At 70.7% G+C, this 89,399-nt stretch carries 95 protein-coding genes, 2 tRNA genes, 2 pseudogenes and 1 riboswitch; of the genes and pseudogenes, 58 read left to right on the plus strand and 41 right to left on the minus strand.

The features are described from left to right. On the plus strand, positions 1–453 hold a 453-nt coding region (locus IC605_RS19500), incomplete at its 5' end, for a hypothetical protein (RefSeq protein ID WP_216328111.1). A gap of 7 nt (positions 454–460) precedes the next feature. Here the strand turns inward: IC605_RS19500 and IC605_RS19505 are convergent. Continuing rightward, positions 461–946, minus strand: coding sequence for a DUF3809 domain-containing protein (locus tag IC605_RS19505; RefSeq protein WP_216328113.1), 486 nt, complete (start codon positions 944–946; stop codon positions 461–463). A 7-nt stretch (positions 947–953) separates the two neighbouring features. Continuing rightward, complete coding sequence (locus IC605_RS19510) at positions 954–1,223, minus strand: DUF3248 domain-containing protein (protein ID WP_216328115.1); 270 nt, start codon at positions 1,221–1,223, stop codon at positions 954–956. A 52-nt stretch (positions 1,224–1,275) separates the two neighbouring features. Between IC605_RS19510 and IC605_RS19515 the strand changes: the two genes are divergently transcribed. Beyond that, complete coding sequence (locus IC605_RS19515) at positions 1,276–1,539, plus strand: hypothetical protein (protein ID WP_216328117.1); 264 nt, start codon at positions 1,276–1,278, stop codon at positions 1,537–1,539. On the opposite strand, the gene IC605_RS19520 is transcribed toward IC605_RS19515, so the two are convergent. After that, on the minus strand, positions 1,527–2,279 hold the full coding sequence (locus tag IC605_RS19520) for an SIR2 family NAD-dependent protein deacylase (protein WP_216328119.1): 753 nt from the start codon (positions 2,277–2,279) through the stop codon (positions 1,527–1,529). The two genes, IC605_RS19515 and IC605_RS19520, sit on opposite strands and share 13 nt — an antisense overlap. Positions 2,280–2,437: 158 nt before the next feature. Between IC605_RS19520 and IC605_RS19525 the strand changes: the two genes are divergently transcribed. After that, positions 2,438–2,647, plus strand: coding sequence for a hypothetical protein (locus IC605_RS19525; RefSeq protein ID WP_246581080.1), 210 nt, complete (start codon positions 2,438–2,440; stop codon positions 2,645–2,647). Then, positions 2,644–3,195 carry a TA system VapC family ribonuclease toxin gene (locus tag IC605_RS25605; protein ID WP_216328121.1) on the plus strand — a complete coding sequence of 184 codons (552 nt, stop codon included), beginning with the start codon at positions 2,644–2,646 and terminating at the stop codon, positions 3,193–3,195. Before IC605_RS19525 ends, IC605_RS25605 begins: the two co-directional genes overlap by 4 nt. On the opposite strand, the gene IC605_RS19535 is transcribed toward IC605_RS25605, so the two are convergent. Beyond that, entirely contained in the window at positions 3,083–3,601 is a 519-nt protein-coding gene (locus tag IC605_RS19535) for an RNA 2'-phosphotransferase (RefSeq protein ID WP_216328122.1), read from the minus strand. The genes IC605_RS25605 and IC605_RS19535 overlap by 113 nt on opposite strands. A 138-nt stretch (positions 3,602–3,739) precedes the next feature. Here IC605_RS19535 and IC605_RS19540 point away from each other — a divergent pair, with 138 nt between their 5' ends. The 3 genes from IC605_RS19540 to IC605_RS19550 are packed head-to-tail and all read left to right on the plus strand — an operon-like array spanning position 3,740 to position 5,598. Next, positions 3,740–4,585 carry a MerR family transcriptional regulator gene (locus IC605_RS19540; RefSeq protein ID WP_216328123.1) on the plus strand — a complete coding sequence of 282 codons (846 nt, stop codon included), beginning with the start codon at positions 3,740–3,742 and terminating at the stop codon, positions 4,583–4,585. A gap of 25 nt (positions 4,586–4,610) precedes the next feature. Next, entirely contained in the window at positions 4,611–4,985 is a 375-nt protein-coding gene (gene paaI / locus IC605_RS19545) for a hydroxyphenylacetyl-CoA thioesterase PaaI (protein ID WP_216328124.1), read from the plus strand. 52 nt (positions 4,986–5,037) lie between these two features. Further along, on the plus strand, positions 5,038–5,598 hold the full coding sequence (locus IC605_RS19550; protein ID WP_216328125.1) for a single-stranded DNA-binding protein: 561 nt from the start codon (positions 5,038–5,040) through the stop codon (positions 5,596–5,598). Between the two features lie 4 nt (positions 5,599–5,602). Here IC605_RS19550 and IC605_RS19555 read toward each other — a convergent pair whose 3' ends face one another. The 3 genes from IC605_RS19555 to IC605_RS19565 form a co-directional block, all read right to left on the minus strand. Further along, positions 5,603–6,082 (minus strand): dUTP diphosphatase, encoded by a 480-nt coding sequence (locus IC605_RS19555; protein WP_216328127.1) that lies wholly within the window; start codon positions 6,080–6,082, stop codon positions 5,603–5,605. A gap of 66 nt (positions 6,083–6,148) precedes the next feature. Further along, positions 6,149–6,252, minus strand: a tRNA-OTHER gene (locus tag IC605_RS19560). Between the two features lie 69 nt (positions 6,253–6,321). Further along, positions 6,322–7,020 (minus strand): metallophosphoesterase family protein, encoded by a 699-nt coding sequence (locus tag IC605_RS19565; protein WP_216328129.1) that lies wholly within the window; start codon positions 7,018–7,020, stop codon positions 6,322–6,324. A gap of 111 nt (positions 7,021–7,131) precedes the next feature. Between IC605_RS19565 and IC605_RS19570 the strand changes: the two genes are divergently transcribed. The 5 genes from IC605_RS19570 to IC605_RS19590 all read left to right on the plus strand — a co-directional run bounded on the left by IC605_RS19570 (position 7,132) and on the right by IC605_RS19590 (position 11,326). After that, positions 7,132–7,683 (plus strand): GNAT family N-acetyltransferase, encoded by a 552-nt coding sequence (locus IC605_RS19570; RefSeq protein ID WP_216328131.1) that lies wholly within the window; start codon positions 7,132–7,134, stop codon positions 7,681–7,683. Positions 7,684–7,783: 100 nt separating this feature from the next. After that, positions 7,784–8,683, plus strand: a complete 900-nt coding sequence (rocF, locus tag IC605_RS19575) for an arginase (protein ID WP_216328133.1) — start codon at positions 7,784–7,786, stop codon at positions 8,681–8,683. A 133-nt stretch (positions 8,684–8,816) separates the two neighbouring features. Beyond that, positions 8,817–10,316, plus strand: coding sequence for a DUF512 domain-containing protein (locus IC605_RS19580; RefSeq protein ID WP_216328134.1), 1,500 nt, complete (start codon positions 8,817–8,819; stop codon positions 10,314–10,316). A gap of 74 nt (positions 10,317–10,390) precedes the next feature. Further along, positions 10,391–10,819 (plus strand): large conductance mechanosensitive channel protein MscL, encoded by a 429-nt coding sequence (mscL, locus tag IC605_RS19585; protein WP_216328136.1) that lies wholly within the window; start codon positions 10,391–10,393, stop codon positions 10,817–10,819. A 42-nt stretch (positions 10,820–10,861) separates the two neighbouring features. Next, complete coding sequence (locus IC605_RS19590; RefSeq protein ID WP_216328138.1) at positions 10,862–11,326, plus strand: DinB family protein; 465 nt, start codon at positions 10,862–10,864, stop codon at positions 11,324–11,326. Between the two features lie 115 nt (positions 11,327–11,441). Here IC605_RS19590 and IC605_RS19595 read toward each other — a convergent pair whose 3' ends face one another. Continuing rightward, positions 11,442–12,653: a vWA domain-containing protein gene (locus IC605_RS19595; RefSeq protein ID WP_216328140.1), complete on the minus strand. Its 1,212-nt coding sequence runs from the start codon at positions 12,651–12,653 to the stop codon at positions 11,442–11,444. A gap of 84 nt (positions 12,654–12,737) precedes the next feature. Then, positions 12,738–13,217 carry a hypothetical protein gene (locus IC605_RS19600; RefSeq protein WP_216328143.1) on the minus strand — a complete coding sequence of 160 codons (480 nt, stop codon included), beginning with the start codon at positions 13,215–13,217 and terminating at the stop codon, positions 12,738–12,740. Positions 13,218–13,289: 72 nt separating this feature from the next. On the opposite strand from IC605_RS19600, the gene IC605_RS19605 reads away from it, so the two are divergent. Continuing rightward, entirely contained in the window at positions 13,290–14,198 is a 909-nt protein-coding gene (locus IC605_RS19605) for a DMT family transporter (protein ID WP_216328144.1), read from the plus strand. Here IC605_RS19605 and IC605_RS19610 read toward each other — a convergent pair whose 3' ends face one another. Then, positions 14,199–14,969 (minus strand): META domain-containing protein, encoded by a 771-nt coding sequence (locus IC605_RS19610; protein ID WP_216328145.1) that lies wholly within the window; start codon positions 14,967–14,969, stop codon positions 14,199–14,201. Positions 14,970–15,157: 188 nt separating this feature from the next. Beyond that, positions 15,158–15,646 carry a hypothetical protein gene (locus IC605_RS19615; RefSeq protein WP_343216674.1) on the minus strand — a complete coding sequence of 163 codons (489 nt, stop codon included), beginning with the start codon at positions 15,644–15,646 and terminating at the stop codon, positions 15,158–15,160. A gap of 114 nt (positions 15,647–15,760) precedes the next feature. Here IC605_RS19615 and IC605_RS19620 point away from each other — a divergent pair, with 114 nt between their 5' ends. From IC605_RS19620 to IC605_RS19650, 7 genes are all read left to right on the plus strand, one after another. Next, entirely contained in the window at positions 15,761–16,405 is a 645-nt protein-coding gene (locus tag IC605_RS19620; RefSeq protein WP_216328146.1) for a response regulator transcription factor, read from the plus strand. A gap of 19 nt (positions 16,406–16,424) precedes the next feature. Further along, positions 16,425–16,691: a hypothetical protein gene (locus IC605_RS19625; RefSeq protein WP_216328147.1), complete on the plus strand. Its 267-nt coding sequence runs from the start codon at positions 16,425–16,427 to the stop codon at positions 16,689–16,691. Then, positions 16,688–17,515 carry a serine hydrolase gene (locus IC605_RS19630; protein WP_216328148.1) on the plus strand — a complete coding sequence of 276 codons (828 nt, stop codon included), beginning with the start codon at positions 16,688–16,690 and terminating at the stop codon, positions 17,513–17,515. Before IC605_RS19625 ends, IC605_RS19630 begins: the two co-directional genes overlap by 4 nt. Before the next feature lie 203 nt (positions 17,516–17,718). After that, on the plus strand, positions 17,719–18,573 hold the full coding sequence (locus IC605_RS19635; RefSeq protein ID WP_343216675.1) for a c-type cytochrome: 855 nt from the start codon (positions 17,719–17,721) through the stop codon (positions 18,571–18,573). 31 nt (positions 18,574–18,604) lie between these two features. Further along, positions 18,605–19,270, plus strand: coding sequence for a QcrA and Rieske domain-containing protein (locus IC605_RS19640; RefSeq protein ID WP_216328150.1), 666 nt, complete (start codon positions 18,605–18,607; stop codon positions 19,268–19,270). Further along, entirely contained in the window at positions 19,267–20,580 is a 1,314-nt protein-coding gene (locus IC605_RS19645) for a cytochrome b (protein WP_216328152.1), read from the plus strand. Before IC605_RS19640 ends, IC605_RS19645 begins: the two co-directional genes overlap by 4 nt. A gap of 85 nt (positions 20,581–20,665) precedes the next feature. After that, positions 20,666–20,863, plus strand: a complete 198-nt coding sequence (locus IC605_RS19650) for a hypothetical protein (RefSeq protein ID WP_216328153.1) — start codon at positions 20,666–20,668, stop codon at positions 20,861–20,863. 23 nt (positions 20,864–20,886) lie between these two features. Here the strand turns inward: IC605_RS19650 and IC605_RS19655 are convergent, their stop codons facing one another. Then, positions 20,887–21,279: a hypothetical protein gene (locus tag IC605_RS19655; protein ID WP_216328154.1), complete on the minus strand. Its 393-nt coding sequence runs from the start codon at positions 21,277–21,279 to the stop codon at positions 20,887–20,889. Positions 21,280–21,510: 231 nt separating this feature from the next. On the opposite strand from IC605_RS19655, the gene IC605_RS19660 reads away from it, so the two are divergent. Continuing rightward, positions 21,511–22,065: a DUF4142 domain-containing protein gene (locus IC605_RS19660; RefSeq protein WP_216328155.1), complete on the plus strand. Its 555-nt coding sequence runs from the start codon at positions 21,511–21,513 to the stop codon at positions 22,063–22,065. A 69-nt stretch (positions 22,066–22,134) separates the two neighbouring features. On the opposite strand, the gene IC605_RS19665 is transcribed toward IC605_RS19660, so the two are convergent. Together IC605_RS19665 and IC605_RS19670 are read right to left on the minus strand one after the other, a co-directional pair. Then, complete coding sequence (locus IC605_RS19665) at positions 22,135–23,352, minus strand: MFS transporter (RefSeq protein ID WP_216328156.1); 1,218 nt, start codon at positions 23,350–23,352, stop codon at positions 22,135–22,137. Positions 23,353–24,073: 721 nt separating this feature from the next. Further along, on the minus strand, positions 24,074–26,260 hold the full coding sequence (locus IC605_RS19670) for an APC family permease (RefSeq protein WP_216328157.1): 2,187 nt from the start codon (positions 26,258–26,260) through the stop codon (positions 24,074–24,076). 201 nt (positions 26,261–26,461) lie between these two features. Here IC605_RS19670 and IC605_RS19675 point away from each other — a divergent pair, with 201 nt between their 5' ends. The 3 genes from IC605_RS19675 to IC605_RS19685 all read left to right on the plus strand — a co-directional run bounded on the left by IC605_RS19675 (position 26,462) and on the right by IC605_RS19685 (position 28,636). Continuing rightward, the gene (locus IC605_RS19675; RefSeq protein ID WP_216328158.1) at positions 26,462–27,367 is read left to right on the plus strand and encodes an MBL fold metallo-hydrolase; all 906 of its coding nucleotides are present in this window, start codon (positions 26,462–26,464) and stop codon (positions 27,365–27,367) included. Positions 27,368–27,420: 53 nt separating this feature from the next. Continuing rightward, positions 27,421–28,080 carry a Dps family protein gene (locus tag IC605_RS19680; protein ID WP_216328159.1) on the plus strand — a complete coding sequence of 220 codons (660 nt, stop codon included), beginning with the start codon at positions 27,421–27,423 and terminating at the stop codon, positions 28,078–28,080. Positions 28,081–28,141: 61 nt separating this feature from the next. Beyond that, on the plus strand, positions 28,142–28,636 hold the full coding sequence (locus tag IC605_RS19685) for a DUF4385 domain-containing protein (RefSeq protein ID WP_216328160.1): 495 nt from the start codon (positions 28,142–28,144) through the stop codon (positions 28,634–28,636). A gap of 60 nt (positions 28,637–28,696) precedes the next feature. Here the strand turns inward: IC605_RS19685 and mobA are convergent, their stop codons facing one another. After that, positions 28,697–29,353, minus strand: a complete 657-nt coding sequence (gene mobA / locus IC605_RS19690; RefSeq protein WP_216328162.1) for a molybdenum cofactor guanylyltransferase — start codon at positions 29,351–29,353, stop codon at positions 28,697–28,699. Next, positions 29,350–30,777 (minus strand): aldehyde dehydrogenase family protein, encoded by a 1,428-nt coding sequence (locus IC605_RS19695; protein WP_216328164.1) that lies wholly within the window; start codon positions 30,775–30,777, stop codon positions 29,350–29,352. The genes mobA and IC605_RS19695 overlap by 4 nt, the downstream gene beginning before the upstream one ends. Positions 30,778–30,906: 129 nt before the next feature. Here IC605_RS19695 and IC605_RS19700 point away from each other — a divergent pair, with 129 nt between their 5' ends. Then, the gene (locus tag IC605_RS19700; RefSeq protein WP_216328167.1) at positions 30,907–31,380 is read left to right on the plus strand and encodes a multidrug DMT transporter; all 474 of its coding nucleotides are present in this window, start codon (positions 30,907–30,909) and stop codon (positions 31,378–31,380) included. A gap of 531 nt (positions 31,381–31,911) precedes the next feature. Here IC605_RS19700 and IC605_RS19705 read toward each other — a convergent pair. Next, complete coding sequence (locus tag IC605_RS19705; protein ID WP_216328169.1) at positions 31,912–32,658, minus strand: GNAT family N-acetyltransferase; 747 nt, start codon at positions 32,656–32,658, stop codon at positions 31,912–31,914. 97 nt (positions 32,659–32,755) lie between these two features. On the opposite strand from IC605_RS19705, the gene IC605_RS19710 reads away from it, so the two are divergent. Further along, positions 32,756–35,179, plus strand: coding sequence for a glutamine--tRNA ligase/YqeY domain fusion protein (locus IC605_RS19710; protein ID WP_216328171.1), 2,424 nt, complete (start codon positions 32,756–32,758; stop codon positions 35,177–35,179). A gap of 131 nt (positions 35,180–35,310) precedes the next feature. Then, a complete protein-coding gene (locus IC605_RS19715; protein WP_216328172.1) occupies positions 35,311–35,892 on the plus strand; it encodes a hypothetical protein in 582 nt (193 codons plus the stop codon). Positions 35,893–35,963: 71 nt separating this feature from the next. Here IC605_RS19715 and IC605_RS19720 read toward each other — a convergent pair whose 3' ends face one another. Then, complete coding sequence (locus IC605_RS19720) at positions 35,964–36,470, minus strand: hypothetical protein (protein ID WP_216328174.1); 507 nt, start codon at positions 36,468–36,470, stop codon at positions 35,964–35,966. 37 nt (positions 36,471–36,507) lie between these two features. Beyond that, positions 36,508–37,908, minus strand: coding sequence for a tetratricopeptide repeat protein (locus IC605_RS19725; protein ID WP_216328177.1), 1,401 nt, complete (start codon positions 37,906–37,908; stop codon positions 36,508–36,510). A 426-nt stretch (positions 37,909–38,334) separates the two neighbouring features. On the opposite strand from IC605_RS19725, the gene ftsH reads away from it, so the two are divergent. Next, positions 38,335–40,194 carry an ATP-dependent zinc metalloprotease FtsH gene (gene ftsH / locus IC605_RS19730; RefSeq protein WP_216328179.1) on the plus strand — a complete coding sequence of 620 codons (1,860 nt, stop codon included), beginning with the start codon at positions 38,335–38,337 and terminating at the stop codon, positions 40,192–40,194. Between the two features lie 62 nt (positions 40,195–40,256). Here ftsH and IC605_RS19735 read toward each other — a convergent pair whose 3' ends face one another. Continuing rightward, entirely contained in the window at positions 40,257–40,775 is a 519-nt protein-coding gene (locus IC605_RS19735; protein ID WP_216328181.1) for a DinB family protein, read from the minus strand. Between the two features lie 8 nt (positions 40,776–40,783). Beyond that, the gene (locus IC605_RS19740; RefSeq protein WP_216328184.1) at positions 40,784–41,305 is read right to left on the minus strand and encodes a DinB family protein; all 522 of its coding nucleotides are present in this window, start codon (positions 41,303–41,305) and stop codon (positions 40,784–40,786) included. Between the two features lie 152 nt (positions 41,306–41,457). Between IC605_RS19740 and IC605_RS19745 the strand changes: the two genes are divergently transcribed. The 8 genes and pseudogenes from IC605_RS19745 (at position 41,458) to IC605_RS19775 (ending at position 47,760) form a co-directional block, all read left to right on the plus strand. Continuing rightward, positions 41,458–41,988 carry a (4Fe-4S)-binding protein gene (locus IC605_RS19745; protein WP_216328185.1) on the plus strand — a complete coding sequence of 177 codons (531 nt, stop codon included), beginning with the start codon at positions 41,458–41,460 and terminating at the stop codon, positions 41,986–41,988. 24 nt (positions 41,989–42,012) lie between these two features. After that, entirely contained in the window at positions 42,013–43,320 is a 1,308-nt protein-coding gene (locus IC605_RS19750) for a thymidine phosphorylase (RefSeq protein ID WP_216328187.1), read from the plus strand. Positions 43,321–43,414: 94 nt separating this feature from the next. After that, a complete protein-coding gene (locus IC605_RS19755; RefSeq protein ID WP_216328190.1) occupies positions 43,415–43,879 on the plus strand; it encodes a LapA family protein in 465 nt (154 codons plus the stop codon). Positions 43,880–44,009: 130 nt separating this feature from the next. Further along, positions 44,010–44,864 carry an acetyl-CoA carboxylase, carboxyltransferase subunit beta gene (gene accD, locus IC605_RS19760; protein ID WP_216328192.1) on the plus strand — a complete coding sequence of 285 codons (855 nt, stop codon included), beginning with the start codon at positions 44,010–44,012 and terminating at the stop codon, positions 44,862–44,864. Beyond that, a complete protein-coding gene (locus tag IC605_RS19765) occupies positions 44,861–45,811 on the plus strand; it encodes an acetyl-CoA carboxylase carboxyltransferase subunit alpha (RefSeq protein WP_216328194.1) in 951 nt (316 codons plus the stop codon). Before accD ends, IC605_RS19765 begins: the two co-directional genes overlap by 4 nt. Before the next feature lie 101 nt (positions 45,812–45,912). Continuing rightward, positions 45,913–46,080: pseudogene (locus tag IC605_RS25610) on the plus strand (NUDIX hydrolase); the annotation flags it as partial. Between the two features lie 140 nt (positions 46,081–46,220). Further along, on the plus strand, positions 46,221–46,343 hold the full coding sequence (locus IC605_RS25275; RefSeq protein ID WP_281416441.1) for a hypothetical protein: 123 nt from the start codon (positions 46,221–46,223) through the stop codon (positions 46,341–46,343). Positions 46,344–46,377: 34 nt separating this feature from the next. Beyond that, positions 46,378–47,760 carry a flavin monoamine oxidase family protein gene (locus IC605_RS19775; protein ID WP_216328198.1) on the plus strand — a complete coding sequence of 461 codons (1,383 nt, stop codon included), beginning with the start codon at positions 46,378–46,380 and terminating at the stop codon, positions 47,758–47,760. A gap of 62 nt (positions 47,761–47,822) precedes the next feature. Here the strand turns inward: IC605_RS19775 and IC605_RS19780 are convergent, their stop codons facing one another. The 3 genes from IC605_RS19780 to ptsP all read right to left on the minus strand — a co-directional run bounded on the left by IC605_RS19780 (position 47,823) and on the right by ptsP (position 53,363). Then, positions 47,823–49,670 carry a PTS fructose-like transporter subunit IIB gene (locus IC605_RS19780; RefSeq protein WP_216328200.1) on the minus strand — a complete coding sequence of 616 codons (1,848 nt, stop codon included), beginning with the start codon at positions 49,668–49,670 and terminating at the stop codon, positions 47,823–47,825. 178 nt (positions 49,671–49,848) lie between these two features. Further along, on the minus strand, positions 49,849–50,832 hold the full coding sequence (pfkB, locus tag IC605_RS19785) for a 1-phosphofructokinase (protein ID WP_216328201.1): 984 nt from the start codon (positions 50,830–50,832) through the stop codon (positions 49,849–49,851). Then, positions 50,829–53,363 (minus strand): phosphoenolpyruvate--protein phosphotransferase, encoded by a 2,535-nt coding sequence (ptsP, locus tag IC605_RS19790; RefSeq protein WP_216328203.1) that lies wholly within the window; start codon positions 53,361–53,363, stop codon positions 50,829–50,831. The genes pfkB and ptsP overlap by 4 nt, the downstream gene beginning before the upstream one ends. Positions 53,364–53,633: 270 nt before the next feature. Between ptsP and IC605_RS19795 the strand changes: the two genes are divergently transcribed. Beyond that, positions 53,634–54,110, plus strand: a complete 477-nt coding sequence (locus IC605_RS19795) for an acyl-CoA thioesterase (protein WP_246581081.1) — start codon at positions 53,634–53,636, stop codon at positions 54,108–54,110. Beyond that, a complete protein-coding gene (locus IC605_RS19800) occupies positions 54,110–54,736 on the plus strand; it encodes a histidine phosphatase family protein (RefSeq protein ID WP_216328205.1) in 627 nt (208 codons plus the stop codon). Before IC605_RS19795 ends, IC605_RS19800 begins: the two co-directional genes overlap by 1 nt. Positions 54,737–54,820: 84 nt before the next feature. Here IC605_RS19800 and IC605_RS25615 read toward each other — a convergent pair. Further along, positions 54,821–54,940 (minus strand): annotated as a pseudogene (locus IC605_RS25615) (CPBP family glutamic-type intramembrane protease); the annotation flags it as partial. 225 nt (positions 54,941–55,165) lie between these two features. Then, positions 55,166–55,705, minus strand: a complete 540-nt coding sequence (locus IC605_RS19810; protein WP_216328208.1) for a DinB family protein — start codon at positions 55,703–55,705, stop codon at positions 55,166–55,168. A 67-nt stretch (positions 55,706–55,772) separates the two neighbouring features. Here IC605_RS19810 and IC605_RS19815 point away from each other — a divergent pair, with 67 nt between their 5' ends. The 5 genes from IC605_RS19815 to IC605_RS19835 all read left to right on the plus strand — a co-directional run bounded on the left by IC605_RS19815 (position 55,773) and on the right by IC605_RS19835 (position 58,492). Further along, the gene (locus IC605_RS19815) at positions 55,773–56,087 is read left to right on the plus strand and encodes a PadR family transcriptional regulator (protein WP_216328210.1); all 315 of its coding nucleotides are present in this window, start codon (positions 55,773–55,775) and stop codon (positions 56,085–56,087) included. Continuing rightward, positions 56,084–56,293, plus strand: a complete 210-nt coding sequence (locus IC605_RS19820) for a hypothetical protein (RefSeq protein ID WP_216328212.1) — start codon at positions 56,084–56,086, stop codon at positions 56,291–56,293. Before IC605_RS19815 ends, IC605_RS19820 begins: the two co-directional genes overlap by 4 nt. Before the next feature lie 129 nt (positions 56,294–56,422). After that, positions 56,423–56,695 (plus strand): hypothetical protein, encoded by a 273-nt coding sequence (locus IC605_RS19825; RefSeq protein ID WP_216328213.1) that lies wholly within the window; start codon positions 56,423–56,425, stop codon positions 56,693–56,695. A 28-nt stretch (positions 56,696–56,723) separates the two neighbouring features. Beyond that, the gene (locus IC605_RS19830; RefSeq protein ID WP_216328215.1) at positions 56,724–57,320 is read left to right on the plus strand and encodes a hypothetical protein; all 597 of its coding nucleotides are present in this window, start codon (positions 56,724–56,726) and stop codon (positions 57,318–57,320) included. Further along, positions 57,317–58,492 carry an MFS transporter gene (locus tag IC605_RS19835; protein WP_216328217.1) on the plus strand — a complete coding sequence of 392 codons (1,176 nt, stop codon included), beginning with the start codon at positions 57,317–57,319 and terminating at the stop codon, positions 58,490–58,492. Before IC605_RS19830 ends, IC605_RS19835 begins: the two co-directional genes overlap by 4 nt. A gap of 313 nt (positions 58,493–58,805) precedes the next feature. Here IC605_RS19835 and IC605_RS19840 read toward each other — a convergent pair whose 3' ends face one another. Then, complete coding sequence (locus IC605_RS19840; protein ID WP_216328219.1) at positions 58,806–59,312, minus strand: GIY-YIG nuclease family protein; 507 nt, start codon at positions 59,310–59,312, stop codon at positions 58,806–58,808. 150 nt (positions 59,313–59,462) lie between these two features. Between IC605_RS19840 and IC605_RS19845 the strand changes: the two genes are divergently transcribed. Both IC605_RS19845 and IC605_RS19850 read left to right on the plus strand, forming a co-directional pair. Next, on the plus strand, positions 59,463–60,455 hold the full coding sequence (locus IC605_RS19845) for a malate dehydrogenase (protein WP_216328277.1): 993 nt from the start codon (positions 59,463–59,465) through the stop codon (positions 60,453–60,455). A 155-nt stretch (positions 60,456–60,610) separates the two neighbouring features. Further along, positions 60,611–60,695: transfer RNA gene (locus IC605_RS19850), tRNA-Leu, on the plus strand. A gap of 65 nt (positions 60,696–60,760) precedes the next feature. Here the strand turns inward: IC605_RS19850 and IC605_RS19855 are convergent. Next, positions 60,761–60,961 (minus strand): hypothetical protein, encoded by a 201-nt coding sequence (locus IC605_RS19855; protein WP_216328221.1) that lies wholly within the window; start codon positions 60,959–60,961, stop codon positions 60,761–60,763. Between the two features lie 23 nt (positions 60,962–60,984). Then, on the minus strand, positions 60,985–62,154 hold the full coding sequence (locus IC605_RS19860) for a glycosyltransferase family 4 protein (protein ID WP_216328223.1): 1,170 nt from the start codon (positions 62,152–62,154) through the stop codon (positions 60,985–60,987). Positions 62,155–62,240: 86 nt separating this feature from the next. Here IC605_RS19860 and hisA point away from each other — a divergent pair, with 86 nt between their 5' ends. After that, entirely contained in the window at positions 62,241–62,978 is a 738-nt protein-coding gene (gene hisA, locus IC605_RS19865) for a 1-(5-phosphoribosyl)-5-[(5-phosphoribosylamino)methylideneamino]imidazole-4-carboxamide isomerase (RefSeq protein WP_216328225.1), read from the plus strand. A 360-nt stretch (positions 62,979–63,338) separates the two neighbouring features. Here hisA and IC605_RS19870 read toward each other — a convergent pair whose 3' ends face one another. Next, positions 63,339–64,523, minus strand: coding sequence for a YihY/virulence factor BrkB family protein (locus IC605_RS19870; RefSeq protein ID WP_216328227.1), 1,185 nt, complete (start codon positions 64,521–64,523; stop codon positions 63,339–63,341). Between the two features lie 89 nt (positions 64,524–64,612). Here IC605_RS19870 and IC605_RS19875 point away from each other — a divergent pair, with 89 nt between their 5' ends. From IC605_RS19875 to sugE, 8 genes are all read left to right on the plus strand, one after another. Next, positions 64,613–64,834 (plus strand): hypothetical protein, encoded by a 222-nt coding sequence (locus IC605_RS19875; RefSeq protein ID WP_216328229.1) that lies wholly within the window; start codon positions 64,613–64,615, stop codon positions 64,832–64,834. Between the two features lie 37 nt (positions 64,835–64,871). After that, positions 64,872–66,617: an NAD-dependent malic enzyme gene (locus IC605_RS19880; RefSeq protein WP_216328231.1), complete on the plus strand. Its 1,746-nt coding sequence runs from the start codon at positions 64,872–64,874 to the stop codon at positions 66,615–66,617. Between the two features lie 368 nt (positions 66,618–66,985). Beyond that, positions 66,986–68,128 carry an ABC transporter substrate-binding protein gene (locus IC605_RS19885; RefSeq protein WP_216328232.1) on the plus strand — a complete coding sequence of 381 codons (1,143 nt, stop codon included), beginning with the start codon at positions 66,986–66,988 and terminating at the stop codon, positions 68,126–68,128. A 79-nt stretch (positions 68,129–68,207) separates the two neighbouring features. Next, entirely contained in the window at positions 68,208–69,068 is an 861-nt protein-coding gene (locus IC605_RS19890) for a branched-chain amino acid ABC transporter permease (protein ID WP_216328234.1), read from the plus strand. Continuing rightward, a complete protein-coding gene (locus IC605_RS19895; RefSeq protein ID WP_216328236.1) occupies positions 69,065–70,048 on the plus strand; it encodes a branched-chain amino acid ABC transporter permease in 984 nt (327 codons plus the stop codon). The genes IC605_RS19890 and IC605_RS19895 overlap by 4 nt, the downstream gene beginning before the upstream one ends. Continuing rightward, positions 70,041–70,853: an ABC transporter ATP-binding protein gene (locus IC605_RS19900; RefSeq protein ID WP_216328238.1), complete on the plus strand. Its 813-nt coding sequence runs from the start codon at positions 70,041–70,043 to the stop codon at positions 70,851–70,853. The genes IC605_RS19895 and IC605_RS19900 overlap by 8 nt, the downstream gene beginning before the upstream one ends. Then, complete coding sequence (locus tag IC605_RS19905) at positions 70,846–71,553, plus strand: ABC transporter ATP-binding protein (RefSeq protein ID WP_216328240.1); 708 nt, start codon at positions 70,846–70,848, stop codon at positions 71,551–71,553. Before IC605_RS19900 ends, IC605_RS19905 begins: the two co-directional genes overlap by 8 nt. Positions 71,554–71,636: 83 nt before the next feature. Continuing rightward, positions 71,637–71,705, plus strand: a riboswitch (guanidine-III (ykkC-III) riboswitch). Positions 71,706–71,723: 18 nt separating this feature from the next. Beyond that, positions 71,724–72,044, plus strand: coding sequence for a quaternary ammonium compound efflux SMR transporter SugE (sugE, locus tag IC605_RS19910; RefSeq protein ID WP_216328242.1), 321 nt, complete (start codon positions 71,724–71,726; stop codon positions 72,042–72,044). 212 nt (positions 72,045–72,256) lie between these two features. Here the strand turns inward: sugE and lon are convergent, their stop codons facing one another. The 4 genes from lon to IC605_RS19930 all read right to left on the minus strand — a co-directional run bounded on the left by lon (position 72,257) and on the right by IC605_RS19930 (position 78,789). Beyond that, complete coding sequence (lon, locus tag IC605_RS19915) at positions 72,257–74,707, minus strand: endopeptidase La (RefSeq protein ID WP_216328244.1); 2,451 nt, start codon at positions 74,705–74,707, stop codon at positions 72,257–72,259. 171 nt (positions 74,708–74,878) lie between these two features. Next, a complete protein-coding gene (gene clpX, locus IC605_RS19920) occupies positions 74,879–76,093 on the minus strand; it encodes an ATP-dependent Clp protease ATP-binding subunit ClpX (RefSeq protein ID WP_216328246.1) in 1,215 nt (404 codons plus the stop codon). Then, positions 76,090–76,701, minus strand: a complete 612-nt coding sequence (gene clpP, locus IC605_RS19925) for an ATP-dependent Clp protease proteolytic subunit (RefSeq protein ID WP_216328248.1) — start codon at positions 76,699–76,701, stop codon at positions 76,090–76,092. Before clpP ends, clpX begins: the two co-directional genes overlap by 4 nt. A 393-nt stretch (positions 76,702–77,094) precedes the next feature. Continuing rightward, the gene (locus IC605_RS19930) at positions 77,095–78,789 is read right to left on the minus strand and encodes a ribonuclease J (protein ID WP_216328250.1); all 1,695 of its coding nucleotides are present in this window, start codon (positions 78,787–78,789) and stop codon (positions 77,095–77,097) included. 358 nt (positions 78,790–79,147) lie between these two features. Between IC605_RS19930 and IC605_RS19935 the strand changes: the two genes are divergently transcribed. After that, complete coding sequence (locus tag IC605_RS19935; RefSeq protein ID WP_102125289.1) at positions 79,148–79,813, plus strand: response regulator transcription factor; 666 nt, start codon at positions 79,148–79,150, stop codon at positions 79,811–79,813. Between the two features lie 186 nt (positions 79,814–79,999). Further along, on the plus strand, positions 80,000–80,470 hold the full coding sequence (locus IC605_RS19940) for a response regulator (protein WP_216328252.1): 471 nt from the start codon (positions 80,000–80,002) through the stop codon (positions 80,468–80,470). A gap of 77 nt (positions 80,471–80,547) precedes the next feature. Here IC605_RS19940 and IC605_RS19945 read toward each other — a convergent pair whose 3' ends face one another. The 7 genes from IC605_RS19945 to IC605_RS19975 form a co-directional block, all read right to left on the minus strand. Beyond that, positions 80,548–81,075: a hypothetical protein gene (locus IC605_RS19945; protein ID WP_216328254.1), complete on the minus strand. Its 528-nt coding sequence runs from the start codon at positions 81,073–81,075 to the stop codon at positions 80,548–80,550. 149 nt (positions 81,076–81,224) lie between these two features. Beyond that, positions 81,225–81,794 carry an HD domain-containing protein gene (locus IC605_RS19950; protein WP_216328257.1) on the minus strand — a complete coding sequence of 190 codons (570 nt, stop codon included), beginning with the start codon at positions 81,792–81,794 and terminating at the stop codon, positions 81,225–81,227. A 188-nt stretch (positions 81,795–81,982) separates the two neighbouring features. Continuing rightward, entirely contained in the window at positions 81,983–82,507 is a 525-nt protein-coding gene (locus IC605_RS19955) for an HNH endonuclease (RefSeq protein ID WP_216328279.1), read from the minus strand. A gap of 112 nt (positions 82,508–82,619) precedes the next feature. Continuing rightward, positions 82,620–83,303 (minus strand): MarC family protein, encoded by a 684-nt coding sequence (locus tag IC605_RS19960; RefSeq protein WP_216328259.1) that lies wholly within the window; start codon positions 83,301–83,303, stop codon positions 82,620–82,622. A 206-nt stretch (positions 83,304–83,509) separates the two neighbouring features. After that, complete coding sequence (locus IC605_RS19965) at positions 83,510–84,166, minus strand: hypothetical protein (RefSeq protein WP_216328261.1); 657 nt, start codon at positions 84,164–84,166, stop codon at positions 83,510–83,512. 9 nt (positions 84,167–84,175) lie between these two features. Continuing rightward, positions 84,176–86,896: a hypothetical protein gene (locus IC605_RS19970; RefSeq protein WP_216328263.1), complete on the minus strand. Its 2,721-nt coding sequence runs from the start codon at positions 86,894–86,896 to the stop codon at positions 84,176–84,178. A gap of 193 nt (positions 86,897–87,089) precedes the next feature. Next, positions 87,090–87,494, minus strand: a complete 405-nt coding sequence (locus IC605_RS19975; RefSeq protein WP_216328265.1) for a Fur family transcriptional regulator — start codon at positions 87,492–87,494, stop codon at positions 87,090–87,092. Positions 87,495–87,644: 150 nt separating this feature from the next. On the opposite strand from IC605_RS19975, the gene IC605_RS19980 reads away from it, so the two are divergent. Together IC605_RS19980 and IC605_RS19985 are read left to right on the plus strand one after the other, a co-directional pair. Next, entirely contained in the window at positions 87,645–88,580 is a 936-nt protein-coding gene (locus IC605_RS19980; RefSeq protein ID WP_216328266.1) for a biotin--[acetyl-CoA-carboxylase] ligase, read from the plus strand. Continuing rightward, positions 88,577–89,161 (plus strand): biotin transporter BioY, encoded by a 585-nt coding sequence (locus IC605_RS19985; protein ID WP_216328268.1) that lies wholly within the window; start codon positions 88,577–88,579, stop codon positions 89,159–89,161. Before IC605_RS19980 ends, IC605_RS19985 begins: the two co-directional genes overlap by 4 nt. Positions 89,162–89,399 lie beyond the last annotated feature (238 nt).

An 89,399-nucleotide genomic window follows, 5' to 3' on the forward strand; every position in this document is an offset into this window, starting at 1 on the left:
CGAACTCGCCAGGTGTCAGCCCCACCAGCCGCTCGAAGGAACGTGCTCGGGACTTCAGCTTCTCCAGCCGCAACACCCCTGAACCTACCCGCTCCTACCTCTACTGCGCAACAAGTCTTGAGCTTGAGCGCGAGGAAGCCGAACGAGGCGTTCACGCTGCTGCGAAGGCTGGCGCAGGGGGGAGACCCGGACGCGGCTCTGGCGGCCTTGGTGAGACGGCTGCTAGATGGTGTGGAGGAGGGCAAATTGGAAGCCGCTTTTCTCGCTGGTCATCTTAAAAGGCTTCAGTTCCTAAGCCTTCCTGAAGTTCCGGACGACGTGCGTCTGCCCGGCCTTCCCGACGAGTTTCTGTCCATCACGCGTGACCTGTGGTATCTGACGGAGCCCTGGAATCTGGACTTCACCCCAAACATGGCTGCCGAGGTTGTGGAGACACTACAACGCTTCTTCTAACCTACCCTCAGCCGCTCGCCGCGTCCGCCCCCATCGCCTCCCCGATCCCCGCCGGAAGTTCCCCCGACACCCGCTCCAGCGTCCGCGCGGCGGCGGCGCGGGCCATCTTCTCGAAGGCGGCGCCGCCCCAGCCCTCCGTTTGCGGGGTGTGGAGGTGGGCGCGGAAGTGGAACCCGAAGGCGACCACGCCCGCCCCGTCCACGCTGGCCTGACCGGTGACCTCGACCCAGGCACGCTCGCCGCTCAGGGATTGTGGGACGAGGACCGCGCCGTCCGGCGTGACGCTCAGGAGGCTACGAAAGGGCAGGTCCACCTCGCCGAGGACGGGCACGGGCACGACGAGTTCACCCGTGACGCACTCCGCGTTGCCCACCAGATCGCGCAGGAAGCGCACCCGCGAGAGGGCCACCCCGGCGTCGCGCACGAAGGCGAGGGCCGCCTCCCGCCCTCCCGGGTGGGGCAGGGTGAACCGCTGCTCGGCCTCGATCACCACCGGCGGATCAGTCCACCCACTCGATCACCACGCGGTTGTCGGCGACGGCGGCCTGCAATTCGGCGTCGGCCACGCTGCGCAGCCGGGGCAGGTGCGCGAAGCGGGGAGTGGCCGAGGCAAAGCCCAGCCGCACCACCACGTCGTCGCTGAGTTCGTCCTTGCCGACCCGCCACACGAGCTGGGCCCCCAGCGTCTCCAGTTGCCGGGCGAGTTCGGCGGGCAACTCGGGCCGGGTCTCCTCCGGGTCCGGGGAATCGGGTCGGGTCGGGTCGGTCATGGGCGCATTGTACGTGCGGGCTCCTGTCCCACGATTGAAGTACAAAGGGGGCATGACCCCCACCGCTCCCCCCTCCTGGCGCGAGATCGAAACCCGCGTCGGCCTCGACGCCCTCCCCGCCTTCCACCGCGCCTTCCTGACCTGGCGCGGGGTGGAGGGCGCCGCCGAGATGCCCCTGCGCCGGGTGGGCCAGCGCGTCGAGGCCGAACTCAACCGCCTGGTGCGAGATGGACGGGCGCAGAAGCAGGGGGACGACTGGACGCTCGCCCCTGGCGCCCTGGACGGCTTCGAGGCGGCGCGGCCCTACCTGGATTGATCCGGTTCCAGCAGCGCCGCCAGCCCGCGTGAGGCCACGTCGCGGACGCTGTAATTCAGGTACGGGGTGAGTTCGGTCTCCTCCGGGTTCACCTCGATCACCACCGCGCCCGCCTCCCGCGCCTCCAGGGCGAGGCCCGCCGCCGGGTATACCACCCCGCTCGTGCCGACGATCAGGGCGACCTCGGCCTCCCGGAAGGCGTTCGTGGCCGCCTCCAGAGCGTCCTCGGGCAGATATTCCCCGAACCACACGATGTTGGGGCGCATCCGCGAGCCGCAGACGGGGCAAGTCGGCGGCGGGGTGAAGCTTTCCGGGGCGGGCAGGGGCGCGACCGTGCCGCAGACCTCGCAGCGGGCGGAGGTGAGGTTGCCGTGGAGTTCGACGAGTCGCCCGCCGCTCGCCCCGCTTCCCGCCCGGGCGTGCAGACCGTCCACGTTCTGGGTCGCCAGGAAGAAGTCCGCGCCCTTCTGCCGCTCCAACTCGGCGAGCAGGAGGTGCGCCGGGTTGGGCTGGGCGTGTGTCACGTCGGCGTAGCGGCCCGCATACCACTGCCACACCGTTTCCGGATCACGTCTGTAGGCGCCGGGGCTGGCGAGGTCTTCGGGGCGGAAGCGCGCCCAGTGCCCCGTCTGCGCGTCGCGGAAGGTGGGGATGCCGCTCTCGGCGCTCACGCCCGCGCCGGTCAGGACGGCCACCCGGCGGGCGGATCGGAGAACGGCCTGGACGTCGGCGAGGTTCATGGGGAAAGGGTAGCGTGTGGTCTCATCGGCCAAAACCTCGTTCCTTCTGGCGGTGAGCTAGCAGAAGATTGCTGTCTCGCACTGATACGCTGCAAACGACCCTTCGGTTAGACGACGACCTGCACCGCCGCGCCAGGATGGAGGCGGCCAGACGGGGAATGACCCTCACGCAACTGGTGGAGGAGGGGCTGCGGGCACAGCTTGAGGCGGGTGCGGCAGCGTCACGCCCTCTCGTCATTCTCCCTCCTTTCGATTCCGGCCTCTCCTTCAACTTCACGCCGGAGGAGCTCAAGGCGATGATGAACGACGACAGCGAACAGCTCATCAAGCTGGGTCTGACTCCCGGGGCAGTGAGTCCCAGGAAATGAGCGATTTGCTCGACGCCAACCTGCTGCTCAACGCCTTTCGACGGGATACCCCGGCCCACCTGGCGAGCTACGGGTGGCTCACACGCACCCTTCAGGAGGGCGAGGCCGTCTGGACGACCAGCGTCAACGAGCTTGCTCTCCTGCGAATCGTCACGCTCGCCGCCCTGGGGTCCCTGGCCGCCCCACCAGAACGTGTCTTCGAGTTCCTCGCCGCCCTGCACGCCCAACCCAACTCCCGCTACCTCGAACTCGGCAAGGCAGGGTTGGGCCGCTGGCGACACCTCACCCTTGACCTGGGCCTGCGCGGCAACGGCCTCAATGACGCCTACCTCGTCGCCCTCGCCCTGGAGCACCGACTGACGCTGGTAACGGCAGATCAGGGCTCACGCGCTTTCCGGGGCTGCGGGTGTTCACCTCTGCCTGAAGGAGCGTCCCTCAACCCGGGAACTCCACAAACTCCGGCGGCACCGCGTCCACCAGCCACACCCCGTTCTCGGAGAGGGAGAAGACGTGCCCGGCCCCGTGCATCTCCCCGGCCCGCACGGTGAGGACCACCGGCCTGCCGCGCCGCGCCCCCACCCGCCGGGCCGTCTCCGGGTCGGGCGAGAGGTGGACGTGGTGGCGGGACATGCGCCGCAGCCCCTCGCGGTGGATGGCGGGCAGGGCCGCCGGGTGGGTGCCGTGGTACAGCACGGGGGGCGGAACGGCGGGGGAGAGGTCCAGATCGACCGGGACGCTGTGCCCCTGGTTGGCCCGGAGGCGCTCGCCGTCGAGGGTAAAGCGCCGTTTGTCGTTCGTCGCCACCACCCGCTCCAGTTGCTCGCGGGAGACGCGCAGGTGGCGCAGCACCGCCGGCACGGGCGCCCAGCCGCCGGGTTCGAGCGTGACGCCCAGGTCCGCGGGCGCGTGCCGCAGCAGGTAGGAGAGGCGGCGTGAAAGTTGTTCGTCGGTCATGGGGCCATTGTGGGGGGGCGTCCTCCTCCCGACATGGGCGCGGTGGCCTAGCGCTTTCGTGCGGCGGAGGTTCCCGGTGCCCTTGACCCCGCCCCTGGGGCAGCCCCCACACTGGCCGCACCTCCGGAGGAACGCAAGATGACGGACGAAAAAGCACACCTCCTCACCACTGGCGCGTTCTCGCGCGCTTCCCGCCTGAGCCTCAAGGCGCTGCGGCTGTACGACGACCTCGGGTTGCTGCCGCCCGAGCGGATCGAGGAGGCCAGCGGCTACCGCTACTACACCCCCGGACAGGTGGAGACCGCCCGCCTGATCGGCTTGCTGCGCGTGATCGAGATGCCCCTGGTCAACATCCGCGCCCTGCTGGACGTGCCGCCCGACGCGAGGGCCCGCCTGGTGGAGGCGCACTGGGCCGCCGCCCGGGGGCTCCACACCCGGCGCGCCGCCGTCGCCCGACACCTGATCCACACCCTGAGAGGAGACCCCATGCCCCGCACCTACGACGTTCAGCGCCGCGACGTGCCCGCCCAGACGGTCGTGACGACCCAGCGGCGCCTCTTCCTGCCCGACCTCAGTGCCTTTATCGGTTCCGCCATCGACCGCCTGTACGCCGAGCTGCGCGCCCAGGGGGCCGAGCCCGCGGGAGCACCCGTCGTCATCTACCACGGCGAGGTCAACGCCGACTCCGACGGCCCGGTCGAGGTGTGCCTGCCCTACACCGGCACCCTGCGCCCCTCGGGCGACCTCACCCTGCGCGAGGAACCCGCCCACGCGGAAGCCTTCGTGACCGTCCGCAAGGCCGATTTCGAGTACCACGAGCTGATGGCGGCCTACGACGCAGTGGACCGCTACGCCCGTGCCCACGGCACCCGCAATGGCCTGTCCGTCCGCGAGGTCTACCCCTACGACTGGGAGGCGGTGGGCCCGGACGACCCGGCGGGCGAGGTCGCCTGCCCATACCAGCCCGCCGAGGTGAGGGCCTGAGCCATCCGGCCTCTACCCTGGGGGCATGAGCTACGCCGACTTCCTGGGCATGACCGTGCGCGAAGCGACCCCGGGGCGCACGGTCGTCACCCTGACCGTCACCCCCCGCGGCCTGAACGTGCACGGCACCGCGCACGGCGGCCTGCTCTTCAGCCTCGCCGACGAGGCCTTTGCCGTCATCAGCAACCTGGAGGCGCAGGCGGTGGCCGCCGAGACCCACCTCAGCTTCTTCCGACCGGCCCGCGCGGGAGACGAACTCGTCGCGGTCGCCACCCCCGAGCGGGTGGGCCGCACCCTCGCCACCTACCGGGTCGAGGTCCGGCGCGGCGAGCAAGGGGAGGTTCTGGCGCTGTTCCTCGGTACGGTGGCGCGGCGGGAGGCCCCACCCCCCTTGGGGTGACCTCACCCACACGCCCCCATTCTGTGTTATGTTATTTACGTAAGGAGGCAGAATGCTGCATATCGAGTTCATCACCGACCTGGGTGCGCGGGTGACCGTGGACGTGGAGAGCGAAGGAAAGCTGCTGGACGTGCAACGCCAGTACGGACGCCTGGGCTGGACGAGCGGGGACGTGCCCACCGGGGGCTACCAGTTTCCGCTGGAGAACGAGCCGGACTTCGACTGGTCGCTGATCGGCGCCCGCAAGTGGACCAACCTCGAGGGCGAGGAGATGATCCTGCACAAGGGGCACGCCTACCGCCGCCGCGAGCTGGAGGCCGTGGACAGCCGCAAGCTGAAGCTGCCCGCCGCCGTGAAGTACTCCCGGGGCGCCAAGAACGCCGACCCCGACCACGTGCGCGAGAAGGCCGACGGCGAGTTCGAGTACGTCACCCTGGCGATCTTCCGCGGTGGCCGCCGCCAGGAGCGCTACGCCATCCCCGGCGGCGCGGGCGCGGGCCGTGCTCCAGCCCAGGCCGCGGGCGCCCCCCGCCCCGCCCCGGCCCGGCCCCAGGCCGCCGCCACCCGCACGGCGACGGTGCCGCGCGTGGAGGACGAGGAGACGCCGTTCTGAAGGGCTAGGGGTCTGTGGGAAGGGGGGAGTGGTCGGGGATTTGTCCCACGGACCACTCCCCCCTTCCCACCTCCTGCCTTTCAAGCACCCCCCGCACGTCGGCGGGCCGCCAGCCCCCCGGCTTGAGTTGCTTGCCGTCGGCGCGCTTCGGGCCGCCCGCCTTGCTCAGGTTGGCGCGGTGGACCTCGGCGAACACGGCGTCGGCACCGATCCCCAGGGCGTCGAGTGCCCCGTAGGTCACGTACAGCAGGTCGGCGAGTTCGTGCGCGAGGGGCGCGAGGTCGGCGGGGAGGACGGCCTCGCCCTCCTGAAGACGGGCCTCCAGCGCGCCGAACTCCTCCTCGACCTCCGCCACCTCCTCGCGGATGAGGGTGCGGCGCAGGGCGAGCAATCCGGCGCTCGGCACGCTGGGCCGTTCGGGGGAGACGAGGCCGAGGGCGCGGTGGAACTCGCGCAGGCGGGCGGCGTTTGACGGAGGTGTCATGGGCAGGATGCTAACCGGGAGGACAACCAGAAGGAGGGAGCCGCGTGACTGGCTCCCTCCTTCCTCTGGTGGCGGGTGATGGGATTCGAACCCATCCGTGACCGGCCGATCTGCCCGCTCGCGCGCCCGTTTGAATGGAGGTGGGCGTCTCCCTCCGGCCCCTCACCCCCGCCGGGCGGTGGGTGTTCCCGGGCCGAGCGAAGTATGCCCGCGCGAGGTCAGGGAGATGTGCGCCGAGGTTAAGGTCCGTCTTTAGACATGGGCCCGGGGCCCTCTGCGGCTTCCCGGGCACGCGGCGGGAGTTCGAGCACCCGGTAGCCATAGGCATTCACCACCCGCGCCCCGGTCTGGGCATCGGTGTATTCCTCCCGGCGGCCCTCGTACTCGTGGATGTGCCCGTGGACGACGAGGCGGGGGCGGTGGCGGGCGATGAACGCCGAAAGCTCGGGGCAGCCCCGGTGCGCGTAGTCGCTGCCCGCGTGCGGCCCGAGGGGCGGGGCGTGGGTGAGCAGCACGTCCACTCCGCTCCGCGCCCGCCAGCCCAGGCGCGTCAGCCCCCAGCGGGCCTGGAGGGGCGTGTACTGGCCCTCGCCGCCCTGGCGGTAGCGCGGCACGCCGCCCCAGCCCGCGACGCGCAGCCCCGCCGCCGTGACCACCCGCCCGTGGGCCGGGGTCACCCCGCGCGGCGCCGCGCGCGTCTCGCCCTCGGTCACGTACTCGTTGCCGTGGTTGCCGTGCACGTACACGACGGGCACCGGGAGCTTGCTCGCCAGGAATTCCAGGTAGGAGCCCGGCAGGTCCCCCGCCGCGAGCACCAGATCGACCTCGGGCGCCCCCTGCGGAAAGCCCTCGCGGTACACGAAGGGGTGGGTGTGGTCGGCGACGACCAGCAGCCGCGTGGGCCGATCGGAGGAGGGGGAGGCGGCGGGGTCGGTCATGGGAGGGTCGGCGTCCAGCGAGGGGCTGGCGTCCTCGGCGGGGCGGTGGCGGTGAGCGCCGAGTCTACCGCCTTCCGGGCCCCCGACTGTGCCTGCCGTACCCTGTCCGGTATGTCCTCCACCCCGCCCCTGCCCACGCCCCGCCTGTGGCTGCTGCCCCTCACCCGCCCGGTGGTGGAGGCGCGGCTGAGGCACGAGACCTTCCGGCTCTCCTGCGACCTCGGCGGCCAGACGGTCCCCGTCCACTTCCCGCCCGCGTGGCCCGGCGACCTGCTGCCCGTCTTCCCGCTGTTTCTCGCCGACCTCCACTTCGGGCGGACGGACGAGGTGCCCGGCTCGTGGACCCTCGTGGAGCGCGCGTCCCACACCGCCGTGGGCACGGTCGGCACCAAGGGCGACCCGGACGCGGCGGGGACCGTCGAGATCGGCTACGGCCTGACTCCGCAGGCGCGCGGACAGGGCCTCATGACCGAGGCGGGGCGGGCCTTCCTGACCTGGCTCCTCGCCCGCCCCGGCGTGCGGCGGGTCACGGCGCAGACCGCCCGGGGCAACCGCGCGAGCGAGCGGGTGCTCGAAAAACTGGGGTTTGTGCGCACGGGACAGAGCTGGAGCGTGGAGGACGGGCCGCTGACAGTCTGGACCTACGCGGGGCACCTCTCATGAATATGCAGCCGGGGACGGGGCAGGCGCCTCCCCGTCTGGGAGCGCGAAAATAATCTTGCAGCGCTGAGGCATACGTGCCGCCGGGCTCTACCCTGACCCCATGAACGTCTCGATTCTGGGCATTCCGATGGACCTCGGCGCCGGGCGGCGCGGGGTGGACATGGGCGCCTCGGCCCTTCGCAACGCGCATCTGGCGGGCAGGCTGCGCGCCCTCGGCCACAGCGTCACCGACCTCGGCGACGTGCCCGTGGCCCTGCCCGAAACCCTCGACAAGCACACGAACGCCGGGCTCGTCTTTCTGGAGCCGATCCTCGACGCCTGCCGCGCCACCGTGGAAAGGATCGCCGCCCTGCCGGAGGACGCCTTTCCGGTCACCCTGGGCGGCGACCACTCGGTCAGCATGGGTACGGTGACGGGCAATGCGCGGCGGGGCGGGAGGGGGGGCGAGCGCACCGGCGTCCTCTGGGTGGACGCCCACACCGACTACAACACGCCGCAGACGAGTCCCAGCGGCAACATCCACGGCATGCCCGTCGCGCACCTCCTGGGGCTGGGCGACCCCCGGCTCGCCGGGCTGGGCGGCGGCTGGCACGTCCGCCCGGAAGACGTCGTGATGGTCGGCATCCGCAGCGTGGACTCCCGCGAACGCGAGCTGCTGCGTGAGGCGGGCATCAAGGCCTACACGATGAAGGACGTGGACCAGCTCGGCATCACCCGCGTCACGGAGGAGGCCCTGGAGCGCCTGTCCGCCGTGCCCCGCCTCCACGTCTCCTTTGACGCCGACGCCCTCGACCCCGGCGTCGCCCCCGGCGTGGGCACCCCCGTCCCCGGCGGCCTGACCTACCGCGAGGGCCACCTCCTGATGGAGCTGCTGTCCGAGTCGGGCCGCGTCACCAGCCTCGACATCGTGGAGGTCAACCCGGTGCTCGACACCCGCAACCAGACCGCCGAGGTCATGGTCGGCATGGCCGCGAGCCTGCTGGGGCAGCGGATTCTCTGAGGGCCAGGGGTTTCGGCCCCACCCGCACGACCGCCCCCCAGAGGGACACTCGTCACAGCCGACCTCCCGGCTCCTCTGTTAAGCTCTCTTGTTTGAACGGGGCCGCTCACGTGTCCCGAAAGGGGTGAAGAGCTTGACGGCAGCCGAAGTGATCCAACCCAGACAGGAACAGGCCACACCCGGGCAGGTCTACCCGGCTCCCGTGAAGACGGTCGAGCCCGGCAGCCCCGCCGAGCAAGCGGGTGTGCGCCCTGGAGACCTCCTGCTGCGCGTGAACGGCGAGGCCGTGACGGACGTGCTCGCCTACCGTCATCACCTCTCGCAGGGGCGGGCGGTGCTGGAGATGAGCCGCCCCGTCGCGCGCCCCACGGTGCTCTCCGGCGTGCTGGGCACCGCGCAGGACCACCACACCCTCGCCTACGACCCGGCCTCCCCCACCTTCACCTTCGAGGTCGAGTGGGAGGACCCGGGCCTGGAGTTCGAGGAAGTGCTGTTCGACGGCATCAAGAAGTGCGCGAACAAGTGCGACTTCTGCTACGTCCACCAGATGCCGCGCGGTTTTCGCAAGAGCCTCTACATCATGGACGACGACTACCGCCTGTCGTTCCTGTACGGCTCCTTCGTCACGCTGACCAACCTCACCGAGGGTGACATCAACCGCATCCTCGACGAGAACCTGTCGCCGCTGTACGTCTCGGTCCACACGGCCAATCAGGACCTGCGCCAGGACCTGATGAAGTGGTGGAAGCTCAAGGTCAAGGACCCCCAGGCCGTGCAGATCAGGTCCATGATCGAGCGGCTGGAGAGCATCGACCTCTACACCCAGATCGTTCTCGTGCCGGGCCGCAACGACCGTGAGCATCTGGACGACACGGTGGAGTATCTGAGCAGCCGACCCAACGTGATCAGCGCGGCGGTCGTGCCCATCGGCCTGACCTCGCACCGCACCAACCTCCCCGACGTGCGGACCTTCAGCCGGGAGGAGGCGCAGGACACCCTTGCCCGGCTGAACCGCTGGCGCAAGCAATTTCTAGCCGAGCGCGGGACCCGTTTCGTCTTCCCGTCGGACGAGCTGTATCTCCTCGCGGGCGAGCCGCTGCCCACCGAGGAGGAGTACGAGGGCTTCCCGATGCTCGAAAACGGCGTCGGCATGATCCGCGATTTCCTGACGGAAGGGCTGCCGGACGACCTGCCGACCGCGCTGCCTGCTCCTCGTAAGATCATTCTCGGGACCGGGAGCCTCTTCGCCGAGTCGCTGGACCGGGCGGTGGAGCCTCTGCGTGCCGTCGAGGGGCTGGAGATCGAGGTCCGCGCGGTCGAGAACAAGACCTTCGGCAAGGTGACCACGGTGGCGGGCCTGCTCACGGGGCGCTGCTTCCGTCACGCGGTGAAACCCGGCGAGGCCGACCTGCTGATCGTCCCGCCCACCACCCTGCGCTACGGCACCGAACTGATGCTTGACGACACCAGCCTGAGCGAGCTGCGCGCCGAGCTGCGGATGGACGTGCGGGCGGGCGGCGCGACCCTGGGCGAACTGGCCCGCGTGATCTTCGAGAACGTGGCGTCGAGCGGCCACCAGTGGGGCATGAGCGCCCACGCGGTGAAGGACGGCGGGGCGCGCGGGCAGGCGTAACGGTCCCGCGGAATGTGTAGTCAAGCACACTGCGGCTCAATTGTCATTCGACCAACGAAGTGTCAAGCTGGGCCATGATCCAGGGCTTCCGGGACTTCGTGCTGCGTGGCAACGTCGTCGATCTCGCGGTGGGTGTGGTCATGGGGGCGGCCTTCGGGGGGGTGGTGACGGCCTTCACCCAGGCTTTCCTCGATCCCCTGGTGCGTCTGGCGGGGGGAGGCCGGATCGCGGGGACCATCGTCTTGCGTCCGCCCGACGTGGGGCTGGGCATTCCGCCCCTGGTGCTCGACTACGGGCGCTTTCTGACCGCGCTGATCACCTTCCTCCTGACGGCGCTGGTGATCTACCTGTTCGTGGTCATGCCCATGAACCGCATCAACGACCGCTTCAAGCGGGAGGAAAAGCCCCCTGTCGCCGAGCCGAGCAACGAGGAAAAGCTCCTCGCCGAGATTCGGGACGAGTTGCGCCGCCGCCCCATCGACCGCCCCGGCATCGCCGACTGAGGCCGCGGCCCCCGGTTCCGGCGCAGGCACTATCCTGCCGCCATGCCCCTGACCCCCTCCGAGGTTTACGCCCGCACCTTCCAGTCGCACCGTGAGGCCCTGATGGACCTCTATGCCCAGCTTCCCGAGGAGCACGGCCCCTTCCGCGCCTGGGAGGGCGGCATGAGCCTGATCGGCCAGGCCGACCACCTCGCGGGCAGCAGCACGATGATGCTCGCCATGATCGCCGGTGAGAGCCCCGCCCGCCCCGCGCCCGGCGCCGGAAGCGCCAGCGTCGCCGAGGTGAGGGAGCGTCTGCGGACCACGACCGACGACGTTGCCGCCGTCATCCGCGCCCTGAGCCCCGAGGACCTCGCCCGCCGCGTGCCCGCCTTCGGGGGCCGCGAGATGCCTGTGACGGCCCTCCTTGACGCCCTGATCGGCCATGAGGCCCACCACAAGGGCCAGGTCTGGGTGATGGCGCGCATGGTGGGCCTGAAGCCGCCGATGTTCGTGAAGATGGGGTAGGAAGCGGTCAGCTCTCAGCTTTCAGCGGTCAGCAAAAGGAGAAGGGGGAGGCGCCCGCGCATAGTGGGCTCTCCCTCTTCTGTTGGCTGAAAGCTGACGGCTGATCGCTGAAGGCTCAATTCACCAGCTTCGTCTTGTTCGTCATGAAATCCATCAGCACATACTGGCCGATGTTGTGCGGCGTCGTGAAGTACGCCTTGCCCTTCGTCATCTCGGTGACACGGCGCACGAAGCCCACGAGTTCGGGGTCGCGGGCGAGCATGAAGGTGTTGACCTGGATGCCGCTGCGGCGGCAGTTGGCGACCTCGCGCAGGGTGGCGCCGAGGACGTAGGGGTCGAGCCCGTAGGCGTTCTTGTAGATGCGTCCGTCGGGCAGCGTGAGGGCCGAGGGCTTGCCGTCGGTGATCATCACGATCTGCTTCATGTCCTTGTTCTCACGCTTCAGGAGCTGCTGCGCCAGCCGCAGGCCCCCCGCCGTGTTCGTGTGGTACGGCCCGATCTGTGCCTGGGCGAGCTTGGCGACCGGAACTTCCTCGGCGGAGTCGTGGAAGAGGACGAACTTCAGCGTGTCGCCCGGGTACTGGGTGCGGATCAGGTGCGCCAGCGCCAGCGCCACCTGCTTGGCGGGCGTGAAGCGGTCCTCGCCGTACAGGATCATCGAGTGCGAGCAGTCGAGGAGCACGACGGTGGCCGCCGAGGAGTTGTACTCCGCCTGCCGGATCACGAGGTCGGATTCTTCGAGGTTGTCGAACCCCTTGCCCATCACGTTCCCGAGGGTGGCGGTCGTGTCGAGGTTAAGGGTGTCGCCGAACTCGTAGTTCTTGAGTTCACCCGTCATCTCGACGCCGGAAGCGTACTCGCGCGTGTCGTGGGCGCCCGCCGAGGAGCGGCCCAGCCCGCCCATCAGGTCACGCAGGCTCTTGTAGCCCAGGAAGTCGATGCTCTTGTCGGTGAGCTGGAACTTGGACTCGCCGGTCTGGCCCTGCCCGCCCTGCCCCGGCTCGTCGTCGAACTCCTTGCGGATGAAGCCGTCCTGCTGGAGCTTGTCCATCAGGCGCTCGATCTGCTGGCCGAGACGGGTCTCTCGCACGTCCCCGGCCTGCATCGCCTCCATCAGCATGTCCTCGGGGATCATGTTGCGCTCGGCGAGGGCTTCGAGGATGGCGTCGAAGAGGTCGTCCATGCTGGGGCGGGCGTCGGGATCGGGGTCGTAGGGGTCGTTCATCCCCTGCCCGAGCAGCGCCTCCTGAATCATCTGCATCAGCTCGCTGGATTCGAGCTGATCGAGTTCGCCCTCGAACTTGCTGTACCGCGTGATGCGCGCCATGTCGGGAAACCTCCGTAGGGGACAGCATGGCGCGTTCCGGCCCGCGCGTTTGTGACGGCTACGGCTCAGAGCGGGCTCTTCCCCTCAGTTGGATGAGCCGTGACGGCTCGCGGAATCGGCCACACGTCTCAAGTAGCCCATGGGGTCCTCGACGAACTGCGCCGCCCGCGAGGCCAGAAGTTCGGTCACCACCGCGTTCCACTCGGCCTCGAACACGCGCTCGTCACTGGAGACGAAGACCGCATCCACCGCCGCCGTTGCCTCAACGATGGCCTGCAACAGGGCAACATCCGGATTTCTGAGATCGAGGCGAATTCTGAGTTCTACAACTCGTCCATCCTCGTAATCCACGTGAATGTCGTTCTGACTTTGTTCGCCGTAGACCAGCGTCGTGTCACTTCCTGTGCCGTAGGTCTCTTTCAACGGCAGGAGACTACGCAAGCGCGACAACAATGATTCGGGGACGGGCTGTTTCTCCCAGCCGAAGCTGGCCCACAGGTCTTCAGGAGAGGCACCGGGGGCAGGACGGGGGATCGGTTTGAAGGTGAATTGCCAGACGGCCATCCACGCCATCTCACCACAGGTCGCGGCCCGGCCAGCCTCCGTTTCGCTGACTCCCCCCGTACAATCCCCCCCGTGTCTCCTCACACGCGCGGCATCCTCCTCCTCGTCCTCGTCACGGCGCTGTGGGGCAGCACCTTCGCGGTCGTCAAGGAACTTGGAGAACTCCTGCCGCCCAGCGTCCTGATCGCCTGGCGTTTCCTGATCGCGTCGGTGGCGCTGCTGCCCGCCCTGGGGCTGGCGCGTCGGGTCGCCTCCCCCGCCCCTGCCCCCTCCGCCCGTCCCCTGTGGCGCGACGGCCTGATGCTGGGCGCGTGGCTGATCGCCGGGTACGGCACGCAGACGATTGCCCTGCAAACGACGGGGGCGAACCGGGCGGCCTTTTTCACCGCGCTCAGCGTCGTGCTCGTGCCCGTGTGGCTCACCTTCGCCCAGCGCCGACCGCTTCCGCTCGCCCTCTGGCTGGCGCTGCCCCTCGCGGTGGCGGGCCTCGCGCTGCTCTCGTGGGAGGGCGGGGCGCTCGTCGTGGGGGACGCCTGGGCGCTCGCCTGCGCCGTCACCTACGCGGGGTTCATCATCGCGCTGGAGCGGACGGCGGCCCGCCACGAGGCCCTGCGCTTCACGCTGGCGCAGCTCCTCGCCGTGACGGCGCTCGCGTGGGGCTGGGCGCTCCTCGCCGACCCGGGAAGGCTGTGGCCGCCCGCCGCCGCGTGGCTCCCGCTGCTCTACCTGGGGGTCGCCGCCACCGCCCTCACCACCCTGCTCCAGACGGTCGGGCAGCGACGGGTGAGTGCGGCCGAGGCCAGCCTGATCTACGCGCTCGAACCCGTGACGGCCGCCCTCTTCAGCTTCCTCCTGATCGGCGAGCGGATCGGGGTGCGCGGCGCGCTGGGCGGGCTGCTCGTCGTCGGCGCGACCGTGCTCAGCCAGCGGGCGGGCGGCGAGCCCCACCCCGAGACGCCCACGCCCCAGGCGGAGGGGTAGCTAGCCCCCGTTCACCGGGCGCTGGAACGTCTGCTCGCTGCCGTCTTCCAGGATCAGGGTGAGCCCGTTGCCGCTCACCCGGTAACGCCTCACCCGCTCCAGCCGCCGCAGGTACTCCGTCTCCTGCCGTTGCAGCTCGGGCGAGGGGCAGGCGCGGCGGGTCGTCGCCAGCGGGGAAAAGTGCAGGGTGTCGCCGCCAAGCGTGAAGGTGCCCCGGAAGAGGTTGCACCCGGTCGTGCCGCTCACCGCCCCGCCGGGCTCCAGCCGCAGGGTCGGGGGCGTGTCTCCCACCGCGCCCACCAGCCGCCACTCGGCGAAGAGGCGGGAAGCCTCGAAGGCGGTCACCCGGTTCCCGAACACCAGTCTCTCCCTTCCCGTACTCAGCACGAGGAGGTTGGGGCTGAAGGACAGGCCCCGCGCCTCCGACAGGACGTTGAGAAAGCGGGCCTCCAACGCGCTGACCTCGGGGGCGCAGGCGCGGCGGGTGCTCGCCAGCGGGCCCAGGCGCACGGTGTTCGCCGTGAACACGCCCCGCCCGGTGAAGCGGTTGCAGCCTGTGCTCCCCGACACCTGGGCTCCCCCGGCGGTGGAAAACCGCGTCCCCGCGAGCGTGAGGGTGGGGGCGCTCCCGCCCTGCGGGGTCACCGTTCCCCGCGCGTCGGTCAGCCTCAGCAGCGTCCACGTCCCGTCCGCGAAGGGCTCGGCCACCGCCGACTGCGCCAGCGCGGCGCCCTGCACGGCCAGGGCCAGCATCAACCCGTGTCTGTTCATGTGGCCTCCCGGCCTCCTCCGGCCCCGTCCGACCTCTTTCCCCCTCGGCAGAGGTCGGACGGGGCCACGGTCAGGCTTCCGCTCAGCTTAAAAGGGGAGCAGGACTCCTTCGGTACGCCGCGTGCCAATGTGCCTGCTCGGGTGGGGCACAGGGTGCGTCGGCCGCTGCCGGAGGCCTTGTGGCTCGCTCAGCGGACGCCGTGGGTCTGGTCCGGCACGAGGAGGGTCCGCAGGGCGGTGCCCGAGCGCCACACGTCCATCAGGCCCTCCTTCACGGTGGAGCCGCGCACCGCCGCGTAGAGCGAGGGGGGGAGGTGGGGTGCCGGGTACACCCCCTCGCGCCCCTGCGGCCCCACGCGCACCTCCAGGGGAAAGCCCAGCGCCAGCGTCGCCACGAGGACCCCGCCGAGTGCGGCGCCCCCCAGCGCTCCGGCGAGCGGGTGCCAGGGGCGGCTCGCGGGTTCGGGGACCAGGCGCCGGGCCGCGAGCGCCACCCCCAGCCCCAGCCCCAGCGCGAGCAGCCCGGCGGCCACGGCTCCCCGCGCCAGCATGTTGGCGAGGAAGCACGCGGCGACGCCCCCCAGGCCCCAGACCAATCCCGCCAGCCCGCGCCGCACCCCGAGCGCCGTCATGGCCGCCCAGAGGGTCACGAGCAGGGCGTCGAACCAGGTGATCACGCGGGGCAGTCTAGCGGGTAGGCCCTTACAAAACTTTTGCCCTTCGGGGCAAGGGGGGCGGCAGATGGTGGGCAAGGGTGCCGTCTTCGCCCTCCACAGGCCTAGACTGCACCCATGATCCGGGTTCTCCTCGTCGATGACCACGCGCTGTTCCGCCAGGGCCTGCGCAGCCTGCTGGAGTCCGAGGGGATGCGCGTCATCGGCGAGGCCGCCAACGGGCGCGAGGCGATCCGGTACGCCGCCGACACCCACCCCGACGTGATCCTGATGGACATCCAGATGCCCGAACTCGACGGGGTCAAGGCCACCCAGAGCATCCTGGAGATCGACCCGCACGCCCGGGTCATCATGATCACGATGTACCGCCAGGACCGCTACGTCTTCGAGGCGGTCAAGGCGGGGGCGCGCGGCTACGTCCTCAAGGACGCCGACGCCGCCACCCTGCTCGACGCGATCCGCCGGGTGGCCGCCGGAGAGGCGCTCCTCGACGCCGACATGGCCCAGAATGTTCTCGACGACTTCCGCGACAAGCGCGAGGAACTTCCCAGCGAGAAGCACGCCGACCTCAACGAGCGCGAGACGATGATCCTCAAGCTGCTCGCCCAGGGCTTTTCCAACCAGGACATCGCCCTGCGGCTCGACATCTCCGAGAAGACGGTGCGAAACCGCCTCTCCGAGATCTTCACCAAGCTGCAACTCAACAACCGCACCCAGGCCGCCCTCTACGCCATCCGCGAGGGGATCGCCAACCTGGAGTAGGACCAGAGATTCACCCTTCATGCCCAGATCGAAAGCCCCCAGAGCCCAGACCGTCGCCCGCCCCACCCCCGCCGCCTCGCCCGTCACCTTCCGGGCGGGGTGCGCGCGGGAATGGGTGGTCGCGTCCGCCGAGCCCGACCTCGCGTACACCGAGCAGGCCTTCCCCGAGTGCCCGGCGTGCCCCCACCGGGTCGAGCCGGAGGAGACCCGGCCGTTTTGCACCCTGCGCCCGGTGGGGACGGCCCACCCCTTCGCCGCCCTGGCCGGTCTGGACCTCCCCGAGTGAGCTTCGACCTGGGGACCGAGCTGCGCTCGCGCGGGTACGGGGGGGAGGTGGGGCTCGTCGTCACCGACCTTGACGGGCGGGAGCTGCACGCGCTGAACCCTGATCGCGTCTTTCCCGCCGCGAGCACGATCAAGGTGCCCCTGCTCGTGCTGGCCCTGGAGCAGGCGCAGTCGGGCCGCCTCGACCTGCGGGAGCGGGTCACGGTGGGGGCCGGGGACCGGGTGCCCGGCTCGGGCGTGCTGCACGAACTCGGCCCCGGCCTCCAGCCCACCTGGGAGGACCTGCTCACCCTGATGATCGTCGTGAGCGACAACACCGCGACGAACCTCGTGATCGGGCGGCTGGGGGTAGAGGAGGTGAACGCGTGGCTGAGGGCGCGCGGGCTGGGCGCCACCCACCTCGTCGGCAAGCTCCAGCTTCCGCCGGAACAGCGCAACGAGGCGCAGCGCCGGGGCGAACGCAACCGCACGACCGCCCGCGATCAGGTCGCGGTGCTGGGGAGGCTCGCACGCGGCGACCTGCTCGGCCCGTCCCACACCGCCCTCGCCCTCTCCATCCTGTCGCGCCAGCAGTTCCGGGACATCCTCGCCCGGCATGTCCCGCGCGGCGAGGACGGCGAGCCGCTCTACCGGGTGGCGAGCAAGAGCGGCGAACTCGCCGGGGTGCGGCACGACGTGGGGGTGCTGTTCACCCCGCGCCCGCTGGTGGTCGCCCTGCTCTCGGAAGGGGGAGGGGACCCGCGCGAGCACCCCGACAACCGGGACGCGGCTGTGCTCGCGGGCACACTCTGGCCGCTGCTGGGGGCGCTGGGGGGCGTATTCTGACCTCCTGACGGGGACATTTAACCGCTCGGTCAGGCGCATGATGACGGTGCAGGAGTCTGCCGCTTTTTGCCGTACAGCACGTCTTGGCGCAGCCTGAGCGCGTGCTATGCTGGGCGCGACTTCAGCCGCTGTCGGTCCCGGGGCAGGCCCCACAGGAGCAGGCACCTCAGAAGCTACGCACCCTACGCGCGAGGAGAAGGAACGTGGAGAGAAACGACGCTGTGATGCCCTGGGTCGCCATCGTGTGCGCGGCGATCATGTGGATTATCTTGCTGTTCTTGTTCAATCAGGAGACGGCGCCCGAGCCCGTGGTCGTGGACCCCGAGGTGGTCGCCAGCATCAACCAGGACTGGCGGACCATCGGCCAGCAGGTGTACACCTCGGCGGGCTGCGTGGGCTGCCACGGGGCGCAGGGCCAGGGCGGCGCCGGGCCGCGGCTCGCGGGCGACGAGAAGATCGTCAAGGACCCGGTGTACGTCCACACCATCGTCACCCAGGGCAAGGGGCAGATGCCCGCTTTCCCGCAGCTTTCCGAGCGCGAGGTGTACGCGGTCGCCAACTTCGTGCTGCATTCGTTCGGCAACAACATCGAGGAGCCGCTGACGCCCGCCCTGGTGGCCGAGGGGCAGACCAAGGTCGACCCGGCGGTGCTGAAAAACCGCAGCCGCTTCGTGCCGGAAGACATCAAGCTGCCGGAGATCTTCCTGGCGACGTTCGTGATGGTGCTGCTGACCTACGGGCTGATCGGGCTGTACAGCGTGTGGACCGAGGGGCAGGAGCTGCACCCCGGCATCCACAAGGTGCGCGCGACGCCCGTGGCGATGCTGGCGATGGTCGTGACGCTGGGCCTGAGCCTGCTGTTCAGCGTGCTGTTCGTGCGGCAGATGGTCGCCGACTACGCCGCGTGGGCCAACCGCGAGATGCCCAACGTGGCGATGGAAGGCTTTTACGCCGCGATGATTTTGCTCACCATCGCCGTCGCCATCGGCCTGTACAAGAAGTTCTTCATGGACGGCGAGGTGCTGGTCGAGGACGCCAGCGGCGAGTTCCCGTGGTAAGGCCCCAGGCGCATAAGGGAGAGACCAGACGATGACCCGTTACAAGAGACAAGACCCCGAACTCAGCCGCCGCCGGTTCATCAACCTGGCGATGGGCACGACCGCCGCCGTCGGCGGGGTGAGCCTGATCAGCGTGCTGGGCACCGCCAACCCCGTCTTCCGCCTCACGCGCGACAAGATGCCGCCCCTGAAGGGAGACGTCCTCGTGCACGCCTCCAACAACAAGGAGGGCCAGCCCGTGAAGCTCAGCGAGCTCAACGAGCAACTGGTGCGCGCGTGGCCGATGGGCAAGGGCGAGAACGGCGAGAACGTGATCCGCAAGGGTGATCCCAACAACCTCGTGGCGATCTACCGCTTCCCCCGGGGGCAGATCATCCAGCCCACCAACCTGGAAGCGACCATCAACGGGGAGGTGGTGGCCTACAGCGATATCTGCACGCACGCGGGCTGCACGGTGGCCGACAGCGACACCCGCGCCGGGGCGATGAAGTGCCCCTGCCACTCGGGCGAGTACGATCCCAAACGCGCCGCCGTCGTGGTGGGCGGGCCGCCCCCGCGGGGGCTCGCGCAACTGCCCATCGCCCTTCAGGGTGACAATCTGGTGGTGACGGACTTCTTCTTGCAGATGCCGTACCCGTACACCTCTGAGGGCGAGTGGGAAAGCTTCAAGCAGGAAGTGGAGGAGCAGCTCGCATGAACCAGTGGCTTGATGAGCGTTTGCATCTCTCGCGCCTGAACGACAAGTTCCTGCGCAAGGCCTTTCCCGTTCACCACTCCTTTTTCCTGGGGGAGATCACGCTGTTCAGCCTGATCATCCTGATCCTGACGGGCATCTTGCTCGCGCTCTCCTACGAGCCGAGCAACAGCCTGGTGGTGAACTCCTTTGACCCCGGCACGACCGACGCGCCCAACCTGATTCCGGCGGCCTACCACTCGGCGCTGAAGATCAACGCGATGCCCTTCGGGGACATGCTGCGGCGCATCCACCACTGGACGGCGAACATCATGATCGCCGCTTCCGTGATCCACATGATGCGGATCTACTTCACCGGGGCCTTCAAGAAGCCGCGCGAGATCAACTGGTGGATCGGGATGCTGCTCCTGATCTTCGCGGCGCTGACCGCCGTGACGGGCTACGTGCTGCCCTACGACAACTACGCCTACAACACCCTCAAGGTGATCTACGGCATCGCGGCCTCGGTCCCCTGGGTGGGCGAGTGGGTGGCGCAGGCCGCCTTCGCGGGCAAGTTCCCGGGGGACGGCGTGATTCCGCGCGTGTACGGCTACCACATCATGCTGCTGCCGGGCATCCTGCTGGCGCTCACGGGCGCGCACATGCTGATCATGATCAAGCAGAAGCACACCCAGCCGCAGTACGCCAAGCGCATCGCCTACAAGAAGATCGTCGGCGTGCCGCTGATGACCCAGCAGACGCCCATCATGCTGCTGCTCACTTTTGCGTTCGCGGGCATCATCGTGCTGTTCAGCGCCTTTATCCCGGTGCACCCGGTCGAGTACTTCGGGCCGCCCACCACCACGCCGATCAACAACATCAAGCCCGACTGGTACCTGCTGTGGGTCTTCGGCGTGCTGGCGATTATCCCGAGCTTCGAGTTGCGGATCTTCGGCGGCCTGATCGGCTCGGAGTTCGTGGGCGCGATCTTGGTGCCGACCCTGGCCCTGCTCGCCATGTTCGCGGTGCCCATGCTCGACCGCAGCAAGGAGAACCTCTACTACGCGGAAAACCCCACCAACTACCCGGTGCGGCTCGGCGCGGGGGTGGCCTTTATGATGCTGCTGGTGGTCTGGTCGGTCGCCGGGTACAAGCCCGAACTGATCAGCGCGGGCATCCTGACCACCGCCAACTCCAACACGGTGCTGTGGATCGCGTCTTTCCTGGTGCCCGCCCTGTCGTACTTCGCGGTGCAACTGATCGTGCGCGGCATCCGCAGCCTGCGCGAGTCCGACGCCCGCGACCGCGCCGCCTTCCAGGCCGCCGACGACTGAGCCCCCGCCCTTCCCTCCCACCGCCCCCGGCTCCCCGCCGGGGCGGTTTTTTCATGCTTGAGCTCTCCGGGCTTATGCTGTCCGGGTGCAAGACGACCTCGCCGCCCACCTCGCCCGCCGGGCCCGCCGCCTGGCGCTGGACGCCCGGAACGTGGAGGACGCCGACCCCGAGACGCTGCGGGCCTTCGCCCGGGAGGTGCTGGCCGACCTCGCGGCGCTCGGCCTCCTGCGGGGGGAGGAAGCGGTGGGCTGCTGGGCGGGGCCGCGCCCGGGGGGGCACTGAGCGGAGCCCGCCGCCGGGCGGGCCTACAGCCGCCGGGGCCGCCGTCCCGTCAGCCCGCCCAGCCCCAGGCCGACGAGGGCCGGCAGCGTGAAGAGCAGCAGGAAGCCGGGGAGGTCGCTGTCGCCGATCATGTTTCCGAGGGGACGGCCCAGCGCCGCGTTCACCGGGCTGCCGAGCCAGGCGAGGGCGCTCCACAGCCAGCCGTCGAGCCCGCGCGACTCCACCGCGTTTTCCAGCCACCGCGCGCCCAGCAGCCCCAGCGTTTGCAGGACCAGGGCAGGCAGCAGCACGGCCAGGGCGCGCACACCCCGCTCGGCGCGGCCCGCCAGAAAGCCCAGCATGAACGGCCCGAGCACCGGAATCCAGCCGACGAGCAGCGCCACGAGCAGCAGCATGAGGACGTTGACCCAGGCCATGCGGCGAGTGTACGGCACCCGCGGGGCGGCGGGCGACTGTCGGATCGCCCGCAGAGCAGCCTTGAGCCTCCGGTCGCGGTTTTGGCCCGTGGCGTGAGGGCAGGCTGTCTCCGCGTTCAGGGCTTTGGGATGCGGGGCGGGAGGCGGGTGTCCAGACTGACCCCCAGACGCGCATGACCGCAGGAAGACCGCCACGGGTCGTGCTCGTGTCTTGCCCCCGGAGGAACGCCCATGTTGAAACGCTCCGCTTCCGCCCTGATCCTGCCCCTCGCCCTCGCCTCGTGCGCCCCCTCGATGACGGCGCCCAACGCCAGCACCGTCGACGGGCTGTTCCTGCAAGCCGCCACGGGCGACAACCTGTTCGAGATCCAGTCCTCGCAACTGGCGCTCACGAAGACCAACACGCCGGCGGTGCGGGCCTACGCCCAGCGGATGATCGACCACCACGTTCCGGCGCAAGATCAGGTGGCCGCCCTGGCCGCCACCCGCCGCGTCCCGCTCCCCACGGCGCTGCCGCCCGAACTCCAGATCAAGCTCAACACCCTGGGCACCCTGAGCGGCGCGGCGTTCGACACGGCGTACCTCAACGAACAGGTCCTGAGCCACCAGCTCGCGCTGAGCGTCGGGCTCAACGAGCGGAGCGCCGGACGCGACGCCCAGGTCGTGGCCCTCGCGGCCGGGCTCCAGCCCATCATCGCCGGGCACCTGCAAGACGCCCTGGCCCTGGGGGGCGCGGCCCCCTCGGCACCTCCCGCCCCGGCCTCCCTGGGTTCGCACACGCACTGAGCCTCCGGGTCTCCTCCTGCCTTCCATCCGCGCCTCAGGTCCTCCCCGTGTGGAGACCTGGGGCGCCGGTCAGGCGGCCGTGCCCCGCTCGCCCTCCACCGGGCCAGGTACCTCGCGCAGCGCCCAGCGCAGGCCGAGCGCGGTCATCACCCCGACTGCCATCAGGGTGAGCCAGGGCAGCAGGGGCAGGCCGAGGCGGGCGCCCACGTCGGTCAGGGTGCCGCCGAGCACGTTGCCGAGGGCGCCGCCCGCCCCCAGGCTGATCGCGGAGAAGCCGAAGTAGCTGCCCGTGATCCCGGGCGGAGCCAGCCGCGCCGTGAGCGTCTGCTGGGTGGGATACACGATCATGGTCCCCAGGCTGTAGAGCGCCACGCAGGCGAGGAGTTGCCCGAAGGTGGAGGCCAGCCCCATCAGGCCCAGGCTCAGCCCGACCGTCAGCACGGCGGCGACGAGCGCCACCCGCGTGCGCACCCGCCGCTCGACGAACCGCAGCAGGGGGTATTGCAACACCACCGCCAGCCCCGCCGAGAGGCCGTAGAGGGGCCCCGTTGCCCCCGGCCCCGCCAGCGCGACCGCCTTGAGGGTCACCGCCACGTTGAGCTGGGTGCTGAGCAGGAAGTACCCCACCAGGACGAGCGTGAAGCGGCGAAAACGGCGGTCCAGGGCGGCGGTCCTGAGCCCGGCGAGGCCGCTCCCCGCCGTGCGCTCGGGGCGGAGATGGGGCAGGGTCACGGCCAGCACCGCGCAGGCGAGGAGATACACGCTGCCCGCCGAGATGGCCGCCGTGCGGAAGCCCAGGCCGATCAGGGCAGCGCCGATCAGCGGCCCGGTCACCATGCCGAGGTTGCCGGAGATCGAGGTCAGGCTGAACATGCGGGTGCGGTGCTCGGGGGCCGTGACCGCCGTGATCGCCGCGTTCTTGGGCGCGTCGAAGAGGCCGCCACCCACCCCCGCCAGCACCGATGCGGCGAGCAGCACGGGCAGCGTCTCCGCGAAGCCCATCCAGGTGAAGCCCAGCGTGCGGATCAGGCACCCGGCCAGAATCAGCGGCTTGGGCCCCACCCGGTCGGCCCAGGCGCCCCCGAACACCGTCAGGCCCTGCTGCACGAGCTGGCGCACCCCCAGCACCAGCCCCACGCTCGCCGCCGCCCACCCCAGCCCCTCCACGAAATGCACCGTCACCAGGGGAATCACCGCGAAAAACCCGCCCCACATCAGGAAGTTGGCCGCGATCAAGCCGAGCTGGGCTCCCGACGGGCGAAAGGGGAGGGGGGCGGGTGCGGTCACGGGGGTGAGGGTATATCAGAGATGGGGGCGGCGGACTCGGTGCGGCCATCAGGAAGGGTGGGGCCTGGGCGTCCCGAGGTCAGCCGGAGTGTGTCTGTGACCTGTCATGGCGGTTGCGCCGCTCGTGCGCCCCTTCACCCCGGCCTGCGGGGCTGTACCAGGCTGCCTCGCGGCTCTACGGGCCATCCGCAGGGAGGGAGAGAACACTCTTCCCACCGTAAAAATCAACCCCCGTGTGCTGGAAATACACGGGGGTTGGGCGCCTGCCCACGACGAGCGTATAACTCCGCCGCCCCGTATACTCCGGGTGTCCAGTCGGGCGCGCTGCATGACAAGTCGGGTAGAGCCGGAGGTCACTGCTCCAGAAAGGGGCAACCCCCATGTGCTGCTGACACGTGGGGGTCACCGAAAGGTGGTGATCACTCTGGGACACAAGAAGCATACCAGAAACCGTAATAAGCGGCAAGACAAGTTCAAACGCTGGGCGAGACTCCTGGCGGTATGGACCGCGTTCTTGACCGCCCTCGCGGCCCTGGTCACTGCCCTTGCAGAGCTGATCCACTCGCTGGGAAAGCTCCTGCCCTGATTTAAACCTCTGGGCGCCTGCCCAGCGCGTCACCGTGTTCGTCTGGACTCCCCCGCCGTGAGGTGGGGGTTCTTCTCTGTGGCATCCGGTGAAGAGAGGGTCAACGTGCCCCGCCGACCCCTCTTCCCTCCAGCCTCACCCGCCCACGTGGACGACGGGTCGCCGGTCGGCGTTCTCCTCGGCGCGGCGCAGCACCTCGTGGGTGAGGGGCGGGATGTCGCCCTCGCCCGCGAGGAGGAAGCGCAGGGCGTTTCCGGCAGGGCCCTTTTCGCTCCACTCGAAGTAGACGTGGGGGGGCACGCCCGTCAGGTCGCGCACGTGCAGCAGCACGGCGGCGATGGTGTTCGGCACCGAGTTGCCCCGGGCGCGCAGGATGGCGTGGCGGCCCACGCTCACCCCACTCACCGTCACGGCGTCGCTGAAGTTGCTGGGGTCGGTGACCTCGACCTCCAGAAAGAGGGCCGGTTCGCGCTGCGGGAGATGGGTGTCGAGCCGCACCTCCAGCTCCTTGAGGCGGTACTCGGTGGTGTCCCCGGCGTTCAGGCGGTTGGCAATGAAGCGCGCCGGGAGGCCCCGCCCCGCCGTCTCGCGCAGCAGCCGCGCAGCCTCCGGGTCGAGGCTGACCTGCTGCACCCGCAGTTCCGTCGCGCGGCTCACCCGCGAGGCCACGCTGAACACGAGGATCGCCGCGATGAAGAGGACCGCGATGTACAGGCCCTCGGGGCGGCCCGTCACCGTCACCACGCTGGTGTAGATGAACAAGACGCTGATCAGGGCGAAGGCGAGCGTGGTGCCCCGGTGCCCCCGGCGCCACTCGGTGAGGAAGACCGCGACCGCCGCCGAGGTCATCAGGGCGAGCACGCCCGTCGCGTACGCCCCCGCCTGCGCGTCCACGTTCGCCCGGAAGGCCAGGGTCACGAGAAAACTCACCGCCGTGAAGATCACGACGAGGGGCCGGGTCGCGCGCGCCCAGTCGGGGGCCATGCCGTAGCGCGGCAGGTACCGGGGCACGATGTTGAGAAGCCCCGCCATCGCCGATGCGCCCGCAAACCACAGGATCAGGATGGTGGAGAGATCGTACAGGCTCCCGAACGCCTCGCCCAGCCGCGCGTGCGCGAGGTAGGCCAGGGCCCGCCCGTTCGCCTCGCCCGCGGGCTTCTGCACCGTCACCGCGTCCGACGCCGTGGCGGGGGTGGGCGTGACCGTCACCGTGAGGGGCACCGGGCCGCCCACCGTCCGGGCCCCGACCGTGAAGGTGCCCGTGCGCCCGGCGGGCAGGTTGAGGGTGTACAGCTCGTGGGGGTCGCGCGGGTCGTCGAGGGGCACGTTGACGGCGGCGCGGCCCGCGCTGAGGTCGGCGGCGTTCACGTTGCGGGTATAGGTGACGGCGGGCCAGAACTGGGCGCGGGGAATGAGCAGCGTCGTCACGAGCGCCGAGCCGAGCAGCATCACGCTCATGAGGAGGGCGGCGGTCGTCAGGAGCTGTTGCGCGTTGCGGACGCGCCCGGCGAGCCTCGCCCGCGCGTCTCCCTGGCCGCCCCGGATCAGCGGCATGACGACCACGCCCGTCTCGAAGCCGCTCAGGCCCAGCGCCAGCCGGGGAAAGACGAGGAGGGCCGCGCCGATCAATGCCAGCGGCGAGAGGTAGGTCTGCGAGAGCCCCGTCCACCAGTCACCCACCAGGGTAGGGTGCGCGAACACGTCGAGGGCGCCCCGTCCGATCACGACCGCGCTCAGGCCGATATAGAGCACCACCAGCCCCACCGCGATCCCGATGGCCTCCCCAAAGCCCTTGAGAAACACCGCCCCCAGCAGCGCGATCAGCCCCAGGGTGATCGGAAGCTGCCCGCCCTGCACCAAGGGCCTGAGCCACGGATTCTCGATGACGTGGGCGGAGGCGTCGGCCGCCGACAGCGTGATGGTGATGACAAAGCCCGTCGCCACGAAGCCGATCAAGGCGAGCACGAGCAGCTTGCTCGGCCAGTACGCCAGGAGCCGTTCGAGCATGGAGATCGAGCCGTCGCCGTGCGGGCTCTCCTGCGCGACCCGGCGGTACATGGGCAGCGCCCCGAAGAGCGTCACGAGCACGAGGACGAGCGTGGCGACCGGCGAGAGCGCCCCCGCCGCGAGCGCCGCGATGCCCGGCTGGTAGCCCAGGGTCGAGAAGTAGTCCACGCCTGTCAGGCACATGACCTTCCACCAGGGGTGCTTGTGCCGCTGTTCCTTGGCGCTGCGCTCGTCCTCGTAAAAGCCCTCGCGCTCGGGGGGGTCGGTTTCCAGAAACCAGCGGGTGAAGGGGCCGCGGGGCCGCACGGACGACATGGCGGCAGCTTACTCCCGTGCCGGGCGGGGAGACTCTTCCCTGGGCTCCCCTCGGGGGAAGGGGGCGTGGGGTGGCCCCAGCCTGATTCCAGGTGGAATGTCCGGCCGTGGCCGACCTGCCATAGGAAGGTCGCCCGAGCCGACTTCCGACGCGAGGGGGGTGGCGGCCCGCTTGTCCCCTCTCCCCTTACCCTGTTCTCCATGCCCCCTGCGCTCGAATGCCTCGCTCCCGGCGTTCACTTTCTGCCCGGGGCGGTGAACAGCGTCGTCCTCGAAGACCGCCGGGGCGGCGCTCTGCTGGTGGACACCGGCCTCGACGAGTCGCACGCGCGCCGGCTGCTCAGGGCGCTGGGCGAAGCGGGCCTCACGCCCACCGGCATCCTGAACACCCACAGCCACGCCGACCACCACGGGGGCAACGCGGGCCTGCTGAAACGCTTCCCGGACCTCAAGGTCTTCGCCCCGCCGCTGGAAGAGGCGATCATCACGCACCCGGTCCTCGAACCCCTCTCCCTCTTCGGCGCCCGGCCCCCGCGCGACCTCCAGACGAAGTTCCTCCTCGCGCCGCCGAGTCCCGCGCGGCTCGCCCCGGAGCCGGGCCTCGCGCGCATCGGCGGGGTGGACCTGGAGCTGATCGAGGTGGCGGGTCACGCCAGCATGATGTTCGCCGTGCGGGTGGGCGAGGTGCTCTACGCCGCCGACGCGCTGTTCGGCCCGGAGTCGCTGCAAAAGCACCCCCTGACCTTCTGCGCCGATTCCCGCTTGCAGAAGGAGGCCGCCGCGCGGCTGGGCGAGCTGGAGGGCGTGCGTGCCGTGCTGCCGGGGCACGGGGGGCCGACGGCGGACCTCGCCGGACTCGTGGCGGCCAACCTCGCCGCGTACGGGCGGACCACGGCGGCGGTGCTGGAGGCCGTGCGGGGGGGAGCCGCGCCCGTGGACGAGCTGCTCGCCCGGGTGTGTGACGTGCTGGGGGTCCACATGACGAACGCGGGGGCCGTGGTGCTCAACCGCGCCACCCTGAGCGCGCACCTCACCGAGCTGCTGGAGCGCGGCGAGGTGGCGATGGGGGTGGAGGGCAACCGGCTGCTGTTTTTCCCCGTCGGCTGAGCGTGAAGGAATGGCTTAGGAGGCGTGGGGGGGAGGGAGGGTAGGTTGGGCCCATGACCAGGAAGAGCACCTCGAAGCGGAGCACCAAGGCCGGGCAGGACCAGGACGTGCAGGCCGGGATGACCCAGCCACAGGCCGACGCAGGGCAGGATGGGGGCGCGCAGGGCGTCATGCCCGAGGGCGAGGCCAAGGCCGACGCCGCGCACCTGAACACGGTGAACAACCGGCTGGTGGACCACAGCTACCTCTCGGAGGAGGAGTTCGGCACCGTCTCCGAGACGTTGCAGCGCAACCTGGCGACCACGATCAGCCTGTACCTGAAGTTCAAGAAGTACCACTGGGACATCCGGGGCCGCTTCTTCCGCGACCTGCACCTCGCCTACGACGAGTTCATCGAGGAGATCTTCGGCGGCATCGACGAGCAGGCCGAGCGTCTCGTCGCGCTGGGGGGCAGTCCGGTCGCGGCGCCCGAGGACATTGCCCGCTTCAGCCTGATCCGGGTGCCCACCGAGACCGTGCGCGACGCCCGGACCCAGGTCGAGGACCTCGTGGCCGACCTCACCCGCGTCTCGCGCGGCTACCGCGACGACTCCAAGACGGTGGACGACGCCAACGACCCCGCCACCGCCGACCTCTACAACGGCTACGCGGCCACCACCGACAAGATCCGCTGGATGCTCCAGGCGATGATGGACGACGACCGCATGAACTGAGGGCCGGGCCGGGGGAGGCCACTGGGAATGCCCGGTGGCCTCTTTCCTGAGGAGGCGGGCGGTGGGAAAGAAATTCGACTACACCCTCAACTACGCCGAACTCGACCTGCGGGCGCACCCCGAACTCTACCGGGTGGGCGTGGGCGAGCAGGGCGTCTTGCTCGTGCAGCCGTACAAGTCGGAGATCCTGCCCCACTGGCGCTTCGCCACCCCCGACGCCGCGCGGGCGAGCAGCGAGACGATCTTTGCGATGTTCCTCGGCTATCTCGCCCGGGGCGACTTCGTGGGGGCCGACATGGCGCGCAAGTTCCTCCAGATGGGCTTTACCCGCTCGCGGCGCTACGCCAACCACAAGGGCGGCAAGAAGTACGACGGCCCCGTCCCCGACGACCAGAAGGGCCGCAGCGGGGCGCATGGCCGCGCCGAGTTGCCCCGCTCGCCCGAGGACCCCGTGAAGGCCGAGTCCGCCCGCATCTTCAAGGCGAAGTGGGACGAGGCGGAGGCGAACCCCGAGTACGCGCGGCTCAAAAAGGAGCACCGGGCGCGGTACGGGTGAGGGCGTGGGCCGTTGTGCCGCCCCACGCCCACGCCCGCATCGTTGGTCGTTGGCCGCCTATCACGCCTTCTTGCCCGCCTCACCGCCCGTGAGGCGGCTGTTTTGTTGCCCCCCCGGCCGTCCCTCTCCCAGCGCGGCGAGGTCGGTGGGTGTGTTCACGTTCCGCAGGGCACCCGGCGCGGCGGCCTCAACGACCTCGAAGGGGACGAGCACGCTGCTCCGCCCGTCCGGCGCGGCCCGCAACCGCCGTTCCCCCGCGCCGAGCCGCGCCGTGACGTGGGGCTGCCGGTCGGTGTGGTACAGCGCGGCGAGGGGCTGCGGGCGTCCTTCCTCGTCCAGGGCGAGGACGGCCTGGGCCCCCGGCGTGCGCGCGGCGGCGAGCGCGGCCCAGTAGGCGGGCGTGAGGCGGGGCATGTCCACCCCCGCGAAGGCGACCCAGCCCGCGCCCCGCTCGGCCCCGGCGGCGTGCAGGGCGGCCTCCAGCGCGGCCAGCGGACCCTCGCCGGGCCGGGTGTCGGGCACTCCCCTCCAGCCCGGCAACTCGTACCGCCCGGGCGGGGCGACGAGGAGCCGCAGCGGGCACCCCTCCAGGCTGGCGGCGACGTGGTGGAGGAGGGGACGGCCCTCCAGGAGCGCACGGGCCTTGTCGCTCCCGAAGCGGCTGGACCGCCCGCCCGCCGTAATGGCCCCCGTGAACTCAAAAGGCCCGTCCGTCACCGTTCGAGTTTGCGCAGCGCCCAGGCGACGAGGCGCGGCGCGGGGCGGCCGTAGGGCGGGTACATGAAGCGCACCGGGCTGGCCGGGGGCTCGCGCAGCACCGCCCGCTCGTGGCTGAAGGTGCGGAAGCCGTACTCGCCGTGGTACCGCCCGCTCCCGCTCGCGCCCACCCCGCCGAAGGGCAGGTAGGGACTGCTCAGGTGGATGACCGTCCCGTTCACGACCAGCCCGCCGCTCGTCGTCTCGCGGGTGATGCGCTCCACCGCCGCCTTGTCCCGCGCGAAGGCATACAGCGCGAGCGGCGGGTCGAGGCGGCGCACCAGGGCCAGCGCCTGGTCGAGGGTGCGGTAGGTCAGCACGGGCAGCACCGGGCCGAAGAGTTCCTCGCGCATCAGGGGCATCCCCGGCGTCACGTCCGCGACCACGGTGGGGGAGACGAAGCGCGCCGCCGGGTCGAACTCGCCGCCCAGCACCACCCGCGCCCCCGCCGCCACGCTCTCTTGGGTCAGGCGCTCCAGCCGCTCCACGCTCCGCCCGTCCACCATCCGCCCGTAATCCGGCCCGGCGCGCAGCCACGCCCGGTCCCCGAAGCGGCGGGCGATCACCGCGTCCACCCTCAACACGAAGGCGTCGCGCAGCTCCTCCGGCACGAGCACGTAGTCGGGCGCCACGCAGGTCTGCCCGGCGTTCAGGAATTTGCCCCACGCGATCCTTTCGGCGGCAAGCCCCAGGTCCGCGCTCACGTCGAGGATCGCCGGGCTCTTGCCGCCCAGTTCCAGCGTCACGCCCGTCAGGTTCGGCGCGGCAGCGGCGAGCACCTTCCTCCCGACCTCCCCGCTCCCCGTGAAGAAGATGTGGTCGAAGGGGAGGGCGGTCAGCGCCCCGGCCACCTCCGCGTCCCCCTCCACCACGGCGACGAGGCGCGGCTCGAAGACCTCCTCCAGCAGGAGGCGCAGGGCGCGGGCGGTCGCGGGCGCCTTCTCGCTGGGCTTGAGGATCACCGTATTTCCCGCCGCGAGGCTCGCCACCAGCGGCACGAGCGCGAGGTTGACCGGGTAGTTCCACGGGCTGAGGATCAGGGTCACGCCGCGCGCCTCGAACCGCACCTCGCTGCGCGACCCCACCAGGCGGGAGGGCGTGGGCACCCGCCGGGACCGCATCCAGCTCGGCAGGTGGTGGATGGCGTGGCTCAGCTCCTCCACGACCGGGTGAAGCTCGGTGATCTCCGCCTCCGCCCGGCTCTTGCCGAGGTCGCGGGCGAGCGCGGCGGCGAGGTCGGCCCGCCTGGCCTGAAGGGCCGAACGCAACCGCCGCAGCAGGGCTTGTCGCTCGGCGGCCCCCGTCTGCGCGGCCTGCCAGCGGTGGGCACGTTGCGTCTCGAAGAGGGTCTGGAGGTCGGCGGGCGAGGGGGCGGTGGGTGTCATGAAACCTCCCGGCAGGACGAGGGGCGGCGGGTCGACTTGAACCGAGTCTAGGCCTCCGCGTCCCCGGCGTCTGCGACCATTAAGCCGAATTGGACTTGACAATTCTGCCCGAAACAGAACAATGCGGGTATGGAGAATCTGCTGAAGAAGGCTGGCGCGATGCTGGCGCACCTGGAGCTGTTCAACCACATGCTGCACCTGCGGGGGCTCCTTCAGCTCGCGGCGCATATGGAGGAGCGCGGCGACCGGGTGACCCTGATCTCGCCGGGGGCGATCACGCTCGTCGGGGGTGACATGACGACCGACCCCAGCGTCACCACGAGCAAGGGGGCGACCGTCGAGGCGGGCACGGCGTACAGCGTGCTGCGGACCCTCAAGGGGCACGACGCGCCGGAGTACGCCGTCACGCGCGAGGAACTCAAGGCGCTGAACGCGCGGGCGGTCGCGGATCTGGAGGCGGGCGACGCCATGCGGGCGTTCGGGGAGACGCTGGCGCGGATCGGGGTGCCGGGTGGGGCGGGGGCGGACACGGCGCCGGAGCGGCCCACGCGGGGTCGTCGTGCCGCCGAGGGGGAGACGGCGCCGGAGCAGCCTGCGGCGTAGGGGAGTTCGGTTTTGGCGCGCATCTCGCCTCAGCGGGCGGGGTGCGTGTTTTCTTGGGGCCGGGTGTCTTGCCACGGTTGGCCCCCACCCCCCAGCCCCCTCCCCCCAGAGGGGGCAGGGGGAGCGGCGCTGCGCTGGGCAAGGGCACACGGACGGCGTGGGTGGTCGCTTTCTTCTGAACGCAAGGTGTGATCTTGTCGCGTCCCATTCGCTCGCCCACCGTCTCGCTGCGCGAGCCGACGTGGCCGTGGGCCTGGGGCGTCCATTTGCGGCCACTCAGCGAGCGTCTAGGTTGTCGTTTTGAAAAGAGCAAAAGCCCTGGCTCTTTTCACCCCTCCCCCCTTGTGGGGGAGGCTGGGAGGGGGGTGACGAGCGAAGCTCGTCCCTGTGCCCCGCGCTGAAAACCCTCGCCTTGACCAATCTGCACTTCACATCAAGCGTCCTGAGGAGGAGTGCGCACCGCGCGAAGCCGGGCGGGGTGAACCGAACCGTCCCCCAGCGCCCCTCGACCCCCAATGCAACCTCCCCCGTTCAACCTTCCGTCCGTCCCCGCCAGTAGTGCGGCGTCTCTGTGGCGGGCAGGAGGGGGAGGGTGGCGGGGTTGCCCGCCCGCTCGGCGAGGGCGGCGGCCTCGCGGGCGGCCCTGTCCCTGCCCAGCCAGCCGTCCCAGTAGGCGCGGAGGGTCCCGGTGACCAGCTCGGTCGGCACGGTATCGCCGCCGTCCAGGGGGTCGTAGATCAGGTCGAGGTCGGTCAGCGGGCCGCCGCCCTTGCCTCCCACGGGTTGCCAGTAGGGCGCGTCCACCGTGCGGTAACCCAGGGCGTGCAGGGCGCGGCGGCGGGCGAGGGGGTCGGTGCCGACCTGCGCCTCGGCCTCTCGGTCCCCGGGGTCCTGGCGAGCGGCGTACACGCTGTCGGCGAAGAGGCCCGCCAGGCCGTGGGCGCGCACATCTTCCAGCCTCGCCCCGTGGAGGGCGTGGCTGATGCCCCGGCCCCGCGCCTCCCTCGCCACGGCCACGAAGGAGCTGAAACCCGCCTCCGGCAGCAGGTGATACACCGTGCCGCCCAGCACCCGGCCTGAGGCGTCCTCGGCGACCAGGATGCGGTTCCGGCGCCCGCCCCGGCCCGCGACGAGGTGGGGGAAGGCGCCGGGCGGGATCAGCATGTCGGGGGCGTAGTAGCTCGCCTCCTGGATGCGCCCGAAGGCGTCCAGCGCCGGGTCATGCGGGTCGGTGACGTGGCGGACGGTCACGGGGGCAGGGTTCGTGGCGTGGGTCATGCCCGGCAACGTAACTCCGGGGCGCGGGCGCAACCGTGACGGTTCATCGTGGCGCTCCCGTCATGGGGCACGGGGGCCGGGCGGTATCCTGACCCCAATGACCGGGCCTGACGACGCGACCAACGGCGAGGACACGGCGGCGAGCAGCGCTCCCCGTGTCGCTCCCAATTTCATCACCGAGATCATCGAGCGCGACCTAGAATCGGGCAAGTACCCGCAGGTCGTCACCCGCTTTCCGCCCGAGCCCAACGGCTACTTGCACCTGGGGCACACCTTCGCGTCCTTCCTCGACTTCCAGACCGCCGTGCAGTACGGGGGCCGCTACCACCTGCGCCTGGACGACACCAACCCCGAGGGCGAGAGCATGGAGTTCGCCCAGGGAATTCAGGACGACCTCGCCTGGCTGGGGTGGGACTGGGGCCCGTACCTCTACTACGCCTCCGACAACTTCGAGCGGTATTACGCCTTCGCCGAGCGCCTGATCGAGCTGGGCAAGGCGTACGTGGACTCCGTGAGCGGCGAGGAGATGGCGAGGTTGCGCGGCAGCGCGACCGAGGCGGGCACGCCGAGCCCCTACCGCGACCGCTCCGTGGAGGAGAACCTGGGGCTCTTCCGGCGGATGCGCGCGGGAGACTTTCCCGACGGCGCCCACGTCCTGCGCGCGAAGATCGACCTCGCCTCCCCCAACATGAAGTTGCGCGACCCGGTGCTCTACCGCATCCTGCGCGGGCACCACTACCGCACCGGGGACGAGTGGTGCATCTACCCGATGTACGACTTCCAGCATCCCCTCCAGGACGCGCTGGAGGGCGTGACCCACTCGATGTGCTCGCTGGAGTTCGTGGACAACCGCGCGATCTACGACTGGCTGATGGAGACGCTGGGTTTCTCGCCGCGCCCCCACCAGTACGAGTTCGGGCGCCGCAGCCTGGAGTACACCATCACCAGCAAGCGCAAGCTCCGGCGGCTGGTGCAGGAGGGGCACGTCACCGGCTGGGACGATCCCCGGATGCCTACCCTGCGCGCCCAGCGGCGGCTCGGCGTGACCCCGGAGGCGGTCCGCGCCTTCGCGGCCCAGATCGGGGTCAGCCGCACCAACCGCACCGTGGATATCGCCGTCTACGAGAACGCCGTACGCGACGACCTCAACCACCGGGCGCCGCGCGTCATGGCCGTGACCGACCCCGTGCGCGTGGTGCTGGGAAACATCCCGCCGGGGGAGACGCGCCCCCTCGCCCTCCCGTACTGGCCGCACGACGTGATCCGCGACTCCCCGGACGGCCTCGTCGCCCTGCCGGGCGGCGAACGCGTTCCCCCCGAGCGGGCCGTGCGGGACGTGCCCCTCACCCGCGAGGTCTACATCGAGCGCGAGGACTTCAACCCCGAGCCGCCAAAGGGCTACAAGCGCCTGACCGTGGGCGGCACGGTGCGGCTGCGCGGGGCCGGGATCATCCGGGCGGACTCCTTCGAGACGGACGACGCCGGGGGGGTCACGACCATCCGGGCGACCCTGCTGGGCGAGGAGGCGAAGGCGGCGGGCGTCATCCACTGGGTCAGCGCCGAGCACGCCCTCCCCGCCGAGTTCCGGCTGTACGACCGCCTCTTCCGGGTGCCCCATCCCGAGGGAGAAAATCCCGACGACATCGCCCCCGACTTCGACCCCGAGCGGATGAGCCACGAGAACGAGGCCGCGCCGCTGGACGCCGGGTTCCTGCGCTTCCTCAACCCCCACAGCCTGCGGGTGACGCGCGGCTACGTCGAGCCCAGCGTGGCGGAGGACCCGCCGGACACCCGCTACCAGTTCGAGCGGCAGGGCTACTTCTGGCGCGATCCGGTGGACAGCCGGGAAGCCGCGCTCGTCTTCGGGCGGATCATCACGCTCAAGGACACCTGGGGCCGGGAGCAGAAGGCGGAAGGCAGCAGGCAGAAGGTCGAGAAGCAGGCGCCGAAGGCCGAGGTCCCCCAGCCCACCCCCCACGCCCCGCAGCCCCTCACCCCCGAGCAGGAGGCCGAGGTCGCCCGCCTGACCGCCGGGGGCGTCGCAGAGGCCGACGCGCGGACGCTGGCACGGGACCCCGTGCTGGGGGCCTTCTACGCGGGGGCGAACGCGGGCGAACACGCCGCCCAGGTGGCCGCCTGGACCGTCAACGACCTCGCCCCCGCCCTGCGCTCGGGGGAGGCCCGCCTCCAGGCCGCCGACCTCCCCGCGCTCGCCGCGCTGCTCGCCGGGGGGCAGATCAGCACCCGCATCGCCCGGGACGTGCTCGCCCGCGCCGCCGAGTCGGACGAGGCCCCCGCCGCCCTCGTGGAGCGCGAGGGCCTGCGGGTGGTCACCGACACGGGCGCCATCGAGGCCGCGATCCGGGACGTGTTGAGCGCCAACCCCGACAAGGTGGAGGCGTACCGGGGCGGCAAGACCGGCCTGATGGGCTTTTTCACCGGTCAGGTCATGCGCGCGACGGGGGGGAAGGCCGACCCGAAGGTGGTCGCGCAGGTGCTGACGGACCGGCTGAACGGCTGAGGGTCTCCGCGGCGCCGAGTGTCGGGGGCAGGGGCGGGGGGTCAGGTCACAGGGCCAACCCCTTCCGAGCCGCAACCCGGATTGGTGCTTCTCTCATCTGGGAGCGTCGGCCCAACCTCAGACTGCGGCTCATGAAACATCTCCTTTTCCCGACGGCGGCCCAGGCCGACGCCTTCGTGCAGGAACTCCAGTCCCGGGGCGTCATCCAGCCCGAGATGGGGCAGACCTCGCTCAACCGCCGTGAGGAGATGGGTGGCGGCATGACCAACACGGGCGGCCTGTCCACGACGACCACCACGACCACGGTGAGTGACGGCAGCGCGCCTCCCTACGTGGAGGGCGGCGTGGCCGAGGAGGCCGGGGACGGCGCGATCAAGGGCACGGGGGTGGGCGCGGCGGTCGGCACGGTCGCGGGCGCCATCGCCACGGTGGCGACGGGCGGCCTCGCGGCGGTCCCGGTGATCCTGGGCATGGCCGCCCTCGGCTCGGGCGTCGGAGCGGGTGTGGGCGCCATCGGCGGCGCGGCGGGCTCGGAAGAGGCGGTGGACACGACGCGCGGCGGCTACCAGAGCAGCTACGACATCAGTGGCGAGCAGCACGACCGCCTGAGCAGCGGCATGTCCTCGGGTGGCCGGGCCATCGCCGTGGACGACTCGGTTCCCGCTGACGTCGTGTCGGAGGTGGCCGCGCGGCACGGCGGACAGTTCGTCTGAGCCGTTCAGCCACAGGGGAAGGGGAGGCCGGGCTTCACACCCGGCCTCCCCTTCCTCATCTGAGCTGGCTGCTAGGAGGCCGGGGTGGCGACGGAACTGTCTTCCAGCAGCGCCGCGTAGGTCAGGGCGGCGACCAGGGCCATCAGCAGGGATGAACCGGAGCCGCTGAGCCTCACGTCCTTGCCGAGGAGGCGGCCGCCCAGCCGTCCGGTCACGCCGCTCTCCGTCACGGTCAGCGCCACGTCGAAGCCACCCACGGAGCCACCGCAACGTCCTGCAATGCCGGGGCCGCTGGCGGTCAGGGTCAGGTCCATCCCCAGCGTCCCGCCGCCGATGCGCCCGGTCAGGGTGTGTGACCCCAGCGTGACCTTCACGTCCTTTCCAACTCGCCTGCCGCCCAGCCGCCCGGTCACCCGACCACCTTCCACCCGCAGCGTGAGGTCACGGTCGAGCGAGCGTCCCCCCAGGCGACCCGTCAGCCTCCGCCCGTCGCCCCCCAGCCTCACGTCGTACCCGTAGGTCGGACCGCCGACCCGGCCCTCGATGCTCGGGGGGCGCTCGTCCGGAGAAGGGGTCATGCTCCCGGTAAGCGCGGGGCGGGGCCGGAGTTGCGGCCTAGTTCAGCATCCGCCCGCCGTTTTGGCCCATCAGGGCGGCCGCTTTGTTGAGGTGGTCTTGCAGGGTGCCGTGCCAGTCGTCGCTTTCGGGCGTGTGCTCCAGCGCCTGCTGGGCGTGGGCGTAGGCGGCGGCGGGGTCCTTGAAGCCCTGCTGGGCCATCACGTCGGCGGCCATCTGGTGCCCGGTGATCCAGTCGCGGCTGTCGGGCGCCGCCTCGCGCACCACCCGCTCGTAGTGCTCCAGCGCGTCGTCGAGGTGGTAGTAGTCGAGCGCCACGCTGCCCAGCACCAGGCTCGCGGGCACCACCGCCCCCTGCGCCAGCGCCTGCTCGGCGGTCTGCTGCGCCTCCTGGAGTCTCCCCAGCCGGTAGTCGCACTCGGCGAGGTCGGCGAGCACCTCCGGCTGGTAGGGGTAGTCGGGGTCGGCGAGCACCGCCTCCAGCCGCTCGCGCGCCTCCACGGGCCGGTCGAGGTCGAGCAGCGCGACCCCGAGCTCGTGCAGGGCGTAGGGGCGGTCGGCCTCGGTGGCGGCCGTCAGCGCGGTCTCGAAGTGGGCCAGCGCCTTCTCGTGCTGCCCGAGGTGGGTCATCACCTGCCCCCACACCAGGGCCACCCCGTAGCTGGGGTCGCCGTGCTCGCGCTCCAGGCGGTCGGCCTCGCGGATCGCCTCCAGCGCCGCCTCGGGTTTGCCGAGGGCGAGGAGGGCCTGGGCGCTCAGGTAATGCCAGGTGGCAAGGTTCAGGCCCTCCTCGGGGTCGCGGCCGGTGTAAAGGGGGCGGGCCTGTTCGAGGGCCGCATTGGCCTCCGCCGCCTGCCCGAGTTGCAGCAGGGTCGCCGCGCCCTCCTGAAGCATGATCGCGCGGTTGAGGCCCTGGGCGTGGTGCGCCGCCTCCGCGTACAGGTGCGCGGCCTCCTGAAGGTGCCCGAGCTGTTCCTCGCAGTCGGCCTGCCAGCTCCTGAGCCGCCAGCGCAGGTGGGGTGGCAGCTCGGAGAGCGGCAGGTGAACCCCCTGCGCCTCGGCGGGCCGCTCGGCCAGGGCCAGCGCACTCAGGGCGTGGAAGCGGGTCAGGGGGTCGGCGGCCTCGCGCACGGGCGCCGTGGGCAGGGTGGCGTCCGGGCCCCGCGAGCGGGCGTCGAGTTCGGCGCTCAGGGCGAGGTAGAGGGCATCGCCGCGCAGGGCGGGGTCGAGGGTGCGCGCCTCCCGCAGCGCCGCGCCGACCTCGGCGGTGGCGGCGTCGCCGTACAGGGCGTGGACGCTGGCGAGGTACAGGGCGATGCGGGCTCGCTCGGGTTTGCGGGCCTCACTCATGGCGCTTTCGAGCACGTCGAAGGCCGTCTCGTAGTCGCCCCCCGCAAGCGCCGCGCAGGCCTGCTGCCAGGTGGTGGGCACGTCGATCATCACCCCTCAGGATAGCGCGGGGGAGGCGGAGGGTCTGCCCTCGCCGCGCGAAGAGGTCGAAAGAGCGCGCGTCTCCCCTGCGGCCGAACGATGCGCCGGGTTGACCTGCGGGCTGCCTGCCTCTCCCTCTGTTGCCCCCGCTCGTCTTCGCGCTGCCCGGACCGCGGCGGACGGCAGGCCGGGTCGAGTCGGAAGAACGACGGGGGCGAGGGTTGGCCCGGACCACGGGGAGGAGCCGCGTCGTCCCGCTCCCTTCGCCGTTCCAGTGCAGCTCGGTGCGCACCCGCCGACGCCTCCCCGACAGCGTTTGGGGACGCTAAAGCTTAGGTGTGACGGCGGCTACGCACACGCATCTTGAGTCTGGTACACTCAACTTCAGCGGGGCGGGACTCGCCCCAACGTTTTTCCTTTTCCGGAGGACTCCTCTTGAGGCGACTCAATCCCTGGCTGATCGTCCTGTTCGTGCTGGCGCTCTTTTTGATGTTTTCCCAGGCGCCGATGAGCGGACGGTCGAGCGTCAATTACAACGTGTTCAAGGACCTGCTCGAACAGGGCCGGGTCGAGCGGGTCGTCGTGCGCGACAACGTGGCTCAGGTGCAGCTTACCGAGCCGACGAGCGTGCCGGTGGCGGGCTCGGCCACCCCGCGCGAGGTCGGAAGCTTCTCGGTCCGGCTGCCCAGCAACCAGGCCACGCCCGACGCCGGGCTGATCAACCAGCTTGAGGCGCGCGGTGTGGACTACCGCTTCGATGCGCCCAGCCAGTGGTTCGGCCTGCTGATCAACTTCCTGCCGATCATCCTGATGTTCGGGCTGCTGTACTTCTTCTTCATGCGCGCCCAGGGCGGCCAGAACGGCGTGATGCAGTTCGGCCAGTCCCGCGCCAAGAAGTACGGCAAGGAAAACCGCGTCCAGACCAAGTTCACCGACGTGGCCGGGCACGAGGAGGCCAAGCGCGAACTCATCGAGGTCGTGGACTTCCTGAAGAATCCCGGCAAGTACCACCAGATCGGCGCCGAGATCCCCAAGGGCGTGCTGCTCGTGGGCCCTCCCGGCACCGGTAAGACGCTGCTCGCGCGGGCCATCGCGGGTGAGGCGGACGTGCCCTTTTTCTCGGTCTCGGCCTCCGAGTTCATGGAGATGTTCGTGGGCGTCGGCGCGAGCCGCGTGCGCACCCTCTTCGAGGACGCCCGCAAGAGTGCCCCGGCGATCATGTTCATCGACGAGATCGACTCCATCGGGCGCAAGCGCGGCGCTGGGATCGGCGGCGGCCACGACGAGCGCGAGCAGACGCTCAACCAGATCCTCTCCGAGATGGACGGCTTCGACAAGACGAGCAGCGTGATCGTGCTCGGCGCGACGAACCGCCCCGACGTGCTCGACCCGGCGCTCTTGAGGCCCGGCCGCTTCGACCGTCAGGTGACCATCGACCTCCCGAACCTCAAGGAGCGCGAGGCGATCCTCAAGGTGCACCTGCGCAACAAGCCGATGGCTCCCGGCGTCGACGTGCCGGAGGTCGCCAAGAGCACGCCGTACTTCTCGGGTGCCGACCTCAAGAACGTGACGAACGAGGCCGCGCTGGAGGCCGCCCGCCTCGGCAAGACGCAGATCGACATGAGCGACTTCTACCGGGCGCTCGACAAGATCACGCTGGGGCTGGAGAACTCTTCTCTCACGATCAGCCCCGAGGAGAAAAAGGCCATCGCCTACCACGAGGCGGGGCATGCGGTGACCGCCGCCGTGATCCCCGGCAGCGACAAGCTCCAGAAGGTCTCGATCATCCCGCGCGGCCGCGCGCTCGGCGCCGCCTTCTACCTGCCGGAAGAGCAGGTGCTGATGAGCAAGGAGCGGCTGGAAAACCAGCTCGTGGTCGCGCTGGGGGGCCGCGCTGCCGAGGAAGTGTTCATGGGCTCGGTCACGAGCGGCGCCGCCGACGACTTCCGCAAGGCGACGAACATCGCCCGCAAGATGGTGCTGGAGTGGGGCATGGGCGAGAACTTCAAGAACATGGCCCTGACGACCGACTCCGGCCCGGTGTTCCTCGGCGAGGACATGGCGAAGCCCAAGGCCTTTTCCGAGCACACCTCGCAGCTCGTGGACGAGGATGTCAAGCGCATCCTGCACCGCGCCTACGACCGCGCCCGCTCGCTGGTGACCGAGTACTCGGGAGCGATGCACGAGGTCGCCGACGCGCTGCTCTCGCAGGAACTCATCACGGGTGACGTGGTGCGCGACGCGGTGGGCCGTGTGGGCCGCAGCCCCCAGCCCATGCCGCAGACGACGGCGTAAGTAAGACCCAGAGAATGAAGCCCCCGCCGAAATGCGGGGGTTTTCGCTGTGTCCCGGTGTGGTCAGGGTTTCCAAAGATTCGGCAGGTAGAACACCAAGTCGAGCGAGGGCGGTTTGATGCCCTGCGTGCGCAGGAGTGCGGCGATCTGTGCGGTGTGCCGGACCTCGTGCAGCATGACGTGCCACAGCAGGCCGTCCAGCCTGAAGTGCTCCTCGGGTGCGTCTTCCACGATGCGCTCCAGATCGGCCTCCGCGAGCGTGGCGAGGTAGGCCAGGGTGCTCCCCTCCACCGCCCGCCAGTAGTCCAGCAGCTCTGCTAGAGGAAACCTAGCGAAGACGGGGCCCGGCCCGGCGTCTCTCAGGGCAGGAAAAGCGTCCTCCACGGGCGTGTCTCGCAGGATGGTGAAATGAATCCAGCCGTCCTCCACGCCCGCCGTGTGGGCCACCAGATCCTTGATGCAGTGGAAGCGTTCACCGTCCAGCAGCGGGCGCGACAGCACCTCGTCCGGCAAGCCCTCCAGCGTGGCCCACAGGTCCCGGCGGGCACGAACGAGGTAAGCGTAGGTCTCGGGGATATTCATTCGCCCTCCTATTCCCGCCAGATGGCCCAGTGCTCGTCGAGCGCCTCCATCTGCTCGGCGGTGCGCCCGCCCACGCGCAGCAGGGCCATGATCTGCCCCCGGTGGTGCGAGTCGTGGACGATGGTGTGCTGGAGGAAGTGGGCGGGGTTCGACCGATACGCGCCCTCGTTCCAGGGGTCGGCGAAGGGCTCACCCGACGCCAGGTGTGCCCGCACTGCCTCCAGGGCGGCCTCATCCCCCGCATCGAAGGCCGCCGCCAGCTCGGCCGGGGGACTGTTCTGCCAGCGCCACAGCGGGTCACCGTCGGCATCCTTCTGCGTGTGGTCGAGCAGCGGGTCCGCGTGTTCACGGGACAGGTTCCACAGCCAGCCGACGCGAAAGGCCGCCATGTGCCGCAGGTGCCGCTCGACCGTCCAGCCGCCCCGGCCGTCGCTCAGGTCGAACTCGGCGGGCGTCAGGGCGCTCAGCAGCATCCCATTGACACGCCCATTGCGGCGGAAGGATTCGAGCAGCAGAGTCAGTTCGTTCATGGCGACCTCTGGGGGTGGGGGGACGTACTGAAGTCGGCGGGCGTGAGGATGCCGGGCGGAGGGGTGACCGGAGGGTGGGTCATCGGGGTCTCTGGGCCCAGCGTAAACGCGATAGCCGTCAGGACCTGGCGTGTTGGGGCGTAGACTGCACCATGACGCAGCCTACCCCCAGCGGCGAGGAGCTCCTGCGCGGCAAGGCCTACACCGGAGACGGGGTGACCGTCTATTACGACGCGCCCCGCTGCGTCCACGTCGCCAACTGCGTGCGGGGGCTGCCCGGGGTGTTCCGCCCCCGTGAGCGCCCCTGGATTCAGCTCTGGAACGAGGGCGACGCGGAGCGGGTGGCCGCGGTCGTCCGCACCTGCCCGACGGGGGCACTGCACTACGCGCTTGAGAATGGCCCGCCCGAGGCTCCCGACCGACCCACGACGATCACACCCGTGCGCGACGGCCCCCTCGCCATTCGCGGCGCCCTCGTGATCCAGACTCCGGCAGGCGAGGTGCGCGAGGTCCGGGCCGCCCTGTGTCGCTGCGGCGCGAGCGAGAACAAGCCCTTTTGTAACGGCGCCCACGTGAAGATCGGCTGGAAGAGTGGGGGCGCGACCACCCCCGAGCAGCGCGGCGACGACCGGCACGGGGAGGGGCAGCGGGCGGACGGGGCCCGGGAGTCACAGGAACAATAGGGGCGGCACGGCCTAGACTGCCCCATGACCTCCTCCTTCAACGTCCCCGACCTGATCCGCAAGAAGCGCGACGGTGAGGCGCACACCCGCGCCGAACTCGAACACCTCGTGCTGGGCTACACGCGCGGCGAGGTGCCCGACTATCAGGTTAGCGCGTGGCTGATGGCCGTGTACCTGCGCGGCATGACCCCGCAGGAGACCGCCGACCTGACGCTGGTGATGGCCGCCTCGGGCGACGAGCTGGACCTTGCCGGGCTGCCCCGCACCGTGGACAAGCACTCGACGGGCGGCGTGGGCGACAAGACCAGCCTGATCCTGACGCCGATGCTCGCCGCGCTCGGCCTGACCGTCGCCAAGATGAGCGGGCGGGGACTCGCGCACACGGGCGGCACCATCGACAAGCTCGAAAGCTTCCCCGGCTGGACGCCCGAACTCCCCGAGGACCGCTTCATCGAGCAGGCCCGCGAGATCGGCCTCGCCCTCGTCGGGCAGTCCAGGGACCTCGCGCCCGCCGACGGCAAGCTCTACGCCCTGCGCGACGTGACGGCCACCGTGGACTGCCTGCCGCTGATCGCCAGTTCCATCATGAGCAAGAAACTCGCCTCGGGGGCGCACACGGTCGTCCTTGACGTGAAGGTGGGCGCCGGGGCCTTCATGCGGACGCTGGACGACGGGCGGGCCCTGGCGCAGGCGATGGTGGACATCGGCACGCGGGCCGGACGGCAGGTGCGGGCGGTGCTCACCGACATGGACGCGCCCCTGGGCCGCATGGCCGGGAACAGCCTGGAGGTGCAGGAAGCCCTCGCCACCCTGCGCGGCGAGGGACCGGGGGACCTGACCGAACTGTGCGTCGCCCTCGCGGTGGAGGCGCTGGCCGCCTACGGGGAGGACGAGGGGCAGGCGGAGGCCCGCGCCAGAGCAACCCTGCAAGACGGCTCGGCCCTGGAGAAGTTCCGCGCCTTCATCGCCGCCCAGGGCGGGGACGCGGCGCTGGTGGACGACCCGGACCGGCTCGACGTGGCCCCCGGACGGGCCGAGGTGACGGCGCCCTCCTCCGGCTTCGTGGCGGGGATCGACGCCCTCGCGGTGGGCCGGGCGGTCCTCGCCCTCGGCGGCGGGCGCGAGCGCAAGGGCGAGGCCATCGACCACGGGGTCGGGGTGGAGCTGCTGAAAAAGCCCGGCGAGGCGGTGGGGGCAGGGGAAGCCGTGCTGCGGCTCTACCACAGAGGGGGGCGGGGGCTGGAGACGGCGCGGGCTCTGCTGACGGCGGGCCTGAGCGTGTCGGAAACGGCGCCCGAGGCCCAGCCGCTGATCCTCGACCGGGTGAACTGAGCCGGGCGTCCCCTGCCGCCGTCAGGCTGCTCCGTAAACGTTCCCCGAATTCCTGCCCGCGTCTGCTGTCCCGGGGGGGTGTTACCCTCGCATCATGCGGACCATCGTGCTCGTCGTGATCGTCGTGCTGGCGGTGATCTTCGCGATTCTCAACCGCAACGCGCTGCTCTTTCCCCACACCCTCAGCCTGGGCTTCGTGACCTACCGCGAGGTGCCGCTGGGGCTGATCCTGCTGCTGACCGGGCTGGTGCTGGCCCTGATCTTCTACTTCTGGGCGGGCGTCTCGCGGCTGCGGGCGCAGGCGGACAGCGCGCGGCTGCTCCGCGACATGGAGGCCCTGCGCAACAGCCTCGATCATCAGGAGGGGAGCCGCTTCGCCCAGCTCCAGGGCTACCTCGACCAGCGCTTTCAGGCCCTGGGATCGGGGGGTGCGGCGGACCAGGGCGAGACGGTGGGGCAGCAGCTCGCGGCGACGAACGCGCGCCTCGACGCCCTGGAACGCAACCTGAACGTGCAGCTCGCGCAGATCGACGACTACCTCAAACGCAGGCTGCGCTGAGGCCCGGCGGCCCAAGGTCTTGGCCCCGCCCTCGTCGGCGAGTGTCGGCGCCCTTACACCCGGTTCATTGCGAAGGAGGCGGTCCCTCTAGAATGGCCCGCAGGAGCAGTGCGACCCGAAGGAGTTGAGAATGGCGCTCGACCGTTTTTTCCGCAGACGCCGCCCGCAGCCGCAGGCGGGCAGCGACGTGCCGGACCTGTGGACCCAGTGCCCTGCTTGCAAGGAGGGCGTGTACAACCGTGACCTGGAGGCGGGCCGCTTCGTCTGCCCCCGGTGCGGGCATCACCTGCGAATCGACGCGGGCAAGCGGGTGGAGGTCTTGCTCGACCCCGGCACGTTCCATCAGCTCTCGGGCCGCGTGCGTCCGACCGATCCCCTCCAGTTCGAGGACACCGAGCCCTACGCGCTGCGCCTCGCCCGCGCCCAGGCGAAGACGGGCCGCCCCGACGCGATCCTGACGGGCACGGGCACGGTGGAGGGCGTCCCCGTCACCCTCGCCGTGATGGACTTCGCCTTCAGCGGGGGCAGCATGGGCAGCGTGGTGGGCGAGGAGATCTCGCGCGCCGCCGAACACGCCGCCTCGCACGGCACGCCGTTCGTCCTCGTCGCGGCGAGCGGCGGGGCCCGGATGCAGGAGAGTGCCCTGTCGCTGATGCAGATGGCGAAGACGACCGTGGCGCTCGAAGGCCTCTCGGCGCGCGGCCTGCCGTACGTCAGCCTGCTCACCGACCCGACGACGGGCGGCGTGACGGCGAGCTTCGCCACCGTGGCCGACGTGATCCTGGCCGAGCCGGGGGCCCTCATCGGCTTCGCGGGGCCGCGCGTGATCCAGCAGACGATCCGCCAGAACCTCCCCGAGGGCTTCCAGCGCGCCGAGTTCCTGATGGAGCACGGCATGATCGACGACGTGGTGGACCGCCGCGAACACCGCGCGTACCTCGCCCGGCTGCTCGGCGTGCTGCTGCGCCGCGAGGTGGGCGCGTGAGCCCCGCCTCCCCCGACGCCGTGCGCGAGCTTGAGGCCCGCGTCCATGACCTGGAGGACACCGCCCGCCGCACCGGGCAGAACCTCGACGCGGCGATCACGCCCCTGCGCGCCGAGGTCGAGCGCCTGCGGGCCGCCCACCGGGAGCCGGTCACCCGCTGGGAGCGGGTGGGGCTCGCCCGCGCCCCGGGCCGCCCGACCGCCCTCGACTACGCCGAGCGGCTGTGCAGCGACTTCACCGAGCTGCACGGCGACCGCGCCTTCGGGGACGACCTCGCCCTGATCGGCGGCCCCGCGCGCTGGCAGGGCACGCCCGTCATGCTGCTGATGCAGCAAAAGGGGCGCGACACCAAGGGCAAGATCAAGCGCCGCTTCGGCATGAGCAACCCGGAGGGCTACCGCAAGGCGATGCGGCTGATGGACCTCGCCGACCGCTTCGGGCTGCCCGTCGTCTCCCTGATCGACACGCCCGGCGCCTACCCCGGCATCGAGGCCGAGGAGCGCGGGCAGGCCTGGGCCATCGCCGAGAGCATCCAACGTATGGTGCGCCTCTCGGTGCCCGCCGTCTGCGCCGTGATCGGCGAGGGGGGCAGCGGCGGCGCGCTCGCGGTGGGGGTGGGCAACCGGGTCCTGATTCAGGAGAACGCCTGGTACAGCGTGATCAGCCCCGAGTCGTGCGCGGCGATCCTCTGGCGCGACGCGGCCCAGGCCCCCAAGGCCGCGGAGGCGCTCAAGCTCACCGCCCCCGACCTGCTGGAACTGGGCATCGTCGAGGAGATCGTCCCCGAGCCCCCCGGCGGCGCCCACCTCGACCCGGACGCCGCCGCGCGGGCGCTGGGCGAGGCCGTGGGCCGTCACCTCGCCGAGCTGGGCGGCCTCAGCGAGGCGGAGTTGAAGGCGCAGCGGGCCGAGCGTTTCCGGTCGCTGGGAGCGTTCACGGAGGGCTGAGCGGGGCGGAGGCGGGGACGGGTCACCTGGGGAGGACGGGTGGCCCGTTCTCTTCCACCCGAACAGCGCGACGGTAAGAACCCTCCGGGTAGAGTCGTGGGATGCGCCGGGCCATCCATAACGCCGCCCCTTGTCATCTGCCCTCGGGCCGAATCCTCGTGCAGGACCGTCGGGGGCACCGTCCCCCTCCGTGGGGGTTCTTCGGAGGTGGGATCGAGGCGGGTGAGACGCCCATGCAGGCGCTTTTGCGAGAGGCACGCGAGGAACTCGGAATTCATCTGTCTGAGGACGCTGTATACAACGAGGGGGTGATTATAGGTGAGCCGCGCGACCTCGCCTTCACCTCCATATCTACAGGTGGCCTTTTGGCGGCGATCTCTCGGTGTTCACCCTGGGGGAGGGTGCGGGGATGGACCTCGTGGCCTCCGAGGAGGTGGGGCGGCGGGTGGAGGCGGGCGGCCCGGATGACCAGATAACACGCCTGGCCCGGGCCTTCCTGCCGCGCCTCACGGCGTCCTCCGGGCAGATTTAGGACGGGTTGGCGCCCCCACGCGGTACCCTCGTGCATGACGACAACTCAGAGAACGGACGTGATCGTCGTCGGCGCGGGCCTCGCCGGGCTCACCGCCGCGCGCAGGTTGACGCAAGCGGGATGGCGGGTCCGGGTGCTGGAGGCGCGGGACCGGGTGGGTGGGCGCACCCACACCATCCGCCTCCCCCTCACGGGCGTGAGCGTGGACGTGGGCGGGCAGTGGGTCGGCCCCAACCAGCCGCACGTCATGGCCCTGATCCGCGAGCTGGGGCTGGAGGTGTACCCCACCCACGACGAGGGGCAGAACCTCGCGCACCTGCTGGGCAAGACGCTGCGTTACCGGGGGCTGATCCCGCCGCTGCCGCCGCACGTGCTCGCCGACTACGCCCTGCTCTCGGGCCGGTTCGAGGCCCTCGCCCGCCGCATTCCGAAGGAGGCGCCCTGGACGGCGCCGAAGGCTGAGGCCCTGGATTCCGAGACCTTCGACACCTGGATCACCCGCCATGCCCGCACGCCCCAGACCCGCGCCCTGATGCGGCTGTATGCCGGGGCGGTCTTCAGCGCCGACGCCCGGGAGATCAGCCTGCTCCACGCCCTGACCTACACCGCGCACGGCGGCGGGATCAACGGCCACACCCTCATCCGCGGCCACGCCCTGCAAGACCGGGTGCTGGGCGGCGCGCAGGCCATCGCGCAGCGGCTGGCGGATGATCTGGACGACGTTCGGTTGAGCAGCCCGGTGATGAAGGTGGAGCAGGACGGGGAGGGCGTCACCCTCCATACCCCGAATGGCCCGCACCGCGCCGTCCTCGCCGTCCTCGCCGTGCCCCCGGCCCTGCTCTCCGGCGTGGGGTTCGACCCGCCGCTCCCGCCCCGCCGCGCGCAGCTCCAGCAGCGGCTGCCGATGGGAGCGGTCGTCAAGTTCATGGCCGTCTACGAGCGCCCCTTCTGGCGGGACGCGGGCCTCAGCGGCATGGCGATCAGCGACGAGGGGCCCGTGACCGTCACCTTCGACAACAGCCCGCCGCAGGGCCTCCCCGGCGTGCTGCTCGGCTTCATCGAGGGTGGGGAGGCACGGGCGCTGATGGGGGCGAGCGAGACGGCGCGCCGGAACGCGGCCCTCGCCCGCCTCGCCCGCCTGTTCGGCCCGGAGGCCCTGCACCCCCTCGAAACCGTCGAGCGCGACTGGTCCGCCGAGCCTCACAGCGGCGGCTGTTACGGCGCCCTCTTCGGTCCCGGCGTGTGGACCGGGTACGGCGAGGCGCTGCGTGATCCCGTGGGCCGCCTGCACTGGGCGGGGGCGGAGACGGCCCGGGTGTGGATGAACTACATGGACGGCGCGGTCGAGAGCGGCGAGCGAGCGGCGGCGGAGGTGCTGGCGGTGGGGCAGCCCGCGGAGGCCGTCTTGCCCGCCTGAGCTTCCCAGGCGAAGGGGCGACCCCTCCGCGGAGCCGCCCCCTTTCGTTGCGGGACGCCCTCTCAGTCGTCCGCTGCCCCCGCCACCGTCTGCGTGTTCGTCACGCCGGGCAGGGCCGCCTCCGCGATGGGCTTTTTCAGGAGGCCCAGCAGCGCGGTGCTGATGACCGTGCCCGTCACGATGGCGACGATGTACATGAGCAGGTTGGTCACGGCGTTGGGGATGAACAGCACGAAGATGCCGCCGTGTGGGGCGCGGAGCTGTACCCCCGCCGCCATGCTGATCGCCCCGGCGACCGCCGAGCCCACCATCAGCGAGGGGATCACGCGCAGCGGATCGCGGGCGGCGAAGGGAATCGCGCCCTCGGTGATAAAGGAGAGGCCCAGCACCCCGGCGGCCTTCCCGGCCTCGCGCTCGTCGGCGGTGAAGCGGTTCTTGAAGACGAGGGTGGCGAGGAACAGCGCCAGCGGGGGCGTCATCCCGGCGGCCATCGCGGCGGCGATGGGGCCGTAGACCTCCGAGCCCAGCAGGCCGGTCGAGAAGGTGTAGGCGGCCTTGTTGATCGGCCCGCCCATGTCGAAGGCCATCATCGCCCCGATCACGGCCCCCAGCACGCCCGCCGAGGTGTCCCCCAGGCCGCGCAGCCAGTTCGTCGCGGCGGTCAGCGCGGCGGCGACCGGGCGCCCCACCACGTAGATCATCAGCAGGCCCGTGATCGCCGTGCCCAGCAGCGGCAGCAGCAGCGTGGGCTTGAGGCCCTCCAGCGTGCGGGGCAGCCTGATCCCGCGGTTGAGCGTGCGGGTCACGTACCCGGCCAGGAATCCGGCGATGATGCCCCCCAGGAAGCCGCTGCCACCCCCCAGCGCGAGCAACCCGCCGATCATCCCCGGCGCGAGCCCCGGACGGTCGGCGATGGAGTAGGCGATGTACCCGGCGAGCACGGGGATGAACAGGCCGAACGCCCCCGTGCCGCCCCCGATCTGGCTCAGCGCCGCCCCGAAGGTGCCCGGCGCCGGGTTGATGCCCCCGAAGGCGAAGGCCAGCGCGATCAGCAGCCCGCCCGCCACCACGAAGGGCAGCATGTGCGACACGCCGGTCATCAGGTGCTTGTAGGCGCTCGGCACGCCCGCATTCTTGGCGGCCTTGGCGGCACTCGCCTGCGACACGAAGTCGGTGCCGCCCTGGGCGCCCGCGACCGCCAGGCCCGCCGCCGTGCCGTACACGGGCGCCTCGGCCAGGGCGCGCTGCACCAGGGCCTGCCCGTTCTGGATGGCGGGCTTGGTGCCGGTCTGGAAGACGCGCTTACCCTGGAAACGCGCGAGGTCCACGTTCGTGTCGGCGGCGATGATCACGAGGTCGGCCCCCGCGATGTCCTGCGCGGTGAGCTGATTGCCCGCGCCGACGCTGCCCTGCGTCTCCACCTTGGCGGTGTAGCCCAGCGCCTTCGCCCCGTTCTCCAGCCCCTCGGCGGCCATGAAGGTGTGCGCGATGCCGGTGGGGCAGGCGGTGATGCCCACGATGCTGAGGGGACGCCCTGTGTCGGTGGGGGCGGGAGAAGAGGGCGCCGCCGTCGGCGCGGCGCGGGCGGGCTGGGTCGCCGTGGCCGCGCCCGCGTCTACCGCCTGCGAGATCAGGCCCGCCGCGTTCCGGATCGCGTCCCCGGTGCTCGCGCGGACGATACGTTTCCCGGCGAAGCGCGACTCGTCGATGTTCACGTCGGCGGCGAGGATCACCGCGTCGGCGTCCGCGATCTCCTGGGGCGTCAGGGCGTCTTGCGCGCCCACGCTGCCCTGGGTCTCCGCCCGCAGGGTGTGTCCGGCGGCCTGTGCGGCCCGGCGCAGGGCCTCGGCGGCCATGAAGGTATGGGCGATGCCGGTCGGGCACGCCGTAACTGCCACGAGTCTTGCCATCTGTGCGCCTCCTGGGGCTGAGAATTACCAGTTTGCCGTTACGGGAGTGTGGCTGAGTTTTGACTCGCGGGAAGTGTAGAACATCGGTCAACTTCTCAGGAGGCCCGATCTATGTGTTTCTGGGGCCGAGCCGCTGCCGCTCTTTCTCCCCTCTTCTCTTCCCAGCGCCAGCTCTTGTTCAGGGTTCCCGCCCCATAGCCTCTCTCTGCCCCACCGTTTCGACCGTGACCTGCGCGGCAAAGGCGTCCAATTCCGCGCGCGGGGGCAGGTGCGCCCCCAGCCGCGTGATCGCCCCCAGGCTGAACGAGGTCGCCCGCCGGGCCGCGTCCGCCAGCCCCAGCCCCTCGGCGCGGGCGGCGATCAGGCCGGAGACCATCGCGTCCCCCGCGCCCACGGTGCTCACGACCTCCACGCGGGGCGGGCGCGCCCGGACGACCTCCCCCGCCGTGACGAGCAGGGCCCCCTCCTCCCCCTGCGACACGGCCACGAGTGCGGCCCCGCGCCCCAGCAATTCGCGCGCCGCGTCCAGCACGTCGTCCTCCCCGCCGAGGGAACGGCCCAGCGCCGCCTCCAACTCGTGGATATTGGGCTTGAGCAGGTTGGGCAACGGGTCCGCCGCCAGCGCCATCTGGAGGGCCGCGCCGCTCGTGTCCAGCGCCACGTACCTCCCCGCCGCGCGCAGCCGGGCCGTCAGCCGCGCGTAGAAGTCCCTTCCCACCCCCGGCGGCACGCTCCCCGCCAGCACGAAGGCGTCGTGATCGGCGGCGAGCGCGTCCAGGCGGGCGTCCAGATCCGCCAGCAGCTCCGGCGTCGCGGTCAGGCCCGGCAGGTTGATGTCGGTCGTCTCCTGCGCCGCCGCGTCCACCAGCTTCACGCCGACGCGGGTGGGGCCGGGCACGCGGAGAAACTCGTCCCGCACCCCCTTCTCCCGGAACAGCGCCTCGAACTGCTCCGGGTTCTCGTCGCCGAGGAGGCCCGTGGCCGTCACGCCCAGCCCCCAGTCGGCGAGGAAGGAGGCCACGTTCACGCCCTTGCCGCCCGCGTCGAACTGGAGCGACTGGCCGAGGTTCACCTCACCCCGCCGCCAGCCGTCCGCCCGCACGGTGAGGTCGAGCGCCGGGTTGAGGGTCAGCGTGGCGACGCGGAAGGCCGGGACGGTCACGCCGTCGCCCCCTCCGGCGCGGGGGGGCGCACGAGGGCGCGCACGGCCTCCGCGTTGGGCTGCGTCAGGGCCTCCCGGGCGAGGGACTGCAACTCGGCGAGGGTCCGCTGACGCAGGGCCGCCTTCACGGTGGCGATCTGGGGCGTACTCACCGAGAGTTCCTTGACGCCCAGGCCGGTCAGCATCAGCGCGCCCACCTCGTCGCCCGCCGCGCCGCCGCACACGCCGACCCACTTGCCGTGGCGCCCCGCCGCCTGGACGGTCAGGCCGATAAGTTGCAGCACGGCGGGGTGCATCGCGTCCGTCTGCCGGGCGAGCTGCGGGTGCAGCCGGTCCATCGCCAGCGTGTACTGCGTGAGGTCGTTCGTGCCCACGCTGAAGAAATCGACCTCCTGCGCCAGCGCGTCGGCGATCAATGCGGCGGAAGGAACCTCGATCATCACGCCGAGGGGCACGCGGGGGGCGCCCAGTTCCTCCCGCACCTGGTCGAAAATTGCGCGGGCGCGGCGGAAGTCCTCCAGCGTGGAAATCATCGGGAACATCAGGTGGACGTTGGGGTGATCCTTCGCCACCCGCGCGACCGCCCGCAGTTGCGGCAGGAAGAGGTCGGGCCGCTCGAAGCACAGCCGGATGCCGCGGATGCCCAGGAACGAGTTGTCCTCGTGCGCCAGCCCCAGGTACGGCACCTCCTTGTCCCCGCCGATGTCGAGGGTGCGGATGATCAGCGTCCGGTCCCCGAGGGCCTGCGCCATCGCCCGGTACTCGCGCTCCTGCTCGTCCTCGCCAGGCGCCGAGTCGCGCTCCAGGAACAGGAACTCGGTGCGCATCAGCCCCACCCCCTCCGCCCCGGCGTCGAGGGCGGCGGCGGCGTCCGCGGCGCGGTTGATGTTCGCGGCGACCTCCACCCGCACCCCGTCGCGCGTCGCTCCCGGCTGGTGACGGGCGGCGCGGGCGAGTTCGCGCTCGCGGGCGAGGACGCCCTGCCGCTCGCGGGCAGACTGCACGTCGGCCTCGGAAGGGTTGAGGTACAGCCGCCCCGCCCCGCCGTCGAGGATCGCGGGCGTGCCGTCGGGCACCTCCAGCACCCCGTTCCCGGCGGCGACCACGGCGGGCAGCCCCAGCCCCCGCGCGATGATCGCGGTGTGGCTCGTCGGCCCGCCCTGCGCGGTCACGAAGCCCAGCAACGTGTCCGGCCCCAGCCGCGCCGTGTCGCTCGGCGTGAGGTCAGGCGCGAGAAGGATCACCGGCCCGCTCGCCGCCACGTCCGTCTCGCGGATGCCGAGGAGGTGACGCAGCACCCGCCGCTGCACGTCGCTGAGGTCCACCGCGCGGGCGGCCAGGGTGGGGTCGTCGAGCTTCTGAAGCTGGGCGATGCGCCCCTCCGTCACCTCCCGGTACGCCCACGCGACCCCGTGCCCGTCGAGAATACGGGCCACGGTGTCCTGCACCACGCTCTCGTCGCCCAGGAGTTCCTGATGGGCCTGGAAGATGGCGGCCTTGTCCGCCCCGAACCGCGCGCCCACGTCAGCGATTACCGTGTCGAGTTCGGCGCGGGCGGCGGCGAGGGCCGTGTCGAGGCGGTCACTCTCCGCCACCGGGTCGCCGGGCTCGTCGCGCACGTCGAGCGGTTTCGGGGCGTGCTGGCGGGTCACGCCGACCACCAGGCCGTCGGCGGCGGCCACGCCCTCCACGGTCGCCCCGGCCCCGCCCGGCACCCAGTCGGGCTCGCGGCGGGCGGGGGCCGCACTCGCGGGCGCGGCGCTCAGGTCGTCGCCCAGTCCCGCACGGATCGCGTCGGTCACGGCATTCAGGGTCGCCTCGCTGTCCGCGCTGACGGTCACGGGCGTGCCGCGCGTGAGGCCCAGGCTCAGCACCTCCATCAGGCGGGTCGCGTCGGCGCTCTCGCCGCCCTCGCGGCTCAGCCTGACCCGCCCACTCCGTGAGCGCACGAGGTTGGCGAGCATGGTCGCGGGCCGGGCGTGCATCCCGAGCGGGTTGGGCAGTGTGATCTGCGCGGAGTGGGGGAGGTCGGGGGGGGGAGTCGGCGAGGCGGCGGGCGCGGCGGTGACCGTGACCGTCTGGCCCTGCGCCGGGGTGGACCGTTCTCCGGTGAGCGCCTCCTGCACGTCGCCGGGATCGGTGGTCGTGGAGAGTTGTTCCACCAGCGCGTCGTCGGAGAGCACCCGGGTCAGGCGGCGCAGGATGTTGAGGTGCTCGTCGCTCGCGGCGGCGATGCCGACGACCAGCCGCACCGTCTCGCCGCCCGCGCCCCAGGGCACCCCGCCCGGGAGTTGCAGCACCGCGATGCCCGTCTTGCGGATCAGGTGCCGGGTCTCGGGCGTGCCGTGCGGGATGGCGATGCCGCTGCCCAGGTAGGTGTTCGCCTGGCCCTCGCGGGCGCGCATTCCCTCGACGTACCCGGGGTCCACGTTGCCCGCCGCCGTGAGCAGCGCGGCGACCTGCGCGATGGCGTCGTCTTTCGTGCTCGCCTGCGCGCCCAACCGAATGAGTTCCTGCGGAAGATCGATCATGCCTCTCCTGCCCTCCTCCGCGCGAGCCCTGCGGCCCGGCGCCCGAACCCCTGAAACCCTCAGGTTGGGTCCTGAGCCGCGTTCATCCCTGCTCGGGCCCAGGGTCTGGATTGCCCGGCCAGGAATTTACTGTACGCCGCCCACCGCCCCGTGCCTGAGCCGGAGGCGAGCGTTTCCTGTGGTCTTCTTAAGGCGCCCGCCCCGGGTCATCTGACCGGCGAGGCGCCGCGGGGCGGGCACGGCCGCGGCGGCCCGCTACACTCGGGCGCGATGAACGATCAGGACATGGCCGTCCCCAGCCTCCCGCCCGGGGAGACGACCCCCGCCCCCCGCAGCCGCGCCCGGATGCTCGAACTGGTGTTTCCGAAAGACACCAACTACCTCGGCACGGCCTTCGGGGGCTTCGTGCTGTCGCTGATGGACAAGGCGGCCTCGGTGGCGGCGGTGCGGCACGCGGGCGGCGCGGTGGTGACGGCGCGGATGGACGGGGTGGACTTCCACGTCCCCATCCGGGTCGGCGACGCGGTGGCCCTCGACGCGCGGGTGGTGCGGGTGGGCCGCAGCTCCATGCGGGTGCGGGTGGACGTGTACCGCGAGCACATGGCTTCCGGCGAGCAGCAACTCGCCACCACCGGCTTCTTCGTCTTCGTGGCCGTGGGTGAGGACGGCAAACCCCGGTCCGTCCGGCCCCTCGCCGAGAACGGTGACGCCGCCCGCGAGGAGCCCGACCCCGAGGCCCGCCCCTGATGGCGCGGGGGGCAACGCTGCACCTCACCCTCGTCCGCCACGGGGCGACCGACTGGAACGGCGCGGGCCGCTGGCAGGGCTGGACCGACACGCCGCTGGGGGAGACGGGCCGCATCCAGGCGGGGCACCTCGCCCGGCGTTGGTCCCGCACGAGTCCTGATGCGGTGTACGCGAGCGACCTCCAGCGTGCCCTGGACACCGCCGCCCTGGCCCTGCCCGATCACCGGGTCATCCCCGACGCCCGGCTGCGCGAGCTGCACTTCGGCCGCTACGAGGGCGCCACCACCGAAGACGTGCTCCACGACCCCGAATATGCCCAGTGGCAGCGCGACCCCTGGACCCGGCCCGCCCCCGGCGGCGAGAGCCTGCGGGGAGTCGCGGCCCGGATGCGGGACTGGGCCGCAGAGCTTCCCGCCGGAGACGTGATCGCCTTCACCCACGGGGCCGCCCTGCGCGCCCTGCTGTGCGACCTCTTCGGCTGGCCCGCCGCGCCGCAGCCGGGGTACGTCCTCCCCTTCCCGTATCGGCACGCCCACACCGGCCTGACCCGCCTGATGAGGACCGAGGGGCGCTGGCTCCTGCTGACGTACAACGACCACGCGCACCTGGAGGCGGGGGCCGACTAGCGGGCGAGCGAGGCGACCCGCAGCCTCCGCGTGCGAAGCCGGGCGAGGGGGCGAGCTCCGCGCCACCCGCAGGACGTGCTGCGGCTGCCACAGGTGGCACAGGGCGAACAGGAGGGCGTTGACCGGGGCGGCCCGGCCCGGCGGCGAGAGGCGGGGGAGCCGCCAGCCCCGGAAATGCGCCTCCTCGACAACCGGGCCGACCAGCGCCTCGGGGGACGCGGGCGCCGTGCTGCCCGGCCCCGACGCCCAAGCCGTCGCCCTGAACTGGCCTGCCGCTGGCCCTCACCCCGGGCGAGGCCAAGGCCTTCCAGGCGGAACTGCACGCCCTCCTCGGGCCGGGTCGGCGCGCCCCCCACCCACCTCCCCGGCCCGCTCTACGCGCCCGTGCCGGAGGGCGGGGAGGGGTCGGGGTGACGGGGGCCACCGGGTTCAGGCAAGGCCCGCTTCCCTCAACGCCAGCCGCGCGTGCCCGAGGTGGTGGCGCAGGTGCCAGTCGTGCTTGGCGACGAGCCGCCACAGGTCCTGCCGCCCCTCGTGCGGGTGGGTGACGTGGCGGAAGAACCGGGCCGGGTCCACCCCGCGCAGCAGGGCCGCCCAGCGCAGATTCAGCGCGTCCAGCATCGCCAGCGCCGCCTCCACGGGCAACCCCGCGTCGGGGAGGGCCAGCCACGCCTCCTGGTCGAAGGGCTGGATCACGTAGTCCTCGGTCGTCAGGCCGGAGCGCAGGCGGTTCAGGCCGTGCAGGTGCCCGTCCGCCGTGTGGTGCGCCAGTTGCCGGACCGTCCATCCGCCGGGCCGGTACGTGAGCGACAGGGCCTCGTCGTCAAGCCCCGACACCCGTTCGCGCCACTCCCTTGCCGCCGCCTCCATCCGCGCCGCCGTCGCCTCCAACGCCGCCCGGTCCCGCCCCGGAAGGTCCTGAATCGGGCCGATGGGAAAACGCCGGGCATCCTGGGAGGGGGAGGTCATGGGGCAGTATCGCGCGCCGCCCATACCTCTGGGTTCTATGTATCGAATTTCGAGGTATGTTCCTGCCATGAATCCGCGTGAGCAACTCCGGCTGCTGATCCTCGCCGTGCTGGAACGGCAGCCCGAACACGGGTACGCCATCGCGCAGGCGATCAAGGCCCGGTCGGAGGGGCTGCTGCACGCGAAGGAGGGCACCCTCTACCCGGCCCTGCACGCGCTGGAGGCCGAGGGCCACATCGAGAGCCGCGAGACCGAGGTCGCCGGACGGGTGCGCCGCGAGTACCGCCTGACGGAGAAGGGCAAGAAGGCGCTGGAGGGGGCGCGCGGCGAGTGGGAACGGCAGGTGCGGGCGGTCGGGGCCGTGATCGGGGGCCGGGCGTGAACGCGCGGGAGTGGTTGGCCGAGGCCACGAAGGGGATGCCCGAGGCCGTGCAAAAGCGGGTCGCCGCCGAAACGCTCGCCCACCTCGAAGACGCGGGAGTGGGGGAGGGGGCGGATGTGCGGGACGTGCTGGGGATGCCCAAGACTATGCGGCAGGAGTTGGGTCGGCTATATGTGCCAGAGAAAAGGTTACGCGACCTACTCTAAGATAACTTTTTGCGCTTATGTACATTGTTCCCGGCCTCGGCGTGGTATTTTCTGTATTTGGCATCGGAATATTTATAATGCAGCACATGACGACTTACTCACGATAATAAACCTTTTCCCGCTGATTTTATGGTCTCTGGTTTTGTTCTCAACGCGCAATCTGTCGCCTTTGCACATGCGCTTGTGGCGGAGGGCGTCGGTTTTCAAAATGACATTTCAGCCCTTTGGTTAAATCACGTATCTTCTTGTTTGAAGCGGCCCTTGGTTGATTACATCGACTACTTGTATTTTGTTCCCTTGATTGTCTATCCCCTCGCCATCTTCCAGATGTTGTGGAATACGTGGCATGAAGACCGACGCCTGCGCCGTACCCTCGCGCTGGTGGGTGGCGCTCAGCTCTGATTCGCTGACCCGCGCTAAGCTCTGCCCCATGCTGACCTTCGCGGAGGCCGCGCGCTTCCCCGACACGCTGGTGGGCGCGGAGACCCGGCGCCTCGCCTTACATGCCGCCCGTCTGCCCGCCGGGATGGTGGTGCCGCCCGCCTTCGAGGAGGGTTTTTACCGCGCCGCCAACCTGCCCGAGCAACTGCGCAACCTCCTCGCGCCCATCCAGCCCAGCCGCATCGACGAGGACCTCCTCGAAGTCCTCGCCGAACGCGCCGAGGCCCTCGTCCGCACGAGCTACCTCTCGGACGACGCGGTGCAACTCTTCTACCGGGCACTGAGGAACGCAGGGCTGACGAGCGGCGAACTGCACGCCCGGCGACCGGGTGGGCGGCCGGTGGAGACGGCGCGGGTGACCCCCCCCGGCACCGCCGCCCTGCACGCCCTCAAGCGGTTGTGGGCGCGGGACTGGACCTTCGACGCTCTCCTCACCCGGCTCGACGACACGGGCCGCGTGGGCCTGGAGGCGCAGGCCACCCTCCTCTTCGCCGGGCCGCCGGGCGTGCCGGACCCGGGGCAGGCGGCGGAGCTGGATGTGCCGCTCGCCCTGGTCAACTCCCTGGGGCTGGTCGGGCTGCCTTGAGGCCCGGCCCCCACCCCCTCCTCTTCGCGGCGCTGGGGACGCTCGTCTTTCTCAACGTGTACGCGCCGCAAAGCCTCCTGCCCCTGCTGGGGCGCGAGTTCGGAGTCGGTGCGGCGGAGGTCGGCCTCGTCGTGGGCGCGACGACGCTGGCGATGGCGCTCGCCTCCCCGGTCGTGGGTGTCTTTGCCGACGCGTGGGGACGGCGGCGGACGGTGGTGGGGGCCTTCGCACTCCTCGCCCTGCCCGCCGTCCTCGCCACGTTCGCGCCCAGCCTGCCCCTGCTCAACGCCGCCCGCTTCGCCCAGGGTCTCCTGATCCCCGGGGTGATGGTGGCGCTCAACGCCTACATCGCCGAGGAGGTCGCTCCTCAAGGACGTGCCCGCGCCCTGACCGCCTACGTGACGGGCACGGTGCTGGGCGGCTTCCTGGGCCGCTTCCTGGCGGGACTCGTCGCCGCCCCCTTCGGCTGGCACGCGACGTTCTGGCTGCTCGCGGTCGCGTCCGTGGTGGGGTTCGTCCTGGCCGGGGCCGGACTGCCGCGTGAGACGAGATTTACCCCGCGCCGCGATCCGCGGGCCGTCCTCTCCGGGTTCGCCGCCCATCTCCGTAACCCGGCCCTGCTCGCCACCTGCGGGGTTGGCTTCCTGATCCTCTTCACCCTGGTGGGCACCTTCAATACCCTCACCCTGCGGCTGGACCACGCGCCCTATAACCTGAGCACGGGGGAGACGGGGGCCGTTTTCGCGGTCTATCTCCTCGGCGTGGTCGTCACGCCCGTCGCCGCACCGTTTCTCGCATCGCGTGGTCCCCGCACCGGCTTACTGGCCGCCGTCCTCCTCAGCGTGGCGGGTCTGCTCGTCACCCTCGCCGCGCCCCTGCCCCTGGTGATCGCGGGGGTGGCGGCGGGGGCGTGCGGCGTCTTTCTCGCCCAGTCCGCCGCGCTCGCCGCCGTGCAGCGCAGCGTGACGGGGGCGCGCAGCCTCGCCACCGGGCTCTACCACCTCGCCTACTACGGTGGGGGAGCCGCCGCGAGCGTGGTCGCCGGTCACACCTTCGAGGCGGGAGGCTGGCCCGGGGTCGTCCCCCTCGTCGCGGGCAGCATGGGGCTGGCGGCGGTCGTGGGCGCGGTGGGGTGGCGGCGGGCGGGGCGGGGTGGGGCTCAGCAGAGTTGACGACGTGTGGAGATACGAGGGGGAGCACTGGGGCTCAAAGACAGGATGCGCTTGCCCGAAATAGCTCAGTTCTCGAACTTGAAGCCCGAGCCAATCGCCGTTTTCAGCACTCTGTGAGCTGCGAGGTGAAGTTCTCCGGGAGCTTTGCCCGTCGGTCCACCTTGAGCTATAAACGCAGCGATAATCAACGCCATATCACTTTGGTCCGGCCTGTCTTCGAGCCACTTTGTCAGGGCATTCCAACCGGGATTTGACTTCTTGCCTGTCTTGGTTCTCCGCTCGCGTCGGTTTGTGTCTCCCGTTTTTTGAGTGGCTACCCGCGTTTGGTCGCGTTCTCCTTCCGACGCTCGAAAAGATTCAAGTTGACACTAAAGCACACGAGTCTCAAATCTGAGAGGAGCTCTTCCAAGGCATCCGCGATATGGTCTGCGACCCTAGGTGCTGTCGGTTTGGCGATGTTAGATGTTAAACCCTGCTGACTTAAAGCCGCGATCACGCGGTATTCCAGATACCTCGCCCCAAGTTTGTCGAGAAGTGTACCGTCGTCGTACACGATGACCGCAGCACGAAAATTTATTTTCTGAGGGTCCCTGAAGTGCTGCGTCAGGCGGTTGGAGAGATTTTCCGTTTCGCCAACATAAGCTCGTGAAATCTCGAAGGGATCATCTATCAGCACGTACAAGCCAGCTCTTGCGAACTCGGCTGCGTACCTGCCGAGCAAGTCCTTCTCGACGATGCATACCTGAAGACTCCGGTTCGGCAGCCGCATCCGCTTCAAGCCGGGGGCAACCTGAACGGTCACATGAGATGAGCGGGTCACTTCCTCCAGAATAGCTGTGACTTCGGTCGTCCACTTTCCAAACTCAGGAGCCTTCTCCTGTCCCCCCCCGGGGAACGCCCCCCGCCTTCACCCCTCCTCCCGCGTTATTGTTGGCCCGAACTCACCTTCAGGAGGAAAAAGCCCATGACGATGACCACCAAGCAACCCGTCCGCGTGGCCGTGACCGGCGCCGCCGGGCAGATCGGCTACAGCCTGCTCTTCCGCATCGCCGCCGGGGACATGCTCGGCAAGGACCAGCCCGTGATCCTGCAACTGCTGGAGATCACGCCCGCCCTCAAGGCCCTCAACGGCGTCGTGATGGAGCTGCGCGACTGCGCCTTCCCGCTGCTGCAAGGCATCGTGACCAGCGACGACCCGATGGTCGCCTTCAAGGACGCCGACTATGCGCTGCTCGTCGGCGCGATGCCCCGCAAGGCCGGGATGGAGCGCGGCGACCTCCTCGGCGCCAACGGCGGCATCTTCAAGCCCCAGGGTCAGGCCCTGAACGCCGTGGCGAGCCGCGACGTGAAGGTCCTCGTGGTGGGCAATCCCGCCAACACGAACGCCCTGATCGCCCAGCAGAACGCGCCCGACCTCGACCCCAAACAGTTCACCGCGATGGTGCGCCTCGACCACAACCGCGCGATCTCCCAGCTCGCCGAGAAGACCGGCCAGCCCGTGAGCGCGATTCAGAACATCACGATCTGGGGCAACCACTCCTCCACCCAGTACCCCGACCTCTCGCAGGCGACCGTGAACGGCCAGCCCGCCCTCGACCTCGTGGACCGCGAGTGGTACGAGACCACCTACATCCCCACCGTCGCCAAGCGCGGCGCGGCAATCATCGAGGCGCGCGGGGCGAGCAGCGCGGCCTCGGCGGCGTCGGCGGCCATCGACCATATGCGCGACTGGGCGCTGGGTACCCCGGAGGGGCAGTGGGTCAGCATGGGCATCCCGTCGGACGGCTCCTACGGCGTGCCCCAGGGGCTGATCTACGGCTTCCCGGTGCGGTGCAGCGGCGGTCAGTACGAGATCGTGCAGGGCCTGGAGGTCTCCGACTTCAGCCGAGGCAAGATGGACGCCACCGCCCAGGAACTCACCGAGGAGCGGGGCGAGGTGCGGGGGCTCGGGCTGGTGCAGTAGGGGGCGCTTCCGGGCGGGCCGTCTCTCGAACAGGGGTCGGCCCGCATTTTTCTCTTCGGGGAGCACGCCAAATGGCCGACCCGTTGACAGCCCCCGAAGTCGCCGCTAAAGTAAGCGAGCCTGAAACGCGCCCCGCGCGGGCGCAACCAAGACATGCCGAGGTGGCGGAATTGGTAGACGCACTAGTTTCAGGGACTAGCGCCGCGAGGCGTGTGGGTTCAAATCCCATCCTCGGCACCACGACGGAAGCCCCCGCCCGCGAGCGGGGGTTTCGCCTGTGTGGCTGGGCGAGCGGTAGAAGTCGGTCACGGCCCGTTCTTGGATCGCCCGATCAGGACCGCGAGCCCGAGCGAGGCGAGCAGACACACGGAGAGCCCCACCACGGAGGAAACGTCCTCCGCGTCCCTCAGGGCCAGGGCAAGCAGGCCGAGGAGCCAGACGCCCTGGAGGATCAGCAGGGCGAAGAGACGAAACCTGACCGAGGCCGGGCGTGTCCAGGTTTTCACTCTCGGTGGCCGTTCCGGACGTGTCATCTCAGCCTGTTGAGGCGACCCTGGGCCTGTTCCCGCGCCACCGTTTGCAGGTACACCGCCTCCAGCGCCGCCGCGCGCTCCGTCAGGTCGTACTCGCGCGCACTCGCCCGTGCTCCCGCTTGCAGGGCGGGGAGGCGACCAGGGGCGAGGACTTCCAGCAGCCCGGCGGCCAGGGCGTCCGGCGTGGCGTCGCGCACGGTGCCGTTCACGCCCTCCCGCACGAGGTCGAGGGCGGCGGGGCTGCGCGCGGCGACGAGGGGCGTGCCCGACGCGAGCGCCTCGATCATGCTCATGGGCAGCACCTCGGACGTGCTCGCGGTGAGAAAGGCGTCGGCGGCGGCGAGGGCTTCGGGCACCCGGGCGTAGGGGATGGGCCCGGTGAAGGTGACGCCCTCCTGGGCCCCCGCCTGCGCCTCCAGCCGCGCCGGGCCGTCGCCCACCACGAGCAGCCGCAGCTCCGGGCGCGAGGCCTGCGCCTGCGCGAAGGCGTGGAGCATCACCCCCAGATTCTTCTCGGCGGCGAGGCGGCCCAGGTACATCACCAGGGGCGCGTCCTGCGGGACGTGGTGCTCGGCCCGGAAGGCCTCGCCCCGCGTCCGCGCGAAGGCGGCGAGGTCCACCGGGTTGGGGAAGAGGTGGACCTCGCCGCCGTAGCCGTACTCGCGCAGCATCTCCACCATCGCCCGGCCCGGCGCGAGCACCGCGTCCACCCGCCGCGCGAAGGCCGAGATGTGGGGGCGCAGCATCGCGCGGCCCACCCGCCTCGGCATGGGCGCGTAGTGGAGGTACTGGTCGTACTGGGTGTGCGCCGTGAACACCACCGGGGCCCCCGAGAGCCGCGCCCACCTGAGGGCCAGCCGCCCCGCCAGGAAGGGGTGCATGGTGTGGAGGATGTCGAGGTCCCGCAGCGGCAGCCGGGCGGTCAGGAGCGGCCCCGGGGCGAGCATCACCGGGTAGTCGGCGGGGGCCCCCAGCGCCCGCGCCCCCGCGAAGGAGGAGTTGAGGCGGTAGACGCCCTCCTCCCGCGCGGGTTCCTGCGGGTGGCGCGGGGCGAAGACGCGCACGTCGTGGCCGCGCGCCCGCAAACCGCGCACGTAGAGGGCGGTACTCGTGGCAACGCCGTTGCGGGACGGCAGATAGGTGGCGGTGACGATTCCGATGCGCACGTTCCCCCGAAGTGTACCGGCCCCGACGTGTCTTGGGTGGGGCGGCGGGGGAGGTGCGCGGCGAGGCGCGCGTTATCCTGCCCGCCATGACCGGAGCCGCTTCTCCCGTGCCCCTCGTGATCCCCTGCGTGGATATCCAGTCGGGCCGCGCCGTGCGTCTGTATGAGGGCGATCCCGACCGGGAGACGGTGTACTTCGACTCGCCCCTGGACGCCGCCCGCCACTGGGCCGGACTGGGGGCGGGCCTCGTGCATCTGGTGGACCTCGACGCGGCGACCGGACGCGGCGAGAACCGGGGCGTGATCCGCCGGGTCGCCGCCGACTTGGGTGAGTCCGGCGTGGAGGTCGAGGTGGGGGGCGGCATCCGCGACCGCGAGACGGCGGAGGAGTTGCTGGGCGCGGGTGTTCACCGCGTCGTGATCGGCACCGCCGCCGTCCGCGACCCGGGGCTCGTGCGCGATCTGATCGACGCCCACGGCCCCGAGCGGGTGGTCGTCAGCCTCGACGCGCGGGGTTTGGAGGTCGCCACCCACGGCTGGGCGCAGGGAAGCGGGCTGACCGTGGCCGACCTGACCCCCACCCTTGCCGGGGCGGGTCTGGAAACCCTGATCTTCACCGACGTGACCCGCGACGGCACCCTGAAGGGCCTCGACCGCGAGCTGATGCGGACGGTGCGCCGCCTCTGGACGAACACCCTGATCGTGGGCGGCGGCGTCGCCACATTGGACGACGTGCGCCTGCTCGCCGAGGAGGGCATCCAGGGCGCCATCGTGGGCCGCGCGATCTACGAGGGGACGCTGAGCTACCCGGTGACGGGGCTGTGAGTCGGGTTCACTGTGGGCATTTAGACTAATCCCCGTCCAACCCAAGGTCCTTGATCTGCTGCCTGCCGAACGAGGTCGAGGAGTACAGATTCTCTCGGCCTTCCCTGCCCACGGTCTCAACCTCGTGGGAGGCATGTGGGTGGTTCTTGCCGTCATTCATAGATGAACGACTAGGCTTATTCAACGTGCTTGGATTGATGTGTGGAACTTGTTCTCTAACTCACTGTCTTTGAATGCCCTCCGTCCTGTCTCGCGTTCCGGAACCAGAAAAGCTCGCAGGATGTTCCGGCGGTTTTGTCTTACCGGGCGCTTGCCAGGTGTCATGGGACCATCGTCCCCGCACGAGCGTCCCTCCCACCCCTACCTCTTTTTTCCCCCCCGCAACCCCAGCATCCGCAGCACGAGCACGGCCGGGATGGCGAGCACGGCGGTCACGGCATTCCAGAGGGCGGCTCCCAGTCCGGGCACAGTGGGCTCCGGGCGGGTGGCGGCGGGTGGTCGGGGGCGACTCCTGCGGGGGAGACGGGGTACGGGCATGCCCAGCACGCGGCCCCGCGCGTCCCGAATCGGGTTTTCCGGGGTGGCCTGCGCGGCGGCCTCCTGCTCCTGCGCACTGGGCTGCGTGTCGATGTCGGCCCCCTGCGCGGCCACCGCCTGCTTCTTGCCGACGTTGGAGGCGCCGCCCGCCCGGGTGCCGTACTTCTGCGAGTAGACCCAGGTGACCTCCGCGCCGAAGAAAAAGATCATGCCGCTGTAGTAGATCCACAGCATCAGGATCACGAGCGACGCGGCGGCCCCGAACACGCTCCCCGGCGCCGCCCGCCCGAGGTAGAGGCCGATCAGGAGTTGCCCGACCGTGAAGAGCGCCGCCGTCACGGCCCCGCCCACCCACACCTCGCGCCACTCCAGCCGCACGCTCGGCAGCAGCTTGTACACGGCGGCGAAGACCACCGTCAGCAGCACCAGCCCCAGCGCGACGGTGCCCAGCCGCACGAAAAAGGCCCCCGCCCCGATGATGTCCCCGAGCTGCTGCGCAATCGAGGAGAGGTAGGTGTTCAGACCCAGAAAGGCGAGGAGCACCAGCCCCATCCCCAGGATGAGCAGGAAGGACACCACCCGGCTGCGCACGACGGCGAGCACGCCCTGCGGCGGCGGCGGGTCGGCGCCCCACATGCTGTTCAGCGCGTCCTGAAGCTGCACGAACAGCCCGGTCGCGCCCAGGAAAAGGGTCACGAAGCCCACCGTGGTGGCGACGAGCGAGCCGCGCTGGAGCCCTTCCTGATTGGAGACGAGTTCGCGCAGGAAGCCCGCCGCCTGCTCGCCGAGGTTCTGCGCCACGAAGCTGTCCGGGCCGAGCAGGTTGGTCACGACCGTCGTGTCGGTCAGGAAAAACCCCGCGACCGCCACCGCGAACAGCAGCAGGGGCGCGAGGCTGAACAGGGCGTAGTACGCGATGGCCGCCGCCAGCCGGGGCGCCTTGTCCTGCCCGAAGGCGAGCGCCGCCTCCCGGAAGAGGGCGAACAGGTCCGCGAGCTTGAGCTTCACCGCGCCAGTCTAAGGGCCCGGTTCGTGGGAAGGGCCGGGGGATGTGGCTGAGCCGGCGCCCAGACGTCCCCTCTCTCCCGGCTTCGCCCATGCCCCTGACCGTCACCGGCGAGGTGACCGTGCGCTTCGATCCCCTGGGCCCCGTCTCCACGACCTGCTGGATGGCCCGCCACGTCGAGGAGGCCGGACGCCTGGTGATCCTCCCCCTCCCCGAAGAGGGCGGCGCGGCAGGAGGAACCGTTCTGTTCTCGTCGCGAACCCCGAGCGGCGGGCTGTCTTCTCCGCGTGCCTTCCGTGCAATACGTGCCTGAACCCCGTCCAGGGCGCCCGGGCTAAGCTGTCAGGGTTATGCCCGAAGCCCGCCGCGTCTCCCGCTACTACGACGTGCGGCGTGACGAAGACGGCCACCGTTTCCTCGACGTGAACGTGACCGGCTTCTCGCTCCTGCACATCCCCCTCCTCAACAAGTCCACCGGCTTCACCCGCCAGGAACGCCGCGCCCTGGGGCTAGAGGGCCTCGTCCCCCCCCACACGAGCACTCTGGAGGAGCAAAAGGAACGCACCTACCTCCGCTACCTCCAGCAGACCACCGACCTCGAAAAGCACGAGTTCCTGCGCGCCCTGCAAGACCGCAACGAGGTGCTGTTCTACGCGATCTTCGCCGATCATCTGGAGGAGATGCTGCCCATCCTCTACACCCCCACCGTGGGCGAGGCGGTGCGCATCTTCTCCCACATCTACCGCTACCCGCGCGGCCTGTCGGTGAGCACCGAGGACATCGACCGGGTGGACGAGCTGCTGGAGAACGTGCCCCTCAACGACGTGCGCATGATCGTGGCGACCGATTCGAGCGCCATCCTCGGGATCGGGGACCAGGGCTTCGGGGGCATGGCGATCTCCATCGGCAAGCTCAGCCTCTACACGGCGGCGGGTGGCGTGGGGCCCGACAAGACGCTGCCCGTCGAGCTGGACGTGGGCACCGACCGCCAGGACCTGATCGACGACCCCCTCTACCTCGGCGTGCATCACAAGCGGCTCACGGGCCCCGAGTACGACGAGTTCCTCGACCGCTTCGTGGAGGCGACCGCCGCACGTTACCCGAAAGCGATCATCCAGTGGGAGGACTTCGCGCGCGGCACGGCCTTCCGGGTGCTGGAGCGCTACCGCCGGGTCGTGCCGAGCTTCAACGACGACATCCAGGGCACGGGCGCGATGGCCCTCGCCGGACTCCTCAGCGCCAGCCGCCTCAAGGGCCAGATGCTGCACGATCAGGTTTTCGTCGTCGTGGGCGCGGGGGCGGGCGGCATCGGGGTGGCGAGTGCCATCCGGCAGGGCCTGATGCGCGACGGGCTGACCTACGCCGAGGCGAACGCGCGCCTCTTCGTGGTGGACCGCTACGGGCTGCTGACCCACGGCCAGCCCCTCGAAGACCACCAGCGCTCCTTCGCCAAGCACCCGGAAGACCTCGCGGGCTGGGAGGTGGCGGGCGAGTGGCCCACCCTGCACGAGACGGTGGTGAACGCCCGCGCGACCGCCCTCCTCGGCCTGACGGGGGTGCCCGGCCTCTTCCGGCAGCCCACCGTGGAGGCGATGCTCTCCAATACGGCCCGCCCCATCGTCTTCCCCCTCTCCAACCCGACGAGCAACGTCGAGGCCCAGCCCGCCGACGTGCTGCGCTGGACGGACGGCGCGGCGATCATCGCCACCGGGAGCCCTTTTCCCGACATCGAGTACGGCGGCAGGACGTACCCGGTGGGACAGGGCAACAACGCCTTCATCTTCCCGGGGCTGGGCTTCGGCGCCGTGATCGGCCGCGCCCGCGAGATCACCGACGGCATGGTGATGGAGGCGGCCCTGACCCTGGCGGACGAGACGAGGGCCCACGGCGACCGGGTGTACCCGCCCATCAGTCACCTGCGGGAGATCAGCATGAGGGTGGCCGTTCGGGTCGCCCGCCGCGCCATTGACGAGGGGGTGTGCGCCGAACGCCGCATCCGCAACCTCACCGACGACGAACTGGAGGCCTTCGTGCGCCGCCGCTCGTGGCTGCCGAAGTACCTGCCGCTCAGGAAGGCGGCGGACGCGCGGGATTGAGGGGGGAGCACGCGGGCCGCCTGACGCCCACCGTGGGTAAACGGTCGGAGGGGTGAAGGCGCATTGTTCGGCCCGGATCAGGCTGGGGACGCCACGAGGCGTCGTCGCGGTCCCCTTGCTGCGCCCTGTTTCGCCGCCTGACCCGTCAGGGTGATCGCACCCCCTCCTGACCAGAGTTTCAGGAGGGCGGGTCCTCCCGTCGGGGGAAGCCTCCAGGCGCGGCCATCAAAGGGGGGCTGGGGAATTGACACCCCCCCCTCCCCGTGCCAGCATGGCGTGCACACCTAACTTGAACTGCGTTCAGGGTCTCACGAGTCTTTCCCCGCCTGCGGGGGTCACGTGTCCGTCCCGGCGCTGGAGGTCTCCCTATGAAGCACACCCGCACCCTTATCCCCCTCCTGCTCGCGCTGGGCGCGGGCTCGGCCCTGGCCGATAAAGTCGTGAGCATCGGCTACAGCGGCCCCCTCTCGGGCGGGGCGGCCTTCTACGGCAAGGACGTGCAGAGCGGCATCGAGATGGCGATCAATGAGCTCAACCGCGCGGGCGGCGTGACCGTGAAGGGCGAGAAGGTGACCTTCCGGCTCGTCTCGCTCGACGACCGCTACCTCCCCAACGAGACGGCGACGAACGTGCGGCGCCTGACCTCGCAGGGGATCAACGTGGTGTTCGTGCCCCACGCGGGCGGCATCCTGACGGTGCAGCCGCTGACCGGGCGCGACCCCAACTTCCTCCTGGTCGCGTACTCCAGCGAGCCGAAGATCCTGGCGGCGAACAACCCCATGACCTTCATGCTGCCGCCCCGCTACGACAACTACCTCCAGCCCTTCGTGAGCACCCAGATGAAGGCCTTCGGCAAGAAGCTCGGCATGGTGGGCACCACGAGCGCCTACGGCAAGCAGTGGGCCGAGGCGGTCACCGAGGAGTGGAAGAAGCAGGGCGGCACGGTGGGGGCCAACAACGGCGTGGACTACGCCACCACGGTGGACTACTCCAGCGCGGTGACCAAGGCGCTGGCGGAAAAGCCCGACGTGCTGTTTATCGGCGGACCCTCGCAGCCGACCGCACTCGTGGTGAAGGCGGCGCGCGAGCAGGGCTTCAAGGGCGGCTTCATCGTGATGGACCAGGCGAAGTTCGAGCAGATGGACACGGTGGTGCCGCGCGCGTACCTCGACGGCTCGGTCGGCGTGCTGCCCACCAAGGAGTTCCCGGGCACCCAGGTCTTCGTGAACCAGTACCAGCGCGCCTATAAAAAGATCCCCACCAGCGAGGCGGGCCTGAACTACATGGGCATGAACGTGATCGCCAAGGCGATGGAACTCGCGGGCACCACCGACGACCCGCAGGCGATCCGCGCCCAGCTCAACGCCGCCGCCAAGGCCCTGCCGCTGGGCAAGACCGTCTACAAGCTGACGGGCGTGACTCCCGGCGGGCACGTGGACGCCGAATTCATCATCGCCAGCGTGAAGGACGGCAAGTACAACCGCCTGCGCGTGAACAAGGTCTACAAGTAAGGCGAGGCCTGACCCAAGCCACCCCGCCGCGTCCCGTCACCACGAGGGGCGCGGTCCCCTCTGACCGGGAGCCACCGCCTTGACCCTCTTTTTGCAACAACTGTTCAACGCCCTCGCGCTGGGCGGCGTGTACGCCCTCGTCGCGCTGGGGCTCACCCTCGTCTACGGCGTGATGCGGGTGCCCAACTTCGCGCACGGCGGCCTGTACATGCTCGGCGCGTACTTCACCTACGCGATCCTCACCGGCCTCGGTCTGGGCTACGTCCCCGCGCTGCTCCTCGCGGCGGTGGCGGTCGCCCTGCTCGCGGCGGGGCTGGAGCGGCTGGTGTTCTATCCGCTGCGCAACGCCCCGCACGTCCACGCCATGATCGCCGCCATCGGGGTGCTGTTCTTTCTGGAGGCCGCCGTGCAACTGATCTGGGGCCCGGACTTCAAGCAGATCGCCGAGCCGGTGCCGGGCATCCTGAATCTGGGCGGCGTGGTGATCACCTGGCAGCGTCTCCTCGTGATCCTGGCCTCGGTGCTCGTGATGCTGGGGCTGAATTTCTTCCTCAAGCGCACCCTGACGGGGGCGACCATCGAGGCGATGAGCCAGAACCGCGAGGGTGCGCGGCTCGTCGGCATCAACGTGAACCGGGTGGGGATGATGACGTTCGCCATCTCGGGCGCGCTCGCCGCCGCCGCCGCCGCATTGATCGCGCCCATCATCGCGGTCGCCCCCAGCATGGGTGAGGTGATGAACCTCAAGGTCTTTGCCATCATCATCCTGGGCGGGATGGGCAGCGTTCCCGGCGCGATTGTCGGCGCCTTCCTGCTCGCCTTCGCGGAGGTGTTCGGGGGCTTTTACATCAACCTCGACTTCGCGGACGTGATCGGCTTCGCGGCGCTCGTCATCGTGCTCGCCCTTCGGCCCGAGGGGCTGTTCCGGAGGGGGACGTGAGCCGGGGCCGTTTCAACCCCGGCATCTGGGGGTGGGTCGCCGTCTTCGCGCTCGCGGCGCTGTTGCCCCTCTTCCGGCCCGGCACCTACGTCCTCGACGTGGCGATCAACACGATGATCTGGGCGATGCTCGCCTACGGCCTGAACGTGATGCTGGGCTACACCGGGCAACTGCCGCTGGCGCACGCGGGCTTCTTCGGCATCGGGGCCTACACGGTGGGCATCCTGACCCTGAAGCAGGGGTGGAACTTCTGGCTGGCGTGGCCCGTCGCGGTGATCCTCTCCGCGCTCGGCGGGCTGCTGCTCGGCCTCGTCGCCTTCCGCACCAAGGGGGACGCCTTCGCCATCTTCACGCTCGGCGTCGGCGTCATCATCGCCCTGATCATCAACAAGTGGGACGACCTGACGGGCGGCAACGACGGCCTGAACGGGGTGCCGCCCGCCTCCTCCCTCTTCGGGATCGACTTCTCGAAGTCGGCGAACTTCTACTACGTGGCGCTCGCGGCGCTGGCGCTGACGGTGCTCGTCGTGGCGCGGGCCAGGGGCAGCGTCTTCGGGCGCTCGCTCGTCGCCATCCGGGGTGGCGAAGACCTCGCCCGCAGCGCGGGGATCGACGTGTTCACCCACAAACTGCGGGCGCTGATGCTCTCCACCGCCATCGCGGGCTTCGCGGGCGGCGTGTACGCGGCCTACGTCGGCTTCCTGGGCTCGGGCGTGACGGGGCCGACGACCACCTTCACGATCCTGCTGTACCTGCTCGTGGGCGGGGTGGGGACGCTCGCGGGACCGCTCCTCGGCACGGCGCTGATCTACGTCGCGCTGCAATTCATGAAGGGGCTCCAGGACTACCAGTACATCGTGTTCGGGCCGCTCCTCGTCCTGCTCGTGCTGTTCGCGCCGCAGGGGCTGGCCGGGCTGTGGGATCGGGCGCAGGCACGGCGAGTGCAGGCCCGCACCGAGAGGGCGGTGGACCATGCTTGAGGTGCAGGACCTCGGCATCCGTTTCGGCGGCCTCCACGCCGTGCGGGACGTGACGGCGACCATCCCGGCCGGGCACATCACCGCGATCATCGGGCCGAACGGGGCGGGGAAGAGCACCTTCTTCAACCTGATCTCGGGCTTCTATCAGCCGACCTCGGGCCGCATCCGCTTTCAGGGGGAGGACATCACCCGCCTGAGGACGCATGAGGTTGTCTCGCGCGGGATCGCCCGCACCTTCCAGACGACGACGATCTACAAGGAACTCAGCGTCCTCGACAACGCCATGATCGGCCACCGCGTCCGCACCCGCGCCGGGCTCCTCGACGCCCTGCTGCGAACGGGCCGCGAGCGCCGCGACGAGGAAGAGAGCCGCGCCGGGGCGCTGCGGGCGCTGGAACGGGTGGGCCTCGCCAAGCAGGCCGGGAGACCTGCCGGTGCGCTGACCCAGGAAGGCCAGAAGCGCGTCGGTATTGCAATGGCGTTGTCGAGTGACCCCAAGCTCCTCCTTCTCGACGAGCCCGCCGCCGGGATGAACCCCGAGGAGACGGTCAACCTGATGGCGCTGATCCGCGAACTCGTCGCGGGCGGCCTGACCGTCGCCCTTGTCGAGCACAAGATGAGCCTGGTCATGGGCCTCGCGGACGGGATCGTGGTCCTCCACCACGGTCAGAAGATCGCGCAGGGCACGCCGGGCGAGGTCAGCCGCGACCCCGCCGTCATCGAGGCGTACCTGGGCGGGCACGCGCACGGCGGCCAGATGGGACAGACGATCACGGCGACCACCACGGGGGCCCCCCGTGCTTGAGGTCCGCGACCTGAGCGTGAAATACGGCCACTTCACCGCCCTGCACGGGGTCAACCTGACCGTCAACCCCGGCGAGATCGTCGTGCTCTTAGGCGCGAACGGGGCGGGGAAGAGCACCCTCTTCCGGACGCTGAGCGGCCTGCAACGGCCGTCGGGCGGCACGGCGACCTGGAACGGCACGCCGCTCACGGGCGGCAAGGCGGAGTTCAACGTCGCGCACGGAGTGGCCCAGTGCCCCGAAGGGCGCCTGCTCTTCCCCGACCTCAGCGTCGAGAAGAACCTGCGGCTGGGGGCCTTCGTCCACCGCCGGGACGGAGCGGGGACCGCGCGGGAGCTGGAGCGGGTCTATACGCTCTTTCCCGCCCTGGTCGAGAAACGCGCCGCCCCAGCCGGGAGCCTCTCGGGGGGGCAGCAGCAGATGGTCGCCATCGCCCGCTCGCTGATGGCCCGACCCCAACTCCTCCTGCTCGACGAGCCCTCCCTCGGCCTCGCGCCGCTCGTGGTGGAGCAGGTCTTCGAGGCGATCCGGCGGGTGAATCAGGCGGGTGTGAGCGTCCTCCTCGCCGAGCAGAATGCCTTCGCGGCGCTGGGCATCGCGCACCGGGGGTACGTGCTGGAGGGCGGGCGCGTGTCGCTCCAGGGCTCTCAAACCGAGCTCCTGGGCGACGACCGGGTGCGGAGCGCGTACCTGGGCGTCTAGGGCGGGTGGGGGTGGAGCGGAGTGTAAGCGCCGGTTTACACTCCGCTCCCCTTTTGCCGACACGCTCCGGCTACACTGTCGTCCAGTCGCCCCGAGGGGCTGAACTCCGGACGAGAGCACCGCCGTACCCGGTCACGACAAGACGGCGCGGACACGGGAGGTGTCACGTCATGGCCTGGATTCTGCTCGTCATTGCTGGACTCTTGGAAGTCGGCTGGGCCGTCGGTCTCAAGTACACGGAGGGCTTCACCCGCCCCCTGCCCACGGTGCTGACCGTCACCAGCATGGTCGCCAGCATCGGCCTGCTCGGCCTCGCCGCCAAGACCCTGCCTATCGGCACGGCCTACGGCGTCTGGGTCGGCATCGGCGCGGTGGGCGCCGCCATTCTCGGCATCGTCCTCTTCAAGGAGCCCGCCACCCTCTCCCGCCTCGGCTTCCTCGCCCTGATGATCGTCGCCATCGTGGGCCTGAAGGCGACGAGCGGGCACTGATCGCGGTCCTCCGTTCCGTTGAAGGGACAACCTGCGTCCCTTCAACTTCACGCAGGGCCGCTCTCCTCACGGTTGCTCGCTCCGCTCGGGCCGGACACGTTGAGGGCCTTCCCCTCAACGTGTCCGGACGCCGCTATGAGGAAGTCCGGTCCAAAGAGAAACGCCCCCGGGTCCACTGGGGGCGTTCCTTCGTTTGCTGGCGTCTGGCGCGCTTACGCTCCCGGCTGCGTCGCGTCCCGGCTCTGGCTGGGCGGGATCGTGACGGGCCGCTCGGCGGCGGGGGCGGGCAGGAGCACGAGGTCGAGCACCTCACCCACGCGCTCGGCGGTGTGAATCCGCAGCTCACCGCGAATGCTCTCGGGCACGTCCTGGAGGTTGGGCTCGTTGTCCTTCGGGATGATGACCTCCCGGATGCCGCCCTGGTGCGCCGCGAGCAGCTTCTCCTTGACACCGCCGATGGGCAGGACCCGCCCGCGCAGGCTGATCTCGCCCGTCATCGCCACGTCCAGCCGCACTGGGCGGCCCGTGACCGCGCTGATGACGGCGGTGGCAATCGTGATGCCCGCGCTGGGGCCGTCCTTGGGCGTCGCGCCGTCGGGGAAGTGGACGTGTAGATCGAGCGTCTTGTGGAAGTCAGGATCGGCCCCGTACTCGTGGGCGTGTGCCCGCAGATAGGCGACCGCCGCCGAGACGCTCTCCTTCATCACGTCTCCCAGCGAGCCCGTCATCACGATCTTGCCGCTGCCGGGGGTGGCGAGGGCCTCGACCATCAGCATCGTGCCGCCCACGCTCGTCCACGCCAGGCCCTGCGCCACGCCGACCTGGGGTTCTTTCTCCATCCGGTCCGGGCGGTGCAGCGGCACGCCCAGGTAGGCGGGGACATCGGCGGCGTCCAGGACGCGCAGGCCCTCCCAGGGCTGCTCCAGCAGCTCGCGCGCCGCCTTGCGGGTCAGCTTGCTGATCTGGCGGTCGAGGTTGCGCACGCCGCTCTCGGCGGTGTACTCCTCCACGATCCGGTTCAAGGCCGCGTCGGTGATCTCCAGCTTGCCCGTCAGGCCGTGGCTCTTGATCTGGCGGGGCACCCGGTACCGCTTGGCGATCTCCACCTTCTCGGGCTGGGTGTAGCCGGGAATCTGGATCACTTCCATGCGGTCGAGGAGGGGCCGGGGAATGGTTTGGAGCGTGTTCGCCGTCGTGATGAACATGACCTGCGAGAGGTCGTAGGGCACCTCGAGGTAGTGGTCCTGGAAGGTGTGGTTCTGCTCGGGGTCGAGGACTTCGAGCATCGCGCTGGAGGGATCGCCGCGCCAGTCGCTGCTCATCTTGTCGATCTCGTCGAGCAGGATGATCGGGTTGGTCACGCCCGCCGTCTTCATCGCCTGGATGATGCGGCCGGGCATCGAGCCGATGTAGGTGCGGCGGTGACCGCGAATCTCGGCCTCGTCGCGCACGCCGCCCAGCGCCATGCGGACGAACTTGCGGTTGAGGCTGCGGGCGATGCTCTTGCCCAGCGAGGTCTTGCCGACCCCGGGAGGGCCGACCAGCACCAGGATGGGCGCGCGCAGCTCGCCGTCGTCGATGCGCTCCTCGGCGGTGCGCTCCTGGCGCTGCTCCTCGGTCTCGCCGTCCTTGTGCGTCAGTTGCCGCACGGCGAGGAACTCCAGGATGCGGTCCTTCACGTCGCCCAGGGCGTAGTGGTCGGCGTCCAGAATCTCGCGGGTGCGGTTCACGTCGAGGATCTCCTCGTCGCGCTTGCTCCACGGCACGTCGGTCAGCCAGTCGATGTAGTTGCGGACGACCGTACTCTCGGGGCTGCCGCCGGGGGTGCGCTCCAGGCGGGCGAGCTCCTTGAGGGCCTTGTCCTTGACCGACTCGGGCATCCCGGCGGCCTCGATCTTCTCGCGCAGGGCGTCGACCTCGGCCGGGCCGTCCTCACCGCCGCCGAGTTCCTTGCCGATGGCCTTCATCTGCTCGCGCAGGTAGTACTCGCGCTGGTTGGCGTCCATCTGCTCCTTGACGCGCCCCGCGATCTTCTTGTCCATGTTGAAGCGCTCGGAGTCGCGCGTCAGGAACTTCAGCACCGCCTCCAGCCGGGCGCGCGGCGAGGTCGCCGAGAGGACCTCCTGCTTCTCCTCGGGCGTCCAGGTGGCGTGGTGCGCCACCGAATCGGCCAGGGCGCCGGGATCGTTCAGGTTCTTCAGCCCCTCGAGCTGGTAGTTGTCCAGCCGCAGGTTCTTGTTCTGGCGCTGGTACTCCTCGAAGGCCGACTTGACCTCGCCCGCGATCACCTGCACCTCGCGCGCCTCCAGCTCGCCCAGGGCTTCGGCGGCGGGGATCGTCTCGGCCCGCACCCGGAGGTAGGCGGCGGGCACCTCGCCGGTCACCTGCGCGCGCTCCTGCGCCTCCACGAGCACCTGATAGGTGTTGTCGGGCATCCGCACGACCTGCTTGACGACGGCCAGCACGCCCATCTCGTACAGCTCGGCGCGGGTGGGGTCGTCGGTGCGGGCGTCACGCTGGGTCAGCAGCAGGACGCGGCGATCCGAAGCCTGCGCCTCGTCCACGGCGCGCTTGCTCTTGGGGCGCCCCACATCCACGTTCATGGTAATGCCGGGCAGGATCACGATGTTTCTGAGCGCAACTACGGGAAGTTCCCAGATCATGCTTGCTCCTTGAAACCGGGCCGGGCAGCCCGGAAAGAGGTGAGTTCAATGCGGGGCGCCCCGCCCGGGGTCACATCCACTCGTGGCGTGACCCCCGGCAAAAGACACCCCGCCCACGATGTCCCCAATTGTAAGGACGTGGGCGGAGGGAGGCTGTAATCTATCTCGCTTTTAAGCAGACTTCTTGAGTCCCTTAGACTCAATCAGGCTCAGGGAATGGTCGATGTGTTCGGCGTCGAACCGCAGTTCCCGCAGGCCCTCGACCGGCAGCTCGAACAGCAGGTCGGTCATCGCCTTTTCGAGGACGGCCCGCAGGCCCCGCGCCCCGGTCTTGCGCTCCCTGGCCCGGTGCGCCACCTCCCGCAGCGCCGCCTCGGTGAAGCTGAGGTCCACGTCTTGAAAGCCGAAGAGGGCCTGGTACTGCTTGACGATGGCGCCCTGCGGCTCGGTCAGGATGCGGACGAGCGCGTCCTCGTCGAGGTCCTGAAGCTGCACCACCAGCGGCAGACGGCCCACGAACTCGGGGATCAGGCCGAACTTCACGAGGTCTTCGGGCAGGAAGCGCAGTTCTTCTTTCTCCTCGCCCTTGTGCTCGGCGCCGAAGCCCACCGCGCGGACGTTCGTGCGGGCGCGGGCGATCTCGCTCATGCTCTCGAAGGCGCCGCCCACGATAAAGAGGATGTTCTTCGTGTTCACCTGCACGAGTTCCTGCTGCGGGTGCTTGCGGCCCCCCTGCGGCGGCACCTGCGCGACCGTGCCCTCGATGATTTTCAGGAGCGCCTGCTGCACGCCCTCGCCGCTCACGTCGCGGGTGATCGAGGTCCCCTCCGACTTGCGCGCGATCTTGTCGATCTCGTCGATGTAGATGATCCCGCGCTCGGCGGCGGCCACGTCGTACTCGGCGGCCTGGAGCAGACGGACGATCACATTCTCCACGTCGTCACCGACGTACCCGGCCTCGGTCAGCGTGGTCGCGTCCGCGATGGCAAAAGGGACTTCCAGCATCTCCGCGAGGCTCGACGCCAGCAGCGTCTTGCCCGTCCCGGTCGGCCCGATGAGGAGGATGTTGCTCTTCTGGAGGTTCACGTCCGGGTGCGCGAGGCGCTGGTAGTGGCTGACGACGGCGACCGCCAGCGCCTTTTTCGCCTCGTCCTGCCCGATCACGAACTCGTCGAGGTAGGCCTTGATCTCCTTGGGGCTGGGCAGCTCCTCCAGGGAGAACTCGCTGCCCTTGGTCTTGTTCTGCTTGACGAGTTCGTGCGCCCGGTCGGTGCACTCGTTGCAGATGAAGGCCGCGCGGCCCGGCGCCTCGATCAGTTGGGCGATCTGGGGGTGCTGCCGACCGCAAAAGGAGCAGCGGTCGCCCCCCACGTTGCGGCCCGTCACAGGACGGCCTCGACCTGGCGGGTGTTCTCGATCACCGAGTCGATCAGGCCGTACTTCTGAGCCTCCTGGGGCGACATGAAGTAGTCGCGCTCCATGTCACGCAGCAGCTTGTCGTGCGGCAGGTCGGTGTGCTTGTGGTAGATGCTCACGAGCTTGTCGCGCAGGTGCAGCACCTCCTTGGCCTGCACCTCCAGGTCGGGCGTGTTGCCCCGGAAGCCCGCCGAACCCTGGTGGATCATGATGCGGCTGTTGGGCAGGGCCATGCGCTTGCCCTTGTCCCCGGCCATCAGGAGCACCGAGCCCATGCTCATCGCGATCCCGACGCAGATGGTCGAGACGGGTGCTTTGATGTAGCGCATGGTGTCGTAGATCGCCAGCCCGGCGTAGACCTCGCCGCCCGGGCAGTTGATGTACATCTGGATTTCCTGCTCGGGGTTTTGCGAATCCAGCAGGAGAAGCTGCGCCACGATGGTGTTCGCCATCTGGGACTCGATGGGCGTGCCCACAAAGATGATCCGGTCCTTGAGGAGGCGCGAGTAGATGTCATACATCCGCTCGCCCCGGCCGGTCTGCTCGATCACATACGGGATCACGCTCATGGGCGGCATTATCGCACGGGCTTCCGGGGTGAAGGTGGGCAAGGCTGCGCTGGGGGGAAGACGGGGGCTGTGCCGGTGAGCGGCTGGACGGTCTTGGATGAGGTGAGCCCCTGAAAGTTCCTCCCCCTTGACTCGGAGAGCTGCTTGCAGAGGGGGGAGGTTAGGAAGGGGTGAGTAGACACAGCGTCCCAGGGCCAGTTGGAATATCCAGGCAGCCTTCTTCCTGCCGCGCCGCGGGTCGCTTGCGTTGACCCCCCCTCTCCTGCAGAGCTGTACCAGTCCCAGCCTCCCCCACAAGGGGGGACTCGCAGAGCTGCGCAGCAGAGGAGCAAAAACCCAGCCACCCAGCCAAAAGCGGAGGGCCGGAGCTTCCTTCGCCCCGGCCCCCGCTCTCCGCCCTGCTCAGTCCACGATCATCGGGATCAGGACCGGGTTGCGGCCCGTCACCTTCCGCACGAAGCGTCTGACGGCGCCGTACATGTCGTCGCGCACGTCCTCCAGGCGCTTTTTCTCGCGCACGCCGCCCTCGATGGCCTCCAGGGCGACCTTGCGAATCTGGTTGTCGAGGTCGCGGTTGGCGCGCACGAAGCCGCGCGAGACGATCTCGACGTGGGGGGAGGGGTGCAGCACGGCGGTCATGATCAGGATGCCCTCCTGGCTCATGCTCACCCGGTCGAGCAAGATCTCGTCGCTGATGTCGCCCACGCCCAGGCCGTCCACGTACACCGCACCCGCGGGCACGGTGCCCGTCACCTTGAACTCGTCGGGCCCGAGGCGCACCACGTCGCCGTTCTTGGCGATCAGGGTGCGCTTGGGCGGGCGGGGGAGGGTCTGCGCGAGCCGCGCGTGGTTGATCTGGTGGCGGGGCTCGCCGTGCCAGGGCAGGAAGAACTTGGGCCGCGCGAGGTTGAGGATGGTCGCCAGCTCCTCCTGCGAGGCGTGCCCGGAGGCGTGGACCCGGTAGGTCGGCGGGTAGTACACGTCCACGCCGATCTCGTAGAGCCGGTTGATGACGAGGTTGACGGCCTCCTCGTTGCCGGGGATGGGGTTGCTGGAGAGGATCACCGAGTCACCCCGCCGCAGCGCGATCTTGGCGTGGGTGCCGAAGGCGAGGCGCGAGAGGACGCTCATGGGCTGGCCCTGCGACCCGGTGCAGAGGTACAGCACCTGCTGGTCCTGCAACTCGCCGACCTCCTCGTTCGTCAGGAAGGGGTCGGGCGTCTCCAGGTGGCCGAGGGCCTGGGCGACCTGGGCGTACTTGAGCATCGAGCGGCCCTCCATCACCACCCGGCGGCCCTGGCGGTGGGCGATGTGGAGGATGTTCTGGATGCGGTTGACCTGCGAGGCGAAGGTCGTCAGGAAGACCCGGCCCCGGCAGCCCGCGATGACCTCCTCGATGTTCCTCGCCACCTCGGCCTCGCTCGGCGTCCGTCCGGGGCGCTCGGCGTTCGTGGAGTCGCTGATCAGGAGGAGCACGCCGTCTTTCCCCGCCTGCTCGATGCGCGGCAGGTCGCTGAGCTGGCCGTCGCTGGGGTGCTCGTCGAGCTTGAAGTCCCCGGTGTGCAGCACCCGCCCGACCGGCGTGGTCAGGATGTACCCCGCGTTGTCGGGGATCGAGTGGGTCATGCGGATGAATTCGACGTGGAAGTTCCCCCCGATCTGAACCTTGTCGTTCAGGCCCACCTCGCGCAGGTCCACGTCACCGTCCTTGACCCCGAACTCGGCGAGCTTCTCGCGCACGAGGCCGAGGGTCAGCGGCGCGCCGTAGACGGGCACCCTGGGCAGCCGGGGCAGGATGTACGGCAGGCCGCCGATGTGGTCCTCGTGGCCGTGGGTCAGAATCCAGCCCTTGATCAGGGCGGCGTGCTGCTGGAGGTAGTCGATGCGCGGGATGATCAGGTCGATGCCCATCTGGTGCGCGTCGGGGAAGGCGAGGCCGCCGTCGACCACCATGATCTCGTCGCCGAAGCGGTAGGCGAAGATGTTCTTGCCGATCTCGCCCATGCCGCCGAGCGGAATCACTTCGAGGTGGGCGTCACTCGGGGTGGTGTCGGGCCCGGGCTGGGGGTTCCGGGGGGTTTTTTCTGGGGTGGTCATGTACGGTGCTCCGGCGCACGCTCGCCTCCTGCCCTGGGGCGGGCCTCTCTGGTAAAGGACATTCCTCGGGAAAGGCTTCGGTTCGGGAGGGGGCGGCGTGCGGTTTTGAATGATGCGGCCACGCGAATGGGGACGTGGCCCGGGGAAAGACGGATTGTGTCGCCCGGATCGCGGGGGAACCGCGGCGCAGTGGGCACAGGGTAGCACAGGGGCCCGCGCGTCTGCTGGCCTGCGGGACACGGGCGGGGCGGAGGGGGAGCCGCCGGGAAGACGCTCCGGCACGGCGTTCCCCCACCCGCTCGGTGGGGTCCGCGCCCCTGTGCCGTGAAGTGCGGGTGAAGGCGGGTATCATGAGGGCGTGAGCGCCCAACGGATTCTCGTGATCGAGGACGACCTCGACATCGCCAACGTGCTGCGGATGGACCTGAACGACGCCGGGTACGGGGTCGAACATGCCGATTCCGCCATGAACGGGCTGATCAGGGCCCGCGAGGATCATCCCGACCTGATCCTGCTCGACCTCGGCCTGCCCGACTTCGACGGCGGCGACGTGGTGCAGCGACTGCGGAAAAACAGCGCCGTGCCCATCATCGTCCTGACCGCCCGCGACACCGTGGACGAGAAGGTCCGCCTGCTGGGGCTAGGGGCCGACGACTACCTGATCAAGCCCTTCCACCCCGACGAACTCCTCGCCCGGGTCAAGGTCCAGCTCCGCCAGCGCACCACCGAGAGCCTGAGCATGGGGGACCTCACCCTCGATCCGCAAAAGCGGCTGGTGACCTACAAGGGCGAGGAACTGCGGCTCTCGCCCAAGGAGTTCGACATCCTCGCGCTGCTGATCCGCCAGCCGGGGCGGGTGTACTCCCGGCAGGAGATCGGCCAGGAAATCTGGCAGGGCCGCCTGCCCGAGGGCAGCAACGTGGTGGACGTGCATATGGCGAATCTGCGCGCCAAGCTGCGCGACCTCGACGGCTACGGCCTGCTGCGGACCGTGCGCGGGGTCGGGTACGCCCTGCGCGGCTGAGGCGGGAGGAGGCGGGCACGAACGCCGGGAACTTCACATTCGTATGACTGGTGACGGCAGTGTCAGCGATCCTGAGTAGGATGAAGCCGTGTTGACGATGTTTGAGGACAGGTGGCGTCCCGGGGGGCGCGCCGGGGACCACGCGGGAGGGTTGCGGCCCGCCCCTCTCCCCGCCGGGGGGGTCGCGTGACCTCTGCACAGGCCGCCGAGCTTCCCACCCCCACGCGGTCCAGAATCGAGATCCTGCTCGTGGAAGACAACGAGCCCGACGTGCTGCTGACCCAGGAGGCCTTTGAGGGCGCGCGGGTGCCCAACCGGGTCCATGTGGTGCGCGACGGGGTGGAGGCCCTGCGTTTTCTGCGCCGGGAGGGCGAGTACGCGGCTGCCCCGCGCCCCGACGTGATCTTGCTCGACATCAACATGCCGCGCAAGAACGGGCTGGAAGTGCTCGGCGAGATCAAGGCCGACCCCGCGCTGGGCAGCATCCCGGTCGTGATGCTCACCACCAGCCAGGCGGAAGAGGACGTGCGGGGCTCCTACGCCCGGCACGCGAGCGGCTACGTGGTCAAGCCCGTGGGCTTCGAGAACTTCCTGAACGCGATTCGCGCCTTCGAGGACTTCTGGATGACCTTCGTGCGCTTTCCGCCCCGTGCGTAGGTGGCCCAGACCCCAGAGGGCCCACAGCAAGTCCCCCGACCGTGTGAGGCCGGGGGACTGTGCTTGAGGGGGTGGCCTCAGCGGCGGTCGGTCGTGCCGGTGTAGCCCGTGCCGGTCGTCGTCGTGGTGGTCACGACGCGCTCGGGGCGGCGGTTGCGGCCTGCCAGACCGAAGAGGCCCGCGAGGCCGAGCAGGCCCCAGGGGAACTCGCGGGTGTCGGCGGTGCCGTTGTTGTTGGTGTCCACCACGCCGTCGCCGTTGGGGTCCACCGCGTTGTTCACGCTCTCGGTGGCGCCCTCCACGGCCGCGCCCGTGGCCGCCGCCGCGTTGTCCACCGCCTCGCCGGTGGCCGCGGCCGCGTCTTGCACCGCGTCTCCCGTGGCGGCGGCGGCGTCTTGCACGGCGTCACCGGCGGCCGCGGCGGCCTCGTCCACGTTCTCGCCGATGCTCTCGGCGGCGCCGTCGGTCGTGTCGGTGTTGGTGTCACCCGAGGTCGCGTCGGTGGTGCTCGTGTCCTGCACCTGCACGTACGAGGCGCTGGGCGACACGGCCAGGGCAGTGGGGGCGGCGAAGATCAGGGCGAGCGTCAGCAGGGTCTTGTTCATGGGGGTCTCCTTGGTCGTGCGGGTCGTGCGGCCGCCCGCCGGGGCAGCCACCAAGCGCCTCACATGCTGCGGGCCCCCCCGCCACTTCGGCTGAGCTTCATCTCTATGTGTTCTTCACATGCCTGGGGGGCCACGAACAGGCCCCCGGCTCAGCGCGTGGAGGGAGGCGCCGACGCCAGCGCGTCCGGCCCGAGTTCCTGCACCGCCCGCAGCACGTTGGCGAGGTGGGTGTCGAGGTCCACGCCGAGTTCCCGGGCGCCCTGTTCCACCTCCTCGCGGTTCACGCCCGCCGCGAAGGCGCGGTTGCGAAACCGCTTCTTCAGGCTGCCGGGTTCGACGGCCCGCACGTCCCGGTCGGGGCGGATCAGCGCCGCCGCCTGCACGAGGCCGGTGAGTTCGTCCACCGCGAAGAGGGTCCTCGCCAGCCGCGTCTCGCGCGGGACGCCCGTGGAGGTCGCGTGGCCCAGGATCGCGTCGAGGACCTCTTGCGGCGTGTCGGTGTGCTCGCGCAAGAAGGCGACGCCCCAGGTCGGGTGCTGCGCCGGGTGCCCCTCGTAGTCGAAGTCGTGGAGCAGGCCCGTCACCGCGTACAACTCCTCGTCCTCGCCCCACAACCGGGCGTGCCAGCGCATCGCGGCCTCGACGTTGAGCATGTGCCGCCGCAGCGACTCGGAGGGGGTGTGCTCCAGCATCAGGGCGTAGGCCTCGGCGCGGTTCATGCCCCAGTCTAGAGGGGTTCCGCCCGCAACCTCACCGCGCGGGACGCCCTCGTCTTCACTGGGCGCCGGGGACGGAGAACACGTGCCCGACGGGACGAGGCTTTCCATTCACGCGGACGCGCTTGAGGTGTCGCCGGGAAAAAGAGGGGGAAGGCGTAGATTCCTTTCCCCTCTTTCCTCACGTGAACTCAGCCCCGGTCGTAGATGTACTTGGCCCACTCGTCTTGCCAGTGGGCGAACTGGCCGTGGGCGTAGACGCCGAAGGTGGGGGCACGGGGGCGGGTTCTGAGCGGCATCCCGGCCTCGTCGGGGGTGCGGTTGCCCTTGCGCTGGTTGCAGCCCCGGCAGGCGGTGACGACGTTCTCCCAGCCGTGGCGCCCGCCGCGCGAGCGGGGCATCACGTGGTCGAGGGTGAGGTCCTCGGGCGCCCCGCAGTACTGGCAGGCGAAGGTGTCCCGGCGCAGGACGTTGCGGCGGTTGAAGGGGACCGGGTGCACGCGCGGGCGGCGGACGTAGCGCCTCAGCCGGATCACGCTGGGCACGCGCAGCACCGTGGAGGGCGAGCGCACCACGTCGTCGCTCGCCTCCAGCACCTCGGCGACCCCGTACTGGACGAGCGTGATGGCGCGCTTGGCGCTCGTCACGTGCAGGGGCTCGTACGACGCGTTCAGGACGAGGACCCGTGGGGCGTTCAGGTCCGCCGCCACGCGCATCCCGCGCGCCTCCTCTCTCGTCACGCTCGTTGTGGGATTCACGGCGGCATTCTAGAGCGCCACTGGATGGGGAATGTTGCGCCGTGTGGCTTAGCAAGCCGTAAGGACAGACTTACCCGCGCGCCCCCAGCCCCGCCAGCGCCCGCCCCGCCTCCCCCCGCACGAACTCCAGCGCCCCGTCCGCCACGTACTGCACGGCGAGCGCGCCGAGCAAGACCCCGAGCACCCGCGTCACCACATGCACGCCCGTCAGCCCGATCACCCGCGCGATCTGCCCGCTCAGCCGCAGGGCGAGGTAGCACAGCAGCAGCACGAAGGAGGTCACGAACAACACCGCCGCCAGCAGGGCCGGGCTGCCGTGCGCGTCCCCGGCGAGGATCATGATGCTCGCCAGCGTGCCGGGCCCGGCGATCAGGGGGATGGCGAGGGGGAAGACGCTGATGTCGGGCCGGTCTTGCGCCTCGCGCTCCTCGTCGGGGTTCTCGCGGCTGCCGCTGGGGCGGGCGAAGACCATATCGAGCGCGATCAGGAACAGCAGGATGCCCCCCGCCACCCGGAAGGCGCTGAGGCTGATCCCCAGGTGCCCGAGGAGTTCGCGCCCGAACAGCGCGAAAGCCAGGATGATGCCGCCCGCCACCAGCGTCGCCTTGACCGCCACCCGCCGCCGCTCAAAACTCGGGCGGTTCCCGGCGAGCCCCAGGAAGATCGGGGCCAGGCCCACGGGGTCCATCACCACCAGCATGGTGAGGAAGGTCTGGAGGCTGAGGCTGGAGAGTTCGGCCACGTTCACACCCATCAGCCTACCCGCTCCCCCGCTTCCGGGGCGTGCCCGGAAGTCCCCCCGGCCCGCCTGACCCCTGCGACTCCCTGCCCTCCGGGCCACCTCCCTTCCAGGGGAGGCAACAGCAGAGGTTCTCCGGAGGTCGACGTCCGTCCCTGGCTCCCCTCTCAGTCAACTCCCCTGAGAGGAAAACCGGGGCTCCTGCGCCCGAACCCCGGCCCTCAGCGCAAGACGTTCACCGTCAGGGTGCCCTCCGCCGTATACGTCTGCCCACCGCTCTCCTGGGTGGCCTGCACCCCCAGCGTGTAGGTGTTCGGCGGCGTGTTCGGAGTCACCGTCAGGCGCAGCGGCACGCTCTCGCCCGCCCGCGCGCGGGCGCCTTGCAGGGTGAGGCTGATCCCGGGCGCGGGGCTGCGGGTGCTCAGGCGGAACTCGCCGGGGTGGGTCTGGGGGGTGTAGCCGCCCACCCGCGCGGTGAAATTCAGGGTCTGCCCCGCCCGCACGCCCAGTTCGGACACCGACTTCCCGCCCGAGGCCGGGGTGACGACCACGTACCCGCCCGCGCACCCGGTCGCGCGCAGCACGCCGATGTCCCGCGCCCCGACCGCCAGCGCCGGGAGGAAGGACGCCACGACGAGCCCCAGCCCCAGGGCCGCCCGCCGGGGCCGCGCCCAGTTCGAGGCGGTGAAGGCGAGCCCCCCCGGCCCCAGCAGCAGCGGCGCGAGCAGGGCCAGGGTGGTGCGGCCCTCGCAGGGCCCGGACAGCAGCGCGAGCCCCGCCCCCCGCACGAGCAGGAACACCCCCACGCCGATTCCCCACCCCAGCAGGAAGATGACCAGGGGCGAGAGCGGTCGGGCGGGGCGGACGAACGCGGTCATGCGGGCAGGCTAGCGCGGGGGCGGGGGGACAAAGGGGCCCTCCTCCCCGGGGCCGACTCCGCCCCCGGCGGCGGGAGGCCGGGGCGCCAGGATCGCCACCGCGAGCAGGCTCAGCCCCGTCACGAGCACGGCCACGCCCACCGCCGCCCCGGAATTGTCCATCGTCGGCGCGTCGAGCAGGGCCCCCTTGACACCCCCCGCCACGACGAGCGCGAGGCCGGTGTCCCACAGGGGGCGGGGCCCGCCGTCCGTCCCCTGCCGCGCCGCCCGGTGCGCCCCCACGCAGGCCCACAGCCCGACCCCGAGCACCGCGAGGCTGGACAGGGCCAGCCAGGGCCGCAGCCCCTCCACCGACGGGTCCAGCCCCGCGCCGAGCGAGAGCAGCCCCACGAGCAGCAGCGCGGCCAGCCAGAGGGCCTGCGCGGGGGGCCGCTGGGGGGTGGCGGTATCTGGACCGAGCTCGGTCAGCATCCGCAAGCCGCCCGGAGTGCGGGTCAGGGCCCAGACGAGGCTCAGGAGGAACACACCGGGGACCGGAACGGGGGAGGTGCCGCTCCACACGCCCTCCACCAGGGCGACGAGCGCGGCGAGCAGGCCCAGGCCGAGCCCCACGTCCAGCCGCTCCCACCCCCACACGGGGCGCAGGGGCACCGTCAGCCCCGCCGTCAGGGCCAGCGCCCCCGGCACCCCCAGCGCGGGGAGCCACGTCACGCAGACCACGCCCAGCGCCAGGGCGAGGAGGACGAGTCCGGCGACTTCGGCGAGGCCGCGCGCCCGACCGCCCGCCCGTGCCGCGCCCAGAAGCGAGCCCGCCGTGAGGAGGCTGATCAGGCAGGCGGCCAGCCTGGGGAGCCCGGTGTCCTCCGCCGTCCCGAGGAGCAGCAGGGCGCCCAGGGCGGCTCCGGGAGCGAGCGCCCAGAAGAGCGTCGTGTGAAGGGAGTCGGTCGGGGTCTGTGCGCCGCCGGGCCGCTGTTCCTCCCTCCGGAGCCACCACAGCCCCCCCGCGAAAGCTGCCGCGGCGAGCCCGAGAGAGAGGACGCCCCCCGGTTGAAGCGCCGCCATGAGCAAGGCGCCGCACCCCCCGGCGAGGAGCGGAGCCGTCCGCCCGGAAGCGGGCGGCGTGCCGGAGGCATCCGGACCGATCTCCGCGCGGGGAGCACCTGCCCAGGGGTCCCGCGCGGTCCGCAGGGCACCAAGCAGCCCTATGACGGCCGGAACCGCGCCCAGCAGGGCCGCCCGCAGGGGGTCTGCTCCCCAGCCTTCACCCGCCGCGCCCGCGCCCCACAGCGCGCTCAGCCCCAGGCCCGCCGCGCCCGCCGTCAGCCAGCCCCGGCTGCGGGCGCTGAGCCCAACGATCAGCAGGGCGAGCGCGATCCCGCTCAGGGCGGCGGGTTGGGTCCGCGCGCCGAGCAGGCCGAGGGCCACCGCCCCCGCGACCCCCGTGGCGGCGGCGGTGAGGCTGCCCGCGACCGTGCCCGTCAAGGAGGCGTCCGCGTCCCCGGCCTCGGCGGGTCCCAGCCTCTGTCCCCAGGCGTGCCGGGCGGCGAGCGCGAGGGGAAGGAGCGGGGCGAGCGCGAGCCCCAGGACGAGGGGATGGAGGCTGCCCCGGGTCGAAAGCGCCGTCCCTGTCGCGGCGGCCACGAGCACCTGTGGCCCCAGCGTGGCCCACGCCGCGAGGGCAGGCACCGGACCCCCCGCCTCCCCCCGTTCCCGCCGCCCGAGCAGCGCCAGGGCCGGGGAGAGGGCCAGCAGGCTGAACGCCAGCCAGGCGAGCAGGCCGGGGAAGACTTCGCCGGAGAGGGCCAGGACCTGTGCGACGAACGCTTCCCCCCGGGCGAGCAGCAACTCCGGGTCCGCGTGACCGACCGAGGCGACGATCCACCCCACCGGCACCAGCCCCGCGGCTCCGAGGGTGAGCGCGAGGGCGGTTCGGGGCGGGTTCGCCGGTTCCTCGGCGAGGTCTGCCTCCGACGCCCGGAGTTGGGCGCTTCCCCGCGACACGGCCACCCCCGCCAGGAGCAGCACCGCCCCCGCCGCGGGGATGGACGCCTGCCCAAGGTCGTCCGTCAGCATCCACGTCGAGAGCCCCGCCCCCAGCACCGCCAGCGCGCCGAGCAGGGGTTCGCCCCGCCGCCGCCCGTCCCACAGCAGCACGGCGCTCAGCCCGAGCAGCCCCGCCATCACCACGCCGGGCCCCCAGGTGTCCGGCAGGGCCTGCGCGAGGCTGCCGATCCCGAGCGCCGTCACCCCGTACCCCAGCCCGCGCAGGGCGCCCGACACCGGCCACGGCACCCGCCGCGCATTGAGGTACAACAGCGCCCCGAAGGCGAACACCGCCAGCAGCCGCGTCCACCCCGGCGCCCCGAGTTCCCGCAGGGTGAAGGCCAGCCCGCCCAGCACGAGCACCCCGCCGATCACGCTGATCCGCGCCCGGCTGTAGGCAGGGTCCCACAGCGAGGGGCCGCGTGGCCGGGTCGGGCGGGGTGGGGCGGCGGGCACGTCCTCGGGCCACACCGGGGGAGGGGGGAACGTCTGCTCTACGTGTTCGGCCCCGGCGGGCTCAGCCGAAGGCCCCCGCAGCCGAGCGAGTTCCGCCCGCAGCGCCTTCTGCCCCTCCCGCAGCCGCCGCACCTCCTCGCGGGTGGCCTCTGCCCGCCGATCCACCCGTGCCGCGCGGACGAGCGCCCAGACGGCGAGCACAAGCGCCAGCACCGCCGCGAGGGCCGTCACGCCTCCCGCCCCACCTTCTGCCCACGCCCTGCCGAGACCCCGGTGTCTCCCATGCCCTGCCCCCTTCGCGCGGTGTTGCCCTGGCTTGGATGTTCAGGGCCACGGTACTTCGCCCGCCGCCCAGCACACGGCAACGGGGACGCGGCACAAGAAAACCCCGCCGCGAGGGACGGGGTTGGAAAGTCTGAGGCGTTCAGCCCCCGGCGCTGGGCTGGGGCGTGCAGTCGGGGCACAGGCCCATAAATTCGAGCCGGACCTCGGTGACCTGGAAGCCGGGCGGGAGGGCCGCCACCGGGATGCACGGCATCGCCTCCGCGTCCACGTCGAAGATCGCGCCGCAGCCGCGGCAGACCGCGTGGTGGTGGTCCTCTCCCTCGTGCTTGTAGTCGTAGCGGGTGGCCTGCCCGGCGCGCTCGATGGTCACGACCACCCCGTCGCGCACCAGGGCGTCGAGCGTGCGGTACACGGTCCCCAGGCTCACGTGGGGCAGCCGCCCCCGCACCTGCCCGTGAATCCAGGCCGCGTCCGGATGCTCCCGAGACGCCCGAAGCACCTCGATCACCGCCTGCCGCTGCCGGGTTTGCCGCACCATCGTCATGGGTCGAGCATAGCAAAAGGGGTGACGGGGGCCTGACGCGGGCGTCACGGTTCTGGCGGGTGGCTTGTCGCTCGTGGCCTGTGGAAGGGGACCGCTTCGACAAGCCTCCCGCCTTGCCTTCGTTCACCCCTTCCCCGCATAGTGCTGAACGTGCCCGCCCGACTCCTGCCGCTGCTCACCGATCAGCCCCAGTCCGGGGAGGCGTTGGGAGCGCGGTTGGGCGTGGGCCGCGTCACGGTGAACACCCTGGCGCGGCGGCTCGCGGAAGGCGGCGTGCCCGTCGTCACCACGCGGGGTGGGTACGCGCTGGAGCCGGGCACGCCCGCGCCGCAGCTCGTGCCCGTCGCGGGCGTCTTCGGGCGGGCGATGCGCTACGCGGGCACGGTCGGCAGCACGCAGGACGAGGTGCGGGCGTGGGCAGATGATGCTCAGGCCCCGGCCTCCCACGGCGCGGTCGTTGTCGCGGAACAGCAGACCGCCGGGCGGGGGAGACGGGGGCGGGCCTGGGACACGACGCATGGGACGCTGGTGTTCAGCGTGTTGCTCGACGGTCCCCTGCCCCTCCCCGACCTCGCCCTGATGCCGCTGGCGGCGGGGGTCGCCCTCCAGGCCGCGTGCGGCGTCGGCGGGCTGAAGTGGCCCAACGATCTGCTCTCGCCTGACGGGCGCAAGCTCGCGGGCATCCTGCTCGAAGCCGACCTGCGGGGCGAGGAGGCCCGCCGCGCCGTCCTGGGCATCGGCGTCAACGTCACCGCCGCGCCGCCCGGGGCCGCCCACCTCGCCGAAGTCCTGCCCGGCATCACCCGCGCTGCCCTCCTCGCCCGCGTCCTCGCCGAGCTGGAACGCTGGCTCACCGCGCCGCCTGCTGACGTGCTGGAGGCGTGGCGGGGCGCAAGCGTCATCCTCGGGCGGGAGGTGCGTGTCGTGACCGGGCGCGGCGAGATCACCGGGACCGCCGTGGACCTCGACGCGCAGGGGGGCCTCGTCGTCCGTCCGCCCGGCGGCCCCCCCGTTACCGTCCACGCGGGCGACGTTCAGCTTGTCGGTCCTCTCACCCCACCCCACTCACCGGAGGAACAGCCATGACCCGAGCCGCATCCGTCTACCCCACCCTCTCCCGCACGCTTGCCCCCGCGCACGGCCTGACCCGTGACCTCCTGCTGATCCTCGGCGGCGCGGCCCTCGTCGCCCTCGTCGCGCAGGTCGAACTGCCGCTGAAGCCCGTGCCCGTCACCCTCCAGACGCTCGCCGTGCTGCTCGTCGGCGCCGCGCTGGGCTGGAAGCGGGGTGCGGCGAGCCTGACCACGTACCTCCTCGCCGGGGCGGCGGGCCTGCCCGTGTTCGCGGGGGGCAGCGCGGGCCTTGCCAAGTTCGTCGGCCCCACGGGCGGCTACCTGCTGAGCTACGTGTTCGCCGCTGGCCTGGTCGGCTGGCTCGCCCAGCGGTACGCCCTGGACCGTACCGTGCGCGGCACCACCCTCGCCATGCTGGCGGGCAGCGTGGTGATCTACGGCCTGGGGTTGCCCTGGCTGAGCGCCACCACCGGCCTGAAGGGTCAGGCCCTCCTGAACGCTGGCCTCACGCCCTTCCTCCTCGGCGACGCCCTGAAACTCGGCCTCGCCGCCCTGCTGCTGCCGACGGCGTGGGCGTGGGTGCGTCGAAGATAGGCAGCGAACAGAATAGAATTTGGGTACCCCTCACAGGGTACCCTTTATACGTGTTGTAGATCCTAACGAGTCTGATGCCTGAAGTTCCGTTAGGTTCTGTAACTTCCTTAGGATGACTAGACCTCCTGCGAAAGTGGGTGGTTAAGCTGGCAGGGTGGGACACGAGCGACTGGACCGGGCACTAAAGATGAACCGTCAGCAGTTCAAGCGGCGGACCGGGGTGTACCCCGAGACCTTC

This window comes from Deinococcus aestuarii (assembly GCF_018863415.1).
GTDB lineage: Bacteria > Deinococcota > Deinococci > Deinococcales > Deinococcaceae > Deinococcus > Deinococcus aestuarii.

Coding starts and splice junctions, on each gene's coding strand:
- IC605_RS19510 (WP_216328115.1), bottom strand. CDS start 1,223: ATGACCGACCCGACCCGACCCGATTCCCCGGACCCGGAGGAGACCCGG.
- IC605_RS19515 (WP_216328117.1), top strand. CDS start 1,276: ATGACCCCCACCGCTCCCCCCTCCTGGCGCGAGATCGAAACCCGCGTC.
- IC605_RS19520 (WP_216328119.1), bottom strand. CDS start 2,279: ATGAACCTCGCCGACGTCCAGGCCGTTCTCCGATCCGCCCGCCGGGTG.
- IC605_RS19525 (WP_246581080.1), top strand. CDS start 2,438: ATGACCCTCACGCAACTGGTGGAGGAGGGGCTGCGGGCACAGCTTGAG.
- IC605_RS25605 (WP_216328121.1), top strand. CDS start 2,644: ATGAGCGATTTGCTCGACGCCAACCTGCTGCTCAACGCCTTTCGACGG.
- IC605_RS19535 (WP_216328122.1), bottom strand. CDS start 3,601: ATGACCGACGAACAACTTTCACGCCGCCTCTCCTACCTGCTGCGGCAC.
- IC605_RS19540 (WP_216328123.1), top strand. CDS start 3,740: ATGACGGACGAAAAAGCACACCTCCTCACCACTGGCGCGTTCTCGCGC.
- paaI (WP_216328124.1), top strand. CDS start 4,611: ATGAGCTACGCCGACTTCCTGGGCATGACCGTGCGCGAAGCGACCCCG.
- IC605_RS19550 (WP_216328125.1), top strand. CDS start 5,038: ATGCTGCATATCGAGTTCATCACCGACCTGGGTGCGCGGGTGACCGTG.
- IC605_RS19555 (WP_216328127.1), bottom strand. CDS start 6,082: ATGACACCTCCGTCAAACGCCGCCCGCCTGCGCGAGTTCCACCGCGCC.
- IC605_RS19565 (WP_216328129.1), bottom strand. CDS start 7,020: ATGACCGACCCCGCCGCCTCCCCCTCCTCCGATCGGCCCACGCGGCTG.
- IC605_RS19570 (WP_216328131.1), top strand. CDS start 7,132: ATGTCCTCCACCCCGCCCCTGCCCACGCCCCGCCTGTGGCTGCTGCCC.
- rocF (WP_216328133.1), top strand. CDS start 7,784: ATGAACGTCTCGATTCTGGGCATTCCGATGGACCTCGGCGCCGGGCGG.
- mscL (WP_216328136.1), top strand. CDS start 10,391: ATGATCCAGGGCTTCCGGGACTTCGTGCTGCGTGGCAACGTCGTCGAT.
- IC605_RS19590 (WP_216328138.1), top strand. CDS start 10,862: ATGCCCCTGACCCCCTCCGAGGTTTACGCCCGCACCTTCCAGTCGCAC.
- IC605_RS19595 (WP_216328140.1), bottom strand. CDS start 12,653: ATGGCGCGCATCACGCGGTACAGCAAGTTCGAGGGCGAACTCGATCAG.
- IC605_RS19600 (WP_216328143.1), bottom strand. CDS start 13,217: ATGGCCGTCTGGCAATTCACCTTCAAACCGATCCCCCGTCCTGCCCCC.
- IC605_RS19610 (WP_216328145.1), bottom strand. CDS start 14,969: ATGAACAGACACGGGTTGATGCTGGCCCTGGCCGTGCAGGGCGCCGCG.
- IC605_RS19620 (WP_216328146.1), top strand. CDS start 15,761: ATGATCCGGGTTCTCCTCGTCGATGACCACGCGCTGTTCCGCCAGGGC.
- IC605_RS19625 (WP_216328147.1), top strand. CDS start 16,425: ATGCCCAGATCGAAAGCCCCCAGAGCCCAGACCGTCGCCCGCCCCACC.
- IC605_RS19640 (WP_216328150.1), top strand. CDS start 18,605: ATGACCCGTTACAAGAGACAAGACCCCGAACTCAGCCGCCGCCGGTTC.
- IC605_RS19645 (WP_216328152.1), top strand. CDS start 19,267: ATGAACCAGTGGCTTGATGAGCGTTTGCATCTCTCGCGCCTGAACGAC.
- IC605_RS19655 (WP_216328154.1), bottom strand. CDS start 21,279: ATGGCCTGGGTCAACGTCCTCATGCTGCTGCTCGTGGCGCTGCTCGTC.
- IC605_RS19660 (WP_216328155.1), top strand. CDS start 21,511: ATGTTGAAACGCTCCGCTTCCGCCCTGATCCTGCCCCTCGCCCTCGCC.
- IC605_RS19670 (WP_216328157.1), bottom strand. CDS start 26,260: ATGTCGTCCGTGCGGCCCCGCGGCCCCTTCACCCGCTGGTTTCTGGAA.
- IC605_RS19675 (WP_216328158.1), top strand. CDS start 26,462: ATGCCCCCTGCGCTCGAATGCCTCGCTCCCGGCGTTCACTTTCTGCCC.
- IC605_RS19680 (WP_216328159.1), top strand. CDS start 27,421: ATGACCAGGAAGAGCACCTCGAAGCGGAGCACCAAGGCCGGGCAGGAC.
- IC605_RS19695 (WP_216328164.1), bottom strand. CDS start 30,777: ATGACACCCACCGCCCCCTCGCCCGCCGACCTCCAGACCCTCTTCGAG.
- IC605_RS19700 (WP_216328167.1), top strand. CDS start 30,907: ATGGAGAATCTGCTGAAGAAGGCTGGCGCGATGCTGGCGCACCTGGAG.
- IC605_RS19705 (WP_216328169.1), bottom strand. CDS start 32,658: ATGACCCACGCCACGAACCCTGCCCCCGTGACCGTCCGCCACGTCACC.
- IC605_RS19710 (WP_216328171.1), top strand. CDS start 32,756: ATGACCGGGCCTGACGACGCGACCAACGGCGAGGACACGGCGGCGAGC.
- IC605_RS19715 (WP_216328172.1), top strand. CDS start 35,311: ATGAAACATCTCCTTTTCCCGACGGCGGCCCAGGCCGACGCCTTCGTG.
- IC605_RS19720 (WP_216328174.1), bottom strand. CDS start 36,470: ATGACCCCTTCTCCGGACGAGCGCCCCCCGAGCATCGAGGGCCGGGTC.
- IC605_RS19725 (WP_216328177.1), bottom strand. CDS start 37,908: ATGATCGACGTGCCCACCACCTGGCAGCAGGCCTGCGCGGCGCTTGCG.
- IC605_RS19735 (WP_216328181.1), bottom strand. CDS start 40,775: ATGAATATCCCCGAGACCTACGCTTACCTCGTTCGTGCCCGCCGGGAC.
- IC605_RS19740 (WP_216328184.1), bottom strand. CDS start 41,305: ATGAACGAACTGACTCTGCTGCTCGAATCCTTCCGCCGCAATGGGCGT.
- IC605_RS19745 (WP_216328185.1), top strand. CDS start 41,458: ATGACGCAGCCTACCCCCAGCGGCGAGGAGCTCCTGCGCGGCAAGGCC.
- IC605_RS19750 (WP_216328187.1), top strand. CDS start 42,013: ATGACCTCCTCCTTCAACGTCCCCGACCTGATCCGCAAGAAGCGCGAC.
- IC605_RS19755 (WP_216328190.1), top strand. CDS start 43,415: ATGCGGACCATCGTGCTCGTCGTGATCGTCGTGCTGGCGGTGATCTTC.
- accD (WP_216328192.1), top strand. CDS start 44,010: ATGGCGCTCGACCGTTTTTTCCGCAGACGCCGCCCGCAGCCGCAGGCG.
- IC605_RS25275 (WP_281416441.1), top strand. CDS start 46,221: ATGGACCTCGTGGCCTCCGAGGAGGTGGGGCGGCGGGTGGAGGCGGGC.
- IC605_RS19775 (WP_216328198.1), top strand. CDS start 46,378: ATGACGACAACTCAGAGAACGGACGTGATCGTCGTCGGCGCGGGCCTC.
- IC605_RS19780 (WP_216328200.1), bottom strand. CDS start 49,670: ATGGCAAGACTCGTGGCAGTTACGGCGTGCCCGACCGGCATCGCCCAT.
- ptsP (WP_216328203.1), bottom strand. CDS start 53,363: ATGATCGATCTTCCGCAGGAACTCATTCGGTTGGGCGCGCAGGCGAGC.
- IC605_RS19795 (WP_246581081.1), top strand. CDS start 53,634: ATGAACGATCAGGACATGGCCGTCCCCAGCCTCCCGCCCGGGGAGACG.
- IC605_RS19800 (WP_216328205.1), top strand. CDS start 54,110: ATGGCGCGGGGGGCAACGCTGCACCTCACCCTCGTCCGCCACGGGGCG.
- IC605_RS19810 (WP_216328208.1), bottom strand. CDS start 55,705: ATGACCTCCCCCTCCCAGGATGCCCGGCGTTTTCCCATCGGCCCGATT.
- IC605_RS19815 (WP_216328210.1), top strand. CDS start 55,773: ATGAATCCGCGTGAGCAACTCCGGCTGCTGATCCTCGCCGTGCTGGAA.
- IC605_RS19825 (WP_216328213.1), top strand. CDS start 56,423: ATGGTCTCTGGTTTTGTTCTCAACGCGCAATCTGTCGCCTTTGCACAT.
- IC605_RS19830 (WP_216328215.1), top strand. CDS start 56,724: ATGCTGACCTTCGCGGAGGCCGCGCGCTTCCCCGACACGCTGGTGGGC.
- IC605_RS19845 (WP_216328277.1), top strand. CDS start 59,463: ATGACCACCAAGCAACCCGTCCGCGTGGCCGTGACCGGCGCCGCCGGG.
- hisA (WP_216328225.1), top strand. CDS start 62,241: ATGACCGGAGCCGCTTCTCCCGTGCCCCTCGTGATCCCCTGCGTGGAT.
- IC605_RS19875 (WP_216328229.1), top strand. CDS start 64,613: ATGCCCCTGACCGTCACCGGCGAGGTGACCGTGCGCTTCGATCCCCTG.
- IC605_RS19880 (WP_216328231.1), top strand. CDS start 64,872: ATGCCCGAAGCCCGCCGCGTCTCCCGCTACTACGACGTGCGGCGTGAC.
- IC605_RS19885 (WP_216328232.1), top strand. CDS start 66,986: ATGAAGCACACCCGCACCCTTATCCCCCTCCTGCTCGCGCTGGGCGCG.
- IC605_RS19900 (WP_216328238.1), top strand. CDS start 70,041: ATGCTTGAGGTGCAGGACCTCGGCATCCGTTTCGGCGGCCTCCACGCC.
- sugE (WP_216328242.1), top strand. CDS start 71,724: ATGGCCTGGATTCTGCTCGTCATTGCTGGACTCTTGGAAGTCGGCTGG.
- lon (WP_216328244.1), bottom strand. CDS start 74,707: ATGATCTGGGAACTTCCCGTAGTTGCGCTCAGAAACATCGTGATCCTG.
- clpP (WP_216328248.1), bottom strand. CDS start 76,701: ATGCCGCCCATGAGCGTGATCCCGTATGTGATCGAGCAGACCGGCCGG.
- IC605_RS19930 (WP_216328250.1), bottom strand. CDS start 78,789: ATGACCACCCCAGAAAAAACCCCCCGGAACCCCCAGCCCGGGCCCGAC.
- IC605_RS19945 (WP_216328254.1), bottom strand. CDS start 81,075: ATGAACAAGACCCTGCTGACGCTCGCCCTGATCTTCGCCGCCCCCACT.
- IC605_RS19950 (WP_216328257.1), bottom strand. CDS start 81,794: ATGAACCGCGCCGAGGCCTACGCCCTGATGCTGGAGCACACCCCCTCC.
- IC605_RS19955 (WP_216328279.1), bottom strand. CDS start 82,507: ATGCGCGTGGCGGCGGACCTGAACGCCCCACGGGTCCTCGTCCTGAAC.
- IC605_RS19960 (WP_216328259.1), bottom strand. CDS start 83,303: ATGGGTGTGAACGTGGCCGAACTCTCCAGCCTCAGCCTCCAGACCTTC.
- IC605_RS19965 (WP_216328261.1), bottom strand. CDS start 84,166: ATGACCGCGTTCGTCCGCCCCGCCCGACCGCTCTCGCCCCTGGTCATC.
- IC605_RS19975 (WP_216328265.1), bottom strand. CDS start 87,494: ATGACGATGGTGCGGCAAACCCGGCAGCGGCAGGCGGTGATCGAGGTG.
- IC605_RS19985 (WP_216328268.1), top strand. CDS start 88,577: ATGACCCGAGCCGCATCCGTCTACCCCACCCTCTCCCGCACGCTTGCC.